The sequence below is a fragment of the Ktedonobacter sp. SOSP1-52 genome (genome assembly GCF_016587395.1).
Map to the genome: position 1 here is coordinate 2465239 of NZ_BNJH01000001.1, position 115343 is coordinate 2580581.

At 53.8% G+C, this 115343-nt stretch carries 107 protein-coding genes and 13 pseudogenes (2 of these 120 only partly in view); 76 read left to right on the forward strand and 44 right to left on the reverse strand.

Annotated elements, in window-relative coordinates:
* Positions 1-111, forward strand: partial view of a DUF4158 domain-containing protein gene (locus JMJ16_RS11665; protein WP_305068094.1) — the 3' portion only. 888 nt of this gene lie to the left of the window's left edge; 111 of the gene's 999 nt are visible here — the last part of the coding sequence; its start codon lies off the left edge, out of view; its stop codon occupies positions 109-111.
* On the opposite strand, the gene JMJ16_RS11670 is transcribed toward JMJ16_RS11665, so the two are convergent.
* The 5 genes and pseudogenes from JMJ16_RS11670 to JMJ16_RS11690 all read right to left on the reverse strand — a co-directional run bounded on the left by JMJ16_RS11670 (position 51) and on the right by JMJ16_RS11690 (position 3947).
* Complete coding sequence (locus tag JMJ16_RS11670) at positions 51-338, reverse strand: hypothetical protein (RefSeq protein ID WP_201381372.1); 288 nt, start codon at positions 336-338, stop codon at positions 51-53. The genes JMJ16_RS11665 and JMJ16_RS11670 overlap by 61 nt on opposite strands.
* A gap of 46 nt (positions 339-384) precedes the next feature.
* Positions 385-1221, reverse strand: a pseudogene (locus JMJ16_RS11675) (pentapeptide repeat-containing protein); the annotation flags it as partial.
* Positions 1222-1302: 81 nt separating this feature from the next.
* The gene (locus JMJ16_RS11680) at positions 1303-2100 is read right to left on the reverse strand and encodes a hypothetical protein (RefSeq protein ID WP_201381373.1); all 798 of its coding nucleotides are present in this window, start codon (positions 2098-2100) and stop codon (positions 1303-1305) included.
* A gap of 98 nt (positions 2101-2198) precedes the next feature.
* The gene (locus tag JMJ16_RS11685; RefSeq protein WP_201382838.1) at positions 2199-3470 is read right to left on the reverse strand and encodes an IS701 family transposase; all 1272 of its coding nucleotides are present in this window, start codon (positions 3468-3470) and stop codon (positions 2199-2201) included.
* Positions 3471-3608: 138 nt separating this feature from the next.
* Positions 3609-3947: a pentapeptide repeat-containing protein gene (locus JMJ16_RS11690; RefSeq protein ID WP_201381380.1), complete on the reverse strand. Its 339-nt coding sequence runs from the start codon at positions 3945-3947 to the stop codon at positions 3609-3611.
* A gap of 842 nt (positions 3948-4789) precedes the next feature.
* Between JMJ16_RS11690 and JMJ16_RS55965 the strand changes: the two genes are divergently transcribed.
* Positions 4790-4918 (forward strand): hypothetical protein, encoded by a 129-nt coding sequence (locus tag JMJ16_RS55965; protein WP_255553180.1) that lies wholly within the window; start codon positions 4790-4792, stop codon positions 4916-4918.
* 125 nt (positions 4919-5043) lie between these two features.
* Here the strand turns inward: JMJ16_RS55965 and JMJ16_RS11695 are convergent, their stop codons facing one another.
* Entirely contained in the window at positions 5044-5481 is a 438-nt protein-coding gene (locus JMJ16_RS11695; protein ID WP_201381382.1) for a hypothetical protein, read from the reverse strand.
* A 73-nt stretch (positions 5482-5554) separates the two neighbouring features.
* Here JMJ16_RS11695 and JMJ16_RS11700 point away from each other — a divergent pair, with 73 nt between their 5' ends.
* Entirely contained in the window at positions 5555-6265 is a 711-nt protein-coding gene (locus JMJ16_RS11700) for an IS6 family transposase (protein WP_201381384.1), read from the forward strand.
* Positions 6266-6353: 88 nt separating this feature from the next.
* Here JMJ16_RS11700 and JMJ16_RS11705 read toward each other — a convergent pair whose 3' ends face one another.
* From JMJ16_RS11705 to JMJ16_RS11720, 4 genes are all read right to left on the reverse strand, one after another.
* Positions 6354-6938, reverse strand: a complete 585-nt coding sequence (locus JMJ16_RS11705) for a hypothetical protein (protein WP_236601410.1) — start codon at positions 6936-6938, stop codon at positions 6354-6356.
* 169 nt (positions 6939-7107) lie between these two features.
* Entirely contained in the window at positions 7108-7302 is a 195-nt protein-coding gene (locus JMJ16_RS11710) for a hypothetical protein (protein ID WP_201381387.1), read from the reverse strand.
* 70 nt (positions 7303-7372) lie between these two features.
* Complete coding sequence (locus JMJ16_RS11715; protein WP_201381389.1) at positions 7373-8749, reverse strand: DUF2252 domain-containing protein; 1377 nt, start codon at positions 8747-8749, stop codon at positions 7373-7375.
* Between the two features lie 82 nt (positions 8750-8831).
* Complete coding sequence (locus JMJ16_RS11720) at positions 8832-9233, reverse strand: YidH family protein (RefSeq protein ID WP_201381391.1); 402 nt, start codon at positions 9231-9233, stop codon at positions 8832-8834.
* Positions 9234-9669: 436 nt separating this feature from the next.
* On the opposite strand from JMJ16_RS11720, the gene JMJ16_RS11725 reads away from it, so the two are divergent.
* From JMJ16_RS11725 to JMJ16_RS11740, 4 genes are all read left to right on the forward strand, one after another.
* The gene (locus JMJ16_RS11725; protein WP_201381393.1) at positions 9670-10233 is read left to right on the forward strand and encodes a hypothetical protein; all 564 of its coding nucleotides are present in this window, start codon (positions 9670-9672) and stop codon (positions 10231-10233) included.
* 78 nt (positions 10234-10311) lie between these two features.
* The gene (locus tag JMJ16_RS11730) at positions 10312-11664 is read left to right on the forward strand and encodes a Dyp-type peroxidase (protein ID WP_201381395.1); all 1353 of its coding nucleotides are present in this window, start codon (positions 10312-10314) and stop codon (positions 11662-11664) included.
* Positions 11665-11769: 105 nt separating this feature from the next.
* Positions 11770-12816, forward strand: coding sequence for an FUSC family protein (locus JMJ16_RS11735; protein WP_201381396.1), 1047 nt, complete (start codon positions 11770-11772; stop codon positions 12814-12816).
* 68 nt (positions 12817-12884) lie between these two features.
* A complete protein-coding gene (locus JMJ16_RS11740; protein ID WP_201381398.1) occupies positions 12885-14354 on the forward strand; it encodes a hypothetical protein in 1470 nt (489 codons plus the stop codon).
* A gap of 534 nt (positions 14355-14888) precedes the next feature.
* Here JMJ16_RS11740 and JMJ16_RS11745 read toward each other — a convergent pair.
* Positions 14889-15095, reverse strand: a complete 207-nt coding sequence (locus JMJ16_RS11745; RefSeq protein WP_201381400.1) for a hypothetical protein — start codon at positions 15093-15095, stop codon at positions 14889-14891.
* A gap of 124 nt (positions 15096-15219) precedes the next feature.
* Positions 15220-15381, reverse strand: a complete 162-nt coding sequence (locus JMJ16_RS11750; protein ID WP_201381402.1) for a hypothetical protein — start codon at positions 15379-15381, stop codon at positions 15220-15222.
* A gap of 487 nt (positions 15382-15868) precedes the next feature.
* Between JMJ16_RS11750 and JMJ16_RS11755 the strand changes: the two genes are divergently transcribed.
* Together JMJ16_RS11755 and JMJ16_RS11760 are read left to right on the forward strand one after the other, a co-directional pair.
* Positions 15869-16108 (forward strand): hypothetical protein, encoded by a 240-nt coding sequence (locus JMJ16_RS11755; protein WP_201381404.1) that lies wholly within the window; start codon positions 15869-15871, stop codon positions 16106-16108.
* A gap of 396 nt (positions 16109-16504) precedes the next feature.
* A complete protein-coding gene (locus JMJ16_RS11760) occupies positions 16505-16768 on the forward strand; it encodes a helix-turn-helix domain-containing protein (RefSeq protein WP_201381406.1) in 264 nt (87 codons plus the stop codon).
* A gap of 343 nt (positions 16769-17111) precedes the next feature.
* Here the strand turns inward: JMJ16_RS11760 and JMJ16_RS11765 are convergent, their stop codons facing one another.
* Positions 17112-17348, reverse strand: coding sequence for a hypothetical protein (locus JMJ16_RS11765; RefSeq protein WP_201381408.1), 237 nt, complete (start codon positions 17346-17348; stop codon positions 17112-17114).
* Between the two features lie 120 nt (positions 17349-17468).
* On the opposite strand from JMJ16_RS11765, the gene JMJ16_RS11770 reads away from it, so the two are divergent.
* A complete protein-coding gene (locus JMJ16_RS11770) occupies positions 17469-18290 on the forward strand; it encodes an IS6 family transposase (protein WP_201381409.1) in 822 nt (273 codons plus the stop codon).
* Positions 18291-18318: 28 nt separating this feature from the next.
* Positions 18319-18903, forward strand: coding sequence for a hypothetical protein (locus JMJ16_RS11775; RefSeq protein WP_236601411.1), 585 nt, complete (start codon positions 18319-18321; stop codon positions 18901-18903).
* Between the two features lie 50 nt (positions 18904-18953).
* Here the strand turns inward: JMJ16_RS11775 and istB (JMJ16_RS11780) are convergent, their stop codons facing one another.
* The 3 genes from istB (JMJ16_RS11780) to JMJ16_RS11790 all read right to left on the reverse strand — a co-directional run bounded on the left by istB (JMJ16_RS11780) (position 18954) and on the right by JMJ16_RS11790 (position 21690).
* A complete protein-coding gene (gene istB, locus JMJ16_RS11780; RefSeq protein ID WP_201382840.1) occupies positions 18954-19808 on the reverse strand; it encodes an IS21-like element helper ATPase IstB in 855 nt (284 codons plus the stop codon).
* Positions 19789-21069 (reverse strand): IS21 family transposase, encoded by a 1281-nt coding sequence (istA, locus tag JMJ16_RS11785; protein ID WP_201381412.1) that lies wholly within the window; start codon positions 21067-21069, stop codon positions 19789-19791. Before istA (JMJ16_RS11785) ends, istB (JMJ16_RS11780) begins: the two co-directional genes overlap by 20 nt.
* Positions 21070-21324: 255 nt before the next feature.
* The gene (locus JMJ16_RS11790) at positions 21325-21690 is read right to left on the reverse strand and encodes a metallopeptidase family protein (protein WP_236601413.1); all 366 of its coding nucleotides are present in this window, start codon (positions 21688-21690) and stop codon (positions 21325-21327) included.
* A gap of 162 nt (positions 21691-21852) precedes the next feature.
* On the opposite strand from JMJ16_RS11790, the gene JMJ16_RS11795 reads away from it, so the two are divergent.
* Positions 21853-23235: a transposase gene (locus tag JMJ16_RS11795; RefSeq protein ID WP_201377970.1), complete on the forward strand. Its 1383-nt coding sequence runs from the start codon at positions 21853-21855 to the stop codon at positions 23233-23235.
* Here the strand turns inward: JMJ16_RS11795 and JMJ16_RS11800 are convergent.
* A complete protein-coding gene (locus JMJ16_RS11800) occupies positions 23170-23580 on the reverse strand; it encodes a hypothetical protein (protein ID WP_236601414.1) in 411 nt (136 codons plus the stop codon). The two genes, JMJ16_RS11795 and JMJ16_RS11800, sit on opposite strands and share 66 nt — an antisense overlap.
* 216 nt (positions 23581-23796) lie before the next feature.
* Between JMJ16_RS11800 and JMJ16_RS11805 the strand changes: the two genes are divergently transcribed.
* A complete protein-coding gene (locus JMJ16_RS11805; RefSeq protein WP_201381416.1) occupies positions 23797-24555 on the forward strand; it encodes an alpha/beta fold hydrolase in 759 nt (252 codons plus the stop codon).
* On the opposite strand, the gene JMJ16_RS11810 is transcribed toward JMJ16_RS11805, so the two are convergent.
* Entirely contained in the window at positions 24506-25285 is a 780-nt protein-coding gene (locus tag JMJ16_RS11810; RefSeq protein ID WP_201381418.1) for an alpha/beta fold hydrolase, read from the reverse strand. The two genes, JMJ16_RS11805 and JMJ16_RS11810, sit on opposite strands and share 50 nt — an antisense overlap.
* A 645-nt stretch (positions 25286-25930) precedes the next feature.
* Positions 25931-26092, reverse strand: coding sequence for a hypothetical protein (locus JMJ16_RS11815; RefSeq protein WP_201381420.1), 162 nt, complete (start codon positions 26090-26092; stop codon positions 25931-25933).
* Positions 26093-26429: 337 nt separating this feature from the next.
* On the opposite strand from JMJ16_RS11815, the pseudogene JMJ16_RS56950 reads away from it, so the two are divergent.
* A pseudogene (locus JMJ16_RS56950) lies at positions 26430-28195 on the forward strand (MOSC domain-containing protein).
* Positions 28196-28575: 380 nt separating this feature from the next.
* Here the strand turns inward: JMJ16_RS56950 and JMJ16_RS11835 are convergent.
* From JMJ16_RS11835 to JMJ16_RS11850, 5 genes and pseudogenes are all read right to left on the reverse strand, one after another.
* Positions 28576-28827 (reverse strand): annotated as a pseudogene (locus tag JMJ16_RS11835) (ATP-binding protein); the annotation flags it as partial.
* Between the two features lie 88 nt (positions 28828-28915).
* Positions 28916-29499, reverse strand: a pseudogene (locus tag JMJ16_RS11840) (IS6 family transposase); the annotation flags it as partial.
* A gap of 192 nt (positions 29500-29691) precedes the next feature.
* A pseudogene (locus tag JMJ16_RS54065) lies at positions 29692-29823 on the reverse strand (IS6 family transposase); the annotation flags it as partial.
* Positions 29824-30086: 263 nt separating this feature from the next.
* A complete protein-coding gene (locus tag JMJ16_RS11845) occupies positions 30087-31751 on the reverse strand; it encodes an IS1182 family transposase (RefSeq protein ID WP_201381424.1) in 1665 nt (554 codons plus the stop codon).
* Positions 31752-31953: 202 nt separating this feature from the next.
* The gene (locus tag JMJ16_RS11850) at positions 31954-33822 is read right to left on the reverse strand and encodes an ATP-binding protein (RefSeq protein WP_201381431.1); all 1869 of its coding nucleotides are present in this window, start codon (positions 33820-33822) and stop codon (positions 31954-31956) included.
* Positions 33823-34014: 192 nt separating this feature from the next.
* Here JMJ16_RS11850 and JMJ16_RS11855 point away from each other — a divergent pair, with 192 nt between their 5' ends.
* From JMJ16_RS11855 to JMJ16_RS12045, 38 genes and pseudogenes are all read left to right on the forward strand, one after another.
* A complete protein-coding gene (locus JMJ16_RS11855) occupies positions 34015-34317 on the forward strand; it encodes a hypothetical protein (protein ID WP_201381433.1) in 303 nt (100 codons plus the stop codon).
* A 92-nt stretch (positions 34318-34409) separates the two neighbouring features.
* Positions 34410-36083, forward strand: a complete 1674-nt coding sequence (locus JMJ16_RS11860) for an FAD-dependent oxidoreductase (protein ID WP_201381435.1) — start codon at positions 34410-34412, stop codon at positions 36081-36083.
* Between the two features lie 72 nt (positions 36084-36155).
* Complete coding sequence (locus JMJ16_RS11865; protein ID WP_201381437.1) at positions 36156-38135, forward strand: PQQ-binding-like beta-propeller repeat protein; 1980 nt, start codon at positions 36156-36158, stop codon at positions 38133-38135.
* 349 nt (positions 38136-38484) lie between these two features.
* A pseudogene (locus JMJ16_RS56955) lies at positions 38485-38682 on the forward strand (transposase); the annotation flags it as partial.
* Between the two features lie 110 nt (positions 38683-38792).
* Positions 38793-38987: a transposase gene (locus JMJ16_RS56960; RefSeq protein WP_374228951.1), complete on the forward strand. Its 195-nt coding sequence runs from the start codon at positions 38793-38795 to the stop codon at positions 38985-38987.
* A 955-nt stretch (positions 38988-39942) separates the two neighbouring features.
* Entirely contained in the window at positions 39943-40599 is a 657-nt protein-coding gene (locus tag JMJ16_RS11880) for a nucleotide exchange factor GrpE (protein WP_201381441.1), read from the forward strand.
* A gap of 145 nt (positions 40600-40744) precedes the next feature.
* The gene (locus JMJ16_RS56410) at positions 40745-41125 is read left to right on the forward strand and encodes an Hsp70 family protein (protein ID WP_305068086.1); all 381 of its coding nucleotides are present in this window, start codon (positions 40745-40747) and stop codon (positions 41123-41125) included.
* A gap of 243 nt (positions 41126-41368) precedes the next feature.
* Positions 41369-42889: a molecular chaperone DnaK gene (gene dnaK / locus JMJ16_RS11890; protein WP_305068087.1), complete on the forward strand. Its 1521-nt coding sequence runs from the start codon at positions 41369-41371 to the stop codon at positions 42887-42889.
* Between the two features lie 142 nt (positions 42890-43031).
* Positions 43032-44972 carry a DUF505 domain-containing protein gene (locus tag JMJ16_RS11895; RefSeq protein ID WP_201381443.1) on the forward strand — a complete coding sequence of 647 codons (1941 nt, stop codon included), beginning with the start codon at positions 43032-43034 and terminating at the stop codon, positions 44970-44972.
* Positions 44973-45012: 40 nt separating this feature from the next.
* Positions 45013-46038, forward strand: a complete 1026-nt coding sequence (locus JMJ16_RS11900; protein WP_201381445.1) for a DnaJ C-terminal domain-containing protein — start codon at positions 45013-45015, stop codon at positions 46036-46038.
* Positions 46031-46402, forward strand: coding sequence for a chaperone modulator CbpM (locus JMJ16_RS11905; RefSeq protein WP_201381447.1), 372 nt, complete (start codon positions 46031-46033; stop codon positions 46400-46402). The genes JMJ16_RS11900 and JMJ16_RS11905 overlap by 8 nt, the downstream gene beginning before the upstream one ends.
* 66 nt (positions 46403-46468) lie before the next feature.
* The gene (clpB, locus tag JMJ16_RS11910; protein WP_201381449.1) at positions 46469-49087 is read left to right on the forward strand and encodes an ATP-dependent chaperone ClpB; all 2619 of its coding nucleotides are present in this window, start codon (positions 46469-46471) and stop codon (positions 49085-49087) included.
* A 226-nt stretch (positions 49088-49313) separates the two neighbouring features.
* Entirely contained in the window at positions 49314-49709 is a 396-nt protein-coding gene (locus JMJ16_RS11915) for a hypothetical protein (protein ID WP_236601418.1), read from the forward strand.
* Between the two features lie 25 nt (positions 49710-49734).
* A pseudogene (locus JMJ16_RS11920) lies at positions 49735-50166 on the forward strand (winged helix-turn-helix domain-containing protein); the annotation flags it as partial.
* Between the two features lie 118 nt (positions 50167-50284).
* Entirely contained in the window at positions 50285-51313 is a 1029-nt protein-coding gene (locus tag JMJ16_RS11925) for a hypothetical protein (RefSeq protein WP_201377840.1), read from the forward strand.
* Entirely contained in the window at positions 51310-51978 is a 669-nt protein-coding gene (locus JMJ16_RS11930; RefSeq protein ID WP_201377911.1) for a transposase, read from the forward strand. The genes JMJ16_RS11925 and JMJ16_RS11930 overlap by 4 nt, the downstream gene beginning before the upstream one ends.
* Before the next feature lie 32 nt (positions 51979-52010).
* Positions 52011-52529 (forward strand): transposase, encoded by a 519-nt coding sequence (locus JMJ16_RS11935; protein ID WP_236601564.1) that lies wholly within the window; start codon positions 52011-52013, stop codon positions 52527-52529.
* 6 nt (positions 52530-52535) lie between these two features.
* Positions 52536-52826: a pentapeptide repeat-containing protein gene (locus JMJ16_RS11940; protein WP_236601419.1), complete on the forward strand. Its 291-nt coding sequence runs from the start codon at positions 52536-52538 to the stop codon at positions 52824-52826.
* A gap of 834 nt (positions 52827-53660) precedes the next feature.
* The gene (locus JMJ16_RS11945) at positions 53661-54464 is read left to right on the forward strand and encodes an ArsR family transcriptional regulator (RefSeq protein WP_201381451.1); all 804 of its coding nucleotides are present in this window, start codon (positions 53661-53663) and stop codon (positions 54462-54464) included.
* Positions 54465-54944: 480 nt separating this feature from the next.
* On the forward strand, positions 54945-55226 hold the full coding sequence (locus tag JMJ16_RS11950; protein WP_201381453.1) for a hypothetical protein: 282 nt from the start codon (positions 54945-54947) through the stop codon (positions 55224-55226).
* 74 nt (positions 55227-55300) lie between these two features.
* The gene (locus tag JMJ16_RS11955) at positions 55301-56599 is read left to right on the forward strand and encodes a transposase (protein ID WP_201381455.1); all 1299 of its coding nucleotides are present in this window, start codon (positions 55301-55303) and stop codon (positions 56597-56599) included.
* Between the two features lie 109 nt (positions 56600-56708).
* On the forward strand, positions 56709-58094 hold the full coding sequence (locus JMJ16_RS11960; RefSeq protein WP_201381457.1) for an FAD-dependent oxidoreductase: 1386 nt from the start codon (positions 56709-56711) through the stop codon (positions 58092-58094).
* A 147-nt stretch (positions 58095-58241) separates the two neighbouring features.
* Positions 58242-59054 (forward strand): phosphate ABC transporter ATP-binding protein, encoded by an 813-nt coding sequence (locus tag JMJ16_RS11965; RefSeq protein WP_201381464.1) that lies wholly within the window; start codon positions 58242-58244, stop codon positions 59052-59054.
* Positions 59038-59841 carry a response regulator transcription factor gene (locus JMJ16_RS11970; RefSeq protein WP_201381465.1) on the forward strand — a complete coding sequence of 268 codons (804 nt, stop codon included), beginning with the start codon at positions 59038-59040 and terminating at the stop codon, positions 59839-59841. The genes JMJ16_RS11965 and JMJ16_RS11970 overlap by 17 nt, the downstream gene beginning before the upstream one ends.
* 102 nt (positions 59842-59943) lie before the next feature.
* Entirely contained in the window at positions 59944-60369 is a 426-nt protein-coding gene (locus tag JMJ16_RS11975) for an arsenate reductase ArsC (RefSeq protein ID WP_201381467.1), read from the forward strand.
* Between the two features lie 158 nt (positions 60370-60527).
* A complete protein-coding gene (locus tag JMJ16_RS11980; protein WP_201381469.1) occupies positions 60528-60860 on the forward strand; it encodes a helix-turn-helix transcriptional regulator in 333 nt (110 codons plus the stop codon).
* 61 nt (positions 60861-60921) lie between these two features.
* Complete coding sequence (arsD, locus tag JMJ16_RS11985; RefSeq protein ID WP_201381475.1) at positions 60922-61329, forward strand: arsenite efflux transporter metallochaperone ArsD; 408 nt, start codon at positions 60922-60924, stop codon at positions 61327-61329.
* Between the two features lie 81 nt (positions 61330-61410).
* Complete coding sequence (gene arsA, locus JMJ16_RS11990) at positions 61411-63222, forward strand: arsenical pump-driving ATPase (protein ID WP_201381477.1); 1812 nt, start codon at positions 61411-61413, stop codon at positions 63220-63222.
* A gap of 422 nt (positions 63223-63644) precedes the next feature.
* The gene (gene arsB / locus JMJ16_RS11995) at positions 63645-64751 is read left to right on the forward strand and encodes an ACR3 family arsenite efflux transporter (RefSeq protein ID WP_201381479.1); all 1107 of its coding nucleotides are present in this window, start codon (positions 63645-63647) and stop codon (positions 64749-64751) included.
* Between the two features lie 184 nt (positions 64752-64935).
* A complete protein-coding gene (locus tag JMJ16_RS12000) occupies positions 64936-65232 on the forward strand; it encodes a helix-turn-helix transcriptional regulator (RefSeq protein WP_201381481.1) in 297 nt (98 codons plus the stop codon).
* A 156-nt stretch (positions 65233-65388) separates the two neighbouring features.
* Positions 65389-66428: pseudogene (locus tag JMJ16_RS12010) on the forward strand (flavin-containing monooxygenase).
* A gap of 199 nt (positions 66429-66627) precedes the next feature.
* Positions 66628-67947, forward strand: coding sequence for an MFS transporter (locus tag JMJ16_RS12015; protein WP_201381485.1), 1320 nt, complete (start codon positions 66628-66630; stop codon positions 67945-67947).
* Between the two features lie 163 nt (positions 67948-68110).
* A complete protein-coding gene (locus JMJ16_RS12020) occupies positions 68111-69922 on the forward strand; it encodes a CocE/NonD family hydrolase (protein ID WP_236601420.1) in 1812 nt (603 codons plus the stop codon).
* A gap of 182 nt (positions 69923-70104) precedes the next feature.
* The gene (gene trxB / locus JMJ16_RS12025) at positions 70105-71091 is read left to right on the forward strand and encodes a thioredoxin-disulfide reductase (RefSeq protein ID WP_201381496.1); all 987 of its coding nucleotides are present in this window, start codon (positions 70105-70107) and stop codon (positions 71089-71091) included.
* Positions 71092-71222: 131 nt separating this feature from the next.
* Positions 71223-71711: a MarR family winged helix-turn-helix transcriptional regulator gene (locus JMJ16_RS12030; protein WP_201381498.1), complete on the forward strand. Its 489-nt coding sequence runs from the start codon at positions 71223-71225 to the stop codon at positions 71709-71711.
* Positions 71696-72223, forward strand: a complete 528-nt coding sequence (locus tag JMJ16_RS12035) for an arsinothricin resistance N-acetyltransferase ArsN1 family A (RefSeq protein ID WP_201381500.1) — start codon at positions 71696-71698, stop codon at positions 72221-72223. Before JMJ16_RS12030 ends, JMJ16_RS12035 begins: the two co-directional genes overlap by 16 nt.
* Before the next feature lie 40 nt (positions 72224-72263).
* Positions 72264-73691 carry an NAD(P)-binding domain-containing protein gene (locus JMJ16_RS12040; RefSeq protein ID WP_201381501.1) on the forward strand — a complete coding sequence of 476 codons (1428 nt, stop codon included), beginning with the start codon at positions 72264-72266 and terminating at the stop codon, positions 73689-73691.
* Positions 73684-74970, forward strand: a complete 1287-nt coding sequence (locus tag JMJ16_RS12045) for an MFS transporter (protein WP_201381503.1) — start codon at positions 73684-73686, stop codon at positions 74968-74970. Before JMJ16_RS12040 ends, JMJ16_RS12045 begins: the two co-directional genes overlap by 8 nt.
* Positions 74971-75073: 103 nt before the next feature.
* On the opposite strand, the gene JMJ16_RS12050 is transcribed toward JMJ16_RS12045, so the two are convergent.
* Together JMJ16_RS12050 and JMJ16_RS12055 are read right to left on the reverse strand one after the other, a co-directional pair.
* Positions 75074-76321, reverse strand: coding sequence for a M28 family metallopeptidase (locus JMJ16_RS12050; RefSeq protein ID WP_201381505.1), 1248 nt, complete (start codon positions 76319-76321; stop codon positions 75074-75076).
* A gap of 27 nt (positions 76322-76348) precedes the next feature.
* The gene (locus tag JMJ16_RS12055; RefSeq protein WP_201381507.1) at positions 76349-76699 is read right to left on the reverse strand and encodes a hypothetical protein; all 351 of its coding nucleotides are present in this window, start codon (positions 76697-76699) and stop codon (positions 76349-76351) included.
* A gap of 262 nt (positions 76700-76961) precedes the next feature.
* On the opposite strand from JMJ16_RS12055, the gene JMJ16_RS12060 reads away from it, so the two are divergent.
* Positions 76962-77204 carry a hypothetical protein gene (locus JMJ16_RS12060; RefSeq protein ID WP_201381509.1) on the forward strand — a complete coding sequence of 81 codons (243 nt, stop codon included), beginning with the start codon at positions 76962-76964 and terminating at the stop codon, positions 77202-77204.
* Between the two features lie 41 nt (positions 77205-77245).
* On the forward strand, positions 77246-77929 hold the full coding sequence (gene sigZ, locus JMJ16_RS12065; RefSeq protein WP_236601421.1) for an RNA polymerase sigma factor SigZ: 684 nt from the start codon (positions 77246-77248) through the stop codon (positions 77927-77929).
* A gap of 127 nt (positions 77930-78056) precedes the next feature.
* Here sigZ and JMJ16_RS55970 read toward each other — a convergent pair whose 3' ends face one another.
* The 5 genes from JMJ16_RS55970 to JMJ16_RS12090 form a co-directional block, all read right to left on the reverse strand.
* Positions 78057-78191 carry a hypothetical protein gene (locus JMJ16_RS55970; RefSeq protein WP_255553182.1) on the reverse strand — a complete coding sequence of 45 codons (135 nt, stop codon included), beginning with the start codon at positions 78189-78191 and terminating at the stop codon, positions 78057-78059.
* A 267-nt stretch (positions 78192-78458) separates the two neighbouring features.
* Positions 78459-78713 carry a hypothetical protein gene (locus tag JMJ16_RS12070; RefSeq protein WP_201381511.1) on the reverse strand — a complete coding sequence of 85 codons (255 nt, stop codon included), beginning with the start codon at positions 78711-78713 and terminating at the stop codon, positions 78459-78461.
* 400 nt (positions 78714-79113) lie between these two features.
* The gene (locus JMJ16_RS54075) at positions 79114-80145 is read right to left on the reverse strand and encodes a hypothetical protein (RefSeq protein WP_236601422.1); all 1032 of its coding nucleotides are present in this window, start codon (positions 80143-80145) and stop codon (positions 79114-79116) included.
* 473 nt (positions 80146-80618) lie between these two features.
* Positions 80619-82796, reverse strand: a complete 2178-nt coding sequence (locus tag JMJ16_RS12085) for a PAS domain S-box protein (RefSeq protein ID WP_201381513.1) — start codon at positions 82794-82796, stop codon at positions 80619-80621.
* Between the two features lie 641 nt (positions 82797-83437).
* On the reverse strand, positions 83438-83590 hold the full coding sequence (locus JMJ16_RS12090; protein WP_201381515.1) for a hypothetical protein: 153 nt from the start codon (positions 83588-83590) through the stop codon (positions 83438-83440).
* Positions 83591-83898: 308 nt separating this feature from the next.
* On the opposite strand from JMJ16_RS12090, the gene JMJ16_RS12095 reads away from it, so the two are divergent.
* Positions 83899-84519 (forward strand): histidine phosphatase family protein, encoded by a 621-nt coding sequence (locus JMJ16_RS12095; RefSeq protein WP_201381517.1) that lies wholly within the window; start codon positions 83899-83901, stop codon positions 84517-84519.
* A 21-nt stretch (positions 84520-84540) separates the two neighbouring features.
* Here the strand turns inward: JMJ16_RS12095 and JMJ16_RS12100 are convergent, their stop codons facing one another.
* Together JMJ16_RS12100 and JMJ16_RS12105 are read right to left on the reverse strand one after the other, a co-directional pair.
* Entirely contained in the window at positions 84541-86445 is a 1905-nt protein-coding gene (locus JMJ16_RS12100) for a hypothetical protein (RefSeq protein WP_201381519.1), read from the reverse strand.
* A gap of 446 nt (positions 86446-86891) precedes the next feature.
* The gene (locus JMJ16_RS12105) at positions 86892-87437 is read right to left on the reverse strand and encodes a DUF1326 domain-containing protein (protein WP_201381520.1); all 546 of its coding nucleotides are present in this window, start codon (positions 87435-87437) and stop codon (positions 86892-86894) included.
* A gap of 478 nt (positions 87438-87915) precedes the next feature.
* Here JMJ16_RS12105 and JMJ16_RS12110 point away from each other — a divergent pair, with 478 nt between their 5' ends.
* From JMJ16_RS12110 to JMJ16_RS12145, 8 genes are all read left to right on the forward strand, one after another.
* Positions 87916-88518, forward strand: a complete 603-nt coding sequence (locus JMJ16_RS12110; protein ID WP_201381522.1) for a DUF5134 domain-containing protein — start codon at positions 87916-87918, stop codon at positions 88516-88518.
* 197 nt (positions 88519-88715) lie between these two features.
* Positions 88716-89414 (forward strand): response regulator transcription factor, encoded by a 699-nt coding sequence (locus JMJ16_RS12115; RefSeq protein WP_201381524.1) that lies wholly within the window; start codon positions 88716-88718, stop codon positions 89412-89414.
* Between the two features lie 454 nt (positions 89415-89868).
* Positions 89869-90279 carry a hypothetical protein gene (locus tag JMJ16_RS12120; RefSeq protein WP_201381526.1) on the forward strand — a complete coding sequence of 137 codons (411 nt, stop codon included), beginning with the start codon at positions 89869-89871 and terminating at the stop codon, positions 90277-90279.
* A gap of 632 nt (positions 90280-90911) precedes the next feature.
* A complete protein-coding gene (locus JMJ16_RS12125) occupies positions 90912-91448 on the forward strand; it encodes a hypothetical protein (RefSeq protein ID WP_201381528.1) in 537 nt (178 codons plus the stop codon).
* Between the two features lie 138 nt (positions 91449-91586).
* Positions 91587-92927 (forward strand): ISKra4 family transposase, encoded by a 1341-nt coding sequence (locus JMJ16_RS12130; protein WP_201381530.1) that lies wholly within the window; start codon positions 91587-91589, stop codon positions 92925-92927.
* Positions 92928-92991: 64 nt separating this feature from the next.
* A complete protein-coding gene (locus tag JMJ16_RS12135) occupies positions 92992-93663 on the forward strand; it encodes an HAD family hydrolase (RefSeq protein ID WP_201381532.1) in 672 nt (223 codons plus the stop codon).
* 94 nt (positions 93664-93757) lie between these two features.
* On the forward strand, positions 93758-94021 hold the full coding sequence (locus JMJ16_RS12140) for a cation transporter (RefSeq protein ID WP_201381539.1): 264 nt from the start codon (positions 93758-93760) through the stop codon (positions 94019-94021).
* A 58-nt stretch (positions 94022-94079) separates the two neighbouring features.
* Positions 94080-94589, forward strand: a complete 510-nt coding sequence (locus JMJ16_RS12145; protein ID WP_236601565.1) for a MerR family DNA-binding transcriptional regulator — start codon at positions 94080-94082, stop codon at positions 94587-94589.
* 478 nt (positions 94590-95067) lie between these two features.
* On the opposite strand, the gene JMJ16_RS12150 is transcribed toward JMJ16_RS12145, so the two are convergent.
* From JMJ16_RS12150 to JMJ16_RS12170, 5 genes and pseudogenes are all read right to left on the reverse strand, one after another.
* Positions 95068-96033 carry a GNAT family N-acetyltransferase gene (locus tag JMJ16_RS12150; protein WP_201381543.1) on the reverse strand — a complete coding sequence of 322 codons (966 nt, stop codon included), beginning with the start codon at positions 96031-96033 and terminating at the stop codon, positions 95068-95070.
* Positions 96034-97117: 1084 nt separating this feature from the next.
* On the reverse strand, positions 97118-98191 hold the full coding sequence (locus JMJ16_RS12155) for a methyltransferase domain-containing protein (RefSeq protein ID WP_201381545.1): 1074 nt from the start codon (positions 98189-98191) through the stop codon (positions 97118-97120).
* 75 nt (positions 98192-98266) lie between these two features.
* Positions 98267-99244: an AraC family transcriptional regulator gene (locus JMJ16_RS12160; RefSeq protein ID WP_236601566.1), complete on the reverse strand. Its 978-nt coding sequence runs from the start codon at positions 99242-99244 to the stop codon at positions 98267-98269.
* Between the two features lie 93 nt (positions 99245-99337).
* Positions 99338-100159 (reverse strand): annotated as a pseudogene (locus JMJ16_RS12165) (IS6 family transposase).
* A 176-nt stretch (positions 100160-100335) separates the two neighbouring features.
* Entirely contained in the window at positions 100336-100587 is a 252-nt protein-coding gene (locus JMJ16_RS12170) for a hypothetical protein (protein WP_201381549.1), read from the reverse strand.
* Between the two features lie 269 nt (positions 100588-100856).
* Here JMJ16_RS12170 and JMJ16_RS12175 point away from each other — a divergent pair, with 269 nt between their 5' ends.
* The 5 genes and pseudogenes from JMJ16_RS12175 to JMJ16_RS12195 all read left to right on the forward strand — a co-directional run bounded on the left by JMJ16_RS12175 (position 100857) and on the right by JMJ16_RS12195 (position 106439).
* The gene (locus JMJ16_RS12175) at positions 100857-101648 is read left to right on the forward strand and encodes a PhoU domain-containing protein (protein WP_201381551.1); all 792 of its coding nucleotides are present in this window, start codon (positions 100857-100859) and stop codon (positions 101646-101648) included.
* Positions 101649-102333: 685 nt separating this feature from the next.
* Positions 102334-102522, forward strand: coding sequence for a hypothetical protein (locus JMJ16_RS12180; RefSeq protein WP_201381553.1), 189 nt, complete (start codon positions 102334-102336; stop codon positions 102520-102522).
* A gap of 818 nt (positions 102523-103340) precedes the next feature.
* Positions 103341-104007: pseudogene (locus tag JMJ16_RS12185) on the forward strand (IS6 family transposase).
* A 459-nt stretch (positions 104008-104466) separates the two neighbouring features.
* Positions 104467-104889 carry a hypothetical protein gene (locus tag JMJ16_RS12190; RefSeq protein WP_201381557.1) on the forward strand — a complete coding sequence of 141 codons (423 nt, stop codon included), beginning with the start codon at positions 104467-104469 and terminating at the stop codon, positions 104887-104889.
* A 1217-nt stretch (positions 104890-106106) separates the two neighbouring features.
* Positions 106107-106439: an IS110 family transposase gene (locus JMJ16_RS12195; RefSeq protein ID WP_236601424.1), complete on the forward strand. Its 333-nt coding sequence runs from the start codon at positions 106107-106109 to the stop codon at positions 106437-106439.
* A 217-nt stretch (positions 106440-106656) separates the two neighbouring features.
* On the opposite strand, the pseudogene JMJ16_RS54080 reads toward JMJ16_RS12195, so the two are convergent.
* Both JMJ16_RS54080 and JMJ16_RS12205 read right to left on the reverse strand, forming a co-directional pair.
* Positions 106657-106827, reverse strand: a pseudogene (locus JMJ16_RS54080) (RNA polymerase subunit sigma-24); the annotation flags it as partial.
* Positions 106828-106844: 17 nt separating this feature from the next.
* Positions 106845-107195: a YciI family protein gene (locus JMJ16_RS12205; RefSeq protein WP_201381559.1), complete on the reverse strand. Its 351-nt coding sequence runs from the start codon at positions 107193-107195 to the stop codon at positions 106845-106847.
* A gap of 488 nt (positions 107196-107683) precedes the next feature.
* On the opposite strand from JMJ16_RS12205, the gene JMJ16_RS12210 reads away from it, so the two are divergent.
* A complete protein-coding gene (locus JMJ16_RS12210; protein ID WP_201381560.1) occupies positions 107684-108070 on the forward strand; it encodes a hypothetical protein in 387 nt (128 codons plus the stop codon).
* On the opposite strand, the gene JMJ16_RS12215 is transcribed toward JMJ16_RS12210, so the two are convergent.
* The 3 genes from JMJ16_RS12215 to JMJ16_RS12225 all read right to left on the reverse strand — a co-directional run bounded on the left by JMJ16_RS12215 (position 108067) and on the right by JMJ16_RS12225 (position 109488).
* Complete coding sequence (locus JMJ16_RS12215; protein WP_201381562.1) at positions 108067-108558, reverse strand: hypothetical protein; 492 nt, start codon at positions 108556-108558, stop codon at positions 108067-108069. The genes JMJ16_RS12210 and JMJ16_RS12215 overlap by 4 nt on opposite strands.
* Before the next feature lie 89 nt (positions 108559-108647).
* The gene (locus tag JMJ16_RS12220; RefSeq protein WP_201381564.1) at positions 108648-109115 is read right to left on the reverse strand and encodes a hypothetical protein; all 468 of its coding nucleotides are present in this window, start codon (positions 109113-109115) and stop codon (positions 108648-108650) included.
* A 103-nt stretch (positions 109116-109218) separates the two neighbouring features.
* Positions 109219-109488 (reverse strand): hypothetical protein, encoded by a 270-nt coding sequence (locus tag JMJ16_RS12225; RefSeq protein ID WP_201381566.1) that lies wholly within the window; start codon positions 109486-109488, stop codon positions 109219-109221.
* Positions 109489-109624: 136 nt separating this feature from the next.
* On the opposite strand from JMJ16_RS12225, the gene JMJ16_RS56965 reads away from it, so the two are divergent.
* The 7 genes and pseudogenes from JMJ16_RS56965 to JMJ16_RS12260 form a co-directional block, all read left to right on the forward strand.
* Positions 109625-110038, forward strand: coding sequence for a hypothetical protein (locus JMJ16_RS56965; RefSeq protein WP_201381568.1), 414 nt, complete (start codon positions 109625-109627; stop codon positions 110036-110038).
* Positions 109974-110207: a transposase gene (locus JMJ16_RS56970; RefSeq protein WP_374228999.1), complete on the forward strand. Its 234-nt coding sequence runs from the start codon at positions 109974-109976 to the stop codon at positions 110205-110207. The genes JMJ16_RS56965 and JMJ16_RS56970 overlap by 65 nt, the downstream gene beginning before the upstream one ends.
* A gap of 346 nt (positions 110208-110553) precedes the next feature.
* A complete protein-coding gene (locus tag JMJ16_RS12240) occupies positions 110554-110760 on the forward strand; it encodes a hypothetical protein (RefSeq protein WP_201381570.1) in 207 nt (68 codons plus the stop codon).
* 1165 nt (positions 110761-111925) lie between these two features.
* Positions 111926-112252 (forward strand): annotated as a pseudogene (locus JMJ16_RS12245) (IS6 family transposase); the annotation flags it as partial.
* 116 nt (positions 112253-112368) lie between these two features.
* Positions 112369-113874 carry an IS21 family transposase gene (gene istA, locus JMJ16_RS12250; RefSeq protein WP_201380380.1) on the forward strand — a complete coding sequence of 502 codons (1506 nt, stop codon included), beginning with the start codon at positions 112369-112371 and terminating at the stop codon, positions 113872-113874.
* Positions 113871-114644, forward strand: a complete 774-nt coding sequence (istB, locus tag JMJ16_RS12255; protein WP_201380382.1) for an IS21-like element helper ATPase IstB — start codon at positions 113871-113873, stop codon at positions 114642-114644. The genes istA (JMJ16_RS12250) and istB (JMJ16_RS12255) overlap by 4 nt, the downstream gene beginning before the upstream one ends.
* Positions 114645-114706: 62 nt before the next feature.
* Positions 114707-115201: pseudogene (locus JMJ16_RS12260) on the forward strand (transposase); the annotation flags it as partial.
* 112 nt (positions 115202-115313) lie between these two features.
* Here the strand turns inward: JMJ16_RS12260 and JMJ16_RS12265 are convergent.
* On the reverse strand, positions 115314-115343 hold the end of the coding sequence (locus tag JMJ16_RS12265) for a LysR family transcriptional regulator (protein WP_201381572.1). Its footprint extends 873 nt past the window's final position; 30 of the gene's 903 nt are visible here — the last part of the coding sequence; its start codon lies beyond the right edge, outside the window; its stop codon occupies positions 115314-115316.

Consider the following 115343-nt stretch of genomic DNA (forward strand, 5'->3'; position numbering starts at 1 on the left):
CTCGGGCTGGAAGAAGAGCAGGTCAGCGGCAGCACGTTCTTCGCTCATTTTCACGAGGAGCACGAGCCAGATATGCGCGCCTGGCTGGAGAAGGTGAAAAAAGAGGGGTAACTCATCATCCTCTCATATGCCTGCTCCATATCGACGCCGCGCCAGACCCGCCGCGCCAGTCGCCTGGATTGCCCAAAGTAATACTGCCCTTCGCCATCCAGGAGTCGGAAGCGTCTGGTGATGCTTCGGGCACAGTCATCGAGCAGCACGATAGAGCGTGCGGAAAGCTGACCGCCAGAAGCACACCATTCTTCGAGACAATCTCGCAGGTATGCGTCGAGCAACACGAAGAGGCCCCTCATCGGCGTTATGAGAAACCGGTGTTCCTATCCGCTAGGAGCATGAGGTATGTATTCCTGCAAACCCCAGGATGACATTGCAAGCGGCAGGAGGTTGCCCGTTTGGAACGACGTGGATGACCAGTTGCTGGCCATTGCGTTTTTCGAATATAACGCGCACCAGGTTCACCCAGTTCTTCGGAGAGTTCAAGAAGACGAGCATGTTTTTGAGGGTGAGAGGATCGCCGATGCGCCTGGAGGTGGACCCCTGAGGGCTGGTATTGCGAAAGAGAAGGGTGATTGCGACAATCTCTGGCTTTGGCGTGGACGTGTGCGCAAACAGCCGTCGCTTCAGCCTGGTTGCCCTCCACGGGAAACATCCCGTGGGAGGAGATGAGGAGGCGAGGGCGCTGTGTGCTGATGGAGAGGGGCGGTATTGACGCCACTGCTTCTCAATGGCCGCCAACCCCTCGCACACCTGCGAACGAGTCGCGACCCCCAGCAAGAGATTCTCTTCAGCCTCCACGACAAGGTTGCGCCAATGGGTGTGTGAGGAGATCAGGCGAGAGGAAAATGGAGGAGGAGCCAAAGAAATCCCCAAGGCTCCCGTGAGATCAACGCCGCTCAGATAGGCGCGAATGAGATTTGCGCCATCGAGATCGGCCCCTGTGAGATCCACGCCCTCAAGGTTAGCGTGCGTGAGATCAGCCCCTGTGAGCTTGGCATCACGCAGACAGGCTCTCTGCAAATCAACCGACATCAGGTTGGCTCCCTGCAGCTCTGCTTGCGTGAGATTGGCGTTACGCAACTGGGCGCCCCAGAGATTGGCTCCCCGCAGCTCTGCTTCATGCAGATCAGCGTGTGTCAGCTCTGCGTCACGGAGATCGGCTCCATTAAGATGGGTTTTCCACTACAGTTGCACTTGTTGGAGCATATGGGGAACAGAAGAGAGCTCGGAGAGATGTGGCGGATATTAGGATGCAGGCGTTTGGAGCAAGGAGGCCATATGTTCAAGATGGGCAATGGTGAGCTGATTGGTTGTGCCAAGAGAGAATTGAGAAACATGACCGTGGAGGCGACGGTAGGCCATCCAGGAAGCTTTCCCTTGTTTGCGGTATGTGCTCAGACGCCCCTGTCGCCCAAGAAAGCGGAAAGAGGAGAGCGTATCGAGCCAGGTGAACCACTGGCGGGAATCGGGAGGGATGTGCAGTTCGCCATGTTGCGGGCAAACGACGAGATACGAGCCATCTGATTGCACGGCGATGAGAGGAATGAGGGCGCGAGGGCGGCCTTTGCGTGAGGAAGGAGCCAGTTTCGGAGGGTCCTGCATGTGGGGATCTTTCGGGCTGGCTTCTTTAGATGCACTCGGCTGAGAGGAAAGCAGAATCTGCCTCGTCTTCTGCTCCTGTTCTTCGCGCCTCCTACGCTCCTGCAGGAGGTCTAAGGCGAGTTGGCTGACCTGGAGTTGCAGCGTTTCGACGAGCTGCTGCAAATGGACGAGGGACGCTGATGGTTCCTGTGGAGGATCGGGTTCAGCATGAGGAGCATTGAGCTTCTCTGAAGAAGGGATTTCACCAGGGACGAGGGATGGATCGAGAGGGCGATCATGGATGGTGGCAAGATACTGAAGAGAAGCCGAGGTCAAGCACCGCAGGCGAGCATCGAGAGGACTCTTGAGGAAGGCGATCTGGGCGAGGGCTACCCAGCGGCGCAGCGTTTTGGGATCAATACCAAGCAGGCGACAACAGAGGTGTTGGGCGAGAAAGATCATGAAAAGGACCTCCTTTCAAAAGTAGGAAAGATACAGGGACTGCCGGGAGATTATCCAGAAAAAACAGGGAATCGAGGGCATGAGATCGGCCAATCTCGTCAGCCTGCTTTGAAGCGAGCCAATTGGTGAGAGTGGGAGGCTCGATGACGGTGCTTTCTCCGCCAAGCAGACCATGTAAGGATGAATGAAACCTGGGGAGAAGAAAACCAGAGCAGAGAGCCAAGCAGATGTCGTACTTCGGGAATGGTCAAGGCTGCCAGAGAAGAGGGAGAGGATTGCTGAGCACAGATCACGCGAAGGAAGGCATGAGCCAACAAGACGAGGGTGACGTGCCTATACCAACCGATGGAACTGCGAACTTGATAGTGATCGAGACCCAGATCTTTGCTCGCCTGAAAATGCTCTTCAATGTGCCAGCGCATACCGATGACCCGGACCAGTTGCATGAGCGAGGTCTTGGGGGGCGCAAAGACGAGAAAAAAGGCGAGATCAGAAGGATCAGTGATGGAGCGGCGCACAAGGAGGCGGTAGCATGCATCGTCCTGCCACTGATGCAAGAGGGGAAGCAGCATCCAGTCGAAAAGGCGTGGACCTTTGCTTCCTTGGCTTTGTGAAAGCCGCTGCCACTGCTGTCCTGGAAGCAAGGGAGCCTCACGAACCTGAATCTGACGACGGCATCCATCAGGCAGGCGAACGCTGACAGGTTCAAAACACGGGACGGCAAGGACGTAGGAGGTCTGATGCTCTTCAAGCCATACTCGGAGTCCATCATTGCCTCCATACACGCTATCGGCGACGACCCAGGAGAAAGGAAGCTGAGCCGAACAGGCTCGCTCCAGCATGCGCACGGCCAATTCTGGTTTGGTGCGAAAACAAGCTGGCAGAAGAATATCGGCCTCCTGACAACGCCGAGCGTCTTCACACCAATCCAGGGGCAGGTACAGCTCCCGATCGATGAGGGCGTGGCCTTTTGAACTCACATAGGAGAGGAACACCCCGACTTGGCAGTTTTGTACCTGTCCCGTGGTGCCACAGTATTGCACTTGTACACCTGCGGAGCGGCAACCGCGTTTGGGAAAACTGGTTTCATCGATGGCGAGGATCGCTTGCGGCTCACCAAAGTGCTCAACGACATATGCTCGTATATCGTCGCGAACCCGATCCGCATTCCAAACGCTGCCAACGAGCAAGCGTTGCATGCCGTAGGGTCGTGCTTCCTGTGCGTGTTCGGCCATCTGCCAGCTGTTTTTGCGTTCGACGGCACTGAGAAGGCCTTGGAGATAGGCGAGAGCTCGCCTTCTGGGTTCGGGCCGAGCAAAGTGGGGAGCAATGCGAGCATGAAGCAAGGAAAGCTGGTGAGACCAGCGCATGAGATCATTAATGGTAGTGTGTGGACGAAGATTCATGAAAGGTTACCTCTCTTTCTAGGAGCACATGCTCCTAGAAAGAGTATGCCTGAGAAGAGAGCTCTGAGGATGAAAAAGAGGACTTATTTGGGAAGCAGAAGATCAACGAATGGGAAAGAAGTGCAACTGTAGTGTTTTCCCCAGATCAGCGTGTGTCAGCTCTGCGTCACGGAGATCGGTCCCATTAAGATCGGCGCCCCACAGATTCGCCTCCCTGAGATCGGCTCGACAGAGATTGGCTCCCCTCAGCGAGGAGGCAAAAAGGCAAGCCCCACGCAAGTCGATAGCGACGTCAGGAGACCACCAGGTATTCCATTCGAGCACGCTGCGCTTGAGCCGTGCAAGTTGTTCCGGATCTGCCATATTGCACCTTACGCTTTCTTTGCTAAAACCCCTTTGTTCAGCGACGATTATTCTTGCCGCGGCAAAAATAGTTGTCATGAAACACTCTTTGTTGCTTGGAAGAGACGTGCAAGCCTGCAAAACACACAGCGCTCTTTGGCCAAAGCCATGGTATCTGGGCCCACGGCGTTCCCCTGCGAGCATTGGGCTGGTTACTTTAGCAATGTCATCAGAAGACGAGAACGAGTTGTTCAAGCTTACAGGCTGCTTTTGGGGTGTGCTGCCCGATGGACAGCGCTTGGGACCACCCCGGCTGGGACACATGCGATGCGCGTGGCATGAACGGCCGCAGGGGAAGCGGTGGGTGCGGCGGTGTGATTTCTCCTGGCCTAGAATCCGAACCCACCGAGAAGGATGGCCCCACACAGGGCAAGCGCCACAACCGTGTTCATGAACCCCTCACTTTCACAAGCGAGCAAGGCAACAGGCCTTTTTCAAAGTATAGGTGCAGCGATCTGTACAAGAGTGGCATTATCTTGCCATTTTTCGCAATGATCCTGTTTGAAATGTGCAACGAGCTGAAGGGAGGATTGGGAGTGTCATGGCATTCTTCCAGACGCTGGCGGATGGAGAGAAGGGATTTGTGGCATGAGCGATACGAACAGGGAACATCCGCCCCAGGACGACATTGGTCTTGAGATGGTATGTCGCGACTGGACGACCTACAATGATCAGACCCGGTGGATCCTGGAGAACATGCTGACCTGATGGTTGCTGCTCCAGCGCACGCTCACGTTCTCTGTCACACAGGGAATACAGGCGAGCCAGGAGTGTTTTCTTCTGGGCTGTGCTGGTTGGCTTAGCAGAGGAGACATTCTTGCGCGTCTTGAGCAGGAGCGAGCGGTCTCTACCCGGGGGCTTGAGGCATTCGGAATGCAGCTGTGCCGTTTCCGCTCTTGCATCCGCTTGATCCTGATCCGTTCATTGAAGAGGAAAACGGGCGAGGCTGGGACAAGCTGATCACATTTCTCTCCTCGCTGGAAGAGGTTCCGGTGACGATGGGCTCCTAAAAGCAGGAATTCTTCCTGCCCAGGACTGGGGTCATACCTAGAGCCTGCTCTCCATCCCCCAGCCCTGGGATAGCCAATGAGGTGCTGGGTGGTATTCCGCGAAGTGTGATGAGATGCTCTTCCTTCTACTTTGGTCGCCAGGGCACATGCCCATATGAGAGATCCTGAGGCCGATAGACGGTGGAAAGATGCCTGATGGAGATGTCAAATGCGGTGTGGGCATCGTCGTTGTAGATGGCGCGGCACACCAATTCATAGATATGCGCATGTCGCTGAATTTGAAAAAAGCAGGTATCGCAATGCTCAAGATCACCGCCCAGGGTGGAAGGGGAAGGATGTACAGAGATACGGAGGATGTCTTCTGGAGCAACTACCTCTTCGAGGTAGAGGCGGTGTGCTGCGGGGGAGGAGATGTCGAGGAGCCGTTTGCCTTGTCCTGTTGGACTCATCCAATCAAGACTGAGCGTGCACGCGAAATGGCAGACAAGATGCACCGACACAAAGACGTGTGTTCCAGACTCCATCTCGGCCAGTTCTGCCGAGATGGTGACACGACGCGCCATGTCTGAGGTTGTGTTGCAAGAAGGAAGCTGATCTAATAAAGTTGGGGAAAGACAGAACAAAGAGGGATCCACCATGACCAAACTGAACCCATTCAAGTGGCGTCATTTCCAGGCAGACATCATTCTCCTGTGCGTGCGCTGGTACCTGCGCTACGCCCTCAGCTATCGCGATCTCAAGGAAATGATGCGGGAACGTGGACTCTCTGTCGATCATACCACGATCTATCGCTGGGTCCAGCACTATGCGTCCGAAATCGAACGGCGTTGTCGACCTCATGTGAAGTCCACGACCGATTCGTGGCGGGTCGATGAGACGTATGTGAAGGTGAAAAAGGAGTGGGTCTACCTCTATCGAACAGTTGATTCTCAAGGAAACACGCTTGAGTTCTTGCTGAGTACCACCCGCGACACCCAAGCGGCAAAGCGTTTTTTCGCAAAAGCCCTTGGAGCTTCCCACACGGTGACGCCCCGCGTCATCACGGTCGATAAAAACGCAGCGTATCCAAAAGCCCTCAACGAGTTGAAAGCAGCAGGAGATCTTGCTGCTTCATGTGAACTGCGGCAGAGCAAGTATCTCAACAATCTCATTGAACAAGACCATCGGTGTATCAAACGGTTGACGAAACCTGGAATGGGCTTTTTCTCGTTGGAGACGGCCTGGCGAACGTTACAGGGCTACGAGATCATGAACATGATGCGGAAAGGGCAAATACAAGGGGGAGGAAAAGGAGATGTGAGAGGTCAGGTTGCCCTGGTCGCTAAGCTGTTTGGAGTGGTTGCCTAAGAAAATTGAGAGGGTCCGCTCACGCTCAATTTCTTCTTCATAGTTTTTGCAACACAACCGTTTCAAGAGCTCGCGGAATTCTCAACATTTACCAGGGCAAATGAAACTCCGAAATGGCTGGCACCGCAACGACCAGCAGAGAAAGGAGGGCTTCTATCATCATCAACGCCTTCGCTCGTTGTGTAAGAGGAAACATCTCAGTGGGGCTGAGAGCTGTGGCGCCAGTAAATGCCAGGAAAAGGTAATCCAGGAAACCTGGTCTCCAACCAGTGGGATTGCCGTTTTCCTGCTGTGGAAACAGAAAATCTGCTGCCGGGGAGCCCGACCGATGGCGTTTCACTGGTCCTCCACCGTCGATTTGCCAGTACCATAATCCGAAGATGAGAACATTGGAACCCCAGAGGAGAATTGCGGCACGCAGCAGGATGGTAGCGTATTTGTTTCCTACCACAGTGATAAGGAGAAGCGCAATGCTACTGGCCAGACCAAGCGTCAGCACGCCGAGCAGCGTGAGAAGAAGTGGATGGAGCGTTTTGTACGGAAGGCCACGTTCGGTCAAAAGGGTGAAGACGATTGGCAAGAGAAAAACTGCTTCAATGGCCAGGAACAGCCAGGGGGGGCCAATCAGCAGTTTGGTGGGAAGAAACGCGTGAAGGACTCCTATAGCAAGCATCCCCAGCATTGCTTCCCAGAGAGAGGGTCTATTGAGACGAACTTGATCTGAAGAAGGTAAATGGTTCCCATTCACATCCTAACCCCTTTATCAGTCCGAGCGTAAAACCCCTGCCGCAGAGGCATGGGGATAGAAGCGAGTCCTTTTCTGGTGGATAGGACCCCCGCATTCATGCGTGGGGAGTCGTCACGGTAATGATCCCCAGATGCACGAGCGCTCCCAAGATCAAGCGTTTCCCAAATGCCAGGAGCACGAAGCCAAAAATCTGCTGGAAGACTTCGCGAACTGGCTGAGTAATATACTGGGCCATGGGTATCGAAAGCAGCCTTCCTCCAAAGTTGATGACCAGAATAGCCACGACCATGCTCAGAGAGCCCCACATATGAGGGTCTGGGTGCTTGTCGCTACCATAAGTCTGATCCAGTTTTCATCGTCTATATGTCTGTGATAGCTGTGATGTGTTTGGCTTCTACAGCCGCCACGAAGTTGGCGTAGTCTCGTTCATTCTGGTCAGCATACGCGCAGGCAAACTCAGCCAGGGCCTGAGCAAAGGAGTCGCTTTTGCCCAGGTAGCCGCTGATCAACGCCGGATCACCAGCGCGCGCGTGCGCCCTCGCCAGCGCCCATCCACACAGTTGAGCGTAGACGGTGAAACGGGCAAGACGCATGGTGGTTACGTCGCTTGACCATCCCATATCGCGCAGTTGACGTACATAGTAGTTGACGTCCTCGAACTGGGTCCAGCCCAGGAAGATATCGCTGGCAGCTTGCATGAGTCGTTGTCCATGCATGATACGCTGAGCCGGGTTGGAATACGGGCTGGGGCCAGTATAGGGTTCAAGGGCCGAGGGCCGTGCTTCCTTGATCTGAAGGAAGAGCGGATCGTTTTCCTCTCCTTCCCCCAACAACAGCACGATATAGCAGCGCGTGCCGACACTGGCGACTCCCACCACTTTCCAGGCCAGATCGATGGGCTGGTACCATTGGAGCAACGTTTTTTGCTCTTCCCGGATCGATTCCAGGTAGCCAGCGACAAAGGCCGACAAATGCGTGGAGAGCCGCTCGTTCGGATGATGACCAATCAGCGGAGGATCATCCTTAATGCGCACTTGACTATTCACCACATGTGTAAGTTTGGGAAACGCGCGAATGCTGGTGCGCTGCTGAGCCCGAGAGATTGCGCGGTCAAGTCGAGGAAGAAGGTCACGATCAGCAACCGTACGAAGGAGTTCGACATCCACACGCGCGTACCAGAGATCGATCCGGCGCATCGTACTAAACTCATACATACGCTCATGATAGGATGAAACGCAGTTCATAACCGCTTGCTGGCAATCACGCGCGGAAAAGCCATTCTGCCGTCCCACCACAACAATACTGGTCGCGAGCCGTTTCACGTCCCATTCCCAGGGACCAGAGACCGTCTCGTCAAAGTCGTTCACGTCAAAGACGAGGTTGCGCTCGGGCGTCGCATAGATCCCGAAGTTGCCCAGATGGGCATCGCCACAAATCTGCGTCGAGATCCCGGTGATAGGCGTGCTCGCTAAATCATGTGCCATCATCGCGGCCGATCCGCGCAAAAAGTTGAAGGGCGAGACGAGCATGCGGCCGTAGCGGATGGGCACAAGTTGCTTCACCCTCGTGCGGTTTGATGTTTCCAGAATACTCAGGGGATCTGGGCGATTGGGAGTGGGCTCCCACCGGGCATGGCTGGAACGAGGGCAATGAGCACGGAGCGCCTTGCCAGCAGCATAGCGTTCCGCACTGGTTCGTGCATACAGTATGGATGAAGATCGCAAAACGTTGCTCATTATTCCCTCCTAGCCCAGATGAAGCCAGGTCTTCTCGTGTGCATTTTTCCCTTCTTCCGGTGTCTGGAGGAGATCCACGAGGCTATGGAAGAGCCATTGCCACCAGCGCGAGGAGGCCGATGATCATCAGCAGAATCGCCACCAGCACACTCAAGCGCCAGGGCTTCTCGTACGTGGTGGCAGAGCCCTGCTTCAAACGCTTCAGGCTCCATCTACACTGAATGACGGCCCCAAACAGACCTAACACGCCAAGAATGATGAGGCCGACCGCAACTGCGGTTATAAGATACTCCCTGAGCGTGTCCACGAAATTCCTTGGTCCACCGGTTCTGACAAGATGAAAAGCCTCTCCAAGGGCAAACCCGAAGCCGATCAGCGAAAGAGACGTACGAATCCAACCCATGAGCGTCTTTTCAATGGCTTCATGGACCTGTTTCGCGGCGTTCTCATCGGATACGTCTGTGCTGATGTGAGATGCTCCCATGACCATGGCCCCCTTCGAGCGATTTGGCTGTCCGTTGCATGCAACAAGTATGTATGCCCCCCATCCGATTGATTAAGGAATCAGCGAACGGTGCTTTTCACCCTCCGTAATACTTCTATGATGTAACGGTGTGCAAGCACAGCATGCTTGGTCAGCGTTTCAGCCAATTGGTAATATGAGTGTACCAGACCCGCCAAAAATGCCTATTTTTGAATCTGGCGGAGTGTGGCAGATTGGGCGCGAAGGTGTTGGACTCATCTAGTATGCTTCATGGAGAGGCTAAGGTGGGCAGAAGTAGAGTGGCTTTGCGTTTCCTTCTGTCACAGAGAGGAGCATGACTCTACTGCGTCTACGCAGCGCACAAAGAAAGCTCATCCACTTCAGCAGTTGAGCACCATGCTGAGACTAGAGATCTTCACACACAGGAGCAAAAGACATGGAGACAACAAAAGAGATGGAGACGACAAAGGAGTCTCCAAAGCGGAAGGGGCTGAAGTCGGGGGTGAGGACAGAATTTACTGTCATTGGGAACGTCAAGCCAGGCCACCAACAAGCGCTGCGCGAGGCTATCAAGCGGAGAGCTGCCGATCCCCGCCGAAGAGAGGACGCCAAAAAGTTCGGTACAATACACGAAGCCAGGGTGACGCTCATCGACAACGATACGCGGCTCCTGTTTTGCAGCAGCTTCGACGGCACGTGGGATAAGTACATCGATGACTTTGCCGTTGCCGATAACGCCGTCTCGCAATCGTTCGCGGAGTTCTGGTCGCATGTCGAGGGCTACCCGGGCATCACGGACCCGAGCGTTAAGGACTGGTTAACGGCGCACCAATATGAAGCTACCGCTTATGATAGCAGCTATCCCGAGCCCACGGTCAAGCAGATCTGGAAAGCGCTGGAACTGCAGCACGCGTTCCAGCAGGTGCTCGACAACCCTGAGGCTGAGCAGGCGCTGCAGCACCCGGCGTTGAAGCCGCTGCTTGACCTGGCAGCGACGTAAGCGGGAGAGTAACCCAATCCGATAGCAAGCAATCGCTTCCCAACAACGCCTGGGACAGTGACACCAGGAGAATCAATCATGCTTGAATTCAACGACATTCAGAGCGGCGTGCTCCACCCTCGTCCGACGCCGTATGCCGGAACGTACATCATGCTTCGCATTGACGAGCGCGCCGCCGGCCATCAGTTGCTGAAGCGGCTCACACCCGCGATTGCCTCGGCCACCGATCTGACCAGCCCTGCAGGCGATGCCTGGGTTGCGGTGGCGCTTTCCTCTCACGGCCTGAAGGCGTTAGGCGTCTCCCAAGCATCGCTTGAGAGCTTCTCACCGGAGTTCCAACAGGGAATGGCGGCACGGGCCGCGGAACTGGGCGATGTGGGCGAGAGCGCTCCTGAAAAGTGGGAGTGGCCGTTGGGCACCTCCGAGGTCCATCTCGTGATCGCTGCGCTCGCCCCTGATCAGACACGCCTGGAGAAGGTCCTGGAGCCTGCAAGACAGGCCTACCAGCAGATGCCTGGCGTGAGGGCGATTTACCGGCAGGACTGCTATCAACTTCCCACGGGGCGCGAACCTTTTGGCTTTCGGGACAGCATCGGCCAACCAGCGATCGAGGGGAGCGGTCTTGCTCCCAGCAATCCCCAGGAAGCTCCGCTCAAGGCGGGAGAGTTTATTTTGGGGTATCTCGACGAGTCAGGGAGGTTGCCTCCGCAGCCCCAGCCCGAGGTGCTGGGCCGCAACGGGTCGTACGTGGCCTTGAGAAAACTGCATCAAGATGTCGCCGCGTTCCGCCGATATCTGGCGGCACACACCACCAGCGCGGCGGAGGAAGAATGGCTGGCCGCCAAGATGATGGGTCGCTGGCGCAGCGGCGCGCCCCTCATGCTCTGCCCAGAGCATGATGACCCGGAATTGGGTGCCGATCCGCGACGCAACAACGATTTTCTCTACGCGGACTCCGACCCCAAGGGCCTCAAATGCCCGCTTGGATCGCATGCACGGCGCGTGAACCCGCGTGACCAATTCAAGCACGAAATCACCCAGGTCAATCGCCATCGCTTGATTCGTCGCGGCACCGTCTACGGTCCCCTCCTTCCTCCAGGGATCCTGGAGGACGACGGAGCTGAGCGTGGCATCATTTTTGTCTTCATCGGTGCCTCACTTTCGCGGCAGTTCGAGTTTGTTCAGAGTGAGTGGGTCAATCAGGGTATCTTCATTGGGGCACCTAGTGAGAAAGATCCGATGTGTGGGCCCAATGACGGGGCCGGTATGTTCACCATCCCCAAGCAGCCTATCCGCCAACGCCTCCATGGCTTGCCCCAGTTCGTGACCAACCGCGGCGGGGAATACTTCTTTCTGCCCAGCCTGCGGGCGTTACGGTGGCTGGCGGATGCCGAGTATGTTGCCGAGGGAGGAGGTGGAGCCGAGCGCTAGCCAGAATCCAAACCGGCTCACGACCGTGTTGACACAGATGGAGAGCATGCATAGCCATACTCCTGGCATGGCCAGAGGTCGAAATTGGCGAGGAAGGAGAGAGTGATGGAGAGAATAGCGGTTTTGTTCCGCAGCAACTACGGCGCCAAGCTCAATCCGGTCAAAGGCTTCTCTACCGCCCTGGCGATGTTCCTGCCCCTGCTTGTCCTGACCATCCTTGGTCAGCGTACGTTTGGTGTCCTGGTCATGACTGGTGCATTGCTTACCTCATTCGGGAACGTCGGCACGTCGTCCCGCACACAGGCATGGTCGCTGGGAATGACCGCAGTCGGCGGCGCGCTCATGATCGCACTGGGTCGGCTCATCGGTGGGCCATGGTGGGTCGAGATCGTGGAGATCTTCCTCGTGGTCTTCCTCACCGGACTCCTCTCGGTGTATGGTCGGGCCGCGGCTGTCATGGGATTGCTTTTGACGATCACATTCGTGATCTCGCTTGCGAACCGTAGCGGTCCGGCAACAGCGCTACCAGCGGCGGGAGGCTTTCTGCTTGGTGGGGTGATCTTGATGCTGTTCGCGCTCTTGTTTGCATGGCTCCAATCATACCGGAGCAGACTGAGAAACGACGCGCGACCAAACAGGCCACAACCAAGACGCACCACGCTCACCGCGCAGCTCACGTTGACCTCCCCACTACTGCGCTTGAGCTTGTTGCGTGCAATGGGAGCAGCAGTTGCAGCAGGGAGCGGCTGGATCTTGGGTGGGCCGCCGTTCTATTGGGCAGCCCTCACCGTCATCATCTGCACCCAACAGGATCAGAAGGTCTCGCTGAGGATGGCGCTACAGAATGTCGTTGCGACGTTCCTGGGTGCGCTGCTGGCAGCCGTCTTGATTGGCAGCGTGCAGAACGCTTTGGTGGTAGGGCTGATCGTGGTGGCGATCACGTTCCTGGCATTCACCGTCAAAGAGCAGAACTACTTCCTGTACCTCTTCTTTTTCACGATCCTGATCCTGCTGCTCATCAGTATCAAGACGTCAGGTCAGTCCCTTGCCGTATGGCGAGTGGTAACCATCCTGGTCGGTGCGGGGATCGTCCTTATGATCACCTTCCTCAGTCAGATGCCCTTCTTTGAGAGGAAGGTCGTTTCACCGTGAAAGGGAGTGGCAGGACATACTCCCAAAGAGGTCTTGAGTGATTGAAAAAGAGAGAAAAGGAGCAATACATGATTGATCCAGCGAAAACTGGTGACCAGCAGGATATGTCTCTCGATACCAGGAAGATGCCGCCCACCTTCGACCCTGCTTATATCCAGGGCGCTGTGAAGCCGTTTTTCCTCAGCGCCATCTATCAGGGCGAACGGCCATTACTTCCCATGATCGACCTCTCCCTGAGCAAGGAGGCGGCGATGCCAGTTCACCTCGTCGGGATGCTCTATGACAATTGGGAACTCAATATGGAGGAGGAGGGACTTACGGTCTTCATCCAGGGGTACCAGAAGCGCGGACCACACAACGAGCGAAAGAGGATCTACTACTCGGCTGTCACGCCGGATCTGTATGGTCCGATGTACTCGGGCAAGATCAAGCGCTTCCTCGATTCCCTCTTTGACAAGCAAAACGAAGGCAAGCCACTGATGCACCAGTACTACCAGAGATACTTCGACCTGTACTGGGACCTTCACCTTGGCGTCACGGGGGGCGACATTCCGCCCGAGGTCAGGCTGATCGGCCAGAGCTTCGTGGCTGTCGTCAGCTTCCGGTACCCGATCTTGCAGGTCGTCCATGACAACTACATGCGTGTGCGCCAGCTTCGTCAACTCCTCAAGGATTGGATTGACCAGCGGGTGCAAGAGCTCATCGACGGTCATGTGCCCAATCCCGAGAAGACCCTGGTCTACTACTGGATCAAGAACGGCGCGCTGGGGGAGAACTTCAGGAGGAAGGACATGGTCTTCGAGTGCTTCCATAACTTTCTTGCGTTCAGCCAGTGGGGCAATACGCTCTACAACATGATGGCCCGCTTGGAGGCAACCAATGGGGACCCGGCTGTCCGCTCCTGGTTTGAAAAGACGATGAAGCGTGGTCCCGATGAAACGGACAACGCCGCATTCAGCAGGCTGGACCGTTTCGTGATGGAGTTGTTCAGGACCATCTCGCCCAACCGCGGCAGTACCTCAGTGCTGCCTGCTCAGGAACAAGCCTTTGGCACCGGGTCCACTGGCTCCAGCACCATTATTACGCCTCATCTGGAAACCAGCAGAGACCCTCTTCACTGGAACAATCCGAATGACTTCGACCCGGATCGCTATCAGCAGGCTCCGACGAGTGAACAGAACGACGAAACCAGGTGTAAGCAAGTCGGGTTGGCTCAATGCCCCTTCAGCAGGGAAGCCTTTCGCGTCAAGGACGGGCGGCGGGCTTCGATCACCAACAGTGCGTTTGGCGCCGTGTACGCGCGTGTCGACGACCAGACTTATCCAGTGTGCGACGATGCCGGGTATGCGCCATTCGGCTTCGGGTATCGCCGTTGCGCGGGCGAGTTCCTCACCATTGGTTTCTTTAAGGATCTCCTCAGAAAGGTGTGGAACGAAAAGATTGCCTTCACCAGGCTCAACATCGACCCTGCCGAGTTGGTAGCGGTGGGACCGGCAACGGTTGTGCCGGACAACATTGGCTTCAAGAGAGCACAGTAACATCTCCCTGCATTTTGGCCTGTTTGGCCCATGCACGAAAAATATAACGTTCAAGGAGTATGTCATCAGGATTGAAGGGCCTGGGTGTAAATTTTGGAATTACGTGGGCGGAAATTGGATAACTGCGTGAGCGACGTTTGGCTCTGTGTTGAGCCTCGAAGGCTTGAGAACAACCTTTCTCTGCAGTCGCTGATGCTCGTTTTCCTACGTCTTGCCGCCCACGTAATTGTCCAATTTTCGCCCGCAAAGCTTGCGAATTTACAGGCAAGCCTTGCCCTCAAACTTCGTGGATCGCACTCAATATATTGGGCAAATTTGTGTATAGCGTGAGCTTCATTATGCCCTTTCCCAATTCCAAGACAGATGGCCTTGTCACTCTCTCCTTGATAAATCCGGTACCACCTTTGCGCTAAACAGTCATCCCAGACTTCTTTAAAATCGTGAGTGTCCATATGCTTCTACGCTCATTTTTAGCTTCAAAGAAGAAGATAAACACGAGGAGAGGAGGCAGGAGCTTGTCCTCTCCCGTGTGGGCTACCATCCCCTTCGTGCATGAATGTGCTCGGTGCTGTAGCCAAGCTGACGAACGACATCCCCAGAGACCAGCTGATCTGGGAAGAGCGTATGCATCTGCTCGACGCCGTGACGAGAGCGGTACAACGCGGCCAGTTGATACATGATCTTTCCTGGTGCGACCCGGCGCGCAACAAAAGTAACGCCTTGTGGCCGATAAGACGACATTGCAAAACTCCTTCTTTTACTCATAACGTAGATAGCTCGTTAGGTTGTGCAAACGACTATTTCCGCACTACAAAGCGAACAGTCAGTAATGTCTCACGTGAGCCAAAAGAGAGAATAACCAGGGCTATTTCTCTTCCTCAGTGGGACCCAGATCAATTCCAAGGGCAAATGCAATCCGTTGGAACTGAAGGTCCTTAAGTTCGTCACGCCCTCCCTCCAAGCCCTCAATGATAAGTTCCTTGACCGCCTTACGGTCATAGGTCAGGCTGATCCCCTGATTGCGCAAGAACGTAAGAAGTCTGCTTGCGTAATCTCGACAATTGCAGGCTCAAGAAGTTGACTACCTGGAAAGCGATCATAACCATATCGCAACGCTTTCCCCATCGCCTCCCAAAACGATTCCACTTCAAAAACCACCGCATCACGGACAAGACGAAAAGCGGGTAATCCATGAAATCCAACAATAGCCGCGGCATATATCATTTATCAGGTATTATGGAAAATTATTTTTCTAGCCTACAAGTGGCTTCAGCATATTTTTCTGTTGATTGATGTCCATTTTTCTTGTTTTTTTCTCTCACATAATTCTTTATGGGCCAATGTAGAGTCTATTGCATTTGCATTTATAGGTCTTGAGTTTGTTCTTGGTACTATAAATAACATAGCAAATAAAGGTTTTGTAATGCTTGCTCATATGAATCTCAATAGTAGTCATCTCTTAGCGTAAATGCATTAAATTTAATTTAATGCATTTAAATGAAGAGGAGGACTTGATGAAACTTTCTACAAAGGTAGTTGTGCTGATCGTGTTCAGTGGGCTGTTTGCACTACTGCTACTCATAGGTTCAACACAATCAGCATCAGCCGCCAGTACAACTGTAGCGGCACCAAGCAAGGTTGTAATGGCTCAGCCAGGTCCTGGTCCGTATCGCGGTCCTGGTCCGTATCGCGGTCCTGGTCCGTATCGCGGTCCTGGTCCGTATTACGGTCCTGGTCCGTATTACGGGAGGTAGCCGCTAAAAATTAAAAGATGTAGGCAGTGAGGTACCTTGAGTAGTTGCATCGCCTGTAGAGAGCTTGAGTATCAACATTCATTGAGTACTCAAGCTTTTAATTGTCCCTTCGTGTTGTTTTTACTCTTTTGTGCTCTCGCTTAATGCTTCTCGGTAAGCGCGTATTATTGGTGCCCCTGACTCTTTTATGTCTATGGTGGACAGCCTTGTGTCTGGCCGGGGGAACATTACTTCACTAAAGCCAAAGTGTTGTAGAAGTCTTACACCGCTTTTTGGGGCGACAAGATTACGGAGGGCCAAACCTACGCTAAGCGCTAAGTACAAGCGATCACAAATGCATTCCGAGATTGACGACAAAAAGAAAGTGAGGTAGATTCGGCTTGGGAGGAAGAACCCATGAGAGGCCCCAAACCAAGCCATCCGATTGAATTGACCACCGAGGAGCAGGAACATCTGCGTAGCCTTGTTCGCGCACATACTACCGGGCAAAGCTTGGCGATCCGAGCAAGGATTGTCCTGTTCGCCCATGAGCATCCGGAGTGGAGCAACCAGCAGATTGCCCAGGCAGTTGGTACCAGCGATCGACTCGTACGCAAATGGCGTCAGCGTTGGGCAACCACCAAAACGCTCGCTATGCAAAAAAAAGAACCGCACCCGTGATCGCTTGATCGCTCCGGTGTGCCTGCCTAGCGTCGTTTTCTGCGCCTGGGCGTTCTACAGATCTACCAACCTATGATAGTGTGTATTATCGACAGGTGTTGCTGAATTCCTATGCGGAGCGCCTGCGCGTTGCCCTTGAGCCAGAGGACTTCCTCCAACTCTTTCGTCTGGATGCGCAAACAAGTTTTTTTGATCGCCCCGTGGTGCAAATGCACGTACGCTGGATCCGTTGCGTATCAGAGAAGCCTTGTGTGGAGGAACAAAGGTGATTGGGTGAGAAGACCATGGTGTTTGCGAGGTACTCAAGATTACAGGCGGGTGATGGTTGAACGAAGTGTGCGTCCTATGCATCGTCATGGCGGATGGACCAAGCGTTCTGACATGCCGCAGTGAGTTCGGGGAGTGTACTGTGTTGTTCCTGCCAGGAGAGGCTGACGGTCACCTGGAAGTAATGCGAAGGATCCCATTCCACTCCAAAGAGCATCAGGCGTAAATAGCCATAGGCAGCGCTTTCGCTGGAGGTGCTTTCTCGCGAGCGCTGTTCGCAGTATACCTTAAGACGTGCAACCGCAGCCTCCATCTGAGCAAACCTTGGTTCACGTACGCATGGTTCTGTCAGAATTCGGAAGAAGACTTGTCGTGGTGATCGTTTGCGAGGTATTCTCATAAGAACAACAACTCATCTGAGAAGGAGTGCTTCATGAACTGCCCACATTGCGCCTCAGCCACCACCAAAGAGCAAACCCAGAAGACCACGCTCGGCTATCGCACGTTCCGTTGCTCCGTTTGCAAGCACCTCTTCAATGAGCGCACCGGAACCCCGTTTAATTTCCTGGAATATCCCACTGATGTGGTTCTTCTGGTTGTCCTATGGCGGCTCCGGTACAAGTTGAGCCTGCGTGACCTTGCTGAAATGTTTTTAGCGCGTGGTTTCATCTTTACGCACGAGGCCGTTCGCGATTGGGAAGCACGATTCGCCCCATTGATAGCGGAGCAGTTGCGAATCAAGCGGCATGGGAAGGCGGGAAGATCCTGGCACGTTGACGAAACCTACCTGAAAGTGCATGGGAAGTGGTGTTATTTGTATCGAGCTATCGACCAGGATGGAACGCTGGTGGATTCCATGCTGAGTGAGAAGCGGAATATGGAAGCGGCTAAATGTTTTTTTCGACAGGCTGTTGACGTTGTTGGTCATATTCCCGAGCAGGTGACGACAGATGGGCATAGTTCCTATCCGCGAGCAATTCGTGAGATAATGGGCAGCGATGTTGTCCATCGAACGAGTAAATATCTCAACAATCGGTTGGAGCAAGACCACCGTGGAATCAAACAACGATACTATCCAATGCGCGGTTTTGGAACAGTTGAAGGGGCAGCACGCTTCTGTTGTGCCTTCGACGAATTGCGCAATTATCTTCGTCCTCGTCGCACCATGGGTGAAGCGGTCTCTCTCCTAGAACAACGACAGGTTTTTCTCCAGCGTCTTGCTGCTCTCCAGACAGCTATACAAGCAGTCTCATAGGTCAACGAGCGAGAGGTGAGCCTTCCATTTGTCCGAGAAGCTTTTCTGTGATCTCAGTTCTGACAGAACCCAAGAACGAGCACTCGTCGGCGAGGTGGGCGCGACGTTGCCCGACGGAGTGAAGCTGGAATACGAAGCGCGCTATGCCGCGATGCTCTCTCACGCGATCAAGAATTATGCGCTCTTGACGTATTCGGGAGAGGTGATCGTGCGAGGGGCGGCCATGCGGTCGAGCCGATCGGAACCCTATGGGGAGCGGTTTTTGCGCCAGGCATTGCGCTGTGTGATGCAGGGTGACCTGGTTGGCGTGGAGCAAGGGTATCAGGAAACGCTCCGAGTGCTTCGAACACGCTCACTTCCGGCCTCCGATGTCGCCACGCGTTTTCGGCTCTCGAAAGACGCGCAGACGTATCTTGCTGGTCGTGCAAGGCAGAAAGAAGCGCAATACGAAGCGTTACTGCTCGCGGGGAGAAGGCAGTGGAAGAGCGGTGAGCATGTTCGCTTTTACCGTGCCTCCAATGTGTCAATAGCACCGAAAAATTCCTCAAAAGTGCCACTCAAAAAGTCTCCAGGTCTGGGGAATTTTAGGCTGGCACTGTCGAGTGCCAGTTGAAAATTCCCCAGAATGTGTGTTCTCTACAAACGCGATCCCTCCTCTGTGATCTACAGGTCATCATATCTACCATTGGTCTCGCCTTGCCCCATCTCCTGTGTTTTTTGGGAGGTGGAAGGGCTGCCTTTCATCGGCTTGGCAGCCAGGTCATGAAACACGCCAGCCTTGCGTTTCTCGCGAAGGCGATAACTCTCGCCTCGGATGTTAATCGTCGTCGAGTAATGCAAAAGGCGGTCCAGCATGGCGGTGGCTAAGGCATAATCCGACACCACATCGCCCCATTCGCCATAGGATTTGTTACTGGTCAGGATGATGCTGCCCTTTTGATAGCGCTGGCTAATCAAGCGGAAGAGAAATTGCGCCGAGCGCTGATCCAAGGGGACATAGCCCATCTCATCCAGAATAAGCAATTTGGGTTTGCACAGTGCATGTAATCGTCGATCCAGCCGATCCTCTTTGAGATCTTGTTGGACCAGATCCACCAGGTCGGCCACCGTGAAAAAGACGACACTGATCCCCTGCATGATCGCGGCTACCCCAAGGCTGACCGCGAGATGTGTTTTCCCGACGCCTGGCGGGCCGAGGAACAAAATGTTTTCTCCATGAGCCACAAAACGTGCCGTAGCCAGCTCACGAATCTGCGCTTCATTGAGTGCGGGCTGAAACGAGAAATCAAATTGCTCGAGCGTTTTGACGAATGGGAAGCGAGCCAGGCGCGTTTTCATGGTCACATCTCGTTCCACGCGGGCGCTGACTTCCACATCTAGGACGCGATCCAGAAACTCCACATAGGTCCAGCTCTCTTTCGCCGCAGCTTCAGCGAGCTGATCCAGCCGCTCTGGGAGACGTGTCAGCTTCAAGCGTTCCAAGATGGCCTGCAAGTGCTCATAGCGAGGATCGTTCATCATGTACCTTCCAGAGCAATTGATCATAGACGGCGAGCGGACGCACTTCGACGACTGGGGCATCCCAGAATGGCGAAGGTGTGGTTGGTAGCAGTTCCTGTATCGCCGAGGTACGCTCTTGGCGTGGGGTAGGAAGACCAAGTCCTTGGTAATGTTCAGCTTGCACACTCCGCTCTCCACGCCCTTGCAGAACGCGGTGACGAGCCAGTTCTTGCCCGACTTCAGAACAAACCACCAATTCTCCTGCTTCGGTGATGTTGACCTGTAGCGTCTTGCGTGCGTGGGCCGCTGGAACCGAGTAGAGATTGCCTTCATAGCTGATGACACAATCTTTGCTACTTCTCCTGGTGATCATCACACTGGTATCATAGGTGAATGCCTTGGAGGCGTCCTGCAACCCCTCGGAGCGCAGCCGGGTAAAGGGAACCTCCCCGGTCGTGCCATGCACACGAGGATTAGCAGTGGTGTTGAGCCAGGCCAGCGCTTGATTGTTGAGATCTTCCAGATCCTGAAAATGCACCCCAGGCCAGAAGTTTCCTCGCACGTATTTCACGCCATTCTCGACCTTGCCCTTCGTTTGAGGCCGATACGGCTTGCAGGCTTGTGGGCTAAACCCTGCCACATCGGCGAAATCAAGAAAGCGAGGGTTCCAATGAATGGTTCCATCTGCATCGCGCCGCTCCACCACACTTTTGAGGTTATCGTAGAGCAGCCGCTTGGGAACACCTCCCAAGTAGGCAAACGCATGGAGGTGACAACGAATGAACCAGGTGGTATCCGATGAGGTTGTGAAGCGCACATAGCTAGCTCGCGACCAGCCCAGCGTCAGGACGAAGGCGTAGAGCCGACACGTGCGTCCGTGGTGCGTGATGAAGCCGAAGTATCCCCAGTCTACCTGCCCTTGCTCGCCAGGAGCCGTTTCAAAGCGGGTAGAGCCGATTGGATCCTTTTCTGGGCGCCGATCATGCACAAATTCACGCACCTTACTTTCTTTGCCAGGATAGCCCTGTGCCAGGATTTCTGCGTAAAGCTTGCGAGCATTGAGCACGCCTTCTGCCATCCTCTGTTCCAGGTAGGGGACATACGGGTCGATTTTACACACTTTCACTTGACGTGGTGGCTTTGGCGGCGAGAGGTCAGGCGCATTGACGGCTTGCCGAATGGTTTTGCGATCTCGTCCCGTCCGACGGGCAATCTCGCTAATCGAGACCCCCTTGCGATACATCTCTCTGATCATGAAGCGTTCCTCTAGTGCTAGCATGGGTCCCCTCCTTCAAACATCGTGACCATTGAAGCCACGTTGCTTTGAGGATATCCCATGATCCCCAGGTGGGGAGTTTTACCCTGGCACTTATGAGGATTATATCTCCGGCACTAACAGTGGGGAATGCCCCCTGCAAAACGAGCGAAGTGTGGGGAAAACACAAGTATATGGGCGTTTTTTTGAGGGAAAAGTGGGGAAACCTTTCATCCATTCTCTGACCGTGTTCTGAGTTCTGACAGAATCGTTTTCCCCTTATTGAATCCAGATCGGCATTTCTTCGTGCTCTATACCAAAGTGATGAGCCACTTCATGGAGGATCGTCTTTCTGACCTGCGCGCGAATACGCTCAAGATCGCCGTGACAATAGTCTTCAATCGTGTGTTGGTAGATGGTGATACGCTCGGGCAAGAGCGAGTAGTGGCTCCCATAACAGGTGAGCGGGACGCCCTGATACAATCCCAACAGAAGACGCCCATCACCAGTACCTACTCTTTCGAGGGTCTCGGCGTCCGGCTCATCTTCGATCAAGATTGCCAGATTGTCCATGTGCTTCTGAAACTCGTCAGGAATGGAATTGACAGCCTCCTGGACCAGCCGGTCAAAAACGTCAGGTTGCAACCTGGTTTTGCGGTTGCCTGGCTTTTTTGTTTGCGCTTTCTCATACGTAAATTTTGGCCAAAATAGTGGCAGCAAGCTTGGCAAAAGAAGAGCTTGCAAAGAAAAAGATGATGATCTATAGCTCTTGCAGAAAGTCAACCAAACAAGAGGAGATTCATCATCATGACAGAATCTACGATGAAACTGACCCAACGTTTTACCGGATGTGCGAGCCTAGCCGCACTGGGCATCAAACTACGCACCCTGGATCTGCTGGCACCGATCCGAAAGCTCGTTCAGATCCCGCAGAAGACCGTGAAAGACACGCCCTTTGAGAAACTGTCCGATGCCTTCATCAGTATCCTGGCGGGAGCCACAGGGCTGGTGGAGATCAACAGCCGCTTGAGGAGCGATCGTGCGCTGCAACACGCGTTTGGACGGACGCGCTGCGCCGAGCAATCGGTCGTCCAGGAGACGCTCTCTGCCTGTACCGCCGAGACGGTGAAGCAAATGGAGCACGCGATGAAGCTGATGTATCGCCAACACAGCCAAGGCTATCGGCATGACTACCATCGGCAATTTCAAATCCTGGATGTTGATCTCACGGGTCTGCCGTGTGGCAAAAAGGCTGCTCTGGCTACCAAAGGCTACTTTGCTGGGGCGCGCAACCGCCGTGGACGGCAATTGGGCCGTGTCCTGGCGACCCGCTACGGGGAAGTCGTCGTCGATCAACTCTTTGAGGGCCGGACCAAACTGTCCGAGGCGTTTGTGCCTCTGGTTCAAGCTGCCGAGGAGATCCTGGACCTTAATGGCGCGAAACGCGCGCGCACCCTGTTGCGGGTGGATGCTGGGGGTGGCAGCATGAACGATGTGAACTGGTCGCTCACCCAAGGCTACCAGATCCTGTGCAAGGATTACTCCGGCCAACGTGCGACTCGCCTGGCAGCTTCCGTGACCCGTTGGGTTGACGATCCCGATGAGCCGGGGCGGCAAGTGGGATGGGTCGAAGTGGAAGCGCCGGAGTATGTGCGGCCTGTGAGGCGCATCGCAGTTCGTAAGCGCAAACCTAATGGACAGTGGGGCATCGCGGTCCTGATCTGCAGCCTGCTGCCCGATGAGGTTGAAGAACTGAGTGATGGCCTGCTTGTCCACAGTCTTGATCCTGTCAAGGATCTGCTGCTTGCCCACCTGCGTCTCTACGATCAGCGTGGAGGTGGGGTCGAAACCTCGTTCAAAGGCGACAAACAGGGGGGTGCCCTCGGCAAGCGCAGCAAAAAGCGGTTTGAAGCGCAACAGATGGTTATGCTCTTGGGCAGCCTGGTCCACAATGTGCTCGTCTGGGCACAAGAGTGGTTGGTCGTAACGACCTCTGCGGTGCAGCACTACGGACCTTTGCGTTTGGTACGCGATGTTTTTCATATCAGTGGCTTTCTCCTCCTTGATGCGTGGGGGCGCGTCCGTCAGATCGGACTCAATCAGGATGCTCCGCTGGCTCCTGTCTTACTCAGCCCTTTCCAAACCTTCGTCGCTCCTGCGCATGTCGCCATTTATTTGGCCAAAACTTAGGTCATACACATTCGCTGATGGCCTGTTCTTCGCTGTATATGTAGCCGTAGAGCGAACCTTTGACAGATATCCCATTCCGACGATGAGGAAGAGCACCAGACCACTGGTGATCAGGAGTGCGGAGGAGTTACCTATCGTACGAGGCAGGGTAATATACAGGACAAAGAAAGAGCAGAAGCCGAAGAAGAGGGAAACGAGCAGTTTCACTATGACGACCATCCACTTCCACGTCTTCTTGTGAGTATGCATTTGCTGATTCGTCTTACCTGACCCGGCTGCGTTCTTGCCAGGGGCATCGAGATCGTCAGCATCATCGGAAGCGTGAGCAGACTTCATCGTTGTCATCGTTGACCTTCTCTTATCTTGGAGACTATTTCTCTCTTAATAAAGAGAGACGTAGCTTCCCTTGCGCTATGAAATAGGCAGGCCTTTATGAAACGATTTGACCAATGAGCTACGTACAATTGATATGATACTAAAGCGATGTATGTGATGAGTGTCAAAATGAGAAAATCAAAGAAAAAACCCGAAAATAAAACCTTACGTAGTTGCCTTGTAGAGATGCAAGACTATTCCATTCATTATTACGCCTCTCAACTGGTTCCCACTTCTCAAGAAGTTATTATCCTCGTTCATGGATTAGCGGTGTGTAGTCGCTACATGTTGCCGACAGCCGAGCATCTCGCCCCGTTCTACCAGGTGCTTGTCCCTGATTTGCCTGGCTATGGCCTTAGTAGTAAACCTTCGCACAACCTCACACTACCCGATTTCGCGGATATGCTCGCACGCTGGATGGATTGCCTGGGGATAGAGCAGGCTGTTCTCGTTGGTAACTCGCTTGGCTGCCAGATTATTGCACAGTTTGCGCTCCGTTATCCCGAGCGACTCATGCGAGCAGTGCTGGTTGGACCAACGATGGATGCTCACGCGCGTACAGCGCATCAGCAGATTGGGCGCTGGTTGGTGAACCTGGCATTCGAGCCATTCTCGCTCTACCCGATTGTCCTGCGTGACTTTTTCGACATTGGGGTGCGACGTTTCATTGCCGTGTTTCGCTCTGGCTTGCGGGATCGTATAGAAGAGTATCTGCCCCATATGCAGGTTCCGACCCTGGTCATTCGTGGCACATATGATACTATTGTCCCTTCAGGCTGGGCGCAAGAGGTAACCGACAAACTTCCCCAGGGGCAATTCCTGGCAATTGAAGGTGCGGCACATGATGTCAACTATAATTCGCCTGCCAGGTTGGCACAGGCCGTACAGCGCTTTCTCAACTGCCAACCAGGTCGCCCTGTAAAAAGGCCAGAGCGGCCTGATTGAAAACCAGGGGACGATCAAACATGCTCACATGCCCGGCCTTTTGGAGAATCAGCAGTTGCGCATTGGGGAGTGTCTGCCGAAGTTGAATACCAGTGGTGAGTGGAACGACAATATCATGTTCACCCCAGACGAGCAGTGTAGGCTGACAGATGGTAGATAGCTCTTCGTTGAGGTCAAGTAGGATCAGGTCATGTGTGACGCGTAGGAGCAGGCGTGGTCCCGCCCGTAATGCGTCAAAAAGAAGCAAGGGTAAGAATGTGGGCCGAACATAACGAGTTGATAGGAGTAAAGGGCGCATGTAGCCCAGAATCGAGTGAAATTGGGGTTGTACGGCGGGCGAGACAAGTATCATTCTCATCACGCGTTCAGGATAGGTCGCAGCCAGGTGCATACAGATGTATCCACCCATCGAATGCCCTACTAGGTGCGCCCGCTCAATCCCAACCGCCTTCATCCATGCCAGCACCCAGGTGGTGGCATTCGCCAGCGTAAACTGACGTGTCAGGCGACGCATCGTACCAAAGCCGGGAAGGTCGATAAGGTAGACGCGATAATTCTGTGCTAGCGCAAAAATATTATGAGTCCACCAAAGCGTTGAGCCGCTCAGTCCATGTACCAGAATGATGGCTTCCTGCGTCATATCCTCTCCAATGACTCGATAGTGTATAGGATATCCCTCGACCTCCACACTCCGTGTAATGATCTTTGACTTCTGCCTGGTTGCATTCATGTTATAAGTTCCTGTCTATTCTTTGCGATGGGCACCGTTGTCAGGCTCCAAATATGAGCGCGTGAAGTGGTGGCGAGCATAAGAACATGCAGTTTGTCTGCTTGTCGCGCTTAGAAGCTACACGTATGGGTCCTCTTTGGGGGTGACAGTTTGAGAGGGAGCAACAATATAGCCAGACACTATCACTTCTCGTGTTATGATTTTTCTCTCTATCCATCAGGAAGGGCACCAACTATCATGCGCTTCGAGGCTTGAGCCTGTGAACACATGCATGAACGAAGGCAATACTTTGCTCCTCTGCTCCTCGGGAGGGATTACCAAAATTTTGTATTCTACTATCTGTGTGATATCTGTTCAAAAAACGCTCTTGAAATGGGCTTGTTGTTTCCACTGGGTACGGCGTTCTTTTGAAGATGTTCTCCTTCTTCTGTGAATAACTGTTGTGATTGGAATGGTGTGGTAAAGATTGAAGGGGGACCACGGCATTGGAGAAGGAGGGGACTACAGGTATTCATGGGCAATGTGCCTCGCCTTGTGTGATTGCGAGGGCCTGCCTGGGTTGGATGCGATGGGGTGTGAAGGCAGGGGGCCAAAGGGCTGGAAGAGCTCTTTATTCGCGTCAAAGCCTTAGATGCGAGCAAGGACCTAGCCAGGAAAAACGTGTTGGTAGCCATGCTCCTGATCTGTCACGTTAGATGGGGCGTTGGTAAACTCCACGAACCAGCCCCGGGTCTCCGTTTTGTAGAGGCTGGTGAAGGCCTCTATTTCTTTCAGCAGAGAGCGATAGCGTGTATCTTCTCGAAGCATAGGGAATGCTCCTTCTTGTGTCTTCAAAAAAGACATGAAAAAACTGGCTCACCCCCCTGTTAGTGCAGGCAGAGGAGCTAGTGTGTACGAAGAAAACGTGAATCTCAATGTACAGGAACATACGGTTCCTACCGGTAGTTTGTCGACGTGGGAGATCGCATCTGATTTTGAACGCATATCCTGAACAATTCGCGCTCAAGTGGCCACTATTTGATGGGCTTAAAGCATGACAAAATCCCGAGTCGACAAACTACCGCTACAGCGGTGTTCACAAAGGTTGAGCCATCGCTGAACAAGACTGTTGGAGTTTAGACGGGATAAAGGAAGGTGAGATTTTATGCCACGACTGCTCTCGGTGAACGTTGGTCTGCCCCGCGACATCGTCTGGCGTGGTGAGATGGTGCGCACCGCCGTCTGGAAGAAGCCTGTTCAGGGCCGGCGGATGGTGCGGCGGCTCAACATCGATGGTGATGGGCAAGGAGACCTGGCCGGACACGGAGGAGAACAGCGGGCGGTCTTCGTCTACCAGATAGAGTCCTATCATTACTGGGAGCGTCAGCTCAACCGCAATGACTTCGTGTTCGGACAGTTCGGGGAGAATTTTACCGTCGAGGGTCTGTCCGACGAAGAGGTGTGCATCGGCGACCAGTACCAGATCGGTGGCGCGCTCTTTGAGGTCACGCAACCGCGCGTTACCTGCTACCGGGTCGGCATCCGTATGAACAACCCCCAGATGCCAGCGCTGCTGGTTTCACACAAGAAACCGGGCTTTTACCTGCGTGTGCTGCAAGAAGGCGAGGTAGAAGCCGGAAACGAGATCGTGAAGGTCGCTGATGGCCCGGAGCACATGACCGTGGAGGAGATCGACGCGATGCTCTACCTGGGTCGTCATTCCCGTGAGCAACTGGAGCGTGCGCTGCGTCTCCCCGCTTTGAGTCCGGGGTGGCGGACGTCCTTCCAGGCTCTGCTCGAGCAGGCGCTGAGCGAGAAGACGGCTAGCGGGAACCCTGGACTCACCCAGGTGAGCGGCCCGCCCCGGCATGGCCAGGGTTTCGCCCCATGCGCGTATCCCGCATGGAACGAGAGAGCAGGAGCATCGTCTCACTCGTCTTTGAATCAGCAGACGAGCATCCTCTCGCCGCTGCCTTGCCCGGCCAGTTCGTGGTGCTGCGTCTGCGACCCAGGCCTGACAGTCCCCCTCTCTTACGCAACTACTCGCTCTCTGACGCGCCAAGTGTCGACCACTACCGGGTGAGTGTCAAGCAAGAGGCGAACGGCGCAGCCAGCACCTACGTGCATACCCAGGTGCAGGTTGGCGACGTGTTAGAGGTGAGTGCCCCACGGGGCGTCTTCACGCTCCGCCAGAGCAAGAGTCCCGTTGTTCTGCTCAGTGCCGGCGTGGGGGCGACCCCCATGATGGCTATGCTGCATACCCTCGCCGCCGAGGCATCGCCCCGGGACGTCTGGTGGCTGTTCGGAGCACGGAACCACGACGAACACCCCTTTGCACAGGAAGCCCGCCGCAGCCTCACGATGCTGCCCCACAGCCACAGCTACATCCTCTACAGCCAGCCAGGGCAAGAGGATCGGCCTGGTCTGGACTTCGACGCTCCTGGACATCTCAGTGTCACAGTGCTTAAAGCGCTTGGCGTACCGCGCGAGGCGGACTTCTATCTGTGTGGGCCTGCCGCGTTCCTGCAAGATCTAACCACCGGTCTCGTTGCCTGGGGCATTACCACGGATCATGTGCACACAGAGATTTTCGGCCCGACTCCTTCCAGCACACCCGGAGTGGTTTACACCAGACCGCGTCTTCCACCACACCCGCCGGCCGGATCGTCCGGCATGGGGCCGCTGGTCTCGTTCGCTCGCAGTGGCCTCAGTGTTCATTGGGATCCCGCGTTCCAGAGCCTGCTCGAACTCGCCGAGGCCTGCGACGTGCCAGTGAGGTGGTCATGCCGGACAGGGGTCTGTCATAGCTGTGAAAGCGGGCTGGTCGCGGGCAGCGCCAGCTACCAGCCAGAGCCACTCGAACGGCCTGCCGAAGGAACCCTATTGATTTGCTGCTCCCAACCTGAGGGAGAGATTATGCTCGACCTGTGATGCAGCAGTCTCGAACCTTGAAGCAGATGCATATGGCTCAATCATTGTGAACATTGCTGTATTACTGGCTCATGCCTGCCATAGAAGATGGGAAGCATGCTCCAGTCAACACAGGACACGTGTTGTCTTTTCGTGATGTGCAGACAGAGAGCCAGGCTCTATCTGTCGCACGTGCAGTGCCAGCATAGCAGGATGGATGGAGGGACTCAACATCCACCTTGCTATCCCTTCTTATGCACTGCTATGCCCATTTGTAAGAATGCATGTTCTATGGCGATGCGGAAGAGCAGAGGCTGTGGTTACACGTTTTCCCTCTCTTTCTCAACAAACTGACTCATCATTGTCTCAGTTGATACGCCGCCACGCGTGTCAACTGCACAGGCATCCCGCGTTCGAGGAAGGGTCACTGTAAAGGTTGATCCTTTCCCGACAGCGCTGTCCACAGTAATAGTTCCCCTATGATGCTTGACGATCTCCGCCACAATGTAGAGCCCTATGCCCAGGCCGGGGATCGCCTTCCGCTTCGGATCAGCCACCCGATAGAAGCGGTCGAAAATCTTGCCGCGCTGCTCTCGTGGGATTCCCAGACCATAATCACGGACGCGGACCATGACCACATCTTCGGAGGTATTGTCAACTTGACGAAGAAATGGAAGAGTTTTTTGAGGGAAAGGGAGAAAGACGGGAAAGAAGCGGAGGATTGGAGCGGATGGTGTGGTGTCAGGCGGCAGCTTTCCCGCCAGTCACCTCGTTCCATGCAAGGAAACGATCCTGCATGAGGGCACGGTAATCTCTGGCGGTGAGGAGATGCCGTTTGGGTCGAAAGTGATCCAGGATCGGCCCAAACGCAGAGAGAAACCGTTGGGCTTGGCTAGGGGATTGGAAGCGCCTCAAGGTTCGTTCACGTTGCCGCGTCGGCTGGTGGGAACGTTCCGCTCGATTGTTTAAGCCCTTGTGTTGGCGGTGCTCAACGCTGGGCATGATTTCCCTCTTTGCGGCAGCGTAGCTAGCCAGCTTGTCCGTGATAATCACCCGTGGGACATATTGGAGTCCTTTGAGTAACTTGCGAAAAAACTTCTTGGCCGCATGCTTGTTGCGTCGGCTCTGCACGAGGATATCCAGGACGTTGCCCTCCTGATCAACCGCTCGCCAGAGATAGTGGGTTTTGCCATTGATCTTCAGGTACACTTCGTCTAAGTGCCACTTGTCTCCTGTTTTCGGACGGCGGCGTTTCAGTTTATTGGCATATGTCTGGCCAAACTTTAAACACCATTGCCGGATGGTTTCGTAGGTCAGTCAATACGACTCCACGCTCCCACGGAATGCGCAACGAGATGTTCTCTCTCGCGAACTGGCTCTGACCCTGCTTTGAGCCATTGGCCACTTTCTATCTTGGAACCACGTCCAAGAAGTTGGAAGCCTGGCTGGGGATAGCGGTGAAGCGACCTGCAGAGCTATTTCATCTGAACTGTGCATCTCGTTGCGCATCCCGTGGGACGCTCCGCCATAATCTCTTCAATATCACGAAAACTCAAGGAGAAGCGAAAATACAACCACACGCAGTGGCTTATAATCTCTGGTGGGAAGCGAAAGCCTTTGTAGCGAGATGCAGATGCCAGTGTTTTCATGACGGTTAGTCTACCAGAAATTGTAGTCTCTCAGCAAGTTGACAATACCAAAGCACCCATCTTCATCCGGCCACTGACCGAAACCGAACAAAACGAGATTCAGGCGGGATAACGCTCCTCCTCAGCGTTTGTGTTGCGTCGCTGCCAGATTCTCTTGGCAAGTGCTCGTCACGAACATGCAACGGCTATCGCCAAGCAATTGGGCTGCGACGACCAAACCGTTCGCACACCGGATAGTGATATTGTTGGCGAATGAGCAGAAGCTACGCAACAGCTACTTGCTTGACAGAAGCGAGCAGCTCTGCAAAACGAGAAGTTGGCGTGGTTGCCAGCTTCGCTTCTGCAATCCAATGACAAGCCCGAAGCATGTTGATGGAGGTCGCTGTTAGAAACGCCTGGAGATTGAGCTTTTTCACGCCAATGTATCGGGATCTGCGTATCTCACAGGTCCGTACACTTTGAGCAACGGTTCCTTCAATGCCTGCTCGCGCTGCATACAGGGCTCGAAATTCAGCGGTTTCCTGACGTTTTCGAGCCTGCTGAAGTGCCACATAGCTGGCTTCATCTGGTCGCAAAATGAGTACTTTGGCTGCGGTTGACGAACACTTCTCATGAAGTGTGCAAACCCGACAAAGGGGAAGGGGAAACCGGATACGCAGACTTGGCTTTCCATGTCGATCAGGGATATGTCCCCAATCTCGGCTTGTCTGCCCAGCCGGACACAGGACCTGTTTGGCCTTCCAATCAATGTGGAAGTGGCTATGATCAAAGCGCCCAGCTTCTTTTGAGGCCCAACTGGTATCAGGAAGAACCGGCCCAACCAGATCAACCTGATGGCGATGCTGACTCGTAGCAAGCAGTTCGGCGTCCACATAGCCTTTATCGACCAGGTGCTGGCCGGGGAGAAGTTGGTTGCCAGCCAAGCGTTCATGAAGATTTTCCATGACGTCTCCATCTGGGAGCGTGGATGCTGTCGTGGTAACTTCGAGCACAAAATGAGGCTGATCAGCGTCACATCCTTCGGTAAAATGCACTTTGTAGCCAACCCATCCTGTCTGCTTCTTCTTGCTGTATCGCGCCTCCACATCATATGGCGATTGGATCAAGAGCGCTGCCGGGGGAAGCTCCTGATCTTTTCTCCAAGGTGTTCCCTGCTCACATGCGTGATACTGCTGGATCCAAATCCTTCGCAGAATCTCTACGGCTGGGAGTTCTTGTAACCAGGCATGGGTTGTGCTGCCCCAGATGCTCTCCAGGAGCCTTCGGCCGTCAGCTCCAATCTGCTCTGAGAGCTCTTGACGCGCTTTCTCGTCCTTTGGTAAACGAAAGTCGCTAAAGCGTGATCGATATCGTTTTTCCCATTCAGGTTGAACACGCTCAAGAAGCCAATCGGGAGCTACTTCTGCCAGGATATTGAGGACATGGCGCATGGTTTCTCCAACACATTCCAGACGGTTGACAGCTCGAATAGCCGCCAGAATATGCGTTGAATCTGTCCGTTGTTTGCCTCGTGCTTTGACCCAGCCTCGTTCTCGGAACTGAGACAACATCAGATCAAACAAACGGCGTTCCGCTTGATTGGCAAGGAGGCGACCACGAAATTCACTTAACACGGAAAAATCAAATCCTGGATCCTTGATTTCTAAGCTCAAGGCGTATTTCCAATCAATGCGCGTTTTCACTGCGTCTGCTGCCTGCCGATCCGTTAACCCTTCTGCATATTGCATTACCATCACCAGTGCGAGACGCCAGGCCGATATTGCAGGCTGTCCTTTGTTGGAAAATAAGTCAAGGAAATCTTCATCGCGAAAAAACGTTCCTAATGCATCTCGCATATGAATACAGATGTTGCCTTTCGGCAAAATGGCTTGTGCTATCTCTACAGTTTCTTCTGGGACTGGCGGTATCGCTTGTGGCTGTAGTGTCATGGGTTCCCTCCCTCCTGAATGCTTGTTTTTTCTTGCTTCTTCAGTATCTCACATTTCGCCTCAAATTAATTCGCCAACAATATCATAGTGGGGCTCTACCTGGAACGTTCGTCTCAGCAAAAATGCGTATGAGCCGCTTGACAATCGCGATTTACACCTCTTAACCATCTCTATTAGCCCCTTGTTTATACGAGCGCTTTTTCTATGGAGATTGGTCAAATTCACCTGTAGAAGTCTCGACGACTGGTAAGGTAAACCAGAATGTAGTGCCATGACCCTGGTCACTTTGTATGCCAACGTGCCCATGATGATATTCAATAAAAGCCTTGCAAATGTAGAGCTCTAAGCCCAAACTAAGATCTAATTCATGTTGCACCGCAACCCCTCGGGTGCGATAAAATCGATCCCACACGTGCTCTTGCTCTTGTAGTGAAATGCCAGCCCCATCGCTATGTATTGAAACCCGTGCCAATGAACCCTCTCTCGCTACTTGAGTAAGCACAGGACAATCTTTTGGTGAATAGGTGAGGGCATTTTTCAGGTAAATGGTGAGTACACGTCGAATACAATTCTCATCGGCGATAATGGAGATGAATTTGTTGGAAGGCACGATTTCTAGAAGAATTGTGTGATCTGGCGCCTGCTCCTGCTGCTCTTTCACAATTTCCTGAACAATCTGAGTCAGATTGTATTGCTGCATGTGTAACGTGAGCGTATTTGTCTGAATATGAGCATCATCTATCATAATTTGAATCATCCACTCTTGCAAGCGAGCACTCTGCGCAGCCTGCTCTAAAGGCTGGCGAATGTGCTCTAATCTTTTTGCGAGCATCTCTGGATGAGTCTTTACTTGACGTTGCAAAACATCTAAACGATGCTGAGCTAACTGGAGATTGCCGATAATGGCGGTTAGAGGCGTTCTTAACTCATGGCTGGCAAGATATAAAAATTCATTTATGATTTGATCTGCTTCCTGGTGCATGAGCGCTTTGCCACGCGTTCCATTCCATTGATTCAGCGCATTGACACACTCGACCACAAACGTTATGAGTGTTGCAACAGATTTCGCTAACGTGATCTCTTCAGGCGTATAGGCGTTACCAGAATTGCTTCTGGCAATGAGCAAGATTCCTGCTAGCTGCTTGCCAATAAATAGTGGGGCATGCAGTGTCAGCAAGGTGCTCCTATCAGATTGCTCATGAAATGGGAGATGAATACGCGTGTATGGTATGATGATCATCTCACCTGAGTAGAGTTTCGCTCTACTTGCCTCGTCATAGAAGTCTGCAAGAGTATAACGTCCGCTATTCTCGCGCCGAATCTGTTCTTGTTCCGGCGTAAGTCCACTCACAGCAACATAATAGAGGTGATCTTCTGGCGCTCTAAGAGAGAGAAGCATAACCAACCTGCAACGTAGTACCTGAAGAACCAGATTAGTAAGTTGCTGCCCTATATAATGCATGCTTGGAGGGAGCAGGAACGCACCTTTCTCTTCACGAGGGAGAAGATCAACGATGGAGGGGAGATAGGTGATAGCAGTGAGCAAAGAAAACACCGATTGTAGGGATTGATTGCTCTGTTGATACTGCAGTTCCTTTTGACGAAGATCTGTCACATCGTGGAAAACGTGGATCGTTCCTCTTTGCTGCTTCCTGTGATCAAAAATTGGCAGGGAGCGAATAGTTACATATATCCTCCGCCCGGAAGGAGGATTGATAGATACGTTGTGCTCCTGTCCCATTTCAGAGACAACCCCTTGTGCCAGTGCGCTTGGACGCTGATCCTCATTAGAGATAGCAGAGAGAGAGAGAAAGTGGTTGTAGTCTCTTCCAAGATAGAGTTTTTCAGATGGGATTTCAAACATTGCCAGTGCTACTGGATTGATCAGCAAAATCACCTCATCAGGGTCACAGATAATGATACCATCTGTAATTGATGTAACAGCAGCTTTGAGTAAAATCGTCGAAACGGTGATCCTGGGCTGTTTGTGCTTTGGTACAGAGCTGTTATACCGGTGATCCTTGTCATGTCCTTGCCCACCTGAAACCTCATCCTGCCAGTGCTTATTCATCGTAGTCGTCCTTTATAAGATATTAGGAACAATCGATACTATCTCTCCTTCTCGTTTCTTCGATAACTTGATGTCATATTCAGTGTGATCTTTTACCAAAACGGGACAGTCTTATGGGCAACCGTATTTTGCCCCTGGCAATCACAGTGTTTTTTCTTTTGCGTAGGCTGATGATAGAAGGAGGTGAGGAAGATGAACTACGCATTGATCACCTTACAAAAGGTACGCGCTATTGTTGAAGCTTTAGGAAGGTACGCTGAGGCTGTAGATTCGTTGGAAACGAATCTCAAAATGATGACCCAGGGACATATTCACGAAGGGGGAGCAGTTGGAGACATGTTCAGCGGTTGCGAGAATGACCTTGAAAACATGGAAGTTGTATATAAACAGGCTCAAATGCTCGCAAGTACGCTTCGGGAAGAAATTGATGAACAACGTCAGCGGGTGAAAAAGGTCAAGGAGAAAGTCGAGAAAGGGTGGAAGAGCCAGGCATAGTCCCTTGCTTTTTTGGCGACCAAGCGTATAGTATATTGAGAGAGGAGCTATTTGTAGAGCATTAACAACAACAGTTGAATTGAAAGTCGGATATGCCGAAGCTCGCTATAGTTGTGGTGGATGATTCGCCCGCCGTCTTACATCAGCTTAAACATGATCTACAACGGAAATACAGTGACCGCTTTCGCATCCTCGAAGTGACCTCGTGCCAGCAGGCCATGAACCAACTACAACAGATGAACGTGCAAAACGAACCGGTAGCGACTCTCTTGGCTGACGCGCACATGCCAGAGATGCAGGGCTCAAATTTTCTGCAAGTCGCACGAGCTCTCTATCCAAAAGCCAAGCGCATCTTACTCGCAACCTACGAGGACAGCCGCGCCACCATCCAGGCCATCAACACCTCACTCATCGACTACTATATTATGAAGCCCTGGGAGCCGCCGGAAATCCACCTCTATCCCGCGCTCGATGATCTACTGGAAGACTGGCTGGCTTTCTACGAAACATCATTGACACAGCTACGCCTTGTGGGGCACCGCTGGTCCCCTCAGATGCATGAGATTGGCGACTTCCTGGCGCGCAATGGAATTCCCTACCAATGGCTCTATATAGAAAATAGTTCGGAGGCGAATCAGGTGCTGGCTCAGTTGGGTCTAAGCCAGAGAAATTTGCCGGTTGTGGTCTGTCTCGATGGCTCTTACTTGATCAAACCCAGCTTAGTTCAGCTTGCGGGAAAAATCCATCTCAAGACGCATGCGGAGCAACCTTTCTATGATTTGATCATCATTGGCTCCGGGCCTGCCGGGCTTGCCGCGGGTGTCTATGGTGCCTCGGAGGGGCTGCATACCCTGCTCATAGAGCAAGAGGCTCCGGGGAGACAGGCGGGAACCAGTTCACGGATCGAGAACTACCTCGCTTTTCCGACGGGGTTATCAGGAAGTGATCTCGCGTGTCGCGCCGTTATTCAGGCCAAACGCTTTGGAGCGGAGATTGTCACACCGCAAAAAGCTACGAAAGTGCGCTTGGATGGACAGTATCGCTGTGTTGAATTAAGTGATGGCACAGAGCTACGCTGCCATGTCCTCGTACTTGCCTGTGGGGTCTCCTATCGGAGACTGGATGTGCAGGGAATTGGGCGATTGACGGGGAAAGGGGCCTATTATGGAGGCTCAATCACTGAGGTCATGGCCTGCATCGATGAAGATGTGTATATCGTTGGTGGCGCGAACTCTGCTGGACAGGCTGCCATTTACTTTGCGAAATACGCCCGACACGTGATAATGCTGGTACGCGCCGACTCACTCGCAAAGGATATGTCCAGATATCTCATTGATCAGATTGATAGCACAAAGAATATCGAGGTCAAGACCAGTACACGTGTTATCGCTGTCCAGGGCAAGCAGCACCTTGAAAGCATCACGATTGTCAATGATATCACTCAGGAAGAGCAAACCCTGCCCGCGACCGCCCTGTTCATCTATATCGGGGCTGAACCTCACACGAACTGGCTAAGGGGTGTCGTTCAGGTGGACGAGAAAGGCTTTATCCCAACTGGCTCTGACCTGGTCCATGAAGGGCAGGTTCCAAAGGGTTGGCTACTCAATCGCGAACCCTTTCACCTGGAGACCAGTATCTCTGGAATCTTCGCCGTGGACGATGTGCGTCACGGTTCTGTCAAGCGTGTTGCCTCCAGCGTTGGAGAGGGATCCATGGCTGTGATGTTCATACATCGTTACCTGGATAATTCTATCCTGAGAACTTAACGCCTGTAAAATGATTGCTTTGCTCCTAACGTATGCAATGCGCCGCTCCAGGTGCGGCTAAGGAGATGGACCATGGAACGTTCCATAATCTACAAAGATAACGTCCCCTATCTGAGGCCAATCGGAACGCTTCAGATTGGCGATACACCACTATGGCCGCCACTGCTGAAGGATGAAATTCTCCATATTGCTACGCGCAACCACACGCTTTACGCGCTGGATAAGCATACACATACGCTGCTTTGGAGCTATAGAGCGCAGGGCGACATCCTATCCGCGCCTCCTCTGATTGACGATGTACTCTATGTTACATCCTCTGACCACACGGTGTGCGCGCTTGAAGCCAGGACAGGCAGCGTACTCTGGCGTTACCAGGCCACAGGGCCGCTACCATTCGCACCAACCATTGCCGAAGGGGCCGCCTACCTTGTCGCGGATCGCACTCTGTATGCTTTAGATGCCGCGCTAGGAGACGTGCTTTGGTCATATAACTTGCAAGAGCGTGTACACATACCCTTAACGGTGAATAATGGTGTTATCTACATCGTAGAGAAGCACACGCTCTACGCATTTGATATTAGTCGCCGGGTCATCATCTGGAGTTATGCCACTCAGGATAACTTAAGCGCTTCTCCAGTCGTGGTGGATGAAATGGTCTACCTTGGTTCGCGGGATCACACTCTCTATGCTCTTGATAGCGAGACCGGGCAGAAGATCTGGAGCTATACCACCCGGGATGCCATTCTCGCATCACCGACCATAGCCTACGGCATAGTCTATGTTGGCTCCAATGATTGCACGTTATATGCGCTAGAGGCAAATTTTGGTGTGCTGAGATGGAAGTATACAACTGCCGGGCCTATTCTCGCGCCGCCTACGCTCTCAGATGAGGTACTGTTTGCTGGCTCCATGGACCATTTCTGCTATGCCCTGGATGCACTCACAGGCGAGAAACTCTGGAGCTACGCGACCACGGGGCCGATAGATACATCGCCAGTCATTGCGGATGGCATCTTGTATGTATCTTCCACCGACACCTATCTCTACAGCTTCACCAGTGACCGCCTCTGGACCTTTACCACCAGCAGCGCCGTTGAATCATCGCCTGCAACCGCTAATGGCATGGTCTACGTTGGCTCAACGGATCATAACGTCTATGCGCTTAAGGCGGAGACTGGTGAAGTTCAATGGAGCATTGAAACTGGAGAAGAGGTCTTCTCCTCTCCACTGGCGCATAGCGCGCGCGAGGTTGTCTATATCGGGTCAAACGATTATACGCTCTATGCCCTGGCCGCGAGCACAGGAGCCATCCTGTGGAGCTACCTTACCGCGGGGCTCATCATCTCTTCGCCCAGAGTATGGAACGGCATGGTCTTTGTCGGTTCAGTTGATCATTGCGTCTACGCGCTTGATATAGAGACAGGAGAGGAACTCTGGCATTATGAAACGACTGGTAACATCACCTCCTCGCCCTGTATTGTCGATGATGGTCTCTATATAGGTTCGCTTGACCAACAGATCTACGCGTTGGAGGCCTCTAATGGAACGCTGATGTGGTCGTACATGACTGGCGGTGGCGTCCATTCCTCACCCACTGTGGATCAGGGCCTTCTCTATGTTGGCTCACGCGACCATAAACTCTATGCCTTGGATGCCAAGACAGGGACGAAACATTGGGAGGTCGAGACAGGCGATATTGTGGATTCATCGCCTACTGTTGCCAGCGGTATCGTGTACGTTGGTTCTCACGATCACAATCTGTATGCACTCGATGCACACTCGGGCAAGAAACGTTGGCAGTATAAAACGGGTGGCGTGGTAGCCTCATCACCACGAGTTATCAAGGAAACGATCTATGCAGGCTCGGAAGATGGCTACCTTTACGCGCTCAACGCACACTCAGGCGAGAAATGTTGGTGTTATCATACAAAGGGCGCGATTCATGCTTCAGTCGCAGTCGATGAAGACCTTGTCTACATCGGTTCCTCTGACCACTCCTTATATGCCTTGCAGCGCATCCAACTCCCAACGCATATTCACCTGCCAGGCTGATGTCTTCTTTGCGCCAAATAACCAAGATAATGTAAGTCGGGAAATAGTAAAACAGAGACATCACGTTGACGAACACAAGACGATGATGCCCTGTGACCAATGGATGTGGGAAATGGAACCGGCCTCTCTTTCACAAGTACCCAATTTGTCACACACGGTGATGCTCCTGAAAAGGGGCCCGCATTCCTCCTCAGCACATACTTTGCATGGAATAGGGGCGAGAAGTTGCTCTCTCATAGTTCTCAACTATAAATAGTTAGAGTATGTCTTAAGAGGCTCAAAGAGCCAGGAGTAAACTGAACGGAGGCAACGAAGGAACGCCAAACTGAGCAAGAAGGAGCCGAAGCTGATGAATGAGAGCATCAACAGAAAGCGCTATCCATCGGATCTCACCGATGCGCAATGGGAGTTGTTGGCTCCCTTCATCTCGCCACCATCTCCTAATGCCACTCAAGAGGTGATTTGCAGGCGAGAAATCGTCAATGGCATCCTCTCTGTCCTGCGGACAGGCTGTTCCTGGCGGCAAATGCCTCACGATCTGCCCAATGGCAAAACAGTCTATCATTCCTTTTGCCAATGGAAGAAAGCAGGTGTGTGGGAGCAAGCGATGAATGCCTTGCGGGGAAAAGCCCGCCGCTCGATAGGGCGAGAGGAAGAATGGAAGCCGCCGCTATCATCGATAGCCAATCCAGCAAGACCAGTCCTGTCCCAGGCATCGAACGTGGCTACTATGCCGGGAAAAAAATCTTGGGACGCAAACGGCGCATTTTGGTTGATACGCAAGGCTTTCTGCTGGCCGTCAGAGTGCTTGCAGCCACTATCGCCGACGTGACTGGCGCCCGCCTCTTGTGAGAGGGACTTGCCCAACGTTTCACGCCTCTCTCGCATCTGTTTGCCGATCATGGCTATGATGGAGAGTCCTTTGAGCACTGGCTCAAAGAACATCTTGGATGGGAGATCGAAATCGTCCCCCACCAAGAGTGTGAGGCGCAGACGGATTGGATGCTCGTCAATGGGCAACCCGTCCAGATTCGCAAACCAAAGGGAGCCTTTCAGGTCCAGCGCAAGCGCTGGATCGTGGAACGGACATGATTGCTGGCTCATCCGCTTTTGCCGACTTGCTCGCGATTATGAGGGATTGCCCTCAAGCAGCGAGGCCTTTATCCAGGTGGCTTCCATTCGTCTCTTGTTGACTCGATTAGCTCCTTCCCGATACTAATTGTCCGTCTTAAGACACACTCTTAGAGGCCATGCTATTTATAGCGAGTTATGGGTTCGCAGGTCGGCACATTTAGATACTTTATTTGTGTTACTACTGGCAATTATATATAGAGATTCTTTCATTTTTATGGTATCTTCCCTATGATGACGTGAACTGGACAGCAGTAGGGTATAAAAAATATTGATCAGCCAATTGGTGCAGGTCTCAATCTGAGGAACTATAAAGGCGATCATTGTTGCCCTCTCGTTTTCAATGCATCGTCGCGACACAGGTTCCCTCTCATAAGACCCTCAATAGCAAAAGATACATCTAGCCTCTGGTACCTAGATGTATAGGACTTCCACCGCCATCGTAAGCGCTAAGGAATTTCAGCGTCCATTCGGTCGTGGAGCGAAGCTACCTGGAAGGTAAGCAGGTGTGCTCCTGATAGATGAAGCTTCACAAGGCTGAGAGATGGCGGCACCACTAACCGCTATGAAGCAGTGTTCACGATTGCTTTTCATAGCTTGCTTGCTGTTTGGCACGATGCTGCTGATACGCGTAAAAAACAGTGCTTAACAGTGCTTAAAAGAAGAGGGTTATGCTATGCAGTCAAACAACCCGGAACAACAGAAGGCCACAACTGGCACCACGACAGCCACTCAGGCAGCACAACAGGGTCAACCAGAGCAACAGCAGACTCCGCCTGAAGCGAGTACAGCCATCCAGTCAGTTCCCCAGAGCGAGGCGGTACAGGAAGAGCAACGCAAAGCGGAAGAGTACCTGGATCAACTGCGGAGAACTCAGGCGGAGTTCGTCAATTATCGCCGCCGCATGGGTAAGGAACAGCTTGAGGGGCGCATCACAGCCCAGAGCAGCTTACTCTATCACCTGTTGCCTGTCCTCGACGATCTTGAACTGGCGCTGCGCTCGGCACCAGCGGAGATGTGTCCGCATTCCTGGGTGCAGGGTCTGTTTCTGGTAGCGCGCAGACTTGAGTCCATGCTTGACCAGCTAGGAGTGCAACGTGTTGGTGCCATTGGCGAACAATTCAACCCACACTGGCATGAGGCCATCACGACCGAGGTCCGTGCAGATGTACCAGAAGGGACTATTCTTGATGTACTTCAACAAGGGTACATCATCGAGGACCACGTCATTCGCCCAGCCAGGGTGAGTGTCGCGGGAGCCTCCCCTCAAAGCGAAACGCCTACGGCGCAAGAAAAGACTGATCCTGACAACAGGCAAACGCAAGCCGAATGAGCAGTGACAACGCCTCATAGGAGTCGAGGGGGCCAGATAAAGAAGCAGCTTCTGGCATTTGACAGTTCACGTGAGCAGGCCACATACGTGCTCTGGTTCCTTGTCGAGAGGAGCCGTGGACACACTACGAGAGAGAGGGGCAACAATGGCAAAGGTACTCGGTATAGACCTGGGAACAACAAACTCAGTTATGTCAACCATGGAGGCAGGTGAACCCACTGTCATTGAGAACAGGGAGGGCGGGCGGATTACACCCTCTATCGTTGCGATTACAAAGAATGGCGAGCGCCTGGTGGGCCAGGTCGCCAAACGCCAGGCCGTGACCAACCCGGAAAATACCGTCTTCTCCATTAAGCGTCTCATGGGGCGTAAGTTCAACGATCCCGAGTGTCATTTCTCCGATTTCCTGGCGCGTTTGTATCAGATAACTTGGCGCTCTTGGCTTGAGAGGCGCTTTCGGCAGATCGGCCTCTCACATAAAATGGCGCAGCATTTTGTCTCATCTATTCAGCCCTTTGCTGGATAGGCTCAAATGAGCAAGATTTCTCGTATAACATGGCGCGTATCTCTCGGAAGCCGCTCCGAGAGCCGCATGATTTTTATGCAAGCATAACCTGGCGCAAAGCCAAAGAGAGAGATGCTGAAAGGCAAAACGAGCCTTCAAAGCTTTAGCGCTAACGTTACGTCAGGTTATGAGAGAAAGCTCATCCTCTAAACGGGCTTGGCAGCGTGGCAAGTTATATGAGAAACCCGCCAAGATTACTGATAAATGACAGACAAATTGGGGGAGCGCATTACGCAGGCCGTCATCACTGTCCCCGCCTACTTCAACGACTCACAGCGCCAGGCCACGAAAGACGCGGGTACCATCGCGGGACTTGAAGTCTTGCGCATCATTAATGAGCCAACCGCGGCCTCACTTGCCTATGGGCTGGACAAGAAACATGACGAAATGATTGGCGTCTATGACCTTGGTGGTGGCACCTTTGATATCTCCGTCCTGCAACTGGGGGAGGGTGTCATTGAAGTCAAGGCCACCAATGGCGATACACATCTGGGTGGCGACGACTTTGACCAGCGTATCGTGAATTGGCTTGCCGACGAGTTTCGCAAGGATCAGGGCATTGATTTACGCAACGATCGCATGGCGCTTCAACGCTTGAAAGAAGCCGCTGAACGCGCTAAGATCGAGCTCTCCTCATCGACCCAGACCGAGATTAACCTCCCCTTTATCACGGCTGATCCCAGTGGGCCAAGGCACCTTGTGATGACACTTACACGTGCCAAGCTCGAGCAACTGGTGGGCGACCTGATTGAGCGTACGCGCGGCCCAGTCATGCGTGCCCTGGAGGATGCGCAGGTCAAGCCAAGCGACGTCAACGAGGATGTGCTGGTAGGTGGACAAACTCGTATGCCAGCCGTAGTTGAGTTTGTCAAAAACATTTTCGGCAAGGATCCGCACAAGGGGGTTAATCCCGATGAGGTGGTCGCGGTTGGCGCGGCTATCCAGGGAGGTGTGCTGGGAGGCGAGGTCAAGGATGTCTTACTCCTGGATGTCACTCCCCTCTCACTTGGCGTCGAGACATTGGGTGGAGTGACAACCAAGCTCATTGAGCGCAATACGACCATTCCTACACGCAAGAGCGAGACCTTCAGCACAGCCGAGGATAATCAATCAGCGGTAGATGTCCATGTGCTCCAGGGTGAACGTGAACTGGCGCGCGATAACAAGAGCCTGGGACATTTCCGCCTGGAGGGTATCAGTCCCGCGCCGCGTGGGATGCCACAAATCGAAGTCACCTTCGATATTGATGCCAACGGCATTCTCAATGTAACCGCACGCGACAAGGCCACGGGTCGTGAGCAAAAGGTTACTATTACGGCTTCCAGTGGTCTCTCGCAAAGCGAAGTCGACCGCATGGTGCGTGAAGCGGAGCAGCACTCTCAGGAAGATCGCCAGCGCCGCCAGGAGATCGAGCTACGCAACACTGCCTCCAGTGTCGCCTACCAGGCAGAGCGTCTGCTCCAGGAAAACAGAGAGAAACTCTCGCCCGATATGCGCGCTGAAGTCGAGAATCGGATCAAAGCCGTACGTGACGCGCTGACCGGGAGTGACATCGCACGCGTGCAGAGCAGCTTGGCTGAATTGGAGAGCACCGCTCAGCGCATGCAGCAGGAGATTGCCAGCTCTACAGGCGCTCCGGCTGGCAGTGAAGCCACTGAAGCGAGAGCGCAGGCCGGTACTGGCAGCGAACCGGGAACCGTCGAAGGCGAATACCGCGAACTCTAGCTGCTCCCAACAGGACATCCTGGAGGGAACACTGATGTGCCTCCAGGATGTAGAGTGCACCTTTGCAATGCTAAAACTGGATGCAGACATGTGAACTTGCTTTCTGTGTGTGCATTCAAAAGAATAGGAAAGGATGTGCAACATGCTTTTGGCTTCAGCGCATCTTATCGCTTTACATGAACTGGCTGCCAAAGAGGCTGCGGGACACACAACTCACACACTGGCAGAAGACGATGTTCAGGAGCACATCTATCGCGAACTTGAATTGCAGGGCCTTATCCTCCTTGAGTCCCCTCGTGCCTATCAGCTCTCCTACGCGGGACGGGAGGCGCTTGACCTCATAAGAGCAATGCATGCGGAGAACTTGCTCCCTACAATAGATCGTCTTGAGCACAACTGGCGCTTTCTTGGCTCAGATATTCTGGCCGCTTTACACGCAGCAACATTGCGAAAGGAGCAGGTTGGTCCAGTGACCACAGATATGTTGCGTGCACGCGGCTTAGCAAAACAAACGCAGGATTCATTAGGGCAACGCCAGCTTACCTGCTTGAACCGCTATGGCGAGGCCTGGGAGGATTTCGCTGAACGCCATCGCCCACGTCTGGAGATTTATGGTGAACTCGCGAATGCGATTCGACACATGCATCCTGGCTATGCCCAGAAACCTGCTGCTCAAATGACGGCAGGGCAACTGGCGCTTATGGAGGCCATGAACCTCCTTGCCTGGTCAGTTCCTGAAGGGGATAACTATGTCTTAACAGCTTTAGGCCAGGCCGTCTACGATGCCTTGCGTAAAGGAGGCTATAGCCCACTCGATGTGGTCCTCGATGAGCCGTTACTCCAGGTACTGGCAGAACTGGTGGATAAGGGAAGCGCGGCCCTGGCGTCCGAGCAAATAGCTAGCCTACAACTGCTGGGCTATGTAGATGCGGATGAGAAACTGAGCGAAGCGGGTTACGCGGCGCTAAGAGCGTATTCGCTCCTGCAAAGAGAGGTGCCAGAAAAGACACATACCTTCGCGATCACCGAACCTGAAGTCGAATTACTCACTACAATCGATCGCCTGGCCCAGGAGCAAAAGCCCACCCATAAAGAGGCACTGCATCGTGCACTGATCGACCGTATGGTCAAACACTATCGCTCCCAGGTGGGGCGCTATGGCAGAACCTTACGAGAGAGAACCCCGCTAAAGCGCCAGGCCGTGGCACTGCTGGAGCAGGTAAAAGAGCACGATGAGTGGTTTAACACCAATTGGGATCTCGAGGAACTCATTGTTGGCCTGGAGGCCTTTGATCTGCTGAGAGCTGAAATGGAAGGCTCAAAAATGAGTTATCGCTTGACGCCCACTGGCAGCAGGATTGTGAGAGAGCAAGAAGGAAATACACGCGATATTAGCGCGACAGCGGTCAAAGCCTTGACGATTGTCGCCACCCCCTTAAGCGTTCCCGCGCAATGGTGGATCGAACAGGCACGCGAAGAAGAGCTTATCGGCACTGGAGGGATCAGCGCATCCGGCCATTTTTACGCTAACCTCGCCAATCACTGCGTACCTCAGCTCGCGCTTACACCAGAAGAGGCCGAAATTTTGGAGCAACTTCCCGACACTGAAGGAGCGTCATGTGGTTTCGGCACGAGCAATCATGAAGCGCTCGACGAAGAAAAACGAAATTGGGCAATGGAGAAGCTCGAAGCGCGCGGCTTTATTAACAGGCTGGTTGATTGCCAGATCATACGTACGGAGGCGGGGCAACTTTTAACCAGGGCTGTGAGTGGCGCCATGCATCTCGGGCATCCCGTCACGCCAACCATCGTACGCTTACTCGCTGCCATCAGGCAGGCGGGGACATTCTATGTGAAAGAGCGCAAGGTTCGCATTCAACCTCACCAGTGGGGAGAAGTAGAGCATTTGACTGGGCTAGGGGAACACGAGTTTCGCGAAGTGCTGCACGTTGCCCGCATGGGTCAATATGTTGGGGAGGCAACGCTGACAGAGGCTGGTCTGGATCTCCTGGCTGTCCACGAGCTCATTCATAAAGAATATGGCGTTGCTGCAGCGGAGTCTCACCAAGTCGGACATCAATAACTCGGCTCTTTTGAGACTCCTCTTCCAGGAGAAAGATCCCATGGCTGTTGAGTATAAGGACTATTACAAGACGCTGGGCGTGGACAGGAACGCGAGTCAGAAAGATATTCAAAAAGCCTATCGCAAACTTGCGCGCCAGTATCACCCCGACATCAATCCTGGCGATAAAGCGGCCGAGGAGAGATTCAAGGATATCAATGAAGCCAATGAAGTGCTCTCGGATCCAGAGAAACGGAAGCAATATGACGAGATGGATAGGTATTACCGGCAGTATGGAAGCTGGCCCGGCGCTGGCCACGCGGGTGGGGCGGGAGCGACAGGTGGAGTGGGGGCAGACGGACGGCGTACCTACTATCGTACCGTCAGCGAAGAAGACTTGAATGATCTCTTTGGCGGTGCAGCCCCGTTCTCGGATTTCTTCGAGACCTACTTTGGTGCGGGTCCAGGCACGAGGAGATCGCGAACGGCTGGTCGTACGCGCGGTGAGACTCGTGCCCCGGCTCGCCAGGACGTTGAAGCCGAAGTCGTCGTGACGCTTCCAGAAGCCTACAAAGGCGCCACGCGTGTTTTGGAACTGGCCACGCCAGATGGTAGCACACGCCACCTGGAGGTAAAAATTCCCCCAGGGGTGGACGAAGGCTCGCGTATACGGATAGCTGGTCAGGGCCAGGAGAGTCCCGCCGGGCGCGGTGATCTGTACCTGCGTGTACATATGGCACCTGACCCTCGCTTCACACGGGAGGGGACAACGCTGCATACGCGCGTCGAGGTTCCTCTCGCCGAGGCTGTATTAGGTGGAGAGGTACAGGTACCGACCCCAGATGGCCGCCGCCTGTTGCTGCGTATACCTCCCGGGACCGAGGAGGGTACCGCGTTGCGTCTACGAGGCCAGGGCATGCCTGTTATGGGAGGACCAGAGAAACGGGGCGATCTCTACGCTGACATACACGTGGTAATGCCTAAACACCTCAGTCCAGAGCAGCGCCACCTCTTCGAAGCCTTCGCCCGTTCTGTTGGCTACGTTCCCCAGGCAAGCCCGGTAGAAGAAAGGAGCAGCCATGGATAGCCCATTTATTACGCGTATCGTAGTGCAACCATATACCACGCCACGCTCATATAGCGAACATGAGGCTGCCACCGCGAGCCACCTTAATATGCGAACATTGCATTCATTGGAGGCATTGGGCCTTGTACAGGGCGAAGGCAGCGGTAAAAACCGACGCTATAGCGAAGAGGATGTGCTACACCTGCGACGTATTCGCCGCTTACAGCATGAGTTAGGAGTGAATCTGGAGGGCGTCGAAGTCGTCCTCTACCTGCTCAGACGCCTGGCAATGCTCCAGCAAGAACTGGAACAAACAAGAAGCCAGGTAACCGAGATACAGTCTTCGGCATGGCAGCTTTCCAGTGATTGGCAAGAACAAGCTTGAAAACATCTTCGTGCTCTACCCACAAGGATCGTGCATTCACATGCCAACAGAGGGGAACGAGAGAGTATGAACATTGAGCGTTTCACAGAAAAGGCTCGTGAAGCTATCAATGAAGCTGGACAGATAGCAAGAGCAAACAACCATAGCCAGGTTGATGTAGAGCATCTCCTTGCCACTCTACTGAGCCAGGAAGGTGGAGTGGTGCAGCAAGTCATCGAGAAGGCTGGAGGCAACCTCGAGGCGGCGCAGCGCCTGGTAAATCAGGAGCTTGAGCGTATGCCAAAGGTGTATGGTGGAAGCGAGCCGAGCCTTTCACCGCGCCTACGCACGCTCCTGGAAGATGCCTGGAAGGAGATGGGGAACTTTCACGACGAGTATCTCAGCGTTGAACACCTGTTGCTAGCCATGTTCAATGTAAGCAATGGTGTGACGCCAAAGGCACTACAGATGGCAGGGTTGACGCGGGACAAGGTACTACAGATCCTCACCTCCATCCGTGGTGGGCAACGCGTGACCGACCAGAATCCAGAGGGGAAATACCAGGCACTCGAAAAATATGGCCGCAACCTTACCATGCTGGCGGCACAAGGGAAGCTCGATCCGGTCATCGGGAGAGACGCAGAGATCAGGCGTGTCATCCAGGTCTTAAGTCGCCGTACCAAGAATAACCCGGTCTTGATTGGAGAGCCGGGCGTCGGCAAGACCGCCATTGTCGAGGGATTGGCCCTGCGTATCATGCGCAGCGATGTGCCGAAAACGCTGGTCGGCAAACAGATTATCGCCCTCGACCTCGGCGCGCTGATCGCGGGAGCCAAGTATCGTGGTGAGTTTGAGGAACGCCTCAAGGCCGTACTCAAAGAGGTGATCGACTCCAACGGCAACATTATCCTCTTTATCGATGAACTCCATACCCTGGTCGGCGCGGGCGCGGCGGAGGGGGCCATGGATGCCTCCAACATGCTCAAACCCTTGCTGGCCCGTGGCGAACTCCACTGCATTGGCTCGACCACACTGGAGGAGTATCGCAAATATATTGAAAAAGATGCCGCGCTTGAGCGCCGTTTCCAGCCCGTCATGGTTGATGAGCCAACAGTCGAGGATACCATCAGCATTCTGCGTGGTCTCAAGCAGCGCTATGAAACCCATCACGGCGTGCGCATCACCGACAGCGCCCTGGTCTCCGCAGCCGTTCTCTCCAAGCGTTACATTACCGACCGCTTCTTACCCGATAAAGCCATTGACCTGGTGGATGAGGCAGCCAGCCGCAAGCGCGTCGAGCTGGATAGCACCCCCACCGAGATCGATGCGCTGGACCGGCGTATCAGGCAGTTGCAGATTGAGCACGAAGCTCTCAAAAAGGAGTCTGACCCCGGCAGCCAGGAACGTCGCATGAAAGTTGAGCAGGAGATCGCCAACCTGCAAGAGCAACTCAATGCTATGAAACTGGCTCTCGAGCGTGAACGCGGACCTGTCGAGACCATGCGCCGTGTACAGCAAGAGCTTGAACAGGCACAGATAGACCTGGAGAAAGCCGAGCTTGAGTACAATTTCGCCCGCGCAGCTGAGCTGCGCCATGGCGTCATTCCTAGGCTGGAGCAGCAACTACACGAGATGGAGGAGAGGCTCGCCAATATCAAAGGCACTCGTATGCTCAAAGAAGAGGTGGATGCCGAAGATATTGCCGAGGTTATCTCGCAATGGACCCATATTCCCGCGACCAGGCTCATGGAGGGCGAGATAGAGAAGCTTGTCCATATGGAGGATCGCCTGCGTAAACGTGTTGTCGGGCAAGAACAGGCGTTACAAGCGGTCTCCGACGCTATACGTCGCGCGCGAGCGGGGCTCCAGGACCCCAACCGGCCGCTGGCCAGCTTCCTCTTCTTAGGTCCAACAGGCGTGGGTAAAACCGAGCTGGCACGAGCCCTCGCCGAATTCCTCTTCGATGACGAGCATGCCATCATTCGCATCGACATGTCCGAGTATATGGAGAGACATAGTGTCGCACGCTTGATAGGTGCGCCTCCTGGCTATGTCGGCTATGAAGAGGGAGGTCAGTTGACGGAGGCGGTACGCCGTCGTCCCTATAGCGTTGTGCTCTTCGACGAAATCGAGAAGGCCGCGCCAGAGGTGTTTAATATCCTGCTCCAGGTACTCGATGATGGTCGCCTGACAGATGGACAGGGCCGCACCGTTGACTTCAAGAATACCGTCCTGATCATGACAAGTAACGTCGGGGTACTCTGGCTGCCTGAGCTTGAGAAATTGGACGAGGACGAGGTCCAGCGCATGGTCCGTCAACGCTTGCGTGGGGAAGGTTTCCGTCCAGAGTTTATCAACCGCATCGATGAAATCATCGTCTTCCGCCCGATCGCGCGCGAACAGATGCGAGATATCGTCAATATTCAGCTGGAGCGCTTGCGCCAGCGCCTGAGCGAGCGCCACATTACGCTCCAACTCACCAGCACTGCCCGTGATCGGCTGGCCGAAATGGGATACGACGAGGAATTTGGCGCCCGTCCACTGAAGCGCGTCATTCAACGGGAGGTTGAGAACCGCATCGCGCGCGAACTGCTTGACGGGACAGTGCGCGATGGCGATACCGTCGTCATTGATGTGAAGGATGGCAAGTTTACGCTTGAAGCGGTCAGGGTCGAGGTCCCTGAGCAAGTTCATGCGCGCAGGTAGAGAGTGCCTACCTGGCTCAGGCCCACGCGGGAGGGCGGGTAGGTGCGCTTTTCACAAGTACCTACTCATGCCCCCGCAAGGGGGCTGCCCTTCTGCCGGGCGTGGGGGGACAAGGCTTGAACGGATTTGCTATCAAAGCAGGCATAACGCGCTCGTCTTATTGCGACTCACCTGGCTTTCCTGGGAAAAACAGGCTGCTACGCGCCATCTGCGCTGGAGGAATAAGGTGCGAAGACGGCTTTCGATATGGCGGCAATATATATTGCGGCATCAGGCGCTTAGTAAAGGGATAGCCATTGCGCTAGTAGTCTCCATTGCCGCCATTGTGGCTGGCTACCACCTGAACTGGACCGGTTTTCAGGGGAGAACGCTCTGGGACTGGCTCAACCTCCTCGGCGTTCTGGCAATTCCAGTAGTAGTCGGCGTGGGAACGGCATGGCTTAGCACTGAACAGGCGCGAGAAGCCGCCCTCCATAGATACCTTGATAAAATGGCGGATCTCCTGCTGAGCGAGAACTTACGTGAGTCAAAAACCAATGCGGAGGTGCGCGCTGTTGCCCGCACACGCACCTGGACCGTATTACGGCTCTTACTGACCTCGACAGAGAGAGGTAAAGAATGAGGAGGGAAAGCCGATAGAAGGAGGAATGGGAGCACCAAGAAAAGCCGATTGGCGAGAAGAAAGGCGCAAACGCGCCTGGGTCCTCAAACATGAGGGATGGAAACAAAAAGATATTGCCGTGGCATTGGGAGTGAGCGAAGGAGCCGTGAGCCAATGGATCAAACAAGGAAGAGAAGGGGGAGAAAAAGCCCTCAAAGCGCATCCTGCAAAAGGAGCGACACCTCGCTTGACGGCTGAACAGAAGGCGCACATTCCGACGTTGTTGGCGAAAGGAGCATCAGCCTATGGGTTTGTCGGGGAGGTCTGGAATAGTCGAAGACTAGCCCAAGTGATCAAACGAGAGTTCAAGGTGAGCTATCATCCCGACCATTGTGGTCGCCTTGTCCGCGAGATGGGGTACAGTATCCAAAAACCGGTGGAACGAGCGACACAACGTAATGAGGAGGCAATTGAAGACTGGAAAGAACATGAGTGGCCCGCTCTAAAAAAAACCGTAGGGGCAGAGATGCCGACTGAGCCCATGTGGTACACTCTCCACCAGGAAAGGATCTCAGAAACAGCCAGGAGAGAAACGCATGAAACCTGCGCGGACATTTTCCCAGGTCAGCCGACGTTTTTACCGTCCCGAAGTGACACACTGTGCCGACTGCCAGAAGCGACTCCGGCGGGCCGTCACCTTGTCGGAACGCACGGTGGTCACGTTGCAGGAGGTGATCAAACTGGTGCATGCGGGCTACCGCTGTTCCGATGCGCAGTGTGTGGGCCATCAGCGGACGTATCGCAGTGCGCGAGCGGATGCGCTGGCCCTGCCCCACTTCACGTATGGGGTGGATGTGGTGCTGTTGGTGGGGCGGCTGCGATTGGTCGAGCACCAAACCGTCGACGAGATCCATCGCGAGTTACTGGCCCGGTTGGCCCCGTTGGGAGTCAAGATCGCGCGCCGAGAAGTGCTCTACCTGTTTGATGCGTACTGCACGTTGCTGCGGGCAGCGAGTGCGGCCAACGAGGACCAGGAGTGGTTGGCCCAAGTCGAGAAGAACGGGGGCATCATTGTTGCCATCGACGGCATTCAGCCTGACAAAGGGAACGAGACAGTGTACCTGGTCCGCGATGCGCTGACTGGGCGGGTCCTGGTGGCCGAGAATGTGCTCTCCTCGGAGACTGCCGTCATGAAAGCACTCTTGACTCCGGTGGTTGAGCTGGGGGTGAAGGTGCTGGGCACGATCAGCGATGCCCAGGAAAGTGAGCTGCTGGCACTCCAGGAGCTCTGGCCGGAGGTCCCTCATCAGGTGTGTCAGTTCCATGCGCTGCGCGATGCCTCCAAGACCGCCTTTGAAGCAGACAAAGCGGCGAAAACGGCGATCCGCAAACGCTTACAGCCGAAGGTTCGTGCGGTGCGCAAACAGATCAAGAAGGCCCTCGTGACCGCCTCGCCTCAGGAGGCCGAGCAGCTCCGCGTGCTGGATGCGTACGCCACTGGGATCTTGACCGCGCTCAATATCGACGGCGTGCAGCCGCTGACTTTTGCGACGGTCGAGGCAAGCCAGATGCTGGAGGAGATCGAAGCCAGTCTCCAGCACTTGCTCAAAAAGGGGGCGCCGTGAGTCGGCGGTGTGAACAGAAGCTCACCCGTCTGCAGGCAATTGTGACAGAACGGGCAACCTGGGCAGAGCACCTGAGACAGGTCAAGCGGATGTATGGCTGGCTCTGTGAGGTCGAAGCGATCCTGGTGAAAGAAGCGGCACGCACGCTCGCAGAACCCGTGAGCAATGAGAGCGTGGGACGACGCCTGGACGCGTGGCGCGAGCAGATGGTCCAACTTCTGGAAACGTCCCCCCTCTCGGAGTTGGAACAGGAGAGCCTACGGGAGCTGCTGCAGGTGCTTTCGAATCTGCGCCCGTACCTGGTGCAGTGTTATGAGCGGGAGGACTTTCCGCGCACCAACAATGACATGGAGCGCAGCATTCGCGCGCTCAAAACGCAGTATCGCCGGGTGAGCGGGCGCAAGAATTGGAATGCGTATCTGTTGCGCTATGGGCGCTGCGTGGCCTATGCGCCCTGGTGGGAGCAAGATGAGACCCACCGCCACCACTTGCAGCGCCAGATTGCTCAGCTTGACCGGGGCCGGTGGAGAGAACTGCGCCAGCAGACGACCCGTGCCCAGCAGGAGCAGCTCACGCGGTTTCGTTTCCGTCACAAGCGTTCTTCCGTGCTGGCCTCGCTCGAATCACGCTGGACCGAGGCTACTCAGTCGGTATCTCTGCCCTGACGGAAAAAAAAGCCGCACAAGAAAGGCGAACGATCGTTTTTGTAGACGAATCAGGCTTTTATCTTCTGCCGATGATGGTGAGAACCTACTCCCCGAGAGGACAGACCCCGATAGTGCGTGTCAAGTTGACCCGCGATCATCTCTCGGCAATTGGAGGCATCACCCAAGAAGGGCGAATCTTCATGCAAACACAAGAGCACGCCTATAGAGCCGAAGACGTCGTACGATTTTTACGAGCCTTACTCCGCAAGATCTCAGGCAAGTTGCTCATTATTTGGGATGGCTCGCCAATCCATCGCGCGAATGTGATCAAAACCTTTCTCTCCAGTCCAATAGGGAAACGGGTGCATCTCGAGCGGTTGCCTGGCTATGCTCCTGACCTCAATCCTCAGGAATACGTGTGGAATCTCCTCAAACGCCGCGAACTCAAAAACCTGTGTTGCCAGGATCTCACTCACCTCAACCAAGAGCTTGTGCGTGCCAAAGAGCGCCTGCGTCATCGACGCGATATCCTTCAACGTTGTTTTTCTTATGCACTTGGTGAAGTTTAGTTGTTTATGACGAGGTCAGTAGATCCTGACCGCAGAAGCATTCTCTTCGCGTTTCTGGCAGAATCTGAACTTATCAACATCATCGATTTGAGCAAGGCCGATTTGAGCGGGGCGGATCTCAGTGGAGCGGACCTGCGCGGTGCAGATCTGCACGGTGCAAACCTGAGCAACGCTGATTTACGCGGGGCAAACCTGGATGGGCTTAATCTTCTGGCGGCGAACGTCACGATGGCACAGCTCCTTCAAGCCAAATCACTCGAAGGGACTATCATGCCCAACAAATCTCAATCGTCCTGACACGCTACCGCCTTAAAATAAGGCCTTACCAAAACTTTATGAGGTAGGAGTATCTCGTGCTTTTTAATAAAAAAGAGACTGAAGTGAGAGAAGCTCACTTCAGTCGGTATTGTCAACTTAAACAAAATTGTAGAGCTTATGTACGAGAAACAGGCCTCAAAGTAGAGAGAGTTCCCTATCTCTGACCTGATATTCAGGAAAATCTTGGCGAAAATAGCATCGATGTGGGGAAAGCTCATCAACAAAAATATTTAAGTTGATAATACCATTTTAATGTTGCTCCACTCTCGCCTGGGGCCTGGGTAAAGCACGATCCGACCTGGGATGTCTTGTATGCGGTTCAAGCGTTGCAAGCCAATACACGTGGGCCGCTTTGTAATAAAACAGAAGATACTCATATCATCTCTTACCGTATAAGAAAGCTTCGACATGGAGGGGAGTGGCCTATGCCGCGAGTGGTTGCATATCTTCTACAAGAGAAGAGCCAGGGATTCCCTATCGAATATGAGATTGCCTGCGATCAACATCTCAAAAAATATTCGGGTACTCTCAGTGTCCAATGGAAGCAATCAATAGCTTCTTCATAATCTTCCTCTCATTGCCACTTTCCCTGCGAACAAAGCGCCAAGTATATGTGCTTGGCGCTTTGTTCGCAGGGAATTGTTGTTATATCTCGTACGTCAGAAGGGGAATGTGTGCGCTCTAGTAGGAGATATTCTTTTGAATTCTCCTTTTTTTATCGACCAACGACAACCGCAAAGATCTTGCAATTGTCCAATTGCTCGGGTATAATTACATCAAAGTTATTTGAACTAATAAATTTTGGAGCAATGCATGGGGAAAGCGACTGCGCTGGCGCACGCGCCAGAATTGTTTAAGCTGTTGTCTAACGATATTCGCTGGAATATCTTGATGTTGCTGGCACGCAGCGACTCTAGCGGGTTAGAGTTGGTACGTTCCCTCAAGCAACCACAAAACCTGATTTCCTACCATATTCGCTTGCTGGTTGAGCAGCAATTGGTCTCCGAGAGGCGCAGCAGTGCTGATGAACGCCTCGCATACTACAGTCTCAATCTTGAAACGTTGCGTTTCCTCTACACAACATCGGGCGAGTCACTCCATCCTGTGCTTCACGTGCCGGAACTCCTTGAGGGAGAGCGGGGCCCTATGGGGTCTTATCTCGCTATGCAGGCAGTACGTGTCCTTTTCCTCTGTACACACAACAGCGCTCGTTCGCAAATCGCTGAAGGAGCGTTACGTGCTCTCAGTGGCGGAAGGATCGAAGTCGCGAGTGGAGGGAGCCATCCAACACAACTCCATCCCCTGGCTGTACAAGCGATGCACACCCTTGGAATGGATATTGGTCACCAACACTCCAAGCATCTTCGTGAATTTACTGGCCAGACCTTTGATTATGTCATTACGGTTTGTGATCGTGTGCGGGAATCCTGTCCTGCTTTTCCTGGCGATCCTGAGCGTATTCACTGGAGTTTTCCTGATCCAGCTGAAGCTGAGGGCGATGAAGAAGAGCGCTCTCAGATCTTCGAGTTGACCGCGCGCCAATTAATGACGCGTATCCGCTATTTCCTTCTTCTTATCGAACGCGAACACGCCAGGCCGCATCAGCACGTCGTGTAGCATCTCGAGAGAAACGAGAGTCGTCGTGGTTTGGAAGAGGAGATGGTCGTTCCTGACGTTTCTGTTCTCAGAATTCAGCGAAAACAGCTACACAGGTGCGACGCAAACATTCTGTGGCCCTGGATTCCATTTTGTGAAACTAACAACAGTAGGACCGCTTGTCATTTCTTGAGGGGCTATCTATGGAGAAAAAGCGATGATGCACGTACTACAACGCCTTTCATCTCTTACACACGCACTGATGCACGGGATCTTTTCCTCTCAGGGATCGTTGCCATTGTCTGCCTATGGAGCAGAGAGTGATTCTTCTCAGGCACATACCCGCTCTCCCTTGCGTGTGGTCTTTTTGAGTCCAACGGCAACTCGATCTCATATGGCTGCTGCGCTCCTGCGAGCACGAGGGGCGGGACGATTTCTCAGTTGGAGCACGGGAAGCCCTCCTGAGACATTGCATCCACTGGCAGCCAAAGTCATGGGGAATTGGGCCAACCTATTAGCGAACACGATGAGTATGCCATCTACGATCTGACACGCGTTCCTTGTCAGTTGGCGGTTGACCTTGCAGTGCTCATTTGCGATGAGAAAACTGAAGCCTGCCCGACGTTTTCTGCTGCTCGCCAGTATCTTCACTGGCATTTTCCTGATCCTATTGCCCAAGGTGGAGATCCACAAGAACAACGCCTGGCATTTCGTTGGACGCGTGACTTAATTGCGTCACGCATCAATCTGCTCATCAAAGCCTCTCTATGTTTGCACTTTTGAAAAGAGGGTAGCAGGGAAGGACACCATGTGGTATCAAACAGGTAACAAACAACCTGAAACCACGGAGGTGTCCGATGCCACAGCCTATTCTCTGTCTGGATGCAGAAGTGCGCTACTTTGCCGAGCGGTTCCGTGCGGTCTTCTCCAAGCCCCAATATGAGTACTTCGTGACCGTCCTGCTGGGGCTGCTGGAATGCGAGGGCAGGCGCACGCTCTCGGGGATGCTGAGCAAGATTGCGCAGCCTCCCAGCTTGAGCGGGTTGAGTCGCATTCTCTCGGAAGCTCCGTGGGTAGCCGAAGCATTGGTCGTCGTCTGGCTGGAACGCTTCCGCACCGAGATGCAGCCGTTGGTGGAAGCCGAACGGGAACAACAACGTCAGGCGCAACCCAAACGTCGAGGTCGCCCCAAAGATCCCTTGGTGACCGGGTATCTGATTGGAGATGATTCCACGATGAGCAAACCGAAAGGGCGCAAGATGCAGGGTCTGGGCAAGCATCACTCGACCACCTACGAGCAGCGCATCGTCGGCCACAGTTTGGTGCAGGGACTCTACGTGTTGCTGGATCGCAGGTGCCCCTTGGCTCCGCAGTTGTACCGACAGGAGAAGGTCTGCGTAAGCGAAGACGTGGCGTTTGAGAGCAAGATCACGCTGATGGAGACACTCATTCGCACCTTTGAGCCAGTCGTCGGGACAAAAACGCATGTCTTGCTGGACAGTTGGTACTGCGCTCAATGCCTGTGGCGTGCGGCTCGTGATCGAGACTTCCTCATCACGACCGGGATCAAGAGCAACCGGTGGCTGCGCATTGCCGATGCCACCACGCCGCAAGGATGGCGGTGGCAGAAACTGAGTGATTATCTGGCCGGCTTGACAGAGCAAGATTTCGTCCAGACTTCCTGGCCGCGCGGCGGCAAAGCGGTGTCTGTCCATGTGGTGACCACCAGTGTACGCAAACTGTACCGTTGTCAGGTTGTGATCGTGCGCCACTCGCTCTCGGCTCCGCTCTCCCAGGCGCGCTATTGGGCCTCTAGTGATCTGGACGCCTCGGTTGAGGTCTTGCTTGCCCATATCTCGGCGCGCTGGGACATTGAGGTTCTCTTCGCTGATGGCAAAGAAGAGCTGGGGTTGGACCACTACCAGCTCATGAGTACTCAGGCCCTGGTGCGTTTCTGGACCCTGGCGATGCTGCTCTACGTCTTTCTGGAGGAAGAACAGCACCGCTTGCAACTCAGGTGGCAACGCGCGGTGACCATTGGCGAAGCCCGGCGCGAAATCCAGCGTCGCCATCGTCATCGCTTGCTTGACTGGCTGCATGAGCAGTTCCTTTCTGGCATTCACCCTGACACGTTGGTTGATCTGCTGGCCGCTTGATGCGGCTCAGCCAAAAAGTGCAAAGATAGAGAAAGCCTATGCCGTATAAAATACCTTTTCCTTTTTTCTCAAATGATAGCTTTGCATTTTTCTCTCAAGGAGTCTTCTCATGATACGTCTTGTGATTATCGGTGGAAGTGATGCTGGTATTAGCGCGGCCCTGCGCGCCAGGGAACTTGACCCAACGACTGACGTCACCGTCCTGGTCGCGGATCAGTATCCTAACTTCAGTATCTGCGGTCTTCCTTTTTATTTGAGTGGTGAAATCACCGATTGGCATACACTCGCCCATCGGACGGTCGATGAAATCAGGGCAACAGGGATGCACCTGTTCCTCAATCATCGAGCTATTGCTATTGATCCTATGACCTATCAGGTGACTGCACGCGATGCTGAGGGAGCGCTTCATCAATTCGCCTATGATCGCCTGATTATCGGAACTGGTGCGCTCCCCACTCGCCCATCCATTGGAGGACTTGATCTTCCAGGCGTGCATTGCCTGCATTCAATGGACGATTGCTTCGCATTTGAGCGGACGCTTACTGCTATACCACAGCCACCACGCTCGGCTGTCATTATCGGAGCCGGATACATTGGCCTGGAGATGGCAGATGCGCTTCGCAAACGAGGATTGGAAGTAACGCTCATTGAACATAATCCCGCGGTCCTCAAGACGGTTGATATTCCTCTGGGGCAGCGGGTCGAAGAGGAATTGCACCGCCATGGTGTTCAGGTCATCACTCCAGCCTCGGTCGAGGAAATTGTCACGAGTGGGACGCGCTTGCGTGTGCGAGGAACGCCGGATGTCTCGCTGGAAACAGATGTGGTGCTGGTGTCGGTCGGCGTGCGCCCGGACGTGGAGCTGGCGCAGACAGCCGGTGTCGCTCTCGGGTCCTATGGAGCGATTCGCGTGAACCGCGCGATGGAAACAAATGTTCCTGCTATCTACGCGGCGGGAGACTGTGTCGAAACCTGGCATCCTCTCTTGCAGGAGTATACCTATCTCCCTCTGGGGACGACAGCCCACAAACAGGGTCGCGTCGCCGGTGAAAATGCCATCGGTGGACAGCAACTCTTTGCAGGGTCACTGGGAACACAGGTACTCAAGGTATTCGACCTGGTTATTGCTCGTACCGGACTACGTGAGGACGAGGCGCGAGCGGCAGGCTTTGATCCGTTGACGGTCGAAACGACCCACTGGGACCATAAGGTCTATTATCCAGGAGCACAACCGCTTCACATTCGCCTGACGGGCGACAAAACGACTGGTTCCCTCCTGGGTGCACAAATGATTGGGCATGCTCGTAGTGAAGTCTCGAAGCGCATTGATATCTTTGCCACCGCGCTCTTTCATGCGATGAGCGTCGATGCATTGAGCAACCTGGATCTCTCCTATACGCCGCCCTTAAGTAGCCCCTGGGACCCTGTCCAAATGAGCGCGCAGAGCTGGGAAAAAGAACGCCGCTCACTGCTCATTTCTTCACAGGTGTCATAGGAAACGGTTCTCTCTGTCTGAGAAGCGAACCAACGTGCCTGCACACGTTCTCGTCGTTCTGCGAAGACCATTAGGAGGAACACACATCGGAGTGCGCAATGGCGCGCATTCCGGTTGGTATCACGAGGACAGGAAAGGGATCAGGAGATGTCACGCACAACACCGCAGTTTGAAATTCGTGATCTCAATGTTTTCTACGGACGAACACAACGGGTCTTTCATGTCACGATGGATATCGAGCGTTATGGAATGACGGCCCTTCTCGGCTCGTCAGGGAGCGGAAAATCCAGCCTGTTACGCGTTCTTAATCATACCTACGACCTGCTCTCTGATGTGCATATAGAAGGAAATGTCCTGCTGGATGGTGAGGATCTTTCCCTCTATGGGCGCAATAGCACCGAGACCATGCTCCTGCGTCAGCGAGTGGGGATGGTCTGGCAATGCCCGAACCCGTTTCCACGCTCAATTTATGAGAACGTGGCCTATGGCCTCCGTCTTCGCGACGGGCTTCGAAAGCGCCAACTCGATGAGCGTATCGAACAGGTCTTACAGCGTGTTGGCTTATGGCATGACGTCAAAGAGAGGCTGGCACACCATGCGCTCCATCTGGCGTTGGGGCAGCAGCAATTACTGTGTCTGGCACGCGCTCTTGCCCTGGAACCCGATGTCCTCTTGCTTGATGAGCCATGTAGCCTCCTTGATCCAGCCGCAGCCTCTCAGATCGAGACCTTGCTTCACACGCTCGGGCAGAAGATGACGATTATTCTGACCACCTCCGATCCCTATCAGGCTCGCCGCCTGGCTGATACGACGGGCATCCTCGTTGACGGATGTCTTGTGACGTATGCACCCACACATCACCTCTTTCTTGAGCCACAGGATGAGAGGACCAAGAACGTTCTTGGCACGTATCTGGCAACGCGAAGAGAGGGAGCGCGCAATCATGACGGAACTGTTTGAGCGAACACAGGCACCCATTCTGGTCGCGAGTGGCGATGCGCACATACAACAGGGAATCTCCAATTTCTTGCGGAATGAGGGCTATGAGCTTGTGACCGCCGACGATGGGGAGCAGGCCTTCCACCTGTTTGAAGCGCACCCATTGCTGCTGGCGATTGTGGATCTCTCTCTCCCACGTCGCGATGGACTGGAGCTTTGCCGTCTGATTCGTATCCATCACACGCATGCATCACTTCCTGTGTTCCTTCTGGCGGTACAGCCAGACGACAAGAGCGATGTCGAGACGATTGTGGGTTTAGAAGTTGGCGCCGATGAGTACATGACCTGGCCGCTCAACTGGAGGGTCTTCCACGCGCGGCTGCGAGCACTTTTACGCAGGAGCCAGCATTTGCGCTGCTGTCCTGATCCTGAAGGAAGGGGGTCCCAGGAGACCGCTGATCAGCCAGACACACGTGAACTGATTGCCGGAAATATCCGTCTCGATCTCTCTGGGCGCGAGGTATGGCTCAATGGGCAGCCAGTCGAGTTCTCTACGCGGCTCTTTGATTTGCTGCTCCACTTTGTGCAGCATCGAGGGATAGTCCTTGCACGCAGAGAACTCTTGGGACGCATCCAGGCAGGCACGCCTGGGTCTTCTGGGGCTTCTCATGCACTTTCTGCCGAGACACATGATGATCGCCTCCTTGATGTGTATGTGCATTGGTTACGGGAGAAAATTGAAGAGGATGTCACGCACCCGCAACGCATACAAACGGTGAGAGGCATCGGGTATCGCTTTACGGGATGAGGGAACACTGCTCTCTTGCCTCTCTCATCCACGGCCTTGTATACTAGGCTGTGACGAGGGATGTCCTCGCTCTGACGACCATGCATGAAGGATGATTGGGACATGACACAACGAGTACTTTTTCTCTGTACGCATAATTCCGCGCGCTCACAGATGGCTGAAGGGCTGCTGAGAGCGTTGGGTGGTGAACAGTTTGAAGCGTATAGCGCTGGCACAGAAGCGACCCATGTGCGTCCACTGGCTCTTGAGGCGATGGCCGAACTTGACATAGATATTTCGGGCCAGGAGTCAAAAACGCTGGATCGCTATCTCCAGGAGCCATTTGATGACGTGATTACCGTGTGCGATGCGGCCGCTGAGGCTTGCCCGGTCTTTCCGGGAGCAAAGCATCGACGTCACTGGTCATTCCCCGATCCCTCACGAGCGACAGGCAGCCACAACGAACAACTTGTCGTCTATCGCCAGGTTCGTGATGCCATTCGTGCACGTATTGAACAAGAATTATTGGCGAAGACGCCCTCTTTTTGACAGCTTCCGCCAAGAAGGGAGGAGTAGAGGGCGGCCCTCAGCATTCAGCGTATCCTCAGGGATAGGCAACGATTGATGGGTGGGTACGGAGCATCCTTGACAAGGCTTCACTTTTTTTCTATACTTTTATCGTTGGTTGACGATGAAAGGCAGGTCATATGAAACATATCCCACTTGTATCAGCATCTGAGCAAGACAAGCAGCGTAACCATTCGCAGGTGGAGCCGACGAGTGACCAGTTAGCGCGGTACTGTAAGGCGCTTGCGCACCCAACCCGTGTGCAGATTGTTCGATTCCTCCAGACTGTTGACGCCTGTATCTGTGGTGACATTGTACAAATGCTCCCCCTTGCGCAATCGACTGTCAGTCAGCATCTCAAAATCTTGAAGGAGGCAGGGCTTATTCAGGGAGATATTGATGGACCGAGAACCTGCTACAATATCAATCGAGAAGCAGTCGCGCATTTGAAGACGCTCATCGCGGCATTGTAAGCCGCATTCTTTTTGCCATCTATTATCGTGAATCGACGATATACGATAAGGAGAAACGACTATGTTATCTGTGGTCTCTGTCAAGAAAGCTACTCTCAGTGTGTATGATCCGGCTATGTGTTGTGCAACTGGTGTGTGTGGACCCGCCATTGATCCAAAGCTGATTGAGGTTGCCAATGATTTGCGGTGGCTTGCCGAGCAGGGAGTTGCGGTGGAACGCTACAACCTGGCGCAACAGCCAGAAGCCTTCGTGAACCATCCTCGTGTCAATGGGCTGTTGCAAGCCTTTGGTGAGAACGCGCTTCCCGCGATTCTCATCAATGACAACATTGTATTCCATGGCCATTATCCTTTGCGTGATGAACTCGTCAACGCGATCAAGCAGGCTGCCACGTCTGAGGCCCCTGCTTCCAAGCCAACACCGCCTACTAGTGGGAACTGTTGCGATCCTGAGAGCGGCTGCTGCTAGCATGAGAGGCGTTTCGCTGTCACTTCTATTGAATGCACACTATTAGAGGCCAGGAGCCTCTCTAGGAAACGTTGTAACGCTATGCAGTTCTCATCTCTGCGCGATGTGTTTGCTCCATTACGCCCTCTGGACTGGCTTGATTGGCACACCCGCTTTCTCTTTTTTACGGGAAAGGGCGGTGTGGGTAAGACGACCATTTCCAGTACCGTCGCCCTCCGCCTGGCGGAAACCGGGCGGCGTATCCTGCTTGTGAGCACTGATCCTGCCTCAAACCTCGATGATGTCTTTGGTCTCACTGCATCCTCCACGGTGACGGCGGTGCCCGGTGTCGAGGGTCTCTTCCTTATGAACCTTGATCCCGAAGCGAGCGCCGCAGCGTACCGCGAACGCGTTATTGGCCCCTATCGAGAGACCTTGCCAGCCGCCATTGTCCAGAACATGGAAGAGCAGTTGTCAGGGGCATGTACGGTTGAGATTGCGGCATTTAACGAATTTACGCGTTTGCTCTCGGATGCACCGTTGGTGCAGCAGTATGATCATATCATCTTCGATACGGCACCTACTGGTCATACTCTTCGCCTCCTGAGTTTGCCACGAGCCTGGAGTGGCTTTGTCGCAACCAGCACGCATGGGGCGAGCTGCCTTGGCCCACTGGCTGGGCTTGAGGCTCAACGTGAGCACTATGCGGCGACGGTCCAGGCTCTCTCAGACGCGACGCAAACAACACTTGTGCTTGTGAGTCGCCCCGAGGAGAGCCCGCTGCGTGAGGCTGCGCGAACCAGCGAAGAGTTGCAGACACTGCATATCACCAACCAACGCCTCATCCTCAATGGCCTCTTTCCAGACGTACAGACACAAGATTCGGTGGCTCAGGCCCTGGTTGAACGTCAAGGGGCAGCTCTGCTCGCTCTTCCAGAGCCGCTGCGAGTGCTTCCTCTGCGCACTGTGCCGCTTGTCGCGAGTAATCTGACCGGCCTTGCCGCACTACGAGCGCTGGCCCAGGTCGCCACGTCTGATCCAATGACGAGGGGAAGCCATGAAGGTGAGCAGGATGCGCCAGAACGCTCAACAGATGATGGTCTGGATGCGCTCGTCCGTCAACTGACAACGAAGCCTCGTGGAGTGATCCTGACCATGGGAAAAGGAGGCGTCGGCAAAACGACCGTTGCTGCGGCGCTCGCGCTCGCCCTGGCAAAGGCAGGGCATCGTGTCCATCTCTCAACCACCGATCCGGCTGCACATCTTGATCACACGGTCGGAACGACACCATTCCCCCATCTCATGGTGAGCCGGATTGATCCGCTTCTTGAGACAGAGCGCTATACGCAAGAGGTGCTCTCAGCCGCTGGTCCACTCGACGAGGAGGGGCGTGCCCTTCTGAAAGAAGACTTACGTTCCCCCTGTACCGAGGAGATTGCTGTTTTTCGCGCCTTTGCTCGCACGGTCCAGGAGGCCGAAGACGGCTTCGTGGTGCTGGATACGGCACCTACCGGACACACCCTCTTATTGCTTGATGCCGCCGAGCACTATCATCGGGAGGTTCAACGGACGACCGGGCAGGTCCCAGAAGCGGTACGCGCACTTCTGCCGCGTTTGCGTGATCCTGAGTATACCAAGGTGATACTCATTACGCTCGCTGAAACGACACCGGTCTCTGAAGCCGAGCGGCTGCAAACAGATCTGCGTCGAGCGGGCATTGAGCCTTATGGTTGGGTGATGAATGCCAGTCTCTCTGCCAGTCAGACACGTCATCCACTGCTGGCACAGCGCGCATTGCTTGAGCAGCCGCACATTCAGCATGTCGAGCAGCATCTGGCAAAACGTACCTGGCTGGTGCCCTGGTATGAGCAAGCACCGACTGGTGAGCAAGCGCTCCTCACGATGACCCATTAGTGTCACAGAGAGCAGACGAAGACCCATTTCTTGGGGAGAAGAAACACAGGCTCCAACTTGCGAGCTCTTGCTTCTCTCCATCAGCCTTTCGATGAGAAAATCACACAACAACTGGAGCAAAGCTATGACTACCGCCAATCCCAGAACAGTGTGCACACAACGAACCCATGAAGGTCATGCAACAGAGGAAATATGCTCCATCCTCTTTGAATCCGAGACACTTTCACAATGAAGCGAAAGTGTTCTCAATTGGCTTCGGGTTCATACACACCATCGGCCCATCTCCTTTCGTCACGCACAAGAGACAAAACAGGTGGCAACAGCTCAGCTCTCAGGGCCGCAATCTGTCTCTATCTACACCGGAGTATTGTTAGTTTATAAGCAATAAAACATCTATCGTATTGGAGGATACAATAAAGAGAATGGAAGAAACACAAACGAAGAAACGCCTCTCCTTTCTTGATCGCTGGTTGACTCTCTGGATCTTCCTGGCGATGCTTCTCGGCGTTGGTATTGGCTACGCCATTCCTGGCACTGAAGCCTTTATCAACCGCTTTCAAGTGGGAACGACGAATATCCCTATCGCTATCGGGTTAATTTTGATGATGTATCCACCCCTGGCGAAGGTGAAATATGAAGAGCTTGGCGATGTTTTCCGCAATTGGAAAATCTTGCTTCTCTCCTTAGTCCAGAACTGGGTCATCGGCCCTGTACTCATGTTCGCACTTGCACTGCTCTTTCTCCGCAATTACCCGGAGTATATGATCGGTCTGATCATGATCGGCCTAGCTCGCTGTATTGCCATGGTGATTGTCTGGAATGAACTGGCAAAGGGCAATAGCGAGTATGCCGCCGGGCTGGTAGCCTTTAATAGCATCTTCCAGGTTCTCTTTTACAGCGTCTATGCCTGGATTTTCATTACGCTCTTGCCACCCCTCTTTGGCATCACAGGAAGCGCAGTCCATATCAGTATCGGTGCGATCGCCCTCTCCGTCTTCATCTATCTGGGGATTCCCTTCCTGACAGGGTTACTCACGCGATTCGCATTGCTACGCTGGCGAGGGCGCTCCTGGTATGAGGAACAATTCATCCCTAAAATCAGCCCTCTCACGCTCGTTGCCTTATTGTTCACTATCATTGTCATGTTTAGTCTCAAGGGCAATATTATTGTTCAGATTCCGCTCGATGTCGTTCGTATCGCCATTCCCCTGGTGATCTACTTTGTGGTGATGTTCCTGGTCAGTTTCTGGATGGGGAAACGGGCTGGGGCCGACTACAGCAAAACGACGACTGTCGCCTTTACCGCAGCCAGCAACAACTTTGAACTAGCGATTGCCGTCGCGGTTGCGGTCTTTGGGCTGCATTCGGGAGCAGCCTTCGCAGCAGTGATTGGGCCCCTCATCGAAGTCCCGGTGATGATCGGCCTGGTCAACGTCGCACTCTTCTTTCAGCGGCGCTTCTACGGAGTCCATGTCCGACCTGCCTCTGTGGCGGTGCAGCAAGCCGGAGATGATGCTGGTTGTCCGTAGTGCTTCTCTCTATGATCCCGTGCTCATCTCACAATAGCGAGGCTCAGGACAAGAGCCTCGCTGCGCCTTGTCTCCTTCTCAGATCTCTGCTCCACGTAGATGTCTTTTCATGGTTGACGGGAGTGTCCGGCTCTGGTATACTCGGCAAAATCGACATATTGCGATATGATGAAGTGAGAGAGCCATGAGCGAACTAACCACAGATCTTCAGGAATTCTTACACGGGTTAGCAAGTGAGACCCGCCAGCGCATTCTCTTTCATGTGTTTCTCGACGGCCAGGAACACACTGTGGGACAGGTTGCGCAACAAACAGGGCTAGGGCAATCTACGGCATCTGAACATTTAGCCATTCTGAAACGAGCTGGTCTGCTCACCTCTCGCCGGGAGGGCAAGGAAGTGTATTACCAGCCCGACAAAGACCGTTCCCTCAAACAACTGGCGCATCTCACCGACCTTATTACGCGTTGCTGCGAGCCTTAAGCCAGGACGCGCTCCCCTCACAACAAGGAGCATTCGTGGTTTGCTTGCTGTTCTTTATTTCGTCAATTCGCGAACTGTGGAAATGTAAAGGAGAGAAGCTGTATGTTTGATACACTGGTGATCGGGGCTGGACAGGCAGGGCTTGCTGCTGGCTCTATGCTCCAAAGAGCCGGGCTTGATTTTGCGCTCCTGGAGGCGGGAGCATCCCCTGCGGGCTCATGGCCTCATTATTATGACAGTCTGACCCTTTTTTCCCCTGCTCGTTTTTCGTCGCTTCCGGGACTGCCCTTTCCTGGAGATCCAGAACGCTACCCTCACCGAGACGAGGTGATCGCCTATCTGCAATCCTATGCCCAGCATGTTCACTTGCCTGTGCATGTGCAGTCTCGTGTAGAACGGGTCCAGCGAACAGGGCAGCATTTCCGTGTGGAAACAGCCGCCGGGACATCCTATGAAGCCTTGAGTCTCATTGCCGCCACCGGGCCGTTTCAGCATCCCTCCCTCAATTCCCCGGACAAGACCTTTTTAAAGGACAGATCCTCCATTCGTCAGCCTATAGGCGTCCAGAACCCTTCCAGGGGCAACGCGTTCTGGTGGTAGGGGCAGGTGAATCTGCCCTCCAGATCGCAGTCGAGCTTGCCCAGGTTGCACGTGTTACGATTGCCAGCCGGGCACCACTGCGCTTCCGTCCACAACGTGTTCTTGGTCGCGACATTCACTTCTGGGCCTGGCTCACTGGCCTGGATCGTTTCCCCCTCAGCACCTTTTGGGAGCGGCATGCACCCACGGCGGTGATTGACACGGGACGCTATCAGCCTGCTCTTAAGGAGGGGAGGCTTGAGAGACGCGCAGTGTTTGGCCGATTTACCGCAGAGGGGGTGATATGGGAAGATGAGCAAGAAGAACCAATTGACAGTGTGATCTTCGCAACGGGCTATCGTCACAATCTGGGCTTTCTGGCCGATCTTGGGGCACTTGACACCGACGGGCAGGCCGTACAGAAGATGGGTGTGAGTCTGACGACGCCGGGGCTCTACTACCTGGGGCTGGAGTTCCAGAGAACGTTTGCGTCCGCGACGTTACGAGGGGTCGGTCCTGATGCGATTGCCATCATGAGCCCCCTACGACGCTATCTCCAGACGGTTCTCCCTTCACCGAGAGAACGTGAGACAACGCTCTCCACAGTTGGAAAGTAGCCGACCAGATCGAGCTGAGCTTCCTGCCGTTGCAGTGAAGCTCAGCTCGATCTGATGGCCCGTGTAGGAGATCTCCTCTTGGAGAAGGGAGTGTGTTCTCGCAGAGAGAGGAAGTACCCCATGGGAATCATTCGTAGGTCTCCTGCATCGTGAAGTAAGAGATTGCTGAACGTTCAGCTATCAAAGAAGAAAGAGTGATATGCGCAGACCTTCTAGATCGACAGGACGATCTCCGTATTATGGCTGGATACTCATGGTGGTACTGGGCCTCACCACCATTATTTCGTATGGGACAACGCAATATCTCTTCGGAGTCCTGGTTTTGCCTCTGAGCACGAGCCTGCACTGGGAACGCGCCAGCCTCTCTGGGGCCTTCTCCTGTGGACTCATCATTTCCGGGTTGCTGGGGGTGCCGGTGGGATATCTTGCGGATCGTTGGGGAGCGCGCTTGCTCATGACGCTGGGCTCAGCGGTGGGCGGGCTCTCGCTCATCGGCCTCTCTTTTGTCCAGGCAATATCCCAGTTCTACCTGTGGTGGGCGCTTGGCATCGGCTTAGCAACAGCTCTCACCTTTTATCCACTCTCATTTACCGTTGTGGCGAACTGGTTTGAGCACAAGCGGGGGTCAGCCCTGGCGGTCCTCACACTGATGGGAGGATTCGCATCACCACTCTTTATTCCCAGTGAAGGATGGATGGTGCAGCACCTTGGCTGGCGGAGCATGCTCCTCATTTTGGGGTTGCTCCATCTGCTCATTGCCATGCCACTGCATGGGCTCCTGCTTCGACGCCACCCAGAAGATCTCGGACTTTTGCCAGATGGACAGACATCGCAGCAATATGCTCCATCTGACCTCCCGACCGACAAAAAGAGCATACCAGGCATGTTGCTGAGCGAGGCCATACATGTCCCTGCCTTCTGGCTGTTGACGGGTTCCCTCTCACTGGTCATGCTCGACAGTGCTGTGGTCCAGGTGCATCAGATCCCCGCTTTAATTGCGCGTGGCTATGATCCGGTGCTGGCAGCCACCGTTGCAGGTGGGCTGGGACTGGCCAGCCTGCCTGGCCGCGTGTTCATCAATCTGATCAGCGAACGGGTAACTCCTCAGACACTGCTATGGGGAAGTGTGCTCGCACAGGCAACCGGGATGGTGCTCCTGATTCTGGCCCCATCGCCTGGATGGCTTATCCCCTATGTGCTCCTCTATGGAGCCGCCTACGGCGCGATCTCTCCTTTGTATGCCTCAGTGATGGCGGAGCATGTTGGTCGCCGCGCGTATGGCTCGATTCTCGCGCTTCAAGGAATTTTTGTGGCGTTCTGCTCCGGGCTTGGACCACTCGCTGCGGGATGGCTCTATGACCAGTTGCACAACTATACGCTCGCCTTCTGGCTCTGTGTCGGCGTCTTGCTACTGGCTGCGCTTGGGATCGTGTTCACCCCCCAGCCTGCAATAGCGCTGAAGAAACAGCAACCAACGCCTATACCCTTTCCAGAAAACGCCACTGAAACGCACAGGTGAGCAATGCGTCCTTTATCAATCCGTTTCGTCTCCCTTCCAGAAGAGAGCAAGGAAACAGATGGAAGAGCAGCGCTTCTCTTTGTGAGAAGCATGCTGATGCTATGACCGAAACAGACCGATGCAGATCAACAGAGATCAACACAGAAAGGAATTCCTGGTAACGATGATTGTTGAAGAAAATCTCATGGTCCCGATGCGGGATGGGGTGCGACTTGCGACCGATGTTTACCGACCGGCAACGGTGGGGCAATGGCCGGTCCTCCTGACACGCGTTCCCTATAACAAAGATCTGCGCTTCCCAATACCACGGCTTCGAGAGAAACGCGTATTTCTCGAATTGAATCTGGACGTGGAGCGGGCAGTGCAGGCTGGCTATGTCGTCATCGCACAGGACACACGAGGACTGTACGCGTCCGAAGGTGAGTTCACCCCGCTATGCCATGAGCAGACAGATGGAGCCGATACTATTGCCTGGGCGGCCAGCCAACCCTGGTCAACAGGGAAGGTCGGGATGTTTGGCATCTCGTATCAGGGCGTGACACAGCGACAGGCTGCAGGCACACAACCAGCGGCGTTGCAGGCCATTGCGCCCGCTCAATCCCCAGAAACCACGTTCCGCCCCTATCAGGGAGGTGCGTTGCTCCTCAATGTGGTCCTGACCATGACGCTGACGCAATTGATTGCGGGAGATATTCAACGCCGCATTGGACAGGGAAGAGCAATGACGGCTGCGTTAGAGGAGATTATACAGGCTCAACGCAACATGCAGGCACTCTATCGACAACGCCCCCTCATCGATATCTCCCCACTCCAGCAATACGCGCCCTACTATGTGGAGTGGTTGACGCACCCTGATGATGACGCCTATTGGCAGAAGTTGGTGCCCGAGGCCCTCTATGAGCAGAGTATGGTGCCCGCTCTCACGATTGCGGGCTGGTTCGATCTCTTTTTGACGGAAGATCTGGCGTATTACCGAAATATGAAACAACGAGCAGGGAATGCCCTTGCTCGCCAGCAGCAACATCTGGTCATTGGCCCGTGGTCACACGGCAACTTTCAGTCTGGCTTCCCTGAGCGACACTTTGGGGAGGCCAGCGCGGCCAAAGAGATGCTCACTACTATGCAGATCCGCTGGTATGATCACTGGCTCAAGGGGATCGACAATGGGATTGAGCAAGAAAAGCCAGTACGGCTCTTTGTGATGGGAGCCAATGTCTGGCGCGAGGAAGAAGCGTGGCCTCTGCCTGATACGCAGTATCGCCCTTACTACTTGCACAGTGAGGGTCATGCCAACAGCACGGCTGGTAATGGGGTTCTTTCACCTGAGCACGCGAGCCAAGAACCAGAGGATGTCTACTGTTACGATCCGCACCACCCTGTTCCAACCATAGGCGGAGCTATCCTAGGTCTCGCAGGGCCATGTGATCAACGCCAGGTCGAGGCACGTGAAGATGTCTTATGTTATACCACACCTCCTCTCACACGCCCTCTGGAAGTGACTGGCCCGATTGAACTGGTCCTCTCTGTCTCCTCCTCTGCGGTTGATACCGATTTCACAGGCAAATTGGTTGATGTCTTCCCCGATGGACGTGCTGAAAACCTCACCGATGGCATCTTGCGCGCCCGTTATCGAGACTCCTTCGCGCACCCAACATTGATAGAACCGGGTCATATCTATACCTTACATCTCGATTTAGGAGCCACCTCAAATGTGTTTCGTGTAGGACATCGCATTCGCCTGGAGATTTCCAGCAGCAACTTCCCACGTTTTGATCGCCATACCAATACAGGCGGAACACTCGCCGCTGAGAGCGCGGAAGCGTGTGTACAGGCGAGAAATCGCGTGTATCATAGCGATACTTTTCCGTCGCATCTGGTACTGCCCATCATTGAGCGTGAGCATGCTCAGCATATTGACAGGCAAGAGGGTGCCGACACTGCCAAGGGGAAAGGGGAAAACCGATGGAGAGATTGACGTGCCCATGCGAGAAAGCCATGCCAGGATGCTTCTCTGAGGAAAGAGAGCCTCTGCCTCCATTGTGAATTGTTGCTGGAGCCAACGTTGCTATTGACAACGATAGAAGGAAGAGGTATACTCTCACCAAAACTCGTTGCTAGCAGCAACGTTATTAAAAACTCGATGAAACAGGTGACGCAATGAACAAGCAGTATGATGTCGTGATTCTTGGCTCTGGACCAGCAGGATATATGGCCGCAACCTATGTTGCTCGTGCCCGGCTGTCTGTTGCAGTGTTTCAGGGCTATCAGGCGGGTGGGCAATTAATGCTCTCGACTGAGATAGAAAACTTTCCCGGTTTTGATACCGGCATCCTGGGACCCGAGTTGATGGAACGACTGGAGGCACAGGCTGAGCGTTTCGGAGCAGAACTCATTCCACAGGATGCGATTGCAGTCGACTTTCGATCTCGTACGTTCGTGGTCCAAACGGATACCGATGAGTATCATGCGCGCACGGTGATCATTGCCACGGGAGCGAGTGCGCGCTGGCTCGGACTTCCTAACGAGCAACGCCTCCTTGGGCGCGGCGTTTCGGTCTGCGCCACCTGTGATGGCTTCTTCTTCCGCGAGAAAGACGTTGTGGTGGTCGGTGGCGGGGATACCGCGATGGAAGAGGCCTTGTTTCTGACACGCTATGCCAGGCAGGTGACCATCGTTCATCGCCGCTCGACGTTTCGTGCCAGCCCGATCCTGGTGGAAAAAGCACGGCAACACCCCGGCATTCGTTTCATTGTGGAAAGCGAAGTGATAGACGTTCTCGGGGACGATGTTGTAGAAGGCATTTACATACGCAACATGCAGACAGGGACCGTCTCTCAGTTACCGGTTCAGGGCGTGTTTCTCGCCATTGGGCATCATCCAAACACCGATCTGTTTCGCGGGGTGCTGCAACTCGACGAAGAAGGCTATATTCTTCCCGTCGAACGGACGATGACCTCCATCGCAGGGGTCTTTGCTGCCGGAGACGTGGCTGATCCTTACTACCGCCAGGCCATTACCGCAGCGGCGGATGGTGCTCGTGCCGCAATGGACGTGAGACGATGGTTAGAGCAACAACAGATTGAGAAGAGAGACCCGGTGCCAGAGACCGTTGGCAGCGTCATCGAGGTCACACGAATGCCGTAGCGCTCACTTTCGCTGAAAACCCCGTTCATTTGTTGTCTCACACAACGTTGCTATTGACAACAGAATAGCGAGGAGATATACTGATCATATCACTCGTTGCTTGCCGCAACGAAAAGGTTAGGAGGAACACGATGGGATCTCATGTCTCGACAGGGGCATTATTACGAGAAGTCGCACGCCTGCATGTGCAACTGCAGCGCAATTGTGTGGCCTATTGTAGGGGAACGACCTCTACCCAGTGTAATGTGCTGACAGAACTGGGACGAAGTGGCCCTGTAACGCTGGCTGAACTCAGTCGCCGGGTTGGCCTGGATAAGGGCTGGACCAGTCGCGCCGTTGAGCAACTGGTGCAAGAAGGACTGGTGGAGAAAGTAGCCAGTACGCGGGACCGGCGAACGGTGCAACTCTCGCTCTCTGCCGCAGGTGAGGAGCGCCTGGCCGAACTGAGCGGTACCCTTAATGACCTGGCAGAGCAAACATTCGAACATATTCCCGCAGCGCAGCATGAGATGGTCCGTTCCTCCCTCGAACTGCTCCAGCAGGCCTTACAGACCCTGACCACTGAGGCGGAGACAACTGACAGTGCGGATCAGGGAGGGACAGCATGCGGGTGCGAGTAGCCACAGTTGCTGATGCCTCGGCGATTGCAATTATTTACAATCAGGGAATCGAGGATCGGGTAGGGACATTTGAGACGCAGTTGCGCACCGAGGCCATGATCGCATCCTGGTTTGACGGCATCCATCCCATTATGGTGGTGGAGCAGGAGCAGGATATCATCGCCTATGCTTCCACCTCCTTGTATCGCTCGCGCCCCTGCTATGCAGGTATTGCGGAGTTCTCGGTCTATGTTCGGCGCGATTGGCGAGGTAAGGGGGCAGGGCGCCTGGCGATGACGCATCTGCTTCAGGAGAGCGCTACTGCGGGATTCTGGAAACTGCTCTCACGTGTGTTTGTGGAGAACGAGGCCAGCCGGAGCCTGTTACGCTCACTGGGCTTTCGTGAAGTGGGCATCTATGAAAAACATGGACAACTTGATGGCACCTGGCGCGATGTGGTGATTGTCGAATATCTCATTGCCAGCAATCTTGCCACTGCGTCCTTTGACCTGTCATCTCGTCATACTATGTAGCAAACAAAAAAGTATATGTTTCTTTGGAAGGAGACACACTATGAGTCAATCGATGGTATCTGAAATATCCCCTTCACTTCCAGTGGCTATTATTGGTGCGGGGCCGGTTGGACTGGCTGCGGCTGCACATCTTCTGCGCAGCGGAGAAACCCCTCTTCTGTTTGAAGCAGGCGATACGGTAGGGGCTTCAGTGTTGAGATGGGGACATGTCCGTCTCTTCTCTCCCTGGCGTTATATGCTCGATAAAGAGGCGGTCTCGCTGTTAGAGGAAACTGACTGGCAGGCTCCTGACGCTGAGGGCTACCCCACAGGGCGTGAGCTGGTTGAGCAGTACCTCGCACCCCTCTCCCAGGTGCCTGCACTCACCCCCCATCTGCACCTCAAGACGCGTGTCCTGGCCGTCACACGCCTGGGATATGACAAGATGAAAACGCCTGGTCGCGAGGAAGCGCCCTTTGTGCTTCGTGTCGAGCATGCCAGTGGTGAAGAGGAAGATGTGCTGGCCAAAGCCGTGATTGATGCTTCGGGGACCTATCAGCAGCCGAATACATTGGGTGCTCATGGCATGCCTGCATTAGGCGAACGAGCCTTGCGACAACACATCTTCTACGGCATTCCCGATGTCCTGGGCAAAGACCGAGCACGGTATATGGGCCGTCGTGTGCTGGTTGTTGGTAGTGGGCACTCTGCTTTCAATGCGCTGCTTGAACTCGATGCCCTGGCACGAGAGGAGCCTGCCACCCAGCTGTTCTGGGCGATCCGTCGCAAGGAGGCTGGTCAGCTCTATGGTGGTGGTGAGAGTGATGCGCTCGCCGAACGCGGGCAACTCGGTGCACGTATCCGCCGCCTGATAGAAAGCGATCAGCTACGCCTGGTACGCAATGTCCAGATTCAGAAACTCTACAAGACAGAGCAGGGTATTTCCCTGGCAGGCTACGAAGAGGAGCTTCCCCCAGTCGATGAGATCATTGCGACGACCGGCTTCCGCCCCGACCTCTCTCTCGTCAACGAGCTACGTCTCGCACTGGATCCTGCGGTGGAGAGTCCTGCGGTCCTGGCTCCGTTGATTGACCCGAATGTCCATAGCTGCGGGACGGTCCCGCCCCATGGGGTGGATGAGCTGACCCATCCAGAAGCCAACTTTTATATCGTGGGGATGAAGAGCTATGGCCGCGCGCCGACCTTCTTGATGCTCACGGGCTACGAACAGGTGCGCTCGATTGTCGCGGCCCTCACTGGTGATTGGGAGCGTGCGCGCCGGGTCGAACTCGAACTACCGGAGACGGGCGTCTGCTCGGCGGATAACGGTGGGTCCTGCTGCGCCTCTCCTGCGGCAGAGGCACAGGAAGTCACTGAGAGCGTGGGATGTTGTGCAACGCAACCCGCTCAGGTGCCCCTGAACCTCGGGGTCAGGCAATTCTCTGGCAAGGGCCTCCAGGTCGTGGCGCAAGGGAACTGCTGTGGCTAGCAACAATGCTGGGGAGAGGCTCTCCTCTTCCCAGCAGCCTCTGGCATATGCTCCCGTACGGGAGGAGGGGCCTTTCTCTTCCGGACACTCTTCCTATGGCTGGATTCTCGTTGGCGTGCTTGGCCTGACGACGATTCTTTCGTATGGCACCACACAATATCTCTTTGGGACACTTGTCGTTCCCGTAAGCGACACCTTTCACTGGAACCGGGCCAGCATCTCCAGTGTCTACGCGGTGAGCCTGCTCCTCGCCGGGTTGTTGGGCGTCCCCGTTGGCTATCTGGTGGACCGCTATGGCGCTCGCCTGCTCATGACGCTGGGTTCTCTGCTGGGTGGACTGACCTTCTTTGGATTGGCATCTGCGCATGCTGCCTGGCAATTCGCGCTCTTATGGGCGGGAGGCATGGGCATTGCGATGGCGTTATTCCTCTATCCGGTCACCTTTACCGTCATTACGACCTGGTTTGAGCAGGGACGAGGCAAGGCTTTTGCGGTCCTGACCTTTCTGGGTGGGCTGGCATCACCCATCTTCTTTCCCCTGGCGGGGGTCTTGCTCCCCATGATGGGCTGGCGGAACATGCTCTTTCTCTTTGGGGGGCTCCATCTCGTCATTGCCGTGCCGCTGCATGGACTGCTGCTGCGCCGAGCACCCAGAAGAGAGCGATCACAGAAGCCGCAAGGGCACGCATTATTGCGAGAAGACGGGGTGACAGCTCGGCAGGCCTTGCGCCAACGTCCGTTTTGGATGTTGACCGTGTCGTTTGCCATCGCTATGCTTGGCAATACCGTCCTGTTTACGCACCAGGTCGCGCATCTGATCCAGCGAGGATATGATCCAGTGCTTGCCGCGACTCTCGCCGGTGGATTAGGGCTGGCAAGTTTACCAGGACGCGTTGGGCTCAACCTCTTGAGTGAACGCGTCTCCCCACGTGTGCTGCTTGGATTCTGTCATGTTGTGCAGGCCCTGGGGGTCGTCTTTCTCATCATGGCCCCATCGGTTCCCTGGTTACTCGTGTATGTGCTCCTCTATGGAGCGGCCTTTGGTGCCATCTCTCCGCTCAAAGCCTCGGTGGTGGCCGACTATTTTGGCAAGAAAGCGTATGGAGCCATCACGGCCCTGCAAGGATTGCCCATTGCCCTGTGCAATGCGGCAGGTCCCCTGGCAGCGGGTTGGCTCTACGACCTGCTCGGGCGCTATGACCTCGCGTTCTGGCTATGTGCCGGGGGATTTCTCCTGGCGGGCATCGGCATTGCGCTCACGCCCCCAGCCAGACAATAGACGACGTAAGCTAGTACGCAACAGAAAGGATAAATGAAAAGAGAGATCGTGTCGGCAGATCTTCCGTATAGAAGGTCTGCCGACACGATCTCTCTTTGGTGCTTTACGCAGCCAGTTGCCAGAGAGTGGCGAGGAGAAGGGTCGCTGCAATACGTAGCGCCTCTGGCTGTACGCGCTCAATCGCATCACCAGGGGTATGCAACTGTGCTACCCCAACACTCATTCTCACTGCGGGGAAGCCTACCTGAACAAATGATCGCTGATCCGACGCAATGTTCCCAACGATAAGCGGGATATCGAGCCAACATCCTGCCTGATCAAGCGCCTGGAGCAAGGGTTCAGCCTGGGAAGCTGGCTCGATCCAGACGGCGTCATTGAGACAGGCTGCCCCATCTAGATTGAGCATGAGCGGTGCTTTCCCCTGTGCTTTGAGCTGAGCGGCCAGGGCCGAGGACCCTTGCACCCCGACTTCTTCCGCATCAAAGGCCACAAAGAGGAGAGGGCGCCTAAACTGGAGGCGAGCCTGCGTGATCACTCGTGCGAGTTCGAGGATGACCGCGACGGCAGCCGCGTTATCTGTGGCCCCTGGAAGGCGCGGACCTCCCACATCATCGCCAACACCATCATAATGAGCCCCCAAGATCAGGGGCGCATTGGCCAAGCGCTCATCGGTTCCAGGACGTTGCGCCAGAACGTTATATCCCTGGGTCTGGTGCGCAAAGACCGGAACGCGTGCACGTATCCTTGTCCCTACCAGGTGTGCGTGCAGGTCTGCGCGAACTGAGAGTACGGGAAGGGCAACGGGGGCACTGGCAATGATACGCTTTACCAGGTAGCCATCAGCGGTTGCGTAGAGAGGGGTCAGCAGACCAAGCGCTCCTTGTTGTACAAGCTCGCTGGCCAGCGTCGTGAATGCCGCCTCCTGTGGCACGGCATCGAGCGCAACCCACGCTCCCTGATAGCGATCATGAGCACCCTCTTCCGAAAACGCAACAACTGTCCCTTCTGTTATTTCAGGCTGAAAGGCGGAGCGTGGGTGCCCACAATACTCGGTACGCTGTACAAAGGTGCGGAGCACCTCACCCTCCGATGTCACCTGTTCTAGCAGGAGCGGGGCGGCCTGTTCAACTACTGGAGCCGAAAGCGGAAAGGCCTGTGTGGTTGTCTCCCAGCCCAGGGTCTTCCATTGTTCCACGAGAAAATCCGTTGCCCCTGCGTGTCCTTGCGTCCCCACCCGTCGACCTGCAAAAGCGGGAGCACACAACTGGTGTGCGTGCTCCATCATGCGATCCGGATCGAGAAGCGTGAGGGCCGCGAGAAGGCCAGACGGGGCGGCTTGCTCAATTACCATGCTGTCTCTCCTTCTATCTACCTCGTGTTATTCGCAGCATCGCTGTTGTCCCGAAGCGGAAGAATCTTTCACAGGTTCCCCACAACACCCACCTGTCGGCTGCGTATTGGCGGCGAGGGCGGGACTGATTGTGGGTTCTCCACAACACCCTGCTTCCGAGGACTGACTGGTCGTGCCACAACACCCGCCCGTTGCCTGTGCATCTGAGGCGACGACAGCCTGGCTGGTCGTAGGTTCGCCGCAACATCCTGTGTTTGCGGACTGGCTCGTTGTGCCACAACATCCACTCTGCTGAACCGGCAAGGTTGAAACGGTGGGAAGGCCGTGCTGAAAACCACCTTTAGCTGCTGGTTTTGACGATTTGGAGACCTGGGTCATAAATGCATACTCCTTTGTTTTTCGTTTCATCTGTTCAATTCTGTATGCCTTGAGGCATGTTCATCTAGGTAGACGTCCCTCCTCGCTAAAAGACGCAACAATTCCATATGCTGTTGCTGTGTACAAACTGTGAAGCCAACAAGCAAAGATGATGGCGTAATTGGAATCAGGCCACAACGGCTGCGTGTCCAGATGCGTCCTTTTTCATCCAGCTCCGTCTACATGGATAGAAATGATTTTAACAACTGAAAGGGACATGAAGATGTTTCGAGAAGAGGTACTGGCGCACTGGCGCCAACAGGACTATGAACAGGCTCGCCTCCACCTACATCAGCTCCATACAGCGCGTGTGGCCAGGGAAGCAGACAGGAGAAAAAGCGTATGGATAGACGTTGTCACCACTGGGCTCAAGCATGGAGTTTCGTTGCTCCTTGGCACCGATGAAACCAGGAACGTTGAGGTGCAGCTCTGTTGCCCTTCCCAGCCCTTGACGTGCTGTGCATAATACAGGCAGATATACACCATCAGAAGAGAAGGTATGAATGCATGGTTCACACGGTTGAGTCCGCCTGGCAAACACTCCATGACCCCCTCTATCGCTTTATCCGTCGACGCGTGGCAACCGAGGAGCAGGCTGAAGACCTGCTCCAGGAGGCCTTCCTCAAGATGCACACGCAGGCCGACTCGTTGCGCGAACAGGATAAGCTAGAAAGTTGGATGTACCAGATCGCGCGCAATCTGATCATCGATCACTATCGGAAAAGGAGGTGGGACGTTCCATTAGAGGATGCCGAGGAGATGCTGCCTCTCGATGAAATCCCGGAGGAAGATCTCCAGGCGCAATTGGCTGCGTCGGTCGCTAGGATGATTGCCTGCTTGCCCTCTGCGTATCAAGAGGCCCTTCTGCTGACCGATGTGCAAAGTGTCTCGCAGAAAGAACTGGCAACGCGTCTGGGTCTCTCGTTTTCAGGAGCTAAATCACGGGTGCAGCGCGCGCACGAAAAGCTGAAGCAAGTGGTACTGGATTGCTGCCACATTGAGTTTGATCGCCTCGGGCGCGTCATTGACTACTACTCCCATTGCGCCTGTTGCCAAACGCAAGAGCATGAGAAGAGAGGTTGCTCTACTGGGCAGTGTGCATGCACGTCTGAAGCAACTCATCCATCTCCTCAGAGAAGCATTGCCTTGCCAGTTGTTAATGCAAGCTTGACCCCTTGTGAGAAAGGATGAACAGCGGGAGATCCCACAGGAGACCCAGTAAACTTGATGCTCTTCTATCAACGTGGGGTTCTTGTTAGCTGAGTTTTCTCCCATTGATGAAGGTGAGCTTATAGAACCACGCGACCTAGATGACATACTAAGTGATATCCATGAATTGTTGGAGAAAAAGGGAATAGCGGTCACTATGTAACCCAAAGGCCACCCAGGCGGCACGATGTTCCGCCTGCTCAAGGTGCTCCGCATCCTCGTCTCGGGCCTCCACCAGGGGCATGCGGGGAGTCCTGATGAAGCGTGCCAGGTCCGTGGATCCATGAGCTGAAGTGATTGCTCGCCAGATGGGGCCAGGATCTGGTAGAATACGAGCAGGGGCGTGTGGTCTGCCAGGGCAAAAAGATCCCGGTCACCCCCTGGCGGACCACCGCACCATGTTTCTTGCTCTTTGCCCGACGTGTCCCAGGGGGAATGATGCCGATGCAGGAGCTGGAGCCGCAAGCCGCGCTCTGCTCCACTCCCCAGAGGGGCAGCGATAGGCGAAGATTCACAAATCGGGGATATCGAGGCCTGCATCGGCGATGTAATAACGGCCGTTGAGGGGTGAGCGTTCAACCACGCAGTAGGGTTCAAGTGGCGGCAGGTCGTGGGTGAGGGGATGTTGTTGTGCGAGCCAGGTGTCCAGGGCCTCTGGGAGGTCAGGCATGTGTGGAGCAAGCCAGGCAACAAATTCCAGGGCTTGCTCAGGCGTCAGACGGATGCGGCGACCATCGGGGAGCAGTATTTCGAAGGAAGTGTCCATAGGTATCTCCTGAGTAGGACAGCGTACGAGGGCCTAGTGGTCTTTCTCTCTCTTACGAGTATACAGCATTCTTGCTTGGAGGACGTGGTAATTTAGCTGAATGTTCGAACGAAAATACTGGGCTGAGAGCCATCGCTTCGAACATTGAGCGCAATTTCCTTGAGGCGAAAGTTCGACGCTATTTCCAAGACCCGGCTGCTTTTTATGACAAAAGGATATTCTTCAGAAGAAGAGAGGTGACACAGGTTTACCTCTCTCGCATCGAAGTTCTTGCTCCAGAAGCGGTTCCACCCATGCGGTTTCCGGTTGGATCGACCCTTGAATACACAATTCGATCCTTCAGTCAAAATCCGTCGAACATTGAGCGCAATTACCAGGACGGCAGGATGAGGTAGTGACTCTATTGAGAAGTGGTGTAGAGAGAAGTGGTCAAGAACGCGATCCAGGACCAGGGATGGTCGGTGAGTCCCAAGGCCATGGCAGGAGTGCGTGGCTGATAGCGTCGCGACTCCGCAGGCATTGGGAGACGTAATGCGCGATGAGGGCGTATCCAGTTGTGTTCAAAAAGCTGCAGGTGGACCAGGGCATCCCAGGTAGCGTCCCGTTTGGCAAAGGCATGGGTCTTGCGGGTGAGGGCATTGAGCCGATCGCGGAGCATGCCGTTGACCCGCTCAATATGGACGGTTCCGGGTTGGGAGATCACCTCGCCCAAGGCGGCACGGATCTCAACGGAGAGCAGTTTCCCATGCTCATCGCGATGCTTGATGGTCTGCGTCAAGCACACATGTGGAGGGACGACCAGTGGGGGCCGACCGCGCTGGCCCGAACGTAGAGGCTGACGATAGGCTCGAGTGAGGATCGCGGCATACCCCCGCCAGCCATCGCCGCACCAGTTCAACGGATGGCCCTGCGTGCGTGCTACGGTGAGGGTGACCGCTCGCTCGACGAGATCGTCGCCGATGCGTCCTGTGGCACAGGCGGCGATGAAGCGGCTAGGGCGATCTTGCACGAGGCATCCCCAGCGTTCACCGGCATCAGCTTCGTCGGGGACTCCGTTTTTTTTGCGCACGAAGGACCAAAACTCGTCGATTTCTACCGTTGTGAGGTGCAGATCCTGCGTGAGAATGGCCGTCAAGGCCTCCGCATGCTCGCCTGCTCGCCGCAGCCATTGGCCAATCGTCTCGTACTTGTGTCCAGTAATCTCTTCCGCCGCCCGCAGACTTCCTCGGCGCATCACGACCAGGAGCGCTTGAGCCACCTCGGCTACTGGCGTATGCAGGCCATACATCGGTGTGCCTTCCGTTTCGCCAAAGAAGCGGCCGCATCCACGACACTGATAGCGCTGTCGTCCTTTGCTACTGCCATTGCGAATGACGTGTGGCTGCGCACACGCAGGATTGGGGCATGCTGGCAGAGATGGGGTTGCTGTCATGGTCAGTCCTCCTGACCTCTATTTTACCACTTCTTTCAAGAGTCATTACCCAGGATGAGCGTGCTGGTAAATTAACTCAAGGGTGATCAGATTTTGAACGGAAAGATGGGAAATTGACGTGAATCAGGGGAATCGGCGTTCGTCATCCTGGCAATGCCGCTCCCCATGCCGCTTCTTCCATCGACATCTTGGAAATTGGGGACGCCGCGCGCAACTCGTGCTACGTTCCTCAAAGGAGGGAACGGGGTAGGTGGTGCAGTGGAACAGAAACGTGGTCGAAGCTCTCGGCTGGCTTACAGAGCAGGCTAACAACACATATCAAAAAGAGTTAGATCGCTAATTCCGCTCTCTCTGCTCTTTTTGCATGCATTACAGCTTCTCCGAGGCTCTCGCGCGCTCGAATTGGCCTTCAACCACGTTCCTGTTCTGCTGCACCACATCCCCCGATGACACACGTCGTGTTCTTTCACTACTCAGGTATCTCTGTTCCTGGGAAGGGTCACCGTAAAGGTCGATCCTTTCCCGACGGTGCTGTCCACGGTAATGGTCCCCCCATGACGCTTGACGATCTCTGCCACAATGTACAATCCCATGCCCAAACCGGGGATCGCTTTCTGCCTGGGACCGGTGGCCCGATAGAAGCGCTCAAAAATCTTGTCGTGCTGCTCTCGTGGGATGCCCAGGCCATGATCATGCACACGGACCGTGACCGTCTCTTCGGAGGTGGAGAGATCCATCTCGACCGTCTCTGCGCCGGGAGAATACTTGATGGCATTGCTAAGCAAGTTGGTGAAGACCTGTCCGAGCCGGTCTTTGTCTCCGACGAGTAAGCGCGGTGCGGCACCTCGCACCACAATGGTATGCGTCGTATGTAGCTGCTGCATGGTATCGGCCACCTCGTGAAGCAACGCGTCAAGATCGACCGTCTCCCGGACGTACTCCAACCGACCTGCCTGGATCTTGGAGACATCCAGTAGCTCTCCGATCAGGCGTTCAAGCTGCTTGACAGGTCCCTCCACCCGGGAAAGCGCTGTGGCAGCCTCGTGCTGGGATTGCTTTTCCAGTCGTTTTCGCACCAGTTGGGTCTGCATCTTTAAGGCGGCGAGCGGGTTCCTCAGTTCATGGCTGGCCATGCTGATAAAATCATCTTTGCGTTGTTCCAATTCCTTGCGGGCCGAATTATCTAACACAAAGCCGATTGCTTGGGATGGGTGATACTGTAAGACGACACGACCCACAAGCACTGGAAGGCGACTACCATCTTTACATACGTACTCTTTCTCATAGGGTGGCATCGATTGCTGCGTGGCAAGTTCCTGATGGGCCTGCTGGGTCCGAGCCAGATACTCCGGAGGCGTCATGCGCATCCAGTTGATGTGCCCCGCGCGGAGGTCTTCGCGGGTATAGCCAGTCATGCGCAGAAAGGTGTCGTTGGCGTCCACAATCTGCTCACCTTCGGCGACATTGATCCCGATAATGTTGGAGTTCATCAGGGTGCTCGCGCGCTCCTGGCTCTGGCGTAAGGCTTCCTCCGTTCGTTTCTGCTCCTCAATATCGGTACAGGTGCCAAACCACTTGACGATCTGGCCTGCGTCATCACGCACAGGCATGGCGCGGGCTAAGAACCAGCGATACCCCTCTGTTTTGCCCTCCTTCAGACGATATTCGATCTCAAAAGGTTCACCTGAGGCACATGCATGATGCCAGACTGTCAGCGTGTGCTGAGAATCGTCTGGGTGGATGGCCTGGAGCCAGCCATCCCCTTGGTATTGTTGGTGGGTCATGCCAGTATAGTCACGCCAACGTTGGTTGCCGTATTCACTAAAGCCATCGGGGCGCAAGATCCACACAAATTGAGGGATGGCATCGATGAGGGTATGGAGTTCCGCTTCGGCGCGCTTGCGCGCGGTGATGTCGATGCCAGCCATGACGAGATACTCGACGTGGTGATCCGCATCCCTGTGGGGGGTGATCGCGACCTCCAGGTGACGCTCCATGCCTTCTCTGGGGTGAATGGGGGTCTCGAACCGCACCGTTTCGCCCCTGCTGGCGCGTTTGATGGCTGCGCGTAATTGCGCTTGACAGGGAGGAGCAAAGGACCACCAGGGGCCTTCAACCAGGGGTTTGCCAACCACCTCTTCACGTCGGATCTGCGCATCGTCTAACGGAACCTTATTGAGGTCCAAGACGATCCCCTCGGGCGTCAGAAAGACGATCCCCGCATGCACGTTCTCCAGGACCTCCATGTAGAGGGACTCGCGCTGGTGAACGATCTCCTGGCGCCCAGCTGGTGCTCCCATCTCATGGAACTGCAAGGTGAGTCCCCCACTAGTCGAAGAAAGATGCACGTGCAGCCAGCGCTGGGTGACGGAAGACACATACTGCACCTCGGTCAGAGCTCGGGTCTGTTTCGTCTTCTGGATGGCCTGGTAAAGCGCCGTGCTCACTAACTGTGGCGCGCAGCGCCAGAAGCTGTTTCCAACCAGTGTCTCTGGTGTGGCGCCTAGCAAGGCCTGTGCGCTTGCATTGGCGTAGATAATTATTGAGGCATCATCGAGCACAAACAAGGCCCCAGGAAGGGTCTCGAGAATCGTGAGGAGCGTCTCATGAGACTCTGGCGTGAGACGCTCGAGTTGTCTTGTCTTTAACATACTGCGGTCAATCTCCCTTTCACGTACCCCATCCCTGAGAACGAAGACGCATTCCTACTCGAATCGAAAGCACGTCTAGCGAAATGATGTGATATCTGTGAGAAACAAGCAAGCTGGACTGGACTCCAGTACCAGGTCTCGCTCGAAGGAACACGAGCATGAGCAACCACGAGAGACGCTCAAGCAGCCTCGCAGAACGCTCAAGAAGCAGAGCATCCTCGAAATGTGAGGAACAGTGCTGAGAACGCTGCTCCTTTTGCTTCTTCTCTTAGAGAAAACCGTTCTTTCGAGCGTCAGTGGTGGCTTCGGGTTGTTGGTCGTTCAGTTCTTTCTCACGGGCCTGGGTATGACGAACAAGGAAGACGCGAGGAACATCCAGGGCGACTCTTACTGTCGAGTTGCGGCCAGGTGCGCGCGATGCTCCCAATTTCCAAGGTGTCGATGGAAGAAGCGACATGGGGAGCGGCATTGCCAGGATGACGAACGCCGATTCCCCTGATTCACGTCAACTTCCCATCCTTCCGTTCAAAATCTGACCACCCTTGAGTTAATTTACCATTCCTCTCGCGCTGGTAAATGACAGGCAGAATCTTAGTAGCACATCAGTAGTAATGATATGGGGAAGGGAGCCGCCAGGCTCATCAAGCATCTCCGGGGAGCTTGAGGCTTGCTGGCGCTGCAACCAGCGTGCTCATGCCAGGAGCGCGGAGCAAGCGATGCCGCCAGGCCCGACCCTTGACCAGGGTGGTAAACTCGTAGCGCGAAAGCGCCGGGGAAGGTGGAACGCTGGTCAATGCAGAATCCCGGTGCTTTCGGCGCGGAGAGCGACCCCACCCTGGTCAAGGGCGGCATCGCCCGCGCGACTGGCTGAGAAAAATCAAGGAGAAAGAGTGAGGTAATTCAAATACTTCTCCTTGCTTTCTCCTGGAACCCGTCATAGTATGAATATCCCACGGGTTGCGCAACGAGAGAACGTGCGTGAGCCTTCTCATACAGCACCTCGCCTTGACGTTCTTACGATACCCATGTATAGTATCCATTGTAGATATATCCATGACGGATACTTTTGTACGAGTGACGAAAAGACAGAAGGAATCAGAAAGTGACGCACCTCTACTTCATACGACATGGCGACTACATTGAAGACCTGGAGAATGGTTCTTACCAGGATCTGGGTCTCTCGCCAAAGGGCATCAGACAGACAGAATGTTTGCGAGATCGTCTGGCCAGCACGGGCGAAATCAAGGCCGATGTGCTCATTGCCAGCCCGATGAAACGGGCCAAAGCCTCAGCAGAACTGCTTGCGCCAGCATTGGGCTTGCCCATTGTCTTCGAGAAAGACCTGGAAGAGTGGGTCTGCGATGATGGGACGCTCACACCTTCGGAATTTTCCGCCCGCTGGAACCAGGTTCCTGACACGCACAAACCGTTCTTCCGCTTCATGGCCGGGTACGAAACCGGCCTCGAATTCTCTGGACGCGTTCAAGCCGCGCTTCATCGTCTGCTCCAGGAATACAGCGGGAAAACGTTGGTGCTTGTGACACATGGGGGCGTGATTGCCGCTTCGTTTCACTACTTCTTCGGCTTGAGTGGAGCCGTCCCAGCGCGTGTGACTCCCAGTGCGATGCAGACGTCCATTACCCATTGGTTCCGACCATCTCAAGGGCAGACGTGGGTGTTGGAGCGCTTTAACGACACACATCATTTAGAACGTCTGGGGTAAAAGCCTCCGCCTGCGCGATGATCAGACCGAAGAGAGACCGAGAAAAGCGGCAAAGGTGGGTGCTATCCCGAAGAGCTTGATGACCATACTGCTCTCCTTCCTGGAACAGGCATTGCGCGCTAGCCGCTCTGCCCACGAAAGCCGAGAATGTGCACGTTGTTCACGAGAAAGTGGCGCAGGCGTGCCGGATGGAATGGGAGCGTTTCCGGCTTCCATCTGCACCTCCACGCGTTGATGTCGCAGCAATTGCATACAGGCTCGCCGTGAGATCCGCCGACTCCAGTCATGCCAGAGAAGTGGCGCATTCCCGACGGCAAGTGGATGCAGGAGTACGCTGACCTGGCGCGGCTTTGTGGTGGCGCTGCCATTCCACTGGCACTGCTCCCGCAGCGGGCAGGGACAGCAACTGTGGATGCTGGCTCCATACACCACGCGCAGGCTCCCATCGGCCTCTCGACGCTGCTCATGAGCACGAAGCTCCTGGGTGGCTGGACAATGGAGTGTCCCATCTGGCTGGATCGTGAAATCGCCGCCCGCGAAACGACCAGCCTTCCATGCTGCCCCCACTTCTGGAGGAGCATAGCCAGAGGCAGGAGTGGTGTGTGGCTGTGGGGGAGGAAGAGCAGGAGCAAACTCGGTCGTGCGGACTGGGTCAGGATGAAGGTGATGGCCCAGTTCGAGTCTCAGGTTCCAGACCCATTGAGCGATCAGTTGCCAGCATTCCTGTCCCCAGGTCGAGTGGCTGCACCATCTGTCCGGGTCCTGCTCTCTGTCTTCATCGGAGAGGATCGGTTCAAAGGCCCCACGATGCAAGTACAACTCCACCACATCGCAGGCGGTAAACGCCTGTTTCGGCAGGTTGGTGAAGAAGAGTTCATAGACGATGCCCGCGCGCGTGACGCCCACCGGGCTCTTCTTTTTGCCCGCAGGATGCGTTGCGACGATCACACGGCACAGCATCCCCGTAGGTCCCACCGGTATCTGCGGGCAATCATAGAGGCTGCGAACCACCGGGCTTTCGGGACGCCGCTGGAACTGATCAGGAGGCAGGTGTAGACGCGCCTGGACGAGTGGATGATCAAGTACGCTGTACTCTTTGCCACGGGTCACAAATGCGAAGCCAGCGAGATCGGAGAGCGCCGCCCCGGTCCCATATTGCCCATCAAGCCGCAGCAGCGCACGTTCTTGTGGGAGTGGGTATGCGGCCAGATACTGACGAATGGCCGCCAGACCCTTACGCAGTTCCTCCCGATATCGCCCGTTCCCGCGGTTGCCAAAACTGCCGAGCCAATGGTAGCTATGGGCCTGCGAGACCACTGTTCGTGTCCTGACCACCTCTCCACGCCTGCGACCTCGGTAGCCAGGCGCGCAGACGTCATCCAACCGGCGAAAAGATGGAGGAAGATCATCAGTCTGAGGTAAGGCGCGTTGCCGAGCCGCCTCCCGCGTCCCATCGATATCGAAGACGCCCCAGGAGTTCCCTGCTCGATCCAGCAGCCCTCCCGTTTGCCTGTCAGGCGTGAGTGGGCGAGCGAGCAGATCATCGAGAAAGAGCGTGCGCAGGGCTTCGACCGGTTCTTCTGTCAACGCCGCTAAAAACCGCGAAAGCGTTGAGCGGGCGGGAAGTCGGTCACGGCCAAATAAGGCCATGAACGGGACGGCGAAGGGCTGAAGGCTCTCGTAGAACTCCTCCAGGGTGCGCTCCCCACTGATCGCGTACCCGAAGAGCACCGTGAGAAAGTCAATCACCTCGTACTGACCAAAACGTTTCCGCACAAAGCGTACATGCTCGTTGATTTTGCTGAGAACGCCGTGCTTCTGAAGGTACCTGCTGAGCACGACGACCTCTCCAAACCAGGCAGGAGTTGAGCAGTTGGATTCCGACGTCGTCTGGATTTCCACCGCTCCATCGGTGATACTGGTCATACGTGGACCTCCTTGCTGAGAACTGTTGTGTTCGTTCTCTTCAAGGAACCACATATCTAAGCTGATGTGCTACAGGTTACATCTCGTTGCGCAACCCGTGGAAAGAGGGAGGCACACGTCTCTCTTTGCGAGAGCCTCAACTTCCTCACTCTGCTTTTCAAGGAGAGAGAGGGAACATGTCTATTGGAACTTCTCCCTACCTTTTCACCTAAGGCAGGCGAGGTGTCTTCCAGCGACCTTTTTAGCAGTGTGTATTTTGCGCCAGGTGATCATCAACGCCTTAAGGGATGAAGTGGGTGAATGGGGAGTTCTCCTTAGAGATACATACCAATCCCTTTTCTAGGCTTTTGAGCGGGAAAGGGCAGGGTTGCCTGGCTCTGAAAAGGGCTTCAGAGCCAGGCAACCCTGCCCTCTTTATGGGTTTTGCCTCAGCACGTTCAGGCGCGTTAGCTCCAGCGTTCTAACGGTTCTTGAGCGGCAATGTGTCCGTTGTAGGTCCATTCCTGAAAGAAGGGTGTATTGGCCTTCCCGCGTGCCAGGCGACTTCGCTCTTTGGAGAAGGTGACAGACAAGGTGTCACGTCCATGAATGTTCTGGATGTGCATGGGGACAAGATAGACCGGTCTCTGCGTGGAAGGCACCCGCTCGGGATGCGCAACTTCGCTGCCCTGGCGCTGCTCAAAGAGATCGAGCAAGGCTTGTACCTGCTCAGGAGTAGCCGCATCATCAATGAGGATGACTTCATGCCAGTTGGTGTCCTGTCCGTTCCGATTCTGGGCCAGGCTGATGAGCAGACGATGAGAAACATCTACGTCTGCAATGATCCCCTCCTCAATCTGATCTCCAACGAAGCGCCAGCGTGGGCCAAGGTAGGCCTCGGCCCCTTCACAGGTACAGTGATCCCCACAGGCGCACGGATCGCATGGGCAGGAACAGGCTTGCGCGGCAAATACTGTGCTCTTGAGTTGATAGGTGAGCGTTTTCATGGTCATATCGCACCACCCCTTTCTCTTTTTCTTCAAGCATGAGGAACAGGCATGAAAGGCTGAAAACATGCCTTTCTATGCCTATGCATTCTCAAGAGGAATATCTTTTCCTCATGGTATGGTAGCTCTCTTTTTAGAATAGCAGCAGAGACAAAGAACTTGCTCTCTGTGGGAGATCAGAGATGAAGCAGGCTTTTTGAGCAGGAGAAACACCTGATATGCGGAGCCATTTTGCGTGGAGGTCGCCCCTGACGAGAAAGACAAGGATGTGGACCAGATTGAGAGATGTGTAAAGGGTAAAAATTGGTTTGAGCGGCATCTGATTGCAAATGGCTTCTCGTTATGGTAGTCTTTTTAACAGGGAAGAAAAGACCTGTTCTTTTCCTCTGGAAAATGTCCCTCGTCGTCTCCTGTTTGAGTAGCAATATAATGAGAGAACACATGGAGCTGGAACTCCCGTTGAGGGGGCATAGAGGAGCTGGCAATGACAACAGGCAGTCCACTCTCTACGATCTTTTCGCTTCTGTTTCTGATCATCGCGTTCTTCTACCTGTTCCGGATTGTTTCCTGTCGGACACTGCTTCACCCCTTTGATGTAGAAAACGAAGTGGGACATGGACTCATGGCCGTCGGTATGATGTTCATGCTTGCTCCTACAGGTTGGCTCTCGCCATATCTCATCCGTTGGAACGTCATCCTGTTTGCGCTTTTCGCTCTGTGGTTCATCGGGCGCCTCTTTACGCGAAAACCTCTCCTTGCTCTCGTGCAGCAAACGCCAGGAGCCCATTCCACATTGCATGCCGATGCTCTTCATGTGCTTATGCATGGCGGCATGTGCTACATGTTTCTGCTCATGAGCAGTATGGTCTTGAGCATGATGCAACCAGCAATCTATACGAGTTACGTCTTTTGTATTTCTTTTCTATGCCTCACCCTCTTCTATGGGAAAGAGGTCTTGAAAGATCTTCAGGCTGCAAAGATACAGTGGCTGCAATGTGGCGCAAACCTTGCTCATACGCTCATGAGTGGGGGGATGGGTTGGATGTTTCTCGAAATGATCTCTATGACGATGAGCATGGGAAGGTAGTGATGCCCAGTTCATTTTTTCTGTGTACTTTTTAAGCCATCCGAGCGCACCATACAGGGGAAAAAAGAGAGTTCTCTTGATAGACAGAACGTATCGATGGATCTATACTGAAGAACAGAGCCGTGATCTTTTCGACGAGATCAGCATGTGAAGAACGATCTCTCTACTCTCAGCTGCTGTGTTAAAGGATGAGGTATATGCCTGAATATGATTCTTCCCACATTCATGTCGTGCTGGCCGATGATCACGATCTGGTGCGGCAGGGTATGAAAAGGTTGCTGAGTTTGCAGCCAGAGATACACATCGTGGGAGAGGCACGAACTGGCAAAGAAGCAATTGAGCAAACGCAAAAATACCGCCCGCAGGTCGTCGTCATGGATATCAGCATGCCTGATATGGATGGATTGGAAGCCTGCAAACATATTCGAGAACGTCAGCCGACGACCAACATTCTCATGTTGTCCATCCATGAGAGCGAGGGGTACTTCTTCCAGGCGTTACGTGCTGGAGCAGCAGGATACCTGATCAAAAAGGCCGCCCCGACAGAGTTGTATCAGGCAATTCTCTCGGTTGCTCAGGGAGGAGCGTTTCTTTATCCCAGCCTGGCTGCGGCACTCATCCGTGCTTATACGACCTTGCCACATATCCAGGAGCCAGACACGGGCGCTGGAGTCTCAGTGGCTGAAGCATTGCGTGTGCTCTCCCCGCGTGAGCGAGAAGTGCTCAAGCTCGTTGCTGAGGGCAATACCAACCAGGAGATCGCCGACCGCCTGGTGATCAGCATCAAAACCGTGCAGGCCCACCGCGCTCATGTCATGGAGAAGCTTGGCCTGGAGCACATCACGCAACTGGTGCGCTTCGCCATTCGCCATGGCTTGATCCCGCCTGGCCTCTGAGCAAGGCTGAGCATCTCCGTCCTTGCGGACCTCGGGGCTGATGTTGACCTCAGCATCTACTGCGCATTCGTTTCCCCCCATGATCCTTTTTTCCCCTTTCCTCGCGCCGCATCAGTGGGCAAACCTTTTCTGAGACATGCGCTTTTTTGAGTAACATTTTTGGCATGCCTGGACGGTTTGCTGAACGTTGTGCTTCACAAGTCACGAACTTTATCAGTGTCAAAAACAACTGCAATTGTAGGAATTTGCCATGCAGCATTTGGTAAAACCGCTTCTCATCTGATTTCTCCCTTCAACATTCTGTAAATTGCAAGGTGTGACGCTGAGATACTACGTCACATAATGCCCAGACGCGCGATGTGTCATCGTGTGTGAGCAAAAAAGAGGGCTAAAGCGCCTCCAGTCCTAGATGAGCTACAATAAGAGGAGTTCATTTATACACTGGAGGTTGTTTTTGAGCCAAACAGTTCTGCTCAAACGAGGATTACTGCTGGAATATCTGACCCTGGGGTGGAATGTCGTCGGCGTCATCCTGGTCGTTCTCGCGGCCTACGCCGCTCGGTCTGTTGCCCTGGCAGGCTTTGGCCTGGACTCGCCCATTGAAATCTTTGCATCCGTCGTGGTCGTCTGGCAACTCAAGGGGATCAACCTGAACCGTGAACGCCTGGCGCTTCGCCTCATCGGGATTGCCTTCATTGCGCTCGTCATCTATATTGTCGCCCAACTGCTGGTCACATTTCTCACCGGGGCCCACCCGGCCACCTCCGTTGGAGGAATCATCTGGATTGCGGCTACCTTCATCGCCATGTGTGATTTGACAGAGCTTCTGGCCATCAGGGTGAACCATATCTTGTCCAGCACTTAGCCTCACACCTCATCTCATCACACCGTATTCAGAAACCAATGTTCAGCTTTTGACGCATATTATGAATCTTACGCAAGTTTGCTGATTCAAACAACGGATCAGATATGGCCAAAAAAGCTGTTTGGCTTGCGGAGCACATCGGCACGTTCCCAATGGAAGTGCTTCTTTCCACTATCAGCAAACTTGCGTAAGTTCCATATCATGGCCAGCAGTTCAGAACTGGACGCATAATGTGTCCAACAGTTCTTTAAGGAGATTTCGACAGCTTTTTATCTTGTAGAGGTGAACTAGCTGTCGCGGATATGCGTCAAAGCGGACATATTATGAGTAAAAGATTATGTTTTTGCCTGAGGATATAGTAAACTAGGGAGAGAAGAAGCACAAGCCGCGCGTGATGTAGTGGAACCATAAGTCTTGCGCTCCAGCCACACCCAATCGACCAAGCGCTTGTCCAGCTTGCTTTGGACGCATAGTTCTACGAAAAATTGTTATGGCTCCTATTGAGAGCATTTCCTAACCCAGAAACCTTCCCAGGCATGAGCTAAAGCATATTTAGGGTCAGCTTATCCTGCTCTGCCAATTCAGACGTTCATTCACTGTGAAATATATCAGATATGAGGGCAGCAGAGTCCATGAAAAAACAAATTGAGGAAACACTGCAATGCTTGATTGGTCAATCCTTTTGGGGATCTGGGCGAGCGGCCAATCTTCTGACCTTTCAGTTTGGCCCACGCCAGGTGAGAATCGATCATCATGGAAAATCGCGGCAAGTCGGAACCTATGCACTGCATGTGCAATGTACTTGGCGTCTCACCAAAGCACAACGCATACTCGCTGCTTCGGGGGATCTCGGTTGGGAGCCGAAAGAGGTAAACGAAGAAACAAGGAATTATGAAGGGGAAGGATATTCATGGCCGAAAACAGGGGGGACTCGCCTCGATGAGCAACTCGTCAGCTTCTTTCGGCAATGCGAGCAAACTCCTCTCTTCGTCCAGGCTATTCAAGCTGACGATCTCGGAGGTTTGACCATTGAATTGACTTCTCAGCACCTCCTCACTGTGTTTCCCGATGACTCTTTTGACGAGGAATATTGGCGTTTTTTTCAAGTTGGAGTAAATCTACCACATTTTGTCGTCACCGGCGAGGGTATCGAAGATCAGGAAGAATAACAGTTTTTGGGAATGAGGAAATGGTCTCTCCTATTTTACAAGGTTGTGCCCAAAACTGGGGGTTGAAGAAAAAATGAGGCCTTCTCCGTACTAGGAAACAGAACGATGAAATCCGGAAACCTAAAGGAGAAGACCCTCATGCATCTCCAAGTATCGCTCACGTTTGACCTTTCTGCAAGCAGCAGCCTTGCGGACCTGGAAGAAGCCATTGTGACTCAAGGACACGAAAGCATGTGTCAAGCCTTGCAACAAGCCATCAAAGAGTGGGAGCAGCATCAGCGACGGTGTCCCACATGTGGAAGAGACGAGGTGCGCGTGGAAGGAACGGTTGGTCGAACGCTGCTGCTCGTCTTTGGTCGGATCCGGCTGGCCTTACGGCGCTACCGCTGTCAACACTGTTTGCATCGCTGGTGCCCCGCTCGTCGTCTCTTGCGTGATCTGCGTGGGCAACAGGTGAGCCCTGGCTTGCGAGAAGCCGCCGTACTTGCAGGCTCCTCTTGGCCCTATCGACATGCCGCTCAGCTCATGGAGCGCTTGTGTGGGGCTCACATCAGCGCCGAAGAAGTACGTCAGCTCACCATGCAGCAAGGCAATCAGCAGGCTCACGCCCAACAGCAGCATGCTGAAGAGGTGGTAGCCTCGGCCCCCAAAGAAGAGAAGGGCGAAGCGGGCGTGGCTGGCATAGATGGGGGCTGGACGCACAGTTGCGAGCAAGCAGGAGGCATGGAAGGAAAAGTGGCTGTGCTCGCCTGCAACAAGCAGGTGCAAGAGCCCAAAGCGCAGCCCGATCCTTCCCAGTTGACCTGGTATGAGCTCGCCAAGCGCAGTGCGAAAGGCAAGCGACTGGGTCCTCCTCACAAGCGAGCTCGTTGGATGCAACGACGCTATGTGGCGACCTTTGCCCCTTCTCACGCCTTGGGCTCCTTGGCCGAGGCAGCGGCACGTGAGGTTGGATTGGATGAGGAGAGCAGCGTGGTGGTGGCTGATGGAGCCCAGTGGATCAAGCAGGAAGCGCAGCGGCATTTTGCCAGGGCCACGCATATTCTCGATTGGTTCCACCTCTGGCGCGTGGTACGCAAAGCCATCCGCGAGACACAACGTGAGCAGCAGCATCCCGAGACCTGGCTCACGCAAGAGAGGACACAGATCAAAGATTGGCTCTGGCATGGCGAGGTGGACCCAGCCATCAAGCGGCTGCAAAGTTGGCAAGAGAAGGGAGAAGGCAAAGCCTTGGAAGCAGCTCTGACCTATCTGGAACATCAACGCGATTGGATAGGGTCCTATGAGGCGTGGAGACAGGCAGGCTATCCGGTGGGCAGTGGTGTTATCGAGCGAGCGGTGTCTCTGGTCATCAATCGCCGCATGAAACGAGGAGGCATGAGATGGAAACGAACCAATGCCACGGCACTGGTGGCCTTGCGAACCACCTTTCTCAATACCGATTGGCCGCGCGAACCATCGCATCGAGCATTTGTGTAGCCAACAGCCCCCGGTTTTGGGCACTACCATTTTACAAGCAATGTTGTAATGAGAAGGAGCACAGATGAAACACTACCGATGCATATTTGTTGACTGGCATCAGACGCTCTCAACCTCGCTCTTCTGGGAACATTGGGCAGATCCTACCCACCCTCTTCACTCTCTTCATGCTCCTGTGGTATCGTCAATGTTTAATTCAGGAAATACCTCTGAAACAATAGCATGGATGCGTGGAGAACTCCCCGTAGAGGAACTTCTACAAAGAATCTGCCTGCGCCATCACTTTGACTATGAGCTGATCTTGCAGGAGCTTACTGTAAGTTGCAAGGCAATGCAGTTTGTATCGCCTACCGTTCCTCGCTCTATTGCACAGTTACGGGCCGCAGGCATTCGAGTCGCGATCGCGACTGATAACATGGACACCTTCACCCGATGGACGGTTCCCGCCCTCAAGCTCCATGAACTCGTCGATGATATTTTGAATTCGTTTGATTTACGCGCCTTAAAAGGTGATCTGGATAGCAGTGGCAGAAGCTTATTTTTTGCTGATTATCTTGAGAAACATGCCCTTGAACCAGGTGAAAGCATCTTGCTTGATGACAATTATGAGGAGGATTTCGCTGCCCTCATTCGTAGCTTTGGTATTGATTATCATCCCATAGTGCCGGGGGTAGGACTGATCTCTGCTCTGGAGATACTAGTAGAAGGCATGACTTCCCATTTTTTTCAGGTGTAAATGAACTACAACAACACATTGAACCATATCCTGTCCATCTAATTTTTGAACCATATCTTGTCCAAATTGGTCAGGATCAATCGCAAATCACACCATGTTACTACTCTCCTTTGGCAAGCGGGTCACTGGGAAGGAACTTCAGAATGAGGTGTTGCTCACCGAAGGACGGGTAACGTTGGTGGATGCCTACCTGGCTGGAGCTGTCTTGTTGGGACTCCTGCTCAATGCGCTCTTTGGCTGGTGGTGGGCTGATCCGCTCGCTTCCCTCGTCATCATTTACTACGGTATTCGGGAAGCCATGCACGCGCTCCAAGAGTCAAGGAGTATGAAGGAAGCGGAAGGGGGGTCAAAGGCTTGACCTTCCCATCACTGGAAGGTGTACACTTCCAGTGAAAAGGAGGTCCGCGAGAACAGTGATGGAACGCACACATCAGGACGAAAACACATTGCACGGTCAAGAACGGCTGACCATTGGACAGATGGCACAGCGCTCAGGCATCAACGCCAAGGCCATTCGATATTACGAAAGCATTGGCTTGCTTCCGAAGGCTCCGCGCAGCGCGAATGGGTATCGGAGTTTCTGTCTGGCCGATCTCAATCGTTTGATCCTCCTGCGGCGTCTTCGGCTGCTTGGGGTCTCTCTCGACCGGCTTGCCCCGTTGCTGCGAGAGACAACAGATGCTCAGTGTGCAGATGTGCAACAGGAGGTCTTGCACCTCATTGCAGAACGCTTGGCAGTCATCGATGAAGAGATGAAGGAGCTGGGCCTGCTGCGTGAGCAGGTACAAGCTTACCATCAGCACCTCTTTGCCTGTCATCCGGCGTCTCGCGAAGCCTTCCAGGATTGTCGTGATTTATCCTGTCTTGCCTTATCAGGTGAGACCCTGAAGGAGGAAGTCCATGATGCTCTATCCAATGCTCGATGAAACTGTGGAGCCATGTCCCTGTGGATGTGGATGCCCCAGTGGGTGTGGATGTTGCGGGTGTTAGTTTCGCAACGCTAGCGCGCAGGCCAGGCGTGAGGCAGCATCTTCTGCTCCACGCCTGCTTCGTCTGAAGGCGATCTGCTGCCCAGGTTCCATTTTTGCTCACTTCAACTCCCCCACATTCTGCACATCACCTGATGGGGCGTCGAGGGACGTGATATTCCCATATAACGACTTTGCCATTTACAGAATGATGAAGGACGAATCTAGATGAGGAGCGGTTTCTCCAAGCGCGGAATGGTCAATTCCTACCATTCGCGCTGATTCTCCCATGGTCACCTCAAATGTGTTGCGGATTTGACCTTATTTACCAGGGGTGACAAGATTACGGAGAGCAAAACCTCCATAATCTTGTCACCCCTAGTTGGATACATGACGAGGGAGAAGGAGAAAGGCTCCCTCGTTTCTCATGGTTGGCTTACAAGGGCTTGCGATATCTCGGCATGCGTTTCACCACTTGGTAGCCCACGCTTTCGTACAGGTGGAGGGATTGGCCGGGATTTTCTACTCTCGTTCCGATGTCTGCCTGGGTAAAGCCGCGCTCCTGGCAGCGTTGGAGCATGCGCGTCATCAACGCTTTGCCCAGGCCGCGCCGTCGCCAGGGGCGTTGTATCCCGACCCAGGGCGTATGCGCGCCTTCTTCATCGCTGGTACTGATGACATGCCCCGCAATCTGATCTCCATCCCAGGCCACCACCCACAAACTGGTATCCAGGTTCGGCCAGCCCAGATCGCGCAGCCAGGTTTCATAACTGTCGAGAGGAGCGGGACTCTCAGCGAATGCTTCTACATTTGCTGCGTAAAAGGCAGGCAACTGCTCACGCGAAACCTGGCGGATTTCCAGGCCATCGGGGAGCGGTGCGAGCTGGATGGGTTCGGTGGGAAGCTGGCGGGTCATCCACACCATGGTAAAAGCCACCGTGTATTCCTCACTCAAGAGCAAGGCTCGGTTTCCTGGTTGGGTCTCGTCTGCATTGCCACCGAACACATAGGGTTTCTCCGTTGGGTGTGCCTGCGCAATCTGGCGTAACCGTTGCTCTTGCCAGCGTAAGAGCGCACGTCCAATGCCTTTGCGTCTCCATTCGGGGACAAGCCCACCTAGATGGAGAAACAGCTCAACATCGGGCTCTGACCACCAGGCGAGCCAGGTATAGCCAATCACCAGGCCATCAACCTCAACGATCAAACAATCTTGTAGAGGATTGCACACGGAATCGGTATCGGTATCTGGTCCGGGGAGCCAGGTGTCACCATCAACGGTCTGCACGTTCTTGCGCACAGCCTCGATAGCGGGAAAGTCAGCTTCCCCCTGAAACAAGCGGAATGCTAAGCCAGGGATGGCTGGCGCGTCGGGAAGCGTGAGATACGATTTTGTTTGGCTCATCAGTATATTTGTTCCTTTCTACATTGACGTTCTCTGAAGATCTTCTCGAACGTCAATCACATGGGAGAGGGTGTAAGCTCTGATTCTGGGCAACAAAAAACCACGAGGTGGCTCGTGGTCTGAGTGGGAGGGTGAACATGAAAAACGCCACAAAAAACCACGAGCCGTAAGTGCGCCTCGTGGTGCAATTTTCTTGTAAAAGCCGAAAAATTTACCCTTTTGAGGACGCACTCATAGATAGGTAAGCGGAAATGCCAATTTTCGCGCCTACGCCCCACTTGATTTGCCTGTGGAAAACCATCGTGTGCGCCCTTTCTGAAAGATAATAGCTGGACTATTGACCTGAGAATACCCGTGCTGGAATCGCGTATTTCTGGCTCTCTCAAAGACAAGTATACCCGAGATTCGCCAAAAATACGACCACTTTTAAGCATTTCTTGACATCTTTCGCAGATATCGTGGCAAAGATGGTAGAGAAGCTGAGTAACGAGGGAAGTGGAGAGCAACAAAAGAACAAGAAATGATGCCGCGCCACATTATACGAGAAAGCCCATCCTCTGAACACGCTTGGCTACGTGGCACATTTTCTGAGAAGCTATCATTTTACCTGATAAATGACAGAGACTTTATGATTTATGTCCCTGACAATCCGCTGTTCCCTGTTTTTGATCTTTTTGACTACGGCATAATGGCCTCCTTTCTGTAGTCGCCTGCGTATTTCTCGGTATTTGGTGTGTACATGCTGAGCCTGCTACAGGCTATGTCCGTCCAGTTCAGCGCATGGTGGTGCGTTGCCGCAGGATGAACGGAGCGCTATACACCTTGACGGGTGGAAGCGTGCGGGTAAACTTGCACTGGCCTGATTGTTTCAATGGGATTGAGGTTTCTCGTTTCCTCTTTTTGTTTCAAGCGGTCAATTATCATCCACCCTAAGGACTCGTCGAGAAATAACATTGTCAATTGGCGCTGATGAAAGCGTCAGACAGAGCTGGTTTGATTTTACAAACTTGTAAAGGCTATTTCTTGATGAATCCAAAGTGACGTCAAGTGGTAATGGATTGAACGAGATGGGAGAGGCTGCAATTCATGGCGCCTTGGCGAGCAGGAACGGGGCGTCTGCACCCGCGAAGAGCGCGATGTGTTCTTCCGGGATGCCTACTACCCGCGCATGTGGCTCAAGGTCGCGCCGCACCACGGTCGCCCGGTCGAAGCCTGCCTCAAGGGCCAGTTGCCGAAGTTCGTCGTCCTCATAGAAGCGCAAGCGCGATGCCATCGGCTCGGGTGCCGCTAATGTCCCCCGCATTTTGGGATCGTTCCCCATTACGACGATGCGACCGCCTTTACTGAGCACACGGCGTATTTCCCGCAGTGCCGCAACCGGGTCGGGCAGGAAGCCGAGGACACCAGTCATTACCGCGCAGGTAAACGTCGCGGCGGGAAATGGCAAGTGGTCTGCGCTTGCCTGCTGGACCAGCAGCCGGCCCTCTGCCACAACTTCGGGGTTCACTTCTTGCGCGAGCCGCACCATCTCGGGGCTATGGTCGATTGCTGCCGCGCGGCACCTGCTCTTGAGAGCTTCTTTCAGGAACGCACCTCCCCCACAGCCGATCTCGATGAGGTAATCGCCAGCTGTCAAGGCGAGTTCTGCCAGAATCGCGCGGAAGTTGGGGTAGTGATAGAGTGGGTCGCGGTAGACAGCACGGGCCTGCGCACCTGAGGGACGGCGCGCTTGCCGGTCGGTCAGCCAGTTCCCGAAGCTTGCTGGCGCGGTTGCACGCAAGAACGGCGCAGCCACTTCGCCGGCGAACCAGCCTGCGAGTTCGCTGGGATCGCCGATCAGCCCTCCCCAGCCACGCTGCTCCAGTGTTACCAGCGTGCCGCCCTCGACCTGCTCAAATCGCAGCGCGACGTCGGTGATCTCTTCGGGGTTCCAGGTGGCTTGACGCCACCGGAGTAGAACCCGTTCGCCACGTTCCCATGAGACGACGCGGCCGACCTCGTACTCACCCTCGCTTACCCGTCCGTTCGCCCCCGTCTCAAAGTTCATCCCTGCCTGTGCAAGAGTGGCAGTCAGTTCCTCAATGAGCACATCAACTGTCGCCCGGGGGGCAAGCGCGATCTCGATGCTGACACGTACTGTGGTTCTGGTATCTTCCATTTTGCTTCTCTCACTTTCGACTGACAACAGAGCTCATCCAACGTGATCTTATTCTAGCCGAAAGCAGAGAACTCTTTATTGTAAAAATTTGACCCCCTGACCCTGATCAGGGAGCGGAATGTGATTGAGGTGCCCGCCCTGCTGGCTGAGATAGGCCGTTGGAGTGAGGCCGGAAAAGGCGCGGAAATCGTGGATGAAATGCGCCTGATCGAAGTAACCACAGGCCAGTGCTATATCCGTCCAATCAACCAGCTGGCCCGCTTTGAGAAAACGTACAACTTGCTGAAACCGCTGTACCCGACAAAACAACCTGGGTGTCAATCCTACCTCTCGACGAAAGACCTCTATGAACCGCCGCGAACTGAGTCCTATTCGTTCGGTTACATCCGCAATTGATCTCTGCGGTGCTCGGCAAAACGCTTTTAGTGCAAAGTTGACGGCAGGATGCCGCTCTGATGAACGGATAAGCCGGACCAGGAGATACTCTTCCAGAATATGGAACTTCGTTTTCGGTGTTTCCGCTTCAAGTAAGCAGTCGTGCAGATCGCGTGCCGCCGTCCCCCACAGCGTATCTAATGCCACACACTTATTGTGCAGCTCGGCGGCAGGTAGTCCTAAAAACGGGAAGGCGCAGCCTACTTTGAAATTGACAGTTAAAACGGCAGACTTCTGGGAAGTGTCAATGACGAAAAACTCCGAATGTACACCACAGATCATGGAACCAGCAATGCTCTGTCGCAGGTCGTACGTCTTGCAGTCAAATACACGCAGAGCATCGTTGCGCAGGTTTATCACCAGTTCCGTCGTTCCGGTCGGCAAAACCCGCTCTTTGCCGCGTGACCCACCATCCTGTTCATAAAATTTGAAAGAAGTGATGAAATCCGCGAGAGGGGGCCGGGGAATATAATCAAACGCACGAGGTTCTGTCGACATTGCAACCTCCCTTATTCGAACAAATGACCTCTCTGGAAGAGTACAAAATTTCGCGGAGAAACGCAAGGTTTTAAACCAGAAGGAGATTTTAAAGGGATTTTTATCTGTTAGTCCTGTCATCACGTTGCATCTCCTGAGGAGGAGGTAGTGTCAGGACTGAGGACACAGACGCTTATCAGGGAACAGTGCCTGTTGAGAGACTGCTATCTTTCGTTATGAGATTGCTTGTATCGCTTCTTTCAAGACAGCAATCCGATCAAGGAAAACTTGTCGTTGCTCTGAGAGTGAGGTTGATTTTCCTCTAGTGGAACGAGGACGGAGAAAGTTCCGCAGTTCGTCAAAAGCACAACAAAAACGAGCAGCCGAGTCAACGTTTCCAAAGCCATGCATGGGATACTACCGTTGCTTGACCCCTCGATGATCTTGTTCCAGGAGATTATTGAGGTATGTGTTGCTTCGATGAAGCACATGTCTGCCCAGTGTCTCACGTACTGCTCGTGGAGAGGAGGTCTGTCCGTCTATCGTCACACATTCAGGCGTATGACCAACGACGGCGACGGCTTGTCTGAAAAACCGCTGAGCCGTCTCCATATCCCGCGTCTTGCTCAAGAGAGAATCCACCAAGGTGCCATCGTGATCAATCGCCCGAGAAAGAGAACACCACGTTCCACAGACATTGATAGATGTTTCATCAATGGAGCAGGATTTCCCTGCTTGTCCATGCCGCTTTCCTCGCAAGTGGTCTGCAAGCAACGGGGCAAATCGCGCTTCCCAATCTCTGACCGTTTCGTGGGTGAAGGTCCATCCATGCTGCAAAAACATTTCGGCCCTATCCCGAAGGATCAGTTTGTAGCGTAACCGCCACAGAACGACGAGGAGAACGATATCTGTAGGATATTCGAGATAATGGAAGGGAGTGCTGGTGCGTTCATTAAAAAGATGTTTGCAAGCCAAACAGCGGAATATCCGATATCCGAGGATGGTTTTTTGACGCTGCTCTTTTGTGGAAGGGGATAGACAGTGTGGGCAATTCATAGATCACTCCTCATCATCTATTGGCTTTTCACAAGCATACCCCGTAAGTGGCCTCCATGCCAAATTATCTTCCGAGTTCTGACAGAACCATACGCTCCTTGTTCTCGCTCTTGCGCGGCTGGTTCCTTCTACCATGGAGATCACCATGTATGAAGGATTGGCTGATCTCCCACATTTCATTCCTGATCTTTAGAGCAAGAGGTACTCTTTATGCAAGGGATCGTAACATCTACGATCAGTCGATTTTCGCTCACCACGAGACGAATATAGCAACCAGCCAGCGTCTTATTGACAATGTAGGGATGTTCTTCATAGGAAATATGCCTGTTGCGAGCGACTTTACGCGAATAAATACTGGCACCTTGAGGCAAAGGAAAATGCTCAATCGCAAACAGGTCTTCCCTTTGCTCTTCTCTTCCATTGTTCATGAGTAGCTCTCCTCGAGCAGTGCATCGATCAGTTCACGTCGAATGGTCAGACGTTTTTCTTCTTCGCGCATCCACCACCTTTCTTGGGGCCACGTACACTAAATATTGTACATCTTCCTTGTATCTCTATACTTCCTCTTCTCAATATGCTACCCTATGGAGGGTGAGGTGAAAGACCTCAAAGAAACACATCAGTGTGCGACGAGACGTGCTATGAAGATCCTCGAGGAGCCAATCAGGCAATGGGAAGAAAGGAGGAAGCGGTAAATATGTCACGTTCGATTCTCGATAACGAATTGCAAGAACTGGATGCGCACATTCTCCGCCTGGGAACAATGGTGGATGAGGGTCTGAAGAGAGTATTGGAGGCCTTGGCGGCTGGTGACGTGGCAAAAGCTGGCATGGTCATCGAAAATGATGCACTTGTAGATAGCCTGAGAACCGCAATTGAGGAACGTGCCATCCGTCTCTTAACCCTACAGCAACCATTGGGTGGGCGCGACCTGCGCTATCTGGCCTCGGTGCTCTCCATCGCGGGTGACCTGGAGCGCACTGGCGATGGAGCAGCTGGCATTGCTCAGAACATCCTGCGTATGACACCGTTGCGCGGAGATCCGATGCCCCATGTCAAAATAGAGACGGCGAGTATGAAGGATGCGAGCAGCGGAAATACCATTACAGAAGCCTCGATCATGAAAGACATGCTTGTCCTGGGGAAAGAGGCACGCCGCGTCTTGCAGGGTACCATGAACGCCTTCAAGGATCGCGATGTGAAGGCCGCACGCTACATCTGGGAGGAGGATGATGTCGTCGATGTGCGCTACCATATGGTGCGCCATGACTTGATGGCCATGATGGCAGGCGCGCACGCGATTCCAGCTCTGTGCAACGACTCCTTGATCCTGCAGCGTATCACCTATCTCCTCTGGATGGCTCATAAGTTGGAGCGCGTTGGGGATCACTGCGCCAATGTATGTGAACGCTTGCTCTTTATTGTCGAGGGCGATTCCTACGTGCAACATCTCCCTCAGCAGAATAAAGGAATCCAGCCACAGGCATAGACCATTCGCAAGAGATGAGAAGAGAAACGGTAGGGTCTTGTATTTCCTCTTCATCACGCGGATCTCCATGTTTGCCGCCATTCATGTCTGCTTGTTGAAATCTTCGTTAGTTCATCCAGATGTGCCAACGAGTGACGGTTCCACATCCTTTTGGGCCGTGTCGTGGTTCTGTCCGAGGCTTTTGTCGTGGCAGCCACGCTGTTGGTCGCAGTTCACGTGCCAGCCAGCCGAGTATCCAGATGCCGCGGGCGTGTTGCTTCCGATGATAGACAATCTCCTAAGCGTGTTTTCTTCAATGAAAGGATTGACCTTTCGCGCCGGCGGTGCTTCCTACGTGATGCGTAACGAGAGGCAGTTTTGGCTCCAGTAGCTTCATAGGCTCGTTCACTATCCGCGCTTTTTCCTGGCAAGGGATCAAGAATACCTTTGTATTATAGAAGCAGGAGCGTCAGGAAGGATGCTTCAAGCCAGATTACTGATGATTTAAAACTCGTTGCGCATCACGTGGACAACACAACCCTTGCGGCCTACGTGGGGGAGGAAGTGCTGATCTGGTACGATCCGTAAGTTAATGTGAATGATCGATGGGAGCCGCAGGACCTTGGGGAAATCCGGGTGTACGAGGGAGAAAACGAGGAGCGATTTCTCTGTCAGGCGTCCTGTGTGGAACGTGGGGGGACCGGCGGTGAGCGTGCAGGCGATTCAAGCTTCCCGGAAAAAACGACGCCAGGTGGTTGGAAACGCCTTATGTGAGCGCAAGGAGGTGGTGGCTCGCTATGCATCGCCGGAGCACCGGAAGATGCGTGCGCTCTCAGAGGGAGCTGCGACGCTGGTTCCTGCGCACAGCGACGAGGGAATAAGGGCAGTGGGATGAGATCGAGCCGTTGCTGTCGTGGCATGTGTGGATTCTCAGGTAACTATTCGCCGTTCTCAAGAAAATTTTCACTGTATTATGGATGTTTAGCGGCAATACTGGCGCTTTTTCTCGTATAACTTTTCCAGGCTGATTGTTTGTGCTGTTTCCAATGCGCCAGGGCCACATGCGGATTACAGAAAAGTCTGCCCATAGCCAGCCGAATGTTTGGCCGTATAGTCTAAATTGGCTCGTAGAACTAGACAAACAACAAGAACGGCGGGATTTCGTCGATAGCAGCTTTGTCTCTATCAAGTCATGTGAACCAGCTTGTAGCGTGGACTCGTTAGTTTTTCTTGTGTGGCCAACCTTTCAGTAGTTTGCGGCCAAACTTTTCTGTAATCCGCACCACACAAATAGCGTTTTCTCAAGCGATGCGAAAAATTATGTGAGAAAAATGATGCCGCCTCAGAAGCGCCATGAGCCGACCAGGCGAAAAGTTATACGGGCTCTTGGACATATTCAGTGTGTCTGCTTGCTAGGATAAACAATTGAGGATGTGTCATGCTTCTCTGTTTTTCCGGTTCTGTTGCAAACAATGACCCCATCTGATAGGATAGAGCCAAAAGCTGAAAAGAAGATGGTTCTGGCAATGCCCACGGGATGCGCAACGAGATGCACAGTTCAGATGAAATAGCTCTGCAGGTCGCTTCACCGCTATCCCCAGCCAGGCTTCCAACTTCTTGGACGTGGTTCCAAGATAGAAAGTGGCCAATGGCTCAAAGCAGGGTCAGAGCCAGTTCGCGAGAGAGAACATCTCGTTGCGCATTCCGTGGGCAATGCAAAATGTGTTCAAATGGCGTCATGCGCGAGGCAGAGATCATTTTGCTCTGCGTCCGTTGGTATCTGCGGTATTCGCTCAGCTATCGCGATCTCGAAGAGATCATGGGAGAACGAGGGTTGCATGTCGATCATACCACGATCTATCGCTGGGTCCAACGGTATGCTCCCGAACTGGAGAAGCGTTGCCGTCCGCATCTCAAAATGACAACGGACTCGTGGCACGTGGATGAGCCGTATGTAAAGATCAAAGGAGTGTGGATGTATCTCTATCGGGCTGTGGACTCCCAAGGGAACACGCTCGAATTCTTTTTGAGTGCTGCTCGCGACTCCCAAGCAGCGAAACGCTTTTTGAGAAAAGCGCTCAATTCCTCCCATACGGTGTCCCTTCGGGTCATTACGGTGGAGAAAAACGCAGCGTATCCTAAAGCGCTTCAGGAAATGAAAGCCAGCGAGCCTGGGCTCGCCTCTTGCGAACTGCGCCAGAGCAAATACCTCAACAATCTGATTGAACAAGACCATCGCTTTCTCAAACGACTGGTCAAGCCAGGGTTGGGTTTCTTCTCGTTCGAGACGGCATGGCGAACGCTCCAGGGATATGAGGTCATGCACATGTTCAGGAAAAGACAAGTGCGAGGAGTGAGCGAGGAAGATGTACGAAGCTAAGCAGCGTTCATCGCTAAACTGTTTGGAGTCGGTACCTAAACTGAACAAGATAACCTCTGCATGCCTTGCTCCATTCTGTTCCTCTTTCTTGCAACACAACCGAAGCAGGTGCAACCCGTAAAATATCAGATGGAGTATCTGAACGTTCCTTGCCCGTTTTCCCTCATCGGACAAAAGAACAGGTTATTTCTCCGCTTCATTACCGAGATCGGTGCTTCTCTGCTCATAAAGCAAAGGCCTCCCCTTGCTTGGCGGTGCGCCTCTTTGTGAAAGCAATGCGGAAGACGAGAGCGTATCCTGGACCAATTTTCCGATCTTATGAACAGATATTCCAAGTAGCCAACACAGGGACTATTTGTCTCTCTGCCTGTCGTTGTCGTGTTTTGATACTATCGTAGCTTTATAGTGAAGGTACTTCTAACAAGGGAGGAACATGCACAAAATGAGGAGGTAGTCCTGATGAATCAATCTGTCTGGAGGAAATTATTAGGCAGCGTTATCCTGAGCCTATATATTGTTTGGCTGCTCCTGGTTGGCTCTGCTACGCCAGTTTCGGCTTCCAGCATGCAGCAGACCAACTTCACATTTCCTGCATTCTCACACAGCAAGACAACTGACACACACAGAAACTTTTTGCGTTGTGACTATGATAACTCATCGCGAAAGATGATTTGCTACGATACAGAGGCAACCGAGGCAACCAGACTGACGACTATCCCCACAATCAGAGGCGCAAAGGTGCTAGCCGCTTTCTGCAAGCAAACAGACAACATCTATCATTGTGATACGCATTACGAGAACAACACTATTCAACGATGTGACCTCTTCTGGGACCGTGTCGGCCAAAAGTGGATTACGCTTAACTGCCAGTTGGTAAAGTGACAACTCCCACACCGACAAGGAGGGCTTCTGGAATGACGCGGCCGTGCCATGATGCTCTTGTTGGGAGTCTTTCTTTTTTGCTCATTCGCCTCGCAGACATAACTTCAACTAAGCCCGAATAATTCCATAAGTTGAAAAATAATAGCCCGCCAGTACCTACAAAGTACTTAGCGGGTTCTTTGTTTCTTTCTTAGGAACGAACCAGACCAGGTTCCACTACGCTAGACAGAGTTGGTTATAAGGCTACCCACACCTGTAGTAAGACTGAGCACTCTCATAGTCATATAACCATGAGCAAACCCGCGATGTTTGCCCTCCCTGGGTCCAACGACACCTATAAACCCCATCAGATTCGTATCCGCACGTCCAGTATTTCGCTACTTGGCTAATGGCGCTCCTCTCTGAAACTATCTTTGTACTAAAGGCTACTGGAGTTACCTCCGCACTGCTGGTGATTCCCGTTGTCGCCTTTGTACTCGCAGCCGATGCTGGAGCCGCCATACCAACCAGTAACAGCAATGCAGCCACAATGCTCAGAGCAACAATACAAGCGCTCTTCTGAACAACAGTATGACTCATGCTATCTCCTTTCCTACTCCGCCCTCTAACCAGATTGGAGTTCCTAATTAGTAGCACTCTTGCGACTGAAAGCCATACAGGTTAAGCACTACAAATCTCCTTCTGTCATTATTTATTATAAAAAGCATACAAGCTCATAGGTAATATAAATATTAGTATAAATTGCCATATATACTTAAGGTATCTGAGGTTCGCTTAATATAATAAAATCATTAAGGAATAATGCCAGACTCTATTTTAACCATCCTAAATGCTTCTCTCTAAGACTCTTTTCGCAAAAAAACATCTATTGTACCACCTTTTTTATCCCCTACTGTAGCAGCATTATAGAAAGCATGTAACCGCTCATATAATAATTTGGGAGCAGTGGGAGAGCCTGAGTAACCGCTAGAGGCCTGTGAACAGCAGTGACCTCCTTCTAGAGACAGCTCCCCACCCGCCAGAGCTTCAAGGGTCTATGAGGCTTGTTGCACCAGCCCATGGCGACGCGAAAGGCCGTTGCCAGAGCCAGGGTGCCGATCCAAGATGAGCTGACGCTCGCTCTGGTTGGTCGGGGTTCCCGTTGACTGCCCCGGTGAAAGGTGGCACCGAGGAGGAGAACGAAGAAAGAGCATGACCGCGCGAAAGCGAGGTGGAGGATGCAAAAGACTCCAGCAGCTTCCTCAGGTGAGGGAACTGAGATCAAATACGTCTGTGGTCTGGACATTGGAAGCCAGTCCTGTTCGGGATGCATCACGCGTCCTGACAAAAGCGTGGTGGTCAAGCCGGTCACTTTTGCCAATGTCAGGGAGGGGTGGACGATGTGGGAGAAGAAACTGAGCGAGCTGGATGCTTCCCCCGAGCAGATCGTGATTGGGATGGAGGCGACCTCCCGCTATCATGAAAACCTCTACCACGAACTGGAGCAGCGAGGTTACCAAAGGCGCTTGCGATCTCGGCGGTGGAGAGTCCACCAAGTGTTTGCAGCGTGAGCGCGACCTGTGCCTCCAACGCCAGGGTAGGATGGCAACAGGTAAACATCAGCTTGAGCCGTTCATCGGGGATCGATCTGTCCTCTCCTGCTTCAGTTCCTTGTTGCTCTACCTTTTGAAGTAGTTCTTGCAGGATCTCGTGTTTGCGTGCCAATGTACTGGCGCGGCGCAAACGATCGATAGCTTTGCGCCGCGCAGTTGTTGTGATCCAGGCACCCGGATTGGATGGTATACCTTCTACAGGCCAGCGTTCGAGCGCGATGAGCAGGGCGTCTTGGAGCGCGTCCTCGGCTAGCTCGAAGTCCCGTATGGTGCTGATTAAGCTGGCAAGGATACGATCCGCCTCTTGGCGAAAGGTATGCGCGACCATCCGGTGTGCTGCCTGCATTTATACTCTCACTCCCATCACTCAAATTCCATGATGGGGCGAATCTCAATCGAGCCATCTGTAGCGGTGGGAATCTTGGCCGCGAATTCGATGGCTTCGTCAAGGTCTTTGCAATTCAGCAGGTAAAATCCACCGAGCTGCTCTTTGGTCTCGGCGAAGGGGCCATCTGTGTGCAAGGTTTTGCCGCCACGTACGCGTACAGTTGTCGCAGTATTGGTGGGGAGAAGAGCCTCGCTGCTAACGAGCACGCTTCGCTGCTCAGCTTCTTTGCCAAAGGCTATATATGCTTCATATTCCGCATTCAATTCTTCCTGGCTGAATTTTGCATGTTCGGCTTCATTTTGGTAGATTAAGAGTAAATAACGCATGCTTTCCTCCTAATGTGTTGTTGCTCCTATAGCTTGAGGACGATTAGCGTCGCCCTTCAACAGAACAACGAACGGGAGGCGACGAAATCGACAGTTTTAGTAACGGGTTGTGGTAAATTTTTTGCAAACGGACTTTTTCGATATTTCCTGGCTCTCGTAAAAAGAATCCCGGGGATGAATGGATACATTCCCATAAGGGCATTTATCCTCCCAAACCGATCAGGTGTCTTTCGCCTCTTCTCCGGCGAGGCTAGGAAGAAGGATGTATATATTCGTTGAGAGGAGTGTAGCAAAGTTCATGTGCTGAGGTTGCCCAAATGAGATGGAAGCTGTAACACATTGTTTTGCTGGGAGATATTTTCGTGTGTAGGAAAAGGTGTTTGAGAGAGAAAGATGCAGTGAACGATGATGAGAAGCGGGGTGAATACGTTCACGTGTAGGGGAATATTTGCTATGATAGGGCTATGATGGAGAAAAGAAGCGAGCAAGTGCGTTTAGGGTTGCCACTTGCCGCCGGCGTGATCCTGGTCGCCGTCGAGGTCTTCAAGCGGCAATTTCATGTGGAGCGCTGTTATCTGTATGTGCAAGGGCATGTGGTGATTGAAGAGGGGAGTCGGCTCTGCGAGATTCTCGGCTGGGCTAGTGTGGTTGGTCCGGACGAGGAATTGGATGTGCTTATTTTAGGAGATGCAGCCGCGGAAGATGAACGAGCCTGGCGCTGGGTTTGTCCAACACCGGGCTCTGTTTTGCTTTTGCCCACGCATCCGCTGGCCGAGGAGAGGCATTTTCTTAAGGAATGTTCATCCAGGGCCAGGTCTGACGCTTCTGGTGTTCTGGCGCGCCGGATCCGTAGCTATAACGATCCCTCTTCTTAGAAACGGGTGGCAGGGAGAACGCTTTCTTTAGATGCCATAGGGGGTCTAGACTCAGAAGCCTTTTCCAGCAGCTGCTGGCGTGTCCATGTGGCCAGTTGCTCGCGGAAATGGGGGAAGTCAGAAAGGTTCGAGGCGATGGCCAGGGCAAGCTCGAAGGCATCCTGCCGTCTTTCGTGCTCAACGAATGTCATCAGGCGATCTAGGCGGGCAACAACGAATTCTGTCTGCCACTCGGGGTGTTTCTTCACCCATTCAGCAAACTGGAGAAGATTATGCTGGTATTGGAGTGTATTGACAACGCGAAGAAGTTGCAGGACGGCGGCGTATTCTCCGCTATGAGTTGAGGAGAAGTCAGTTGTTCCCAGCCAGGTGATTAACTCATCTAATGTCTCCAATTGCTCGACACTGGCGGGATATCCCGTCAGGCTGTGGTAGCTGCAGAGACTGAGGATCTCAGATTTGAGGAGTTCTGCTACGTTTCTCTCCATCGTGTGTCTTCAACTTTCTTTTAGGTAAAATGCGTTGGGAGGCTGTTGCCGAGGGGAGCCTCCCGGCTTTTGTTTCAGGTGTGGGCAGGTTACTGTCTCTCGTGAGTGCTGAGCGCCTCCTGGAGGAGAATACCTTCAATGGAATCAGAAGAGTAGAGGTACCATTGGCCTGTGCGAAACACATAGGTCCAGGGCGTGTCTTGCTGCTGGTTCAGCAGCAGCAGCAAATCAAGGCTCCCGAGCTCCTGCGCCTGCTCATCTGTTGGCTGGCTCCGGCGGCGATCGTAGTCCCGACGTTTAAACTGACACCAGTTTTGGGTTTTCAGCCGCAGTTCGGGGTTGTGTTGTGCCTCAAAGAAATCGTGGGGTTTCCCCAACTCAGGTCTCAGTCGATAGAGATTCCCTCCATCCAGCAGTTGTTGAACGCGCTCCAGTGTCTGGAAGTGCTGGAGCAGGATCTGGCCAGCAAAGGCTGGGTAGCCATCCTGGCTGAGGTAGATACAATGGACGGTCCCGTCTTGGTGAGCAATGCAGGCAGGTGTACCGATGTCTCTCAAGCTCCTTTTTGCTAAGCCGAATGCTGTCTTGCTTCGGCATGCTCATGATGTTGAGAAGCCGTGAGAGGGTGATGATCCCTCTCCATACTCTCTGCTCTGGGGGTTAGTGCATCCACCACTGCATTCTTGTCGTTTTTGTTTGGTTTGCCTGGACGAGGCCCTTGTTAATAGCTTGCTGGGCCCTGGCCTGTCCGGCGCGTCCATACCGGCCACGCAGGTAGGCTTCAACGCTCGAGTAGTCAACATCTTCTGTCAACTGTGGATCATTGATGCTTGGTGTTCCCTGGCTGCAGGTGTGAATGAGAGGCATCATGCAATCGCATGTGCTACACCAGGACCAGGAGGACGCGCTGCTTTCAATCTCGGCTGACATGGGGAATCTCGCTTTCTACTGAAAGATCTCATGAACAAATGGGCTCGTCTCGCCGACGGTGGTAGTGTCGGTAGGTTCGGCACCAAACTCACTTTCGAACCCTCTCATGACATCGCCATACAATTTGTAGTCATCCATGTTTCTACCCTACATCGCCATACAATTTGTAGTCATCCATGTTTCTACCCTGCTTGCGGGAACGGCTCTCAGCGTGCTTACTACCACATCTGTTGTTCCTGATAAATGGGCCGGAGACCAGCCTGTCATGATAGTCCAGGCCTTCCTCATCTTTACGCCACTCTGGGGGTATGTCGGCTGGTTGGTTTCCACTATCATCTGTCATGCCATCTTTCCATTTCCATCATCCGCGGATCTCATCGCCGGGAATATCCTGGGCCTGCTCCTGGGCCTGCTCGCTGGACTGTTTGGGTATGTGATGATCGTGGTCATCATCACGGGCAAGCAGTTCAACGGTCAAGCAGGCGATCGAAGCGAAAGGCTGTCAACTCCTCTTTTTACCGGGCTATTCCCCCGACCTCTCCCCCATTGAAGAAGCGTTCTCCAAACTGAAAACCGTCTTACATCGCGTAGGAGCAAGAACACGAGAAGCCCTGGAAGGGGCCATTGCTCAGGCGTTACTTACCATCACAGCTCAGGATGCGTGGGGGTGGTTTCAGCATTGCGGGCATCATCTTCCTGAGCAAGAAAGGAAGAGTTAATTGGTTCAATCTTTTGGCACGCCGCTGTAGGCACTGGCGGGACACTGGGCTTGCAAGGGACACTGGTTACAGGCCTCTTTGCCATAAAGTGCCCCGGCTCTTTTCGGGCGATAAAACATCCTAAGAGGACAGAACCTCTGTCAAATCACAGTACGAAAGGAGAGTACCATGCAAGCGTGTGAACAGGTTGTTGAGTATCAGCTTTTCGTCGGCGTGGATATTGCACCTCTTACCGCGACCATTGCCTGGCAAGCTCCAAAACAGAAGCCAAGCAAACCTATGATCATTGAACAGACTCCGGAAGGGTTCTCTTCTTTGCATCAGCGACTTCTTAGGACGGGGACCCGTGCCAGATCGCATGCTTGTCGTTATGGAAGCCACAGAAATCTCCTGGCTGGCTCTGGCGACCTTCCTGGCGCGCCTTGGATACGCGGTCAGTATCGTGAACCCTGCCCAGGCGCATCATTTTGCCAAGGCCCATGAGAATAAGTCCAATCATTGTGAGCTAGTTACCACTGTTACCAGTGAGATTACCCATTGTTGTGCTCACTGATCCACTTTGAGCGGCTCACCTGACGCTTATAACTGCTCATGATCGTATTCTATTGTGAGTATGCGTGGGGTGTTCCTCCCCTATAGCCAGGGTGCAGTCCAGGCTACTCACTCACCCTCACCCTTCCCCTTGTCCTTGGAAAGTTGTGACTGGTCGCTCTGTCTCTCCGTCATATCCTCTATGCTATGGTTGTACAGCCTACCTACGTTTCCTGAATCCCATCACCCTGTGCAGCCGTAGCATACATTCATTGAACGCGAGGCAGATCTACGTGGCAAGGCTGTCTTTGCATTAGGGTACTGGGCAGGCTGCCGGGTCAGTAGCAGACACACTGAATATGTCCAGAGCCGTTATCTGATTGAAAAGCGAACTTTATTGTGAGAATCCACAATAGCGTACTCTGTGTCAGTTGTAGGAGTTGGATTGCTTGTTGTTTTTGACATTTTTTGCTCTAAGTAACAAACTTGACGATAAAGAAGAAACTTAATGTATTCAACGTGGCACATATTGAACTATATCAATATTGGTAAAAAATAACCATTATGGCTAGTGTTGTATCATACTTCAATAAAACTTGCTAATTATCTTTGCCCGTTACAATGACTACAGAAGCTATTCAGTCTCCCCGCAAAACAATGGCGTATTGCGCCCTGGATGGCTTCGTGCTTGCTATACAATGACAAAGAAGCCATCCAGGCTCAGCAGACGACATGACAAGCCTGGGTGGTTTCCTGCTGCACTACATCAGCACTTATAAGCACTATCGTTTCTTCTTCTTTGTATTATAAGAGAGGAAAACGGTTTTATCCCTCAATAAATCGTATATTTCGTATATTTCCGTCCCGAATTGCCATGTTTACTGCTCACAAAGAAAAGAGCATCCAGATGGGTATTACCTGGATGCTCTTTTCTTGCTATGCATGCTGTGCTCATTGTGCCATATATGCCCGTACGCTTGCAAGAGATTTACTTTGTAACCCCAGGGCTTTCCAATTCTAATAAACAGAACATTGGCCAAGAAGGATGAGATCAAGAGCCTGATCAACATGGGCGTTCAAGTAGCGCATCTGGCGGGAAGCGTCAGAACTGAGAACAAGTCCTGATGGAGAGACCTCTCCTGTGGTATACTAGCGATCACCCAGCACATCTTCAGGAGGAGTGAGCCGTGAACTGTTCTTACTGTCTCTCTTCTGCCACAAAGGACCAGCAGAAGAAAACCGCCCTTGGATACCCAACATTTCGCTGTTCGGCCTGCCGACGCATCTTCAACGAGCGTACCGGCACTCCTTGTAACTTTTTGGAATATCCCACCGAGATCATTCTGCTCGTTGTCCTCTGGAGGCTGCGGTAGAAGCTGCGTTTGCGCGATGTCGCTGAGCTATTTCTCGAACGTGGTTTGGTGTGTACCCATGAGGCGGTTCGCGAGTGGGAAGCTCGTTTTGCACCAGTGTTGGCGGATCAGCTCCGTGTGAGGAGACGCGGGCAAGCGGGAACTGTAAACGCTAGACTGATAGAGAGCCACTCGCTACCAGAAAAGTGAGCCATGTTCCCAAGAATCCGCTACACTTGAAAAAAATCAAGCGAGCGGAGGAAAACAAGGTGTATCCCGTGGCACTTCGAGATGAAATTCGCACCTGGGTCTTGATCCAGGGCAAGAGCCAGCGGGCAGCGTCCCGCCACTTTGGGCTCTCACGCAATACGGTTGCCAGGCTCCTTGCGGAGGAGCCAGCGACCAATGAACGTCAGTATCAGCGTCAGGCACCGACCAAAACGCCTGTGCGTGACGCGGCACTGCCACATATCCAGAAATGGCTTCAAGAGAATGAGTGGCTTGAGCGCTGGGCTCCCAAGCAGTGCTGGACGGCCCACCGCATGTGGACAGAGCTGCGCACGCTCGGTATTCCTATCGGAGAATCTACCGTACGTCTGTTCGTGCAGGAACTGCGAACGTCGTCGAAGCCGGTGTACGTCCCGCTCGACTTTGCGCCTGGAGAGCGGGCAGAGTTTGATTTCGGTGAAGCCACCATCAAGCTCAAGGGTCAGGTCGCCAAAGTTCCTTTCCTGGTCGGGCGGCTCCGCTTTTCGGGGGCAATGTTTGTGGAATGCTTCCCGACTCAACGGCAAGAAGCCTTTCTCCTCGGCCAGCGCCATGCCTTTGAATTCTGGGGAGGCGTGCCGCGCATCGCGGTCTACGACAACCTCAAACCAGCAGTGCTCCAAGTGCTGCAAGGACATAGCCGCCGCGAGCACGATGTGTTCCTACACTTCCAAAGTGTCTATCGCTTTGAGGCGCTCTTTGCCAATGTGCATGCTGGTTGGGAGAAGGGGAGTGTCGAAAATTTGGTGGGCTATGCTCGTCGTAACTACCTCGTGCCGCTTCCCGAGGGCACTGATCTGGAAGCCATCAATGTGCATCTAGGAGCGTGTTGCCTCTCCGATCAGCAGCGCACGATGGCCAGGCAGACCGATTCTATTGCCGCTCGCCTGGCCTTTGAGCGCAGGACACTCGGGCCCCTACCAACACATGCGCCGGAGCTTGCGCTGGTCGTGGAAGTGCTGGCACACTCGACAGGACGCGTGCGCTTCCAAACCAACGACTATTCCGTTCCCATTCAGTATGCCTATCAGCGCTTAACGCTCAAAGCAGACCCCTTCCGGGTGCGTCTGTATGCAGGTGGGGAACTCGTCGCTGATCATCCTCGCTGCTATGAAAAACGCCAGGTGATTGAGGATTGGCGCCATTACGTCCCCTTACTCCTGAAAAAGTCCTTTGCTGTTCCCTGGGCCTCGGCTTTGAGGCATGGAGAGCTCCCACCAGCTTTTGAAGCGGCACGCCTGGATCTGGTGGCTCATCGTGCTGATGGCAATCGCGAGTTTGCTCGCCTGCTAGACCTGTGTCTGACGCACTCCGTGGAGACCGTCGAGACGGCTCTTACCCAGGCACGCACCCAAGGCGGCTGGAGTGCGGATACCGTGCGGCAACTGCTCAATGTTGCCAGCGTCCAGCAACCTCCCGTTCCGCCTCTTGATCCACGAGCGTATCCAGCCTACCAGAGGGTGACGCCTTTGCCAGATCTCTGTGCCTACAATCGTTTGTTGGAGGTGCAGCCATGACAGAAACGCTGTGCAATGACATCGTGATCACCTATCTCAAGCAACTGCATCTGAACCGGATGGCACGAGATTGTGAGTCGCTGGCTCGCGAAGCTGAGCAGCGCGGGTTAGGCTATCTCGGCTACTTGCAAGCCTTGCTTGAAGGCGAACTGGCTCAGCGGCACGAGCAGCAGTTGCGCCAACGGCTCAAAGCCGCCGCCTTTCCCTACCAGAAACGCCTGGAGGACTTTGATTTTTCCCAGGTGCCTTGCATCCCCAAGGTCCAGGTATTGGAGCTCGCACAAGGAGCCTTCCTGGCGGCGCACGAGAATGTGCTCTTCATTGGCCCCAGTGGGATTGGAAAAACGCATCTGCTCATGGGCTTGGGAAGAGCGCTCTGCCTGGCTGGCTATCGGGTGTTGTTTCGACCAGCGGTCACGCTAGCCACCGAATTGGAAGTTGCACACAAAGAGCTAAAACTGCCACGCTTGCTGGCTTCGTATCGTCGGTTTGATCTGATCTTAGTGGATGAGTTAGGGTACCTGCCCTTTTCCAAGCCAACGGCTGAACTGCTCTTCCAGTTCTTCAGTGATCGCTATGAGCGGGCCAGCGTTGCCATCACCTCGAATCTCGCCTTTGCCCAGTGGACGCAGGTCTTTGGCAATGAGCAAATGACGGCGGCGCTCTTAGATCGGCTGGTGCATCGCAGCCACATTCTGGCTATGGAAGGCGAAAGCTTTCGTTTCCGTCAGAGCTTGCAGCAACAGAGCTCGCAGGCCCTGACGGTTTAAATGGCAAGGAGGTGGCTCACTTTTCCATCAGCGGATGGCTCACTATCCCCTTGACGTTTACAGGAACATCGTGGTACATCGACGAAACCTACGTCAAAGTCCACAGGAAGTGGTGTTCCCTCTCTCTCGCCATCGATCGAGATGGCAATCTCGTTGACTCCATACTGAGCGAGAAACGGGATATGGATGCCGCCAAACGATTTTTCAAGCAGGCGCTTGAGACAGTTGGTCATGTGCCAGCGCGCGTGACAACCGACGGGCATGACTCCTCTCCACGAGCGATCCGTGAGACGCTCGGCTGTGAGGTTCTCCATCGCTGTAACCCCTACCTGAATAACCGCCTGGAACAAGATCATCGGGGCATCAAACAGCGGTACTCTCCCATGCGTGGCTTTGGAAGCTTCGCGTCGGCATCACGCTTCTGCAGGGCATTTGACGAGAGACGCCAATTCTTCCGGTTTCGGACAACCATGAAACAGCACGTTGCTCTTGCCGACCAACGTCGTCTGTTCTGCCATCACTTGGATGCCTTGAAAGCCATGGTTCTGACAGCCTAAAACAGAGCAACGCTGGAAACAGCACGCCATGTCGCCTACTGTCTTCTCAGTTCTGACACATCCAAAGATACTTCTTATGGAAGATTTGCATTCTGAGGTTCTATGCCTCGTCCTACTTGGGGAGAGGGATGCTTTCTTGAAG

Coding starts and splice junctions, on each gene's coding strand:
- JMJ16_RS11680 (WP_201381373.1), bottom strand. CDS start 2,100: ATGATCTTTCTCGCCCAACACCTCTGTTGTCGCCTGCTTGGTATTGAT.
- JMJ16_RS11685 (WP_201382838.1), bottom strand. CDS start 3,470: ATGCGCTGGTCTCACCAGCTTTCCTTGCTTCATGCTCGCATTGCTCCC.
- JMJ16_RS11690 (WP_201381380.1), bottom strand. CDS start 3,947: ATGACAACTATTTTTGCCGCGGCAAGAATAATCGTCGCTGAACAAAGG.
- JMJ16_RS11695 (WP_201381382.1), bottom strand. CDS start 5,481: ATGGCGCGTCGTGTCACCATCTCGGCAGAACTGGCCGAGATGGAGTCT.
- JMJ16_RS11700 (WP_201381384.1), top strand. CDS start 5,555: ATGACCAAACTGAACCCATTCAAGTGGCGTCATTTCCAGGCAGACATC.
- JMJ16_RS11705 (WP_236601410.1), bottom strand. CDS start 6,938: ATGCTTGCTATAGGAGTCCTTCACGCGTTTCTTCCCACCAAACTGCTG.
- JMJ16_RS11710 (WP_201381387.1), bottom strand. CDS start 7,302: ATGGTCGTGGCTATTCTGGTCATCAACTTTGGAGGAAGGCTGCTTTCG.
- JMJ16_RS11715 (WP_201381389.1), bottom strand. CDS start 8,749: ATGAGCAACGTTTTGCGATCTTCATCCATACTGTATGCACGAACCAGT.
- JMJ16_RS11720 (WP_201381391.1), bottom strand. CDS start 9,233: ATGGGAGCATCTCACATCAGCACAGACGTATCCGATGAGAACGCCGCG.
- JMJ16_RS11725 (WP_201381393.1), top strand. CDS start 9,670: ATGGAGACAACAAAAGAGATGGAGACGACAAAGGAGTCTCCAAAGCGG.
- JMJ16_RS11730 (WP_201381395.1), top strand. CDS start 10,312: ATGCTTGAATTCAACGACATTCAGAGCGGCGTGCTCCACCCTCGTCCG.
- JMJ16_RS11735 (WP_201381396.1), top strand. CDS start 11,770: ATGGAGAGAATAGCGGTTTTGTTCCGCAGCAACTACGGCGCCAAGCTC.
- JMJ16_RS11740 (WP_201381398.1), top strand. CDS start 12,885: ATGATTGATCCAGCGAAAACTGGTGACCAGCAGGATATGTCTCTCGAT.
- JMJ16_RS11745 (WP_201381400.1), bottom strand. CDS start 15,095: ATGTCGTCTTATCGGCCACAAGGCGTTACTTTTGTTGCGCGCCGGGTC.
- JMJ16_RS11755 (WP_201381404.1), top strand. CDS start 15,869: ATGAAACTTTCTACAAAGGTAGTTGTGCTGATCGTGTTCAGTGGGCTG.
- JMJ16_RS11760 (WP_201381406.1), top strand. CDS start 16,505: ATGAGAGGCCCCAAACCAAGCCATCCGATTGAATTGACCACCGAGGAG.
- JMJ16_RS11765 (WP_201381408.1), bottom strand. CDS start 17,348: ATGGAGGCTGCGGTTGCACGTCTTAAGGTATACTGCGAACAGCGCTCG.
- JMJ16_RS11770 (WP_201381409.1), top strand. CDS start 17,469: ATGAACTGCCCACATTGCGCCTCAGCCACCACCAAAGAGCAAACCCAG.
- istB (WP_201382840.1), bottom strand. CDS start 19,808: ATGAACGATCCTCGCTATGAGCACTTGCAGGCCATCTTGGAACGCTTG.
- istA (WP_201381412.1), bottom strand. CDS start 21,069: ATGCTAGCACTAGAGGAACGCTTCATGATCAGAGAGATGTATCGCAAG.
- JMJ16_RS11795 (WP_201377970.1), top strand. CDS start 21,853: ATGACAGAATCTACGATGAAACTGACCCAACGTTTTACCGGATGTGCG.
- JMJ16_RS11800 (WP_236601414.1), bottom strand. CDS start 23,580: ATGACAACGATGAAGTCTGCTCACGCTTCCGATGATGCTGACGATCTC.
- JMJ16_RS11805 (WP_201381416.1), top strand. CDS start 23,797: ATGCAAGACTATTCCATTCATTATTACGCCTCTCAACTGGTTCCCACT.
- JMJ16_RS11810 (WP_201381418.1), bottom strand. CDS start 25,285: ATGAATGCAACCAGGCAGAAGTCAAAGATCATTACACGGAGTGTGGAG.
- JMJ16_RS11815 (WP_201381420.1), bottom strand. CDS start 26,092: ATGCTTCGAGAAGATACACGCTATCGCTCTCTGCTGAAAGAAATAGAG.
- JMJ16_RS11845 (WP_201381424.1), bottom strand. CDS start 31,751: ATGACACTACAGCCACAAGCGATACCGCCAGTCCCAGAAGAAACTGTA.
- JMJ16_RS11850 (WP_201381431.1), bottom strand. CDS start 33,822: ATGAATAAGCACTGGCAGGATGAGGTTTCAGGTGGGCAAGGACATGAC.
- JMJ16_RS11855 (WP_201381433.1), top strand. CDS start 34,015: ATGAACTACGCATTGATCACCTTACAAAAGGTACGCGCTATTGTTGAA.
- JMJ16_RS11860 (WP_201381435.1), top strand. CDS start 34,410: ATGCCGAAGCTCGCTATAGTTGTGGTGGATGATTCGCCCGCCGTCTTA.
- JMJ16_RS11865 (WP_201381437.1), top strand. CDS start 36,156: ATGGAACGTTCCATAATCTACAAAGATAACGTCCCCTATCTGAGGCCA.
- JMJ16_RS56960 (WP_374228951.1), top strand. CDS start 38,793: ATGGAAGCCGCCGCTATCATCGATAGCCAATCCAGCAAGACCAGTCCT.
- JMJ16_RS11880 (WP_201381441.1), top strand. CDS start 39,943: ATGCAGTCAAACAACCCGGAACAACAGAAGGCCACAACTGGCACCACG.
- JMJ16_RS56410 (WP_305068086.1), top strand. CDS start 40,745: ATGGCAAAGGTACTCGGTATAGACCTGGGAACAACAAACTCAGTTATG.
- dnaK (WP_305068087.1), top strand. CDS start 41,369: ATGACAGACAAATTGGGGGAGCGCATTACGCAGGCCGTCATCACTGTC.
- JMJ16_RS11895 (WP_201381443.1), top strand. CDS start 43,032: ATGCTTTTGGCTTCAGCGCATCTTATCGCTTTACATGAACTGGCTGCC.
- JMJ16_RS11900 (WP_201381445.1), top strand. CDS start 45,013: ATGGCTGTTGAGTATAAGGACTATTACAAGACGCTGGGCGTGGACAGG.
- JMJ16_RS11905 (WP_201381447.1), top strand. CDS start 46,031: ATGGATAGCCCATTTATTACGCGTATCGTAGTGCAACCATATACCACG.
- clpB (WP_201381449.1), top strand. CDS start 46,469: ATGAACATTGAGCGTTTCACAGAAAAGGCTCGTGAAGCTATCAATGAA.
- JMJ16_RS11925 (WP_201377840.1), top strand. CDS start 50,285: ATGAAACCTGCGCGGACATTTTCCCAGGTCAGCCGACGTTTTTACCGT.
- JMJ16_RS11940 (WP_236601419.1), top strand. CDS start 52,536: ATGACGAGGTCAGTAGATCCTGACCGCAGAAGCATTCTCTTCGCGTTT.
- JMJ16_RS11945 (WP_201381451.1), top strand. CDS start 53,661: ATGGGGAAAGCGACTGCGCTGGCGCACGCGCCAGAATTGTTTAAGCTG.
- JMJ16_RS11955 (WP_201381455.1), top strand. CDS start 55,301: ATGCCACAGCCTATTCTCTGTCTGGATGCAGAAGTGCGCTACTTTGCC.
- JMJ16_RS11960 (WP_201381457.1), top strand. CDS start 56,709: ATGATACGTCTTGTGATTATCGGTGGAAGTGATGCTGGTATTAGCGCG.
- JMJ16_RS11965 (WP_201381464.1), top strand. CDS start 58,242: ATGTCACGCACAACACCGCAGTTTGAAATTCGTGATCTCAATGTTTTC.
- JMJ16_RS11970 (WP_201381465.1), top strand. CDS start 59,038: ATGACGGAACTGTTTGAGCGAACACAGGCACCCATTCTGGTCGCGAGT.
- JMJ16_RS11975 (WP_201381467.1), top strand. CDS start 59,944: ATGACACAACGAGTACTTTTTCTCTGTACGCATAATTCCGCGCGCTCA.
- JMJ16_RS11980 (WP_201381469.1), top strand. CDS start 60,528: ATGAAACATATCCCACTTGTATCAGCATCTGAGCAAGACAAGCAGCGT.
- arsD (WP_201381475.1), top strand. CDS start 60,922: ATGTTATCTGTGGTCTCTGTCAAGAAAGCTACTCTCAGTGTGTATGAT.
- arsA (WP_201381477.1), top strand. CDS start 61,411: ATGCAGTTCTCATCTCTGCGCGATGTGTTTGCTCCATTACGCCCTCTG.
- arsB (WP_201381479.1), top strand. CDS start 63,645: ATGGAAGAAACACAAACGAAGAAACGCCTCTCCTTTCTTGATCGCTGG.
- JMJ16_RS12000 (WP_201381481.1), top strand. CDS start 64,936: ATGAGCGAACTAACCACAGATCTTCAGGAATTCTTACACGGGTTAGCA.
- JMJ16_RS12015 (WP_201381485.1), top strand. CDS start 66,628: ATGCGCAGACCTTCTAGATCGACAGGACGATCTCCGTATTATGGCTGG.
- JMJ16_RS12020 (WP_236601420.1), top strand. CDS start 68,111: ATGATTGTTGAAGAAAATCTCATGGTCCCGATGCGGGATGGGGTGCGA.
- trxB (WP_201381496.1), top strand. CDS start 70,105: ATGAACAAGCAGTATGATGTCGTGATTCTTGGCTCTGGACCAGCAGGA.
- JMJ16_RS12030 (WP_201381498.1), top strand. CDS start 71,223: ATGGGATCTCATGTCTCGACAGGGGCATTATTACGAGAAGTCGCACGC.
- JMJ16_RS12035 (WP_201381500.1), top strand. CDS start 71,696: ATGCGGGTGCGAGTAGCCACAGTTGCTGATGCCTCGGCGATTGCAATT.
- JMJ16_RS12040 (WP_201381501.1), top strand. CDS start 72,264: ATGAGTCAATCGATGGTATCTGAAATATCCCCTTCACTTCCAGTGGCT.
- JMJ16_RS12050 (WP_201381505.1), bottom strand. CDS start 76,321: ATGGTAATTGAGCAAGCCGCCCCGTCTGGCCTTCTCGCGGCCCTCACG.
- JMJ16_RS12055 (WP_201381507.1), bottom strand. CDS start 76,699: ATGACCCAGGTCTCCAAATCGTCAAAACCAGCAGCTAAAGGTGGTTTT.
- JMJ16_RS12060 (WP_201381509.1), top strand. CDS start 76,962: ATGTTTCGAGAAGAGGTACTGGCGCACTGGCGCCAACAGGACTATGAA.
- sigZ (WP_236601421.1), top strand. CDS start 77,246: ATGGTTCACACGGTTGAGTCCGCCTGGCAAACACTCCATGACCCCCTC.
- JMJ16_RS55970 (WP_255553182.1), bottom strand. CDS start 78,191: ATGCCCCTGGTGGAGGCCCGAGACGAGGATGCGGAGCACCTTGAGCAG.
- JMJ16_RS12070 (WP_201381511.1), bottom strand. CDS start 78,713: ATGGACACTTCCTTCGAAATACTGCTCCCCGATGGTCGCCGCATCCGT.
- JMJ16_RS54075 (WP_236601422.1), bottom strand. CDS start 80,145: ATGACAGCAACCCCATCTCTGCCAGCATGCCCCAATCCTGCGTGTGCG.
- JMJ16_RS12085 (WP_201381513.1), bottom strand. CDS start 82,796: ATGTTAAAGACAAGACAACTCGAGCGTCTCACGCCAGAGTCTCATGAG.
- JMJ16_RS12100 (WP_201381519.1), bottom strand. CDS start 86,445: ATGACCAGTATCACCGATGGAGCGGTGGAAATCCAGACGACGTCGGAA.
- JMJ16_RS12105 (WP_201381520.1), bottom strand. CDS start 87,437: ATGACCATGAAAACGCTCACCTATCAACTCAAGAGCACAGTATTTGCC.
- JMJ16_RS12110 (WP_201381522.1), top strand. CDS start 87,916: ATGACAACAGGCAGTCCACTCTCTACGATCTTTTCGCTTCTGTTTCTG.
- JMJ16_RS12115 (WP_201381524.1), top strand. CDS start 88,716: ATGCCTGAATATGATTCTTCCCACATTCATGTCGTGCTGGCCGATGAT.
- JMJ16_RS12125 (WP_201381528.1), top strand. CDS start 90,912: ATGAAAAAACAAATTGAGGAAACACTGCAATGCTTGATTGGTCAATCC.
- JMJ16_RS12130 (WP_201381530.1), top strand. CDS start 91,587: ATGCATCTCCAAGTATCGCTCACGTTTGACCTTTCTGCAAGCAGCAGC.
- JMJ16_RS12135 (WP_201381532.1), top strand. CDS start 92,992: ATGAAACACTACCGATGCATATTTGTTGACTGGCATCAGACGCTCTCA.
- JMJ16_RS12140 (WP_201381539.1), top strand. CDS start 93,758: ATGTTACTACTCTCCTTTGGCAAGCGGGTCACTGGGAAGGAACTTCAG.
- JMJ16_RS12145 (WP_236601565.1), top strand. CDS start 94,080: ATGGAACGCACACATCAGGACGAAAACACATTGCACGGTCAAGAACGG.
- JMJ16_RS12150 (WP_201381543.1), bottom strand. CDS start 96,033: ATGAGCCAAACAAAATCGTATCTCACGCTTCCCGACGCGCCAGCCATC.
- JMJ16_RS12155 (WP_201381545.1), bottom strand. CDS start 98,191: ATGGAAGATACCAGAACCACAGTACGTGTCAGCATCGAGATCGCGCTT.
- JMJ16_RS12160 (WP_236601566.1), bottom strand. CDS start 99,244: ATGACAGGACTAACAGATAAAAATCCCTTTAAAATCTCCTTCTGGTTT.
- JMJ16_RS12170 (WP_201381549.1), bottom strand. CDS start 100,587: ATGAACAATGGAAGAGAAGAGCAAAGGGAAGACCTGTTTGCGATTGAG.
- JMJ16_RS12175 (WP_201381551.1), top strand. CDS start 100,857: ATGTCACGTTCGATTCTCGATAACGAATTGCAAGAACTGGATGCGCAC.
- JMJ16_RS12190 (WP_201381557.1), top strand. CDS start 104,467: ATGAATCAATCTGTCTGGAGGAAATTATTAGGCAGCGTTATCCTGAGC.
- JMJ16_RS12195 (WP_236601424.1), top strand. CDS start 106,107: ATGCAAAAGACTCCAGCAGCTTCCTCAGGTGAGGGAACTGAGATCAAA.
- JMJ16_RS12205 (WP_201381559.1), bottom strand. CDS start 107,195: ATGCGTTATTTACTCTTAATCTACCAAAATGAAGCCGAACATGCAAAA.
- JMJ16_RS12215 (WP_201381562.1), bottom strand. CDS start 108,558: ATGGAGAGAAACGTAGCAGAACTCCTCAAATCTGAGATCCTCAGTCTC.
- JMJ16_RS12225 (WP_201381566.1), bottom strand. CDS start 109,488: ATGTCAGCCGAGATTGAAAGCAGCGCGTCCTCCTGGTCCTGGTGTAGC.
- JMJ16_RS56965 (WP_201381568.1), top strand. CDS start 109,625: ATGTTTCTACCCTACATCGCCATACAATTTGTAGTCATCCATGTTTCT.
- istB (WP_201380382.1), top strand. CDS start 113,871: ATGACAGAAACGCTGTGCAATGACATCGTGATCACCTATCTCAAGCAA.